The following is a 115,343-nucleotide window of genomic DNA, read 5'->3' as shown; positions in this document are numbered from 1 at the left end:
AAAAAGGCAAATGGATAGGTACTTCTGCAGCGACTACACACTTTCTCTATGTTAATACAGTCATTGCTATTAAAAACCTGACCGGTCTCAATGCCATTGAAGCCAACCGCCTTCTGGTGATCTTTTCAGGAGCAGCAACAGTTTCAGTTATTTATTTAGCGGTTAAAAGTATTACCAAAACAGAATGGGCTTCTGTCACAGCAGCCATTGTATTCGGGTTGAGCTTTACATTCTGGAGAAATGCAGAAATTGTAGAAGTTTACACTTATAACTGCCTGTGGCTAAGTCTTTTTTTCCTTTCAATAATTAAAACTTTTGTAGAAAATAAAAAAAAATATATTCTCCTGAGTGGTTTTTTTCTGGGAATCAGTTTATGGCTGCATATTCAGAATATCCTGCTTATTCCTGCATTTTTAGTTTTTCTTTTTCACTTTAGACATGAGAAAAAATATGCATACAGTTCTCTATTAATTTTTGGATTGCTTTTCTCGTCTCTGTTTATTCTGAATACAATACAGGGATTACCTTTAAGTTCTGTTTACAGTTCCGAACATGGAACCTGGGTGGAAGATTCTTTCAAAAAAACATTCATGCAGTATGTCAATGATCTTATAAAATCACTGGCTTATCTTATTTATAATTTTAACCTGTTTACCTTTTTTGGGCTGATAGGTATCGTTCTGCTGTACAAAGCAAACAGGAAGATGTTTTATGTTTTCCTTACCGGAGCCGTTTGTGTGTACGGCTTTTCTACATTTTATGCGGTTTCGGATAATTATGTGTTCTTTCTTCCATTTAATATTATTTTTGCACTCTCTATTGGATATGGACTTTCGGCACCGAAATATGCGGTGGTGAAAAAGTTTTCATGGGTTTGTCTTCTTATTCCTCTGGGATATCTGGCAGTCTATAAAGCTGCATTTTCAACCGAAAAAGGAAGAGCCTTTCATTCATCCAAGCAACATAAAGGAGGTTTAAATTATTTTATCCTTCCATGGATGAACAACAACCCCGGTATTCTGGAATTCACGATTGATGATAAAACAGCTCCGGAACCTGTAGAATGGATGAAAACCATTGCCCGTGAATATATTGACCTGATGAAAACCAAAGGGTATACGGAAGAAGAACTTCGAAAGTTTTAATGATTACAGCAAGACTATACTACTTATAAAGAATTAATTTATGTTTAAAAACTTATACGCAATATTTATATTTTTCATTTTTGCAGCGATCTATTATGCAGGTAGTTTTACCAGAATTCCATTTGCTGATTGTGTAGGGTTTGTACATAGCGTAGAACTTGGCGAGTACAAAACGGTAGCCACAGCCATTACACACATTCTCTATGTAAACACCGCTATTTTCATCAAAAACATTACAGGACTTGATGCCATCGCCACCAGCAGACTCTTAATAATTGGCTCTGCTGCTGCTACAGTATCTGTTATTTATCTCACGGTAAAAAGCATTACAAAAACAGAATGGGTATCTATTACAACCTCGTTTGTGTTCGGTTTCAGTTTTTCCTTTTGGAGAAATGCAGAGATCGTAGAAGTCTACACTTATAATTCATTATGGATCAGTCTTTTCTTTTTTTCAATGGTGAAAACCTTTACCGAACATAAGAAAAACTATATCATTTTAAGTGGATTATTTTTAGGAATAAGCCTTTGGCTGCATATCCAGAATATACTCCTGATTCCCGGACTTTTTCTTTTTCTATATTATTTTAGAGCAGAAAAAAAATATGCTTATTCTTCGCTGGTCATTTTCCTGATTCTATTCTTATCACTAACTGTTCTAAATGTATCACAAGGGCTGCCATTGAATTCTCCATATACTTCAGAAGGAGCACACTGGGTCCAGGATTCATTCAAGAAAACATCAAAACAATATGTACTGGATTTTGTACAATCTGTGGGTTATCTGATTTACAATTTCAATATATTCGTGTTTTTTGGAATCATAGGAATGATATCATTATACAGTATCAATAAGAAGATGTTTTTTGTATTCTTCACGGCTGCTGTATGCGTATATGGGTTCTCTACATTCTATGCCGTTTCGGACAATTATGTATTCTTCATTCCTTTTAATATGATTTTTGCTCTTTCAATCGGGTATGGACTTTCATTACCAAAATATACTTCCCTAAAAAAATTCTCATGGGTATGTCTTCTCATTCCTCTGGGCTATTATGCAGCTTGCAAGACCGCATTTTTAACAGAAAAAGGAAGAAGCTTTCATGAGGCTAAAAAATATAAGGGTGGCCTGGATTATTATTTGGTTCCCTGGATGAATAATAATGTAGGAATTCTTGATTTTATTATTGAAAAAAAGAAATCTCCGGATCCAATGCACTGGATGCTCGACGGAGCCAACGATTATATAGAGCTGATGAAGACTAAGGGATATACAGAGGAAGATCTGAAAAAACTTTAACAATAATTGTGAAGTGAAAAGATTTTGTGAGTCACATTTTTTGATAACTTTGATTTACTTAATACTTTAAAATAAACACAAACTATGAGTTTAATTGACCTACTTACAGGTAACACCAGCAATCAGGTTGCTGAGCAGGCAGAAAACAAATTCGGGATCAGCAGAAACCAGATTATTGCATTATTGGCTGTAGCAGCTCCTTTGGTGATTTCTTATCTTAGAAACAAATCTCAGGATGCTAACGAAGCAGAAGCCTTAAACAATGCTTTAGATAAAGACCACGACGGAAGTATTCTTGATGATGCATCACAGGCTGAAGCAAGACAGGCTGAAGGAGGATCAATCCTTGACCATGTTTTCGGAGGGCAGAAAAGCAATGTAGAAAATCAACTTTCTCAGAATACAGGAATCTCCATCGATAAAATCGGACCTATTTTAGCCATGCTGGCTCCGGTGATCATGGGATACATCGGTAAAGAGAAACAACAGAATAATGTAGGAGCAGGAGGTTTAGGAGATCTTTTGGGAGGAATTCTTGGAAATGCATCCAGTCAGGCTCAGACGCAGCAGTCAAGTCCATTGAATGATATCCTTGGAAGTGTTCTGGGAAGCGGTCAGTCGCAGTCGGGAGGAAACCCGCTTAATGATATTTTAGGAAGTGTACTCGGCGGTGGCGGAGGAAAGCAGCAGCAGGGAGGTGGATTAGGAAGCATCCTTGGTAATATTTTAGGAGGAAAATAATTTAATTTTGTATATAAAAAAAGGCTGAAGATTGATCTTCAGCCTTTTTTATTTTTAGCTTTTTGCTTTAGTTTCAGAGGAACCAACGGACTTAGAACCTTTTCTAGGTCTTCTTTTACCATAACTTCCAGAATTGATCTTGCCTCTTCTTGATTTTTTGTCTCCTTTTCCCATAATGATACATGTTTTAGTGATTAAATACTAAATTAGGGAATATGGCTTACAATTAAAAATTAAGGCTGTTAAAATTTTTATAAAATCGAGACAAAAGAAAGGAAGTTTGAGGCTGGAAGATGGAAGTTATTAAGGTCGCAAACAGTAACTTATCCCTCTTCCATATTTTTTTTAATCACACTTTCACAGTCTTCCATTTTCCTTTTTTAAACAGGATAAAAGCCACAATGGTAATCAAAGTTTCTGCAGCCGGAATGGAGATAAAAACTCCTTTAGGTCCCATTCCGAAATGTTTTGAAAGAAAATAAGCCAGCGGAATCTGAAACAGCCAAAACCCGAAGAAATTCACCCAGGTAGGTGTCCACGTATCTCCTGCTCCATTAAAAGCATTGATGAGCACCATTCCTATTCCATAGAAAATAAATCCTACACTCATAATATGCAGTGCATTTTTAGCAAACTCCTTGATATGGACTTCCTGTGTAAAAAATCCTACCAGAAAATCTCCAAGCAGGAAAAAGATTAAGCTTACCGCCAGCATGAAGATCACATTATATTTTACGGTTTTCATCACCGACTGTTCTGCTCTCAGCATTTCATTAGCGCCCATATTCTGTCCGACCAGTGTAGAAGCCGCGTTACTCAATCCCCAGGCTGGGAGCATAAAGAACATCATCAGCCTTAAAGCCGTCTGATATCCTGCAGATGCATTCTCTCCTCCGGTAGTCGCTACCAGTTGGGCCAGAAAAATCCAGCTGCATGATGCAATCACGAACTGGAAAATTCCGGGTGTCGCTATTTTTACAATGGATTTAATCTGTTTGAAATCTGGAGTAAAATAAGGAAGCGCAATACGGATCTGGGTATCTGCAACCAAAAGATGATACAGCTGATAAACCACCCCGATACTTCGTCCTATGGTAGTTGCCAAAGCCGCTCCGGTAAGTCCCATAGCAGGAACAGGTCCAAAACCTTTGATCAGAACAGGACAGAGAATAATATTCACAATATTGGCGATCCAGAGAGATTTCATTGCAATGGCTGCATTTCCTGCTCCTCTGAAGATTCCGTTGATCAAAAATAAAAGCATAATAATGACACTGCTTCCCATCATGATCCTCGTGAAATCTTTTCCGTAAGCTGCGGCTTCAGGCTTTGAACCCATCAGAATCAGAATTTCCTCGGCATAAATAACCCCTAATAAGCTTAGCAAAAAGGTAATGACAAATGAAACGAGCAACACCTGTGCAGCACTTCTGGAAGCCTGCTCCGGGTTTTTCTCCCCAATCCGCCGTGCCACCAAAGCGGTCGCTGCCATACTCATCCCAATCGCAATGGAATACATCACAGAAAGCACAGATTCCGTTAAACCTACCGTCTGGATGGCATATCCGCTTTCTTTCAGGTGACCTACAAAGTATAGGTCTACCAATGCAAAAACGGATTCCATGGCCATTTCCAGCATCATGGGAACGGCTAGGAGAAGTACCGCGCTTCTGATCGTTATTTTGGTATAATCCACCTCTTCGCCGCTGAATGCTTTTTTCAAAAAATCTATATATCTAGTCATTTCCTAATCAATAATTATCTGATTATCAAAAATACAAATTCAATTCTTATAAAAATTTAGTTACTCATATCAAAAAAATAATTTAGATTTGTATATTCTTAAAATGAATCTTATGAAAAAAATAATCTCTACTGTTTTTATACTTACCATCTCGGCATCTGCCGGCATGCTTTCTGCTCAGTCACTTAGCTCAGCTCAGATGCAGGCTATTCAATCTGACAACGTTACTTCATTTAAAAAGAATTTTTCAAAAGCAGATTACAACAAATGCTTTGCTCTTAAAGATGAAATGTTCAGCGCATTGGGTTTCAGCTCTCTTTATGGCAGAAATAATATTATAAAATATCTTTTGGAAAATAAAGCAGATGTAAATAAAGAGTGTAATAGTAAAACTCCGCTTTCATGGGCTAAATTGGGAAATAAAGAAGAAACCGCACAGCTATTGATACAAAAAGGCGCTACCAATAATTAAAAAGCCCTTAAATAATATACAAGACTTCCGAAAGGAAGTTTTTTTTGTTTACAGAACCTGCAAAAATCTTATCTTTGCATCCGGAAATTAGGGTTGAGAATTTCACGATCAGAAAGCTTAACCTTATATCTTAAACATTGAACCTTAAACAAATAATTATGTTTCGATCACACACGAACGGAGAATTATCTCTAAAAAATCTTAATGAAGAAGTTACACTTTCCGGATGGGTACAGACTATCCGTGATAAAGGATTTATGATTTGGATAGATCTTCGGGATCGTTACGGAATTACCCAACTGGTTTTTGACCAGGACCGTTCTTCTGCCCAACTGATGGAAGAAGCTAAAAAACTGGGACGCGAATTTGTGATTCAGGTGACAGGAAAAGTAATCGAAAGAGTAAGCAAAAATCCCAATATTCCTACTGGAGAAATTGAAATTTTAGTTGAAAAACTGGCTGTTCTTAATGAGTCTCAACTTCCTCCTTTTACTATTGAGGATGAAACGGATGGCGGTGAAGAATTAAGAATGAAATACCGTTATCTGGATATCAGAAGAGCACCGGTAAGAGATAAACTGATCTTCCGTCATAAAATGGCGCAGAAGGTGAGAAATTATCTTTCAGACGAAGGATTTATCGAAGTAGAAACTCCGGTTTTAATCAAATCTACGCCGGAAGGGGCAAGAGACTTTGTGGTGCCAAGCAGAATGAATCCGGGACAGTTTTATGCATTGCCACAATCTCCACAGACGTTCAAGCAGCTTCTGATGGTAGGTGGAATGGATAAATATTTCCAGATCGTAAAATGTTTCCGTGATGAAGATTTAAGAGCAGACAGACAGCCTGAATTTACACAAATTGACTGCGAGATGGCTTTCGTAGAGCAGGAAGATATTATGAATGTCTTTGAAGGCATGACGAAAACCCTGATCAAAGATATTACAGGACAGGAATTCGGTGCTTTTCCGAGAATGACTTTCGCAGATGCGATGAAAAAATACGGAAACGACAAACCGGATATCCGTTTCGGAATGGAGTTCGTGGAACTTAACGAGCTTGTCAAAGGAAAAGATTTCAAAATATTTGACGACGCTGAATTGGTGGTCGGAATCAATGTAGAAGGATGTGCAGACTATACAAGAAAGCAGATCGATGAATTGGTAGAATGGGTAAAGCGTCCTCAGATCGGGGCATCCGGAATGGTTTGGGCTAAATTCCAGAATGACGGTGTGAAAACCTCATCTGTCAACAAATTCTACAACGAGGAAGATCTGGCGAAGATCATTGAAAAATTCGGAGCTAAAGAAGGTGATTTAATGCTGATCTTATCCGGAAACGAACATAAAGTAAGAGCTCAGCTTTCTGCCCTTAGAATGGAACTTGGAAACCGTTTGGGACTGAGAAAAGGAGATGTATTTGCACCACTTTGGGTAGTAGACTTCCCATTATTGGAATTTGACGAAGAAAGTGGACGTTATCACGCGATGCACCACCCTTTCACCTCTCCTAAGCCGGAAGATATTCACTTACTGGAAACAGACCCGGGTAAAGCAAGAGCCAATGCTTACGATATGGTTCTTAACGGAAACGAGATCGGTGGAGGTTCTATCAGAATTTTCGATAAAGATCTTCAGTCTAAAATGTTTGACCTCTTAGGATTTACGAAAGAAGAAGCAGAAGCTCAGTTCGGATTCCTGATGAATGCCTTTAAATACGGAGCTCCGCCTCATGGTGGATTGGCTTTCGGATTTGACCGTTTGGTGGCTATTCTTGACGGAAACGAAGTGATCAGGGATTATATCGCATTCCCTAAGAATAATTCAGGGCGTGACGTGATGATCGATGCGCCGGCATCTATCGCCGATGCACAGCTGGATGAACTGGAAATACAACTGAACTTAAAAGCATAAACTGAAAGCGGAGATTTTTCTCCGCTTTTTTATTGACATCCTATGAAAATCGCAGCAGCACAAATAACACCCATAAAAGGAGATATTCTAAAAAATATTGAAAATCACAAAACAGTAATCAAAGCAGCAGCGACTGAAAACGTTGATCTGATTATTTTCCCTGAGCTTTCAATTACTGGCTATGAACCTGAATTAGCAGAACAGATTTCCATTGATTATGAAGATCAGGTTTTAGAGGTCTTTCAAAAAATGGCAGACGATAATAACATGAGTATTATCGTAGGAATGCCAACAAAATCAGACGATCAGCTATTTATAAGCAGTATTATATTCGAGCCGGGCAAAAGAAGAAAAGTGTATTCAAAACGGCATCTTTTCCCAACAGAAATCGCAGTTTTTTCGAAAGGAGATCGCTTTTGTCAGCTGGAAGTCTTGCAGAATAAAATATCATTAGCCATATGCTATGATTTATCAGATCCTATGCATTCACAGGAAGCTTATCAGGCAGGTTCAAATATTTATGCAGCAAGTGTACTCAATTCGTTCAATGGCATCGATGAAGATATCAGTAAGCTTTCCAGCATCGCAGAAAAATATCATATGTCTGTTGTAATGGCCAATTTCATTGGAGAATCCGGAGGTTATGAATGTGCCGGAAAATCTTCTGTTTGGAGTAATACAGGAAGTTTAATAGGCCAGCTCAATAGTGAAAATGAAGGGATTTTGATTGTAGACACCGATAATGATCAGATTGAAAAAATTTATATCAACTGATATTGACCAAAGGGAAGAAAAATTTCAGTTTTTTCAACCAGAATTACAGGAACATTCAGTTTAGCTAGGTTTTCAACCCTGATATGGGATCATTTGCACGTTTATATCAAATATTTGTGAAATAATTAAAATTTTAATTTAATAGAATAAAATCAACATTAAATAAATTTATTAACGAAATAAATACGCTATTCAATAAAATAAACAGTAAAATAACTATTATATTATGTTATGTTTAAATACAGGTTTTATTAGTACATTTACAATTCTTATGTGAATATGATAACAACATCACCGTTCATATTTGAAAAACTTTACCAATACACCAATATTTAAATCATATGAAAAGCAAACTATTACTCTTATCGGGGTGCCTTGTCCTGGCACTGAATTCTTGTAGGTCGGATATCGAAAATGCCCAAGCCAATTCAACGGATCATACAACAGAGAAGCTGGATAATACGACGGTTCACAAATTATTAATTAACGGAACTTATACGTATGTCAATGAAGTCAATGGTGAATATTTTTACGCAGATGACATTACGATTTCATCTGAACAGTTTAACAAATTAAAGATGCAGGCCAATTCCGAACTGTCAACATCGGAGAAAAGTACCATTGTAAGCTCTTTTATTAAAACGTGGCCAAATGCAACAGTCTATTATACATTACCCAGCCAGGGAACGCTGAGCACCCAGAACTACAATACGTTTCTTACCAATATTAACAAAGCGTTTGATATGATTTCTTCTCAAACCAGTGTTCAGTTTGTTCAACGTACCAACCAGACAGAATATATCACCTTTACTTATTCTACAGGTAACAGTTCTCCGCTTGGATGGCAGCAAAACAGAGTTAATGGTATTAAAATTTATAATATTACCTATCCGGCCATTATTGCTCACGAAGTGATGCACTCTATGGGAATCATGCATGAACAGTGCCGTCCGGACAGAGATCAGTATATTATTGTAGATGTTAACAGGGCGGTAGAAGGAAGCCGTCATAACTTCAACCTTTACAATGATTATGCAGGACACGGTGCATTTGATTTCGGTTCAGTGATGATGTATCAGTCAACTGACTTTGCTATAAATTCAAGCCAGCCTGTAATGACTAAACTGGACGGTTCTACTTTCACCAAGCAAAGAACAGGATTGTCTGCCGGTGACTATGCAGGAATTAACCATCTATACGGTCCTGTTAATGCGACTTCCGCAGTTAACGGAACTTATACTTTTACAACCTCTTTAGCGAATGATAAAAATTTAGATATTTCCGGAAGCTCCACTACAGATGGTACCAGTGTGGTTCTGTATTCAGCTTCTACGGGGAATAACCAGAGATTTACGTTCACTAAATCAGATCATGGCTATTACATCATCAAATCTACTTTGGATCCTACAAAAGTATTAACCGTAAAAAGTAGCGGAACAGCGAATGGAACAGCAGTAGAAATAAGAACTAATGCTAATACCGATGCTCAGAAATGGTTATTATTCAACCTGGGAAATAATGGTTTTGGCTTTGCTCCTAAGAATGCGCCATCGTTGAGATTAGAAGTGAAGGGAGGTCTAACCACTAACCTTACTCCTATTGTAATCGGTAGTACGGATCAATCGGTTCAGCCACCTACAAAACAACGTTTTAAACTTACAAAAGTTAATTAATATATTTTTTTTATCCAGATAAAGAGGTTGGGAATTTATTTCCCAACCTCTTTTGATTTATAATTATTTACTGTTTAAATTCAATATCTCATCCCTTCCCGGTCCCGTAGAAAGATAAGTAATGGGAACACCCAGCTCATCATTCAGAAAAGAAAGAAAAGCTTTCAATTCTTCGGGTAGGTTCGAGGAATCCTGAATAGCGGTAATATCTCCTTCCCAGCCTTTCATCTGTTTTAAAACCGGACGGGCATTTTCAGGAAGTGTCCCCGAAGTTCGGGACATATTCCCATCTTCAAGCTCATAATGGGTACAGACTGCCACGGATTCCATTCCGCTTAAAACATCGGCTTTAGTCAGAATAACCTGAGTAGTTCCGGTGATCATAATGGCATATCGTAAAGCCGGAAGATCCAGCCATCCGATTCTTCTCGGGCGCCCTGTATTGGAACCGAATTCATTTCCTTTCTGTCTGATCTCTTCCCCCAAATTGTCAAAAATTTCTGTAGGAAACATGCCATTCCCTACCCTTGTACAATACGCCTTTGCAATCCCGAATATTTCACCGATTTTTTTAGGTGATACACCCAGTCCAACACATGCTCCTGCGGCTGTGGTAGATGAGGAGGTTACATAAGGATAGGTACCGTGATCTATATCCAGCATCGCTGCCTGTGATCCTTCTGCCAGAATCTTTTTTCCTTCTGATAAAGCTGTATTCAGCACCAGCTCTGTTTCGGTACGGGTGAATTTTTTCAGGAAATCTACCGCTTCAAAAAACTCACTGCTGATTTCCTCTAATGAAGGAAGTACCATATCTCCGCCGGCAAGAAGCCTGTAGTCTCTTTCTAAAATTTGCTCTACTTTGTTTCTAAAATCCGGAGAATCTATATCGCCGACTCTCAGATTCTGTCTTAAGATCTTATTGGAATACGCCTGTGCAATACCATTTCTCGTTGTTCCGATGGTGGTATAATCCGGATTGTCTTCCATAAAGCAATCTAAAAGTCTATGGGTAGGTAGAACGAGGTGTGCCTTTTTAGAAATCATCAGGTTGTTTTCAGGATCAACCGTTTCGTCAAACTGTTTAAGATTTAAAATTTCTTTTCTCAGGCTTACCGGATCCAGTACCGTTCCTGTTCCAATGACATTTTGAACACCTTTCATAAAAATCCCGGAAGGAAGCGATTTTAAAGTGATTCTCTTACCGTTTCTTTCTATACTGTGTCCGGCATTAGCACCGCCATTAAAACGTGCCGTCATGTGATAATCCTCGCTGATGAGATCAATAAATTTTCCTTTCCCTTCATCGCCCCACTGCAGGCCTAATACAATGTCCATATATTTAAATTTTATGATGCAAAGCTATGGTGGTTTGGAAATGAGGCCATTGTCATTTGGCAAAAAGGAATTCTTTTTTTTTGTATAGTGTATAAATGTATAATGTAAAAAGTATTGATGATGATGATTAAAATCTGATGTTTAATCAGATAGACTTTTAGATAAAGCCTATGGAAATTTGTTAATCTTAAATCTGACTAAAGCCCGTTCCTATTGATTTTTTTTACACAATATTCCTTCTGATACGGCTTAAAGACGAGGGAGTAATTCCCAGGTAAGAAGCCAGCATAGATTGTGGAACCCTGTTCGCAAGCCCCGGATAATGATCTAAAAAATGAATGTAGCGAGCCTTGGCATCCAGATTGAGCATTGTGCTTGCAACCTTAAGTTTATTCTCTGCCACAAAAGCATGAACCTTGGCAAACAGAAAAGGCCAGATGGCAATTTCTTTCTCAAGCTTTTTAAAATGATCAAGATCTATGGCCAGCAGCACTCCGTCTGTGACCGCTTCAATGTATTCAAGTGAAGGCATCTGATCCGCAAAGCCGTGGAAATCTCCGATAAACCTTCCTTCATAGATAAAGTAGCGGGTAAAATCATCCCCCAGTTTATTGTAGTACAGGGACCGGAAAACCCCTTCTTTTACAAAAGCGATCTTTCTGCTTACCTTTCCGGCTTCTATGAAAGCTTCTCCTTTTTCTATGGTGATTTCCTGCAGGCCTTCAGCGATCAGCTGTTCCTCCTCAGCATTGAGTATTCCGAATTTGCGGATGTAGTTAAAAAGTTCTTCCATGTTTATGTTGCCTGAATAGTCGGGAACTATAAAATTATAAAAATACGCCGGAGCAGCCATTGTCATTTGACAACAAAGCCGATAAAAAGTACCACATCATCTTTCCACGGCATGTTAATTGATTGATTTTTAAAAACGTAAGACAATGAAAGCAATCTGGAACGGCGCCATTGGCTTCGGTTTAGTCAATATCCCGGTTAAAATTTATTCCGCCACAGAAACCACAAAACTGGACCTCGATATGCTCGATAAATCTGATTTTTCCAATATCAAATTTAAAAGAGTCAATGAGAGTACAGGAAAAGAAGTGAAATGGGAAAACATTGTGAAAGGCTATCTCATGGATGATAAATACATCGTTCTTGATGAAGAAGATTATGAGGCAGCCAGTCCCGAGAAAACAAAAATACTCTCCATCGATCAATTTGTAAAGGAAGCTGAAGTAGACAGTGTATACTTCGAAAACCCTTATTATCTGGAACCTCAGAAGAACGGTGAAAACGCCTACAGGCTTCTTCTAAAAGCATTGCAGGAAACAGAAATGGCTGGAATCGGAACCTTTGTTCTTCGCGACAGTGAAGCGATTGGGATGATCAGACCTTATAAAGATATACTCGTTCTGAACCGTCTCCGATTTGATCAGGAAATAAGAGATTATAAAGATTTGAAAATTCCTGCCGCAAAAGCTCCCAAACCTGCAGAACTGAAAATGGCTGTAAGTCTTATCAAACAGCTTTCTCAGGACTTTGATCCGGCGATGTACAAAGACACTTATTCTGATGAACTGATGAAGATTATCAGAAAAAAAGCAAAAGGCAAAAGCATTAAAACGAAAAAAGCCGAACCTGCAAAAGAAGGTAAGGTTATAGACCTTATGGCTCAGCTGAAAGCCAGTTTACAAAGTCCCAAATCTAAATCTGCATCCTAATGGCTCTGAAAGATTACCAGAATAAAAGAAAGTTCGATGAAACTACCGAACCTCAAGGCAAAACGAAAAAAAGCAAAGACAAGCTTATTTTTGTCATTCAAAGGCATGCTGCATCGCGTCTTCATTATGATTTTCGTCTGGAAATGGATGGAGTACTGAAAAGCTGGGCCGTTCCGAAAGGTCCTTCATTAGATCCCAAAGATAAAAGACTGGCAATGATGGTGGAAGATCACCCCTATCATTACAAAGATTTTGAAGGAAATATTCCGGAAGGAAATTACGGAGCCGGTCAGGTGGAAGTCTGGGACAGCGGAACGTATGAGCCTTTAGATAAAGACAGCAAACTGTCGGATGAAAAAGAACTCATGAAAGAACTTCGTTCTGGCTCATTAAAATTTATTCTGCACGGGAAAAAGCTGAAAGGAGAATTTGCTCTTGTTAAAATGAAAAACACGGAGGATAATGCATGGCTGCTCATTAAACACAAGGATCAATTTGAAGAAAGTCCTTATGATGCTGAAGAAAACACTTCACCAAAATCTCTGGTGACGAAATTTTTAGAGGAAAAAAAAAGCCCAAAAATAAAGGAAAGAAAGAAGTTATAACCTCTGAAAAAAGGTTTAAAAATTTCAATTCATTAACGAACGAAAAAAAATTAAGCTCATTCATCAAACCGATGCTGGCCAAACCTTCTGATCAAGCATTCGACGATGAGGACTGGGTTTTTGAAATCAAATGGGACGGCTACAGAGCTGTTGCCGATCTCAGCCATACCCATCCCCTGTTCTACTCCAGAAATGGGATTTCATTTTTATCAAAATTTGAAAAAGTTGTAAAAGACTTTGATCAACAGAAACATAAAATGATTCTGGATGGTGAAATTGTGGCTTATGACGAGCATGGTAAACCTAATTTCCAACTTCTGCAACAGATCGGCGATCATCCCGACATGGCTCTCACTTATCAGGTTTTTGATCTTCTCTGGCTGAATGGTCATTCTACAGAAGAACTCCCTCTCTTACAACGCAAGGAACTTTTAAAAGAAGCTTTAACGGAAACGGATGTGATCAAATATTGTGATCATATTCCCGAAAAAGGAACTGCTTTTTTCAACCAGATGAAAAAAATGAAGCTGGAAGGAATGATCGCCAAAAAAGCCGACAGTTTATATGTGGAAAACCACAGAACGAATGACTGGCTTAAAATAAAATTCACGAATACGGATGAAGCCATTATTTGCGGATTTACAGAACCCAAAGGCTCCAGGGAAAATTTCGGAGCTTTAATTCTGGGAAAATATATTTCAGGAAAGCTGATTTACTGTGGCCATACAGGAACAGGTTTTAATCATGAATCTTTAAAACAGCTTTATGAAAGACTCCAAAAACTGATCCTAAAGACTTCTCCATTTGAAGCGGTTCCGAATACGAATATGCCCGTAACATGGACAAAGCCTGAGCTGGTATGTGAAATTAAGTATTCCGAAATCACAAAAGACGGAATGTATCGACATCCTGTTTTTGTGGCGATCCGTGAAGATAAAGAACCTGAAGATACAGATACTTCAACCAACAAAAATCCTAAAGAAATGAAAGCGAAGATGCCATCCAAGAAATCAGAAAGCTCTGAAAAAGAAAAGGAAGTTACACTGGATAAACATAAAGTAAAACTAACCAATCAGGATAAGATCTATTTTCCAAAAGATGACATTACGAAAGGAGATGTCATAGCCTATTACCAGTCCGTTGCTTCATATATTCTCCCTTATCTGAAAAACCGTCCGCTGTCTCTCAACCGTTTCCCCAACGGCATTGAAGAGCAGGGGTTTTACCAGAAAGACGCAGGTGACAGTATGCCAGACTGGGTCAAAACAACAAAAGTCTACTCGGAATCCAATGACAAATACATTGATTATGTGTACTGTAATGACAAAGCAACTTTGGCGTATCTGAATAATTTAGGCTGCATCGATCTGAATCCATGGAACAGTTCGCTTCCGGATCTGGAACACCCGGATTATCTGGTATTGGATTTAGACCCGTCAAAGAAGAACACATTTGATGACGTGATTGAAACAGCGCTTCAGGTGAATGAAGTTTTAGATTCAATTAAAATTAAAGGTTATTGTAAAACTTCGGGAAGTACGGGAATCCATATTTATATTCCGACGGGTGGAAAGTATGATTTTGACCAGGTAAAAGATTTTGCACACATTCTGATGAAACAGGTGAATGAAAAGCTGCCGAAACTGACCACTCTTGAAAGAAGTTTACAGAAAAGGGATGATAAGAAAATTTATCTGGATTATCTGCAAAACAGGACGGGACAGACTTTAGCAAGTGTCTACAGTTTGAGACCCAAAGAAGGCGCTTCCGTTTCTATGCCTTTGGAGTGGGAGGAAGTAAAACCGGGTCTGAAGCCTACTGATTTTACCATTCATAATGCTTTGGAGAGAATCAAGGAAAAGGGCGATTTGTTTAAGCCTGTTTTGGGAAAGGGAATTGATATGATGAAAGCGTTGGAATTGTTGGGAGTTGGAGAGTAGTAGGGTTTTAGGGTCGGAGAGTTTTAGAGTTGCGGGGTTGGAGTCCTTTCACATTTCACTTGCACAGCAAAATTGACCATTGATGTTTCCAAGTCTCATGTCTGAAATCTCACATCTTCATAAAAAAATCCTGCACTAAATAAATGCAGGACCTGTTAGTATTCGTTAAAAACACATCTGTTATTGGTTATAAACATGAATATCTCTTTGAGGAAAGGGTATTTCAATTCCGGCTTTATCAAGAGCTGCTTTACAGTTGATGATTAACTCTTCATTCATGGCCCAGAAATTTTCATTGGTTGCTGTTGCCCGTACAGATAAATTCACGGCGCTATCTCCTAGCTCGGTAACGACTACTTGGGGTGCAGGTTCTTTAAGAGCATATTGATTACTGTTGATAACTGACAATAAAATTTCTTTTGCCTGTTTCAAATCAGCAGTATAGGAAACTCCTATATCAAACCAGGTTCTCCGGGTTCCCAACTGGGTGTAATTGGTAATACTTTTATTTGAAATTTCTCCATTAGGAATGACAATTAACTGATTTTGAGGTGTGATCAATCTTGTATGAAAAACATCTATGGCATTCACGGTCCCGGAAACCCCTGAACTGACTGAGATAAAATCACCTATTTTGAAAGGCTTCAACAGTAAAATAAGTATACCTCCTGCAAAATTTGTAAGAGAACCCTGCAAAGCCAGACCTACTGCCAATCCTGCCGCACCTATCATCGCTACAAATGCAGAGGTCTGTACTCCCAGCTGGGTAACCACCACAATAAAGAGCAGAATATTAAGACCCCAACTAATAATGTTTAAAAGAAAAAGCTGTAACGAAGCTTCCATATTACGCTTTTTAAAAGCTTTTTCAACGAGTTTTTTAATCATTCTGATAAGCCAGGACCCAATCAGGTAGATCAGAAATGCTGAAATAACAGCGGTAATAATCTTAGGAGCCCAAGCAATTGCTGAGGATATGAAGTGATCCCAATGCTGTTGAATACTGTTTATTTTTAAATCATCCATTTTCTACTGTTTATTTTTAATTTAAATATTTATTGACTGAATTTTGTAGGCAACCCAATTTCCAGGGGAAATGTGACGTACTGAATACTGAAATACACCCTTAAACCTTTTGGCCTAAAGTAATGTTCAAAGAAATTATAGTTGGATAGCGCGAAAGCCTGTTGTGGCTTTACTCAATGATCGTTTTAGAAGTCGAATCCTGTAGAAGGAAAATTCCGAGTGATAAAAATAATGAAAAAAATATGGATGCTCAGTTGGGTATACAACCGTTTTTTCAATGATAAAGTTCAGGTTATAAAAACAAAACAATAAATGGAAATTATCATTAAATTTTATGACCCTTATTTTCTAAAATATAGATTTAATGAAAAATATTAAGGAAGCTTAGCCACCAAACCTTCCGGAAGAATTTTCAAAATCAGATAAATCATCTTCCACTTAAAATTCGGGACGATAGTGAAAGAATTTCCTGCATTGACAATATGTTTTGCGACATAATCCGGCTCCATGATCAGAGATTCGTTGAGCTGCAGCCCTTCATTGATCTTTGTTCTGATATAGCCGATCACCAAAGCATTGACTTTTATTTTTCTTGAAGCCAGTTCCTGTCTTAAACCGGCTAAATATTGGGTAAAGGCAGCTTTGGTACTTCCATACACAAAATTACTTTTCCTTCCTCTTACTCCCGACAGTGAAGACAGCCCAATAATTCTTTCCAGATGGGTGTTTTTCTGATCCATTGCAATAATATTCAGAATGGAAACGGCTCCCATATAATTGACCTGCATCATCTGCTGAGTGCCTTTAAAGTCAATCAATGCTTTTTCATTGTCAACCAGAAAACCTGCTGCATAGACTGCAATATGTGGTTTTACCGGAAGAGCATCACAAAATTTCTGATGAGAATCAAAATCTACAGCGTCAAAATAGAGAATGGTCACCTTTGAAACATCCAGTCTGTTGTCTGCGACGAATTTCTCAAGTGAGGAGGTATCCCTTGAAGCTGCAATGACAGAAAATCCTTTCTGAATGTACTGTATGATACATTGTTTGGCTACATCTGAATTGGCGCCTAGAATGAGAACGGTTTTGTCTGTATTTTGATTCATGGTGCAAAGATATTTTATTTGATTTTAATTTTTAAACACAAATTTCACGAATAGGTTCACGGATAACACTAATTTGAGGAATTGGGGGTTACGAGATTCGGGTTGTTGGATTCACACTTCACTTGCGAAGCAAAATTCACCATTGACCTTTCTTAATCTCAATCTTAGCCTTAACCTAAGAAAGTCTTGTGTCTGAAATCTTGGCTCTTGGTTCTTGATTCTTTTAGCTCTATAAAAAACTCGGCGCGGTGAACTTCGTTCACCGCGCCGAGCGATATTTTCAAACTGAAAAATTATTTCTTTTCAGTATCAATTTCTTTTTTCTCTGCTGCTTTTTCTGCAGCTGCTTTCGCTTTTTCTCCAAAACGCGTTTCAGTAAATTCTCTTGAAACTGCCGCTTTTTCGAATTTCAGTTTTCCAGATAAGGTTTCGATCACGAATCCGTCATCCTGAACCTGAGCAATTCTACCGTGAAGACCTGAAGTAAGGACTACTCTGGTTCCTACTTTTAAAGTTTCCTGGAAGGTTTTCTCCTGCTTCTGTTTTCTCATCTGTGGTCTTATCATCAGAAAATAAAACCCCACAAACATTACCCCCATCATGATCAGCATCATAGATGAAGACCCCTGCTGTGCCTGTAAAAAGATTGTCAACATATATTTATATTATGGTTGGATGTTCGCTGTGAACGTTAATTTGATAGGAGCCTTATCTACGTTAGCAAATACATCTGCATACTTCTGAACGTTTCCGTCGAAGCTTGAAGAATCAAAATGCAAAGTGATTTTTCCTTTTTTACCAGGAAGAATTGGTTCTTTTGTAAAATCAGGAACAGTACATCCGCATCCTGGCTTTACTTCAGAAATCACCAAAGGATTTTTTCCTGTGTTTGTCACTTCATAAACGTGCTCTACTTTTTCTCCTTTTTTGATTTTTCCAAAATCGAAGCTGTTTTCAGATAGGGCAATAGATGTCAATGGCTGGTTAGAAACCGGAGCAGCAGCTGGTTCAGCTGAAACCGGAGCAGCGGCAGTAGGAGCTAAATTGGTTGCACCCGCTGTAGAATCTGTAATATTAGCAACTTCTGCACCTGCAGCAGCTTGCTGATTTTCTTTTTTACAAGAAACCAAACCAAGGCCTATAATAGACAAAGCGATAATTGATAACGTCTTTTTCATGTTAAATTCTATTTTGATCTTTACAATATTTATCCAAAATTCCGTTAATGAAGATATTGGAACGGTCCGTTGCATATACTTTTGCAATTTCAATATATTCATTGATAATAACTCTTGAAGGCGTAAAAGGAAAATTATCCAGCTCAGAAAGCGCTGTCGACAAAATGACTTTATCCATTAATGAAACTCTTTCAAGATCCCAGTTTTCCAACCTTGCACTTAGCTTTTTCTCATTAGCTTCCCAGTTGTTCAGGGTATCTCTCAGAAGTTTTCCTGCGAAATCTTTATCCTCTTCATCTTTAATCATTTTGATTAATGTTCTGCTTTCTTCATCCTCCTTCAGGAAACCGATTGTTTTCTGTACCATTGAGTTGGCGATGTGGATATCATCGTACCATGAAAGTTCTTTATCACTAAGATATTCCTGAAAATCATCATTCTCAGCGATGTATCTTAAAAACAGTTTCCCGATAAACTTCTGATCTTCTTCAAAAGAATATCCGTCTTCCTTCATGAAATCCTGGTAACGCTTTCCTGCAGTAATTCTCTGGAAAGTTTTCACCAATATATCATCATGCATATCCCACTTCACCTGCTTGTGCTGGCCTGTGAAAAACAATCTCTCAGGATTTTCTTCCAGCTTGATCAGTACCTGGTTATTGATGAATTTTTGGTTAGGATTTATTTCAGCATCGGTTTTAAGATATTTATTCTTCCCAATTTCGATCTGAGTCTCTGCCAATTCTTTCAGAGCTACCAAAAAATTAAGCTGATAGATATAGAGATTATAGATTTTCTCTATTCCAGAGAACATATTTTTCTCTAAAATATCAAACTTTACAGGATTCTGATAGTAAGAATACACTGTTTGTACTACTTTTTCACGGATTTGTCGTCTTCCTAACATTCAAAGAGCTTTTTATGGGTGCAAAGATACAAAAATTAAAATTGATGAAATTCGTAGTCTGCCTACATTTTTGTAAATTTGTAAAACTTTATGAAAGCGCTAAAAACCTTAAACCCTTACTTTTGGAAGCACAAAATATTATTGTTTTGGGGGTTATTATTTATCATTGCCAGTAATTTCTTCAATATATATAAAGTTCAGTTTGTAGGAAAATCTGTGGACGAACTTACCAAAAGCGGCAACCTGGGCTTCAACAACCAGGTTTTAGTGTATGTGGCCATTATTGTAGGCTGTTCACTTCTGACCGGATTTTTCACTTTTATGATGCGCCAGACGATCATCGTTGCATCCAGAAGAATTGAATATGAACTGAAAAATAAGATCTACAGACATTATCAGGAACTTTCGCTTACAGATTACAAACAAACTACGATCGGTGACCTTATGAACCGGTTAAGTGAGGATGTAGTAGCAGTAAGAATGTATCTGGGACCGGGGGTGATGTATGTGGTAAACTTGGTGATTCTCCTTGTGATCACCAGTATTTATATGTTGAAAACAGATACGTCTATGACTGTATGGACGTTGTTGCCACTTCCTATTCTATCCTATATTATATTTAAGGTAAGTTCGATCATCAATCAGAAGTCGAAGATCATGCAGAAAAGCCAGTCTGCGATTTCTACTTTTGTACAGGACAGTTTTTCGGGAATCAGAGTGGTAAAGTTTTTTGCTAAAGAAAATTACATCAAGAAGAATTACGGCATCAAAGTTACTGATTATCAAAACAAAGCTTTGGATTTAGCGAAAACAGAAGCGTATTTCTTTACCATTATTTTATTTGTAATCGGACTACTGAACGTGGCTGTTATTCTTGTAGGCGGACAGAAATATATTGCCGGAGAGCTGAGTGTGGGTAAAATTGCCGATTTCTTCATGTATATCAATATCCTGATCTGGCCATTTTCCATGGTAGGTTGGGTAACTTCTGTAAATCAGAGAGCTGAGGCTTCAATGCAGAGAATCAATGAATTTCTTAATAAAAAGTCGGAAGTTATTAACACTAACTTTGAAAACTATCCTATTAAAGGAGATATTGAATTCAGAAATGTTTCCTACGTTTATCCGAACACCGGAATCAAAGCATTAGATAATTTAAGCTTTACAATCAAAGCAGGTGAATCTCTGGCGATCATGGGTAAAACGGGGAGCGGAAAATCTACGATTGCCCTTCTGCTGTGCAGACTGATTGATCCTACAGAAGGTGAAATCCTGATTGACGGGAAGAATCTGAAAGATCACAATCTGACCAATTACAGAAATTTCATTGGATACATTCCTCAGGAAAGCTACTTATTCTCGGATTCTATTGAAAATAATATCGGTTTTGCCATTGATCATCCTTCCCATGAAAAAGTGGTGGAATATGCCAAAATTGCAGACGTAGATAAGAATATTGTTGAATTTAAAGAGCAGTATAAAACACTTGTTGGTGAACGCGGGGTAATGCTTTCGGGAGGCCAGAAGCAAAGGATATGTATCGCAAGAGCTTTAATAAAGGATCCGAATATCATCATTTTTGATGATTCCCTGTCTGCTCTGGATACCGAAACGGAACAGAATATCCTTGAAAATATCGACAGAAAAATCAACAATGCCACGTCCATAATTATCACACACAGAGAGTCTAGCGCTCAAAAAGCCGATAAAATCATCAACCTCACCGAAATTGCCAATTCTGTAACTGCTTAGCCGTTTCATTCTCAATTGTTAAATAAATCATAAAAAAAATTTTGTGATTAAAAGAATTCTTTTATATTTGTTCTTAACAAGATTAAAAAATATCTAACAATGAGTGAATACAAGGAACGCCATGAAAATGAAATTTTCACTAAGGTGTTAAAAGCAGGGAGAAGAACTTATTTCTTTGATGTGCGCGAGACGAAAGCAGGAGATTATTATCTTACGATTACCGAAAGTAAAAAGAACTTCGGGGAGAATGGGGAAGCTACATTCGAGAAGCACAAAATTTATCTTTACAAAGAAGATTTTAAAAGTTTTCAGGAGATGTTTAATGAATCCACAGATTTCATCATTAACGAGAAGGGTGAGGATGTAATATCAGAAAAACACGACAAAGACTTCAAAAGCAAATCATTCACTATTGATTCTGACGACGAAGTTTAACAAAAGAATATCTAAAAACACAAGCATCTGAAAAAGGTGCTTTTTTTATGCCCTTCATTGTCATTTCAGCATATAAACAGAACGCCTGATTCAAAAAGGAACATTTGAAACGATAGAATTTCACACGAAATAAAATGAACAGCTATATATTGAAATAATGAAAAAATAAATTATATTCGCATTGAATTATTTCGATAAAAAACAAATTTATTAACAATGAAAACACGCATTATTTACATTCTATTAAATATTCTATCATTTTCATTTGTATTTTCACAAGAAGGAAAACACCACACTGACATGATTTCAAAAAAAGAAAAGAAGTCAGCGTTGAGTAAAAAGAACGTTCAGTTCAATCCAAATACGGTTAACTACGATGTTACTTATCATAAATTAGAATTAAAAGTTAATCCAAGCGTAAGAAACATATCCGGAAAAGTGACCACCACCTATACAGCTCTATCGAATATGAATACCATCACCTTTGACCTGGTCAGTCAGATGGTCGTAAGTTCTGTAAAGCAAAATAATGTAAACCTTTCATTCATCCAAAATGCAAACAAAGAATTAGTCATTACCCTTCCCAATACACAACTGGCGGGTACAAGTGCATCTGTGGAAATCACATATGCCGGTATACCACCCAGTACGGGACATGTCTTTTTTACGACCCACAACAGCTCGCCTATCTTCTTTACATTATCAGAATCATTCGGAGACAGAGAATGGTGGCCATGTAAGCAAGACATGAGAGATAAAATAGACAGTATTGATTTGTATATTACAGCACCATCCCAATATGTAGCGGTTGGAAACGGTGTGGAACTTGCCGCTCCAGTCATTTCCGGCTCTGATAAAACCACCCATTTTCATCACAATTATCCCATTCCGGCATATTTGGTTTCCGTCTCTGTGACCAATTACAGCACTTTTAATCAGACCGGGGGTACCGCTCCCAATACCTACCCGATTATTAACTATGTTTTTCCCGAACACCTGAATCTCGCACAAAATAATTTAGGTCAAGTGCCTTCCTTTTTAACTTTTTTCGAATCCCTGTTAGGGGTCTATCCTTATAGTAATGAAAAATATGGAAATGCGGAAGTTACCGAGAGCGGAATGGAGCATCCTACAGTCTCTTTTATCAGCAATTATAACAGATATATGATGGAACATGAAATGGCCCATCAATGGTTTGGAGACAAAATCACCTGTGCTACATGGAACGACATATGGCTCAACGAGGGATTTGCCACTTTTATGGATGAACTGCTTATAGAACATTATGATGGTAATGCAGCAGGCATATCGAACAGAACCAGCCTGATCAACCATATCACTTCACAACCTAACGGCGCGGTATATCTTACGGATGCAGAAGCCCTTGATGAAGACCGTATTTTTGACGGCCGTCTTTCTTACAATAAGGGTGCGATGGTCCTAAATATGTTAAGGCTTAAGCTGGGTGAAACCCCATTCCTGCTTGGACTTAAGAATTATATAAATGACCCCAATTTAATATATAAAACTGCAGGAACGCCAGATTTCAAAGCTCATATGGAAGCGGTTTACGGAAGCAGCCTGACCGATTTTTTCAATGACTGGATCTACAATCAGGGCTATCCTGTTTATACCATTAAAGCTCAAAATATGGCAGCTGGCCAGGTAAAAGTTCTTGTGAGCCAAACTCAGTCCCACGCTTCCGTTAATTATTTTGAAATGCGTTTACCATTACAGTTCACAGGCGCGGGAGGCCAGGTGTATAATACTTTTGTAAATAATACCGTAAACAACGAGTCATTCACAGTGAATGTTCCTTTTACCATAACCGGAGTAAGATTTGATCCGGAAAAACATATTATCTCAAGGAACAATACGGCTACATTAGGACTTGGAAACGTTGATTTTGAAAAAGATCAAATCGAAATTTATCCCAATCCGGTAAGTAATATTTTAACCGTAGATCATGTCACTCCTATTGATAAAGTGACCATGACCAATATGGTAGGTCAGGCAATACCCGTACATTTTATCAATAAAAACCAGATTGATTTTTCTAAGTTCAGTCCGGGGGTCTATTTATTACAGGTGCATACTCAAAACAGTACAAAAACTTTAAAAATAATAAAGAAGTAGGGCCTATCATTTCCTGCTGAATTTATCAGGAAAATCTCCGATCGCTTTTTAAATTTACAATTCCCCTTCAGGTTACATTTAATCATCCACCAACCGATAAATGATTAAATGTAACGTAGGGAATGATTAGCTATATTCTCGTTTTATCTGCGTAAGAATTGTTGGGTCCTGTATTTCATTGTCTTTGGCTAATAATAATACTTTAGACATCACTTCCGCAGACTTCGGATCGTCATCCGCAAAAGGAAGGAACAGTCTTCCTCTGTGTTGTGAGTGAACAGGAAGGATAGACAGGTATTTGCCGGGAACCTGATGGACAACCGCACTGCCCAAATGCACACTGTAGTCTCCCATAGTACCTTTCACCAATACATGAGAACCTTCAATACTTACGTTATCCAGTTTAAATAAGCGGGCCGTTTCTTTCATCAATACGGCACGCATTTCAATGGAAGAATGGCTGGCTTCCGGATCTACTCCCCCTACGTGAGCTACCGATACCACGAGATCTATATCCCGCATCACTTCTGAAAACAATCTTGGATTAATAGTTTCAAAAGGAATATTTTTATAATCTTTTAATGAATGGAATTCTATGGTTTCCAGAGTCGGACTTTCCACTTCGGCTGGTGAAAACCAATTGGCAGCGGCATACATTTTCACCTGGAAGCCTTCCTTATGATACACTTTCTGAAGACCTTCTTCGTAATCTACTTTCCAGCCTCGTGTTTTAAGCAGTGCCAATGCTTGTTTCGGCTGAACCTGATGTCCTGCATAACGGCGTGACACTGATTTCTCCTTCAGCTCATCCGGTGTAGGCACATATAATTCCCTGAATATCTGCTTGAACGGCTGAATCAGTTTTTCCGTAAAACAATAGTGCTGATAATCGCTCCACACCCCATGCTGATGAAGATCTACACAATGAACAATCCTCAGCGTATTGGTTTCATTTAATTCCTGAATTTCTCCGTGAGCATTCACCAGATTCCCGTCATGATAGAATCCTATTTTATCATCATTGGAAATGAATACAAGCTTTTCCAGATGCTTTACAATAACCGGATGTTCAAAAAGATTTTTAATTTCTGCAAAAAAGAACTCATCTCCTCTAATCATCGCTTCTTCCAGCCCTTTTCGGGAACGGGTCCACTGTTCACGCATGATCTTACGGTAATTTCCCAGTTCTATAATTGCTTTATCTTTCTTGATTTTCGGCGGAATGGATTTCAGCTGCTTATCATCCCTGAATACGACCATTTCGGCTTTACCATCGTCTTCTATAATCAAACCTACCGTTACTCCATCAATGGTCACCTGCGTTTCTTTTGATAAAATGGTTTGAATCTGTTTGGTTTCCATCGCCCAGGTCAGTCGGATTGGATCCGGATAGCCTGCATTTCGGGCTAAGTTTTCCAATGCCACACGAATAGCCAGCGCTTCACTCGCCTGTTTCATGGAACCAAATTCTTTACTTTCCTTTTTAAACTGCTGAATGTATTCATAGCGACTCAGGACATCTTTCTCAGGATTGGCTTTACTTAAGGGTACAAGTCCATACACCCGGAGATAATCCTGATCGCGCTTATCTTTTACTTTAGCCGTTACTTCTTTTATTTTTAAATCACCGGTAAGCGTATCGGAATACAGTCTTGCCCGGCGGTGTCCGTTTCCATCGGAGATATATTTAGCAGATTCATACAGCATTTCCCAACGGGCTTTTCCCAGTTCTCTGTAAGCTTGTGTAAACCAGTCTTTATCCACTGCCCCGTCCTGGAATTCCTGAACATCTACGGATGAGTATTTAGCCACTTCACTTTCAAGTTCTGAATTCTGAGCCTGATAGGCGCTGGTTTTGGTATGCGCGTGCATCCACCAGATTGCTGAATCCAGCCCTTTCCAGCCTAAGTAATTACTGATAAGCTTCTGCCATTGTGGTGCATAGACAGCAGCCTGTATCAAACGGAGTTCTGAAATCTTTTCTTTCTTCATCATCTCATTGAATGATTCCTGAGTATCACTTTCCAGAGGATGAGAATTTTTGATCAGATAAGAGAACAGTTTCTGCTTGGTCATACTTTCGTTGCCATAACTATAGATGTAGTTGGCGTACAATGTTGACTTTCCGAGCCCTTTCAACAACTGTACAAGACGGTTGGTTCCATAAATGGTCTGAAATTCCTGTACAAATTGAGAAACGGCAGTATTCGCATCACCGCGTATAAGCTCCACATCCAGGAATTTATTCTGAATGTCTTCGATCATCGGTTTCAGGAAAGGAAATGTATCTGTATATTTTTCCTGATGATGGTAAATCGTATGGGTCTTGGCTCTGGTAAGATCCCTTATAACGGAGTCTGCCGTGAAAATACCTTCATAAAGTTCGTCTTTTGTAATAACGTTCAGCTCATACGCTTTACAGAATAAATAGAAATTCGGAACCGAATGTTTTTTATTTTCTTCCAGACCATTATACTGCATCCAGCGGTAAAGATTCCACTGTTTGATATATTGTTCATCGGTAAGGTCTTTAAAAGGCACTGCCTGTAAAAACACACTGAAAAAACCCAGCTGCTGCCAGCCGGTTCCTCCACCATAATAATAGGTATTTTCTTTTGCTTTGTAGTTAATGATATCGTCCTGCAAATGGGCAAACAGAGTACTGCACGCATCAATCAGGAAATCTGTTTTCTCTTCAAATACAAATTTATACTGTAAAACTTCCAGAATTCTTTTAACAGGATTATCCCAATAGTAGTCGCTTTTCAAAGGATTAGGTATGATATCCTTGTAATAGAATACATAATTTTCCAGGAAATCTCTGAATTTTTTACGGTCGCAGTTTTCAGCAAACGTCAGCAGAAATAAATCCCTCGGCTGAAGTTCCGAATCTTTATACCACTGTGCCCATACTTCATGCAGCGGATAGTTTTCAGCGATCTGTTCAGAGGTAAAACCTTCCGTATTGTTTCTGATGTGTCTGTAAGTATTGCCCATCAATACAGTTATTTTTGAGCCATTCCAATCATCAACTTCGTATTCATGATCTTTGTTTTTAAGGAATAAAGCATTGAGCTTTTCTAATTCTCCTTTAATATGGTTCATGGGTTGTGTAAAACCATACTTATCTTTTTTCGTAGCCTGTGCGTATACAGAATTGGCTTCCACCTTAGGAAGTTCAAATTTTGAGATCACAGAAGGATCATAAAACCCGAATCCATTGTCTGCGGAAAGTATTTTTTGGTCAGCAGAAGGATTAAGCTGATCCAAAAGACTCTTTTCCCTTTCTGATACTTTCGGTTTTTCTGAAAACTGTTGGGTCCAGCTTCCAATCTGGGCAGAGACTCTTTTGTCCTTTTGAAGCTGAAGCATAATATCCAGAGAAGCGGTTCGCTGCTCGATATCTCCTTTTACCATTAATTCTTCAACCAATGGACTCACTACTCCATCTTCCTGCTGTACGACCAATTCTATCAGTTTCTTCCGAAGTGTCCCGCCTTTTCTTTTGAACATATCAAAGAAAATCATCAGTTCCTCTTTGCTCAAAGGGTTTTGCTGAAGCACATTGATCCCCGAAGCCACTAAAGATTCTCCTCTGTCTTTTATAATTTTAAATGCAAATTCTTTCTGGAACGGCGTTACTGCCTGCTTTTTCTTTCCAAAATTATAAGAGTAGGAATAACAGTAGAAATCTCCTAAAATACCTCTTGACAGCTGTTCACGCAATGAAAGGTCAAACTGATCAAAATAAGAAAGAACCAGGTCCAGTTTTTCTTTATCATCACCTACCAAATAAAACATCGACGCGTATAAATTGCTTTTGCTGAACGTCGCATTGAGCCAGGAGAATATCTTGCCTTCAAATTTCTTTTCCTTTACGTCAATCTTTTGGGTAAGCTCATGCAGTTTTTCAAAGAAATCAGGATAATCTGTATTGTTGATATAGAATTTTGAAGCTGCATTGGCATTTAATAATGTTGATAAGGGTTCGCCCGCAAAAGCCAAAACCTGCAGATCACCTTCCAGTACCGCTTTGTAATATAATGGCATCTGGATATACGGATCCTGGGTTTCTCCGGCAAATTTTATAGCCAGACATTTCTTTTCCACACTGCCATGGTCATACAATTGATGCAGATATGGAACCGCTTTTTCCACATTCCATACAGACTGTACCCAAAGCGCCATATAGACTTCATTGTTGTTCTTGCTTTTTATAACATCCGGAATCATTTCAGGATTGTTGAAATAGGTATGAGCGAGTGAAACAATATTCTTCACCACCGATTCTTTTTCCGCATCCCAACCCAGACCTGTCCAAGTATCTATGGAACGGACAACAGATGAGAAACGGGTGAGTTTATGTTCTACAATCACATTCGTCATATATTCCAGTGCACCGATGCTGGTTTCATCCAGAGCTTCCAATACCGTTTGTCTTAGACCTTCCTGCCGCTGTGCCGCTAAAAGGAGTTTTTCCACGAGTTCCCAGCAATGTTTCTGCTCGCTGTTGAGTAATGCTTTGATGATATTCCGCGATACTTTTCCTTCAGGATGTTTATTGAAAATAATATCTTCAATCAGTTGATAAATGGCTGTATTTCCTGTGTCAATGGCTGCAGACCAGATATAAAACTGGTTTAGACTGTTTGAAATCTGACTGTCGTAGATGATCTGCTCTTCCAGGGTAAGATTATAATATTGCTCACCTCCCTGAGTGTAAGAATAGACACTTGGAAACTGCAGAAGACCTCCTATTAAATTAACCTGATTGAGAAAGATATACTTTTCATTGTTAGGTGCACGGAAAGATCGTCTGTAATAACCTGTCTGATACATTTTATTTGGCATTTTATTCCAGGCATGTTTTACCAGATCAGCATTGTCGCCAAAGAAATAAACCAACAGCTTGTAATATTCTTTGTCTTCCCACATATTGGGTTTGATATATTTTTTGATTTTTTCCATACGTTCGGAGCCCAGGCTTAAATCTTCAAAATAGTTGGTTTTACCCACTATTAATAATCCCAGTTCCGCTACCTCTTTCTTAAGTTGAGGTTTTGAAAAAACTTGGGATAATAAACCTTTTTCTGTTTGCTCTTTTAAATCTTTCCTTAAATTCCGATAATGGTTGACGATCTTTTTCGATTCTAATTTTTCTATAATTTCCATGTATTTTGAGATTCAGTGTTTTAATTACCAATAACTTCCTGCAAGAAAGGTAAGCCTGATGAAAGTAAATGTATGCTCCAAGCTCAGGTCTATCGTTTCGGAAAGGTTTTCCAGCTGCTCGTCATTATAAAAAACGGCAAACATTCCGTCTTCGAAAGCCTGTATCGCATTTTCCTGCGCCTTCTGAAGATTGGCTTTCTTTTCGTTATAAATACTTCCAAAACCTGCCTTACCGGTGTCTGTAAGAATATTCAGATAGTTTTCCGAAGGTATTTTCGTATAATCTGTATCTTCCAATTCAAATGATTGCGCATTGAATGCTTCCACCTGCTGCTGAACAATTAGTTGTAATAAATCATCCAATGATATTCTGGAATCATCATACATAATTTCAAGCTTCTGCTCCGAAAGAACAGGATGTTTCCTGCCTAATTGCTTTACCGTTACCTTTATTTCCATATGTGAAGTTGATCTCAATAAATATAGGAAAATTTTTAACGGATACTGTTTTAAAACCTTGAAGAACGGTTATGAATTAAATCATCAATCTGGAAAAATTACATTTTTTTTGACCTGAATATGTTCTAGAACATAAGATGATTAAAAATAAAATTTCAGGAATAGTATAAAATAAAAAAGCACACTTTAAAAAGTGTACTTTTTTTATAAATCACAGTCAAAAACCAGATCATATGAATCAATAATTCATTGATCTAATGTTTGATATATTTTATTTTTTAATGACTTTCAACGTTTTACTGTCATCATTTGAATTGACTTTAACCAAATAAACTCCTGCTGCTAAGCCGGAAAAATCTAATGTACCTTCATTAGCGTTTATCGTTTTGCTCAACACTTCCTGACCTAACAAGTTGTAAACTGACACCAAAGATATCTTCTGATCAAACGAAATAATTAGTTTGTCATTAACAGGGTTCGGATGTGCTTTTAGAGCGTTTTTCGCCATTGTAAAGTCATCAACCCCTAAAGTTGGGCAGGCAATAGCTGTCGGAATATTTTTATCCACAGTAGAACCATCACCTAACTGACCATAAAGGTTTAACCCCCATGTGCTGACAGTACCATCGCTCTTTAAGGCAAAAGTATGTGATATTCCAGCAGCAATAGCTTTCCAGGTCGTAAGACTGCCCAGTTGTGCAGGAACGTTGGTGTTCGTCGTCGATCCGTTTCCTAACTGGCCATATTGATTTCTTCCCCAAGTCCACAGTGTTCCGTTGGATTTTATGGCAAGGGTATGATTTCCTCCTGAAGCAAGGGTCTGCCAGTTAGTGGCAGTTCCGATTTGTGTTGGAATATTTTTATTTGCCGTTGTTCCATCTCCCAATTGTCCATTGGCATTATACCCCCACGTCCAAAGGGTTCCGTCTGTTTTCAGTGCAGCGACATGAAGCGTTCCAACACCAAGACTTTGCCAGTTGCTGGCGGTTCCAACCTGAGTAGGGATCAGCCTGTTGGTAGTGGTAGCATCTCCGATAGTTCCATAAGTATTGCTACCCCAGGCCCAAAGTGTTCCATCTGTTTTTAATGCAATGGTAAAATCCTGTCCGCATTGAACAGCTAACCAATTGGCAGCAGTTCCTATCTGAACCGGTACTAAACTGGTAGTCGTGTTACCAGTACCTAACTGCCCATAAGGATTGAGTCCCCAAGCCCATAGTGTTCCGTTATTTTTTATCGCTACTGTATGATACATTCCGGTATCAAACGTTTTCCAGTCGGTAGCAGTTCCTACTTGTACCGGGCTATGTTGCTCTGTATTTGTCCCATTACCCAATTGACCAGAATTGGCTCCCCAGGCCCAAAGCGTTCCATCTGTTTTCTGAGCAATGGTATGGTTGCTTCCACCAGCAATTTCTTTCCAGTTATTGGCAGTTCCTATTTGTTTTGGGGTTGATCTGTTAGTGGTTGTCCCATTTCCTAACTGTCCTGAAGTATTAATTCCCCAAGCCCATAATGTTCCGTCTGTTTTTATAGCTACACTATGCAGACTCCCTGCATTCACTTTTTGAAAACAACCTGGCAGACCAGCACTTGGCGACATTTTCACTAAACCCAGCTGTAATGTTCCCAGCCAGATCGTCCCTGAAGATTGAGTACGGACTGCACTGAAATAGTCATCAGGCAAACCAAGATTTGTATTGTTTCTCGTGTAAGTGGTACAATCCGTAAAGTTTTGCAAACCTGATCCGTTAAATCCAATCCACACTTTGCTGTTACTGTCAACATCCACGGCGTTAGGATTGTATCCAGCAAGACAAGAAGTGCTTTGATAGATAAACGCAAGGTTAGTTCCGCTCGTTGTTACTGTAACTAAACTGTCAGAACCTTGCAAATAGATCGTATTGTTGGCAATTCTCAATATTTTTTGAGTTCCCTGCGCTATAAAATTATAATCAGTTCCATTAAATTTATACAATACACCGCCATTGGTAACCCAAACTCCGTTATTAGTGTCTGTTGCTACAGAATTCAGACTCGTTACAGCGGTATAATTAGACCATGTTGTACCATTGAATTTTGTAAGACCTGAGTCTGTTGCAATCCAAAGGTTATTTTGTCCATCAACGGCTATATCATTGATTGCATTAGTTGGCAAACCTGAATTGGAAGTTGTATAATTAGTCCATGTTGTACCGTTATACATAATAATTCCATTAAGTTGGGAGGCCATCCATTTTCTTCCCAGGCCATCAATTTGAATCTTTATAATTGAATTGGATGCAATACCGGAATTGGTCGTATTGTAATTGGTAAAAGTAGTTCCGTTAAAAGTTGACACTCCATTATAAGTGGCAAGCCATAACAGTCCATTGGCATCAGTTTTAATATCAGCAATATAATTGCTCCCTATTTCTGAATTCGAAGTATTGTACGTTGTGTAACTATACGTTTGTGCGAATGCAGAAATTGAACTGAGGATTAAGAATAAAAAGTAGAGTTTTTTCATGGTTTTTAATAAAATAATTCTCTTCATGTTTAGTTTCATAATGTTTTCCTACTCGTTTAGCTTTTCGGTTCCGCTTCGTTTGAATGGTTTCTGAACTCCATATGAAATGACAACTTTTCAAAATCAAATTCAATAATGAAAAAGAGAGCTATGATTTTAAAAAGTATTTGGTCGGTTAAATAATACGGTATCATTACCAGTAGAAGATTCGAAGTTTCCCCAGTATTAGTTGATTATATCCCGTATGGAAAATAATCTGATAAAGTGTGTTGATTACACAACCTGCACTTATAAAGAAATTTTGAGGATTTACTTTGATTCCAAGTTTCCGGAAACAATCAGTATTAATGAATTAACAGAGTAAATTCAGCGTAATTTTTCTCATTCTCATAGTTTAATGTTTTTAAGTTAAGGTTCTAGTTTTTGTTCACAAAATGCATCATCATGATGACATTTTTATGTTCTGAACTGCAAAAATATACTTTTCTTACGGAGTATCAAACAGTAAATGAGAATTTACACACCAAATAGTGTTTATTAATTTAGCATTGGAAATGCATAGAAATAAAAAAAGTACACTGTAAAAGTGTACTTTTCTAGGGTGAATGAGGGGTCTCGAACCCCCGACCTTCGGAACCACAATCCGACGCTCTAACCAACTGAGCTACAATCACCGTTTTGTGAGTGCAAATATAGGGAAGATTTTTTAATTACCAAACAATTCCGTCAAAATTTTTCATCGCAATGAGCTTCTCAGACGTAAATCCCTCAGCATAAGTCACTCCCGATAAACGTCCCAAATCCTGAGCACGGTAGGTCAGGCTTTCAAAAAAGTCTTTTGTGGCAATCGGAGTAACCGGTTCATTGGATGTAGGATCATAAAACTGTGTTTTGAAGGCCATGCATGCTGCGATCTTCTTATCTAAATGCTCAGATATGTCAATTACAAACTCAGGTTTGATATCTTTCCACTGGATGTAATGAAAAATCTGCTTCGGTCTCCACACTTCCTGATTTTCGCCATCTAATTGGGTTTCAATTTTTCTCAGTCCGGCAAGGAAGCACGCATCTGATACTAATTTCGCGCCTTTTGCATGATCCGGATGTCTGTCATCAATCGCATTAGCTAAGACGATTTCCGGGCGGTATTTACGGATCATTTTTACGATCTCCATCTGATATTCTTCAGAATTGACTAAAAAGCCATCTTTCATGCCTAAGTTTTCTCTTGCAGAAACGCCCAGGATCTTTGCGGATTCAGCAGCCTCCAGTCTTCTGGTTTCATCGGTTCCTCTGGTCCCGAGTTCTCCTCTGGTAAGATCTACAATAGCACATATTTTTCCTTCCGAAATCATTTTAGCGATTGTTCCGCCGCACCCCAGTTCTACATCATCAGGATGAGCTCCAAAAGCAAGTATGTCTGTTTTCATATCTTCAAATATAAGATTTAAAATAAAAACTTCCCAAACATTGAGAATGGGAAGTTTTAATATCTATAATTTAAATTTTAAATTACTTATTGATTTCTGCATTTAATTTTACAGCATCCTGGTAAGTAGGATCAAGCTGTAAAGATTTAGCTACATAATCTTTTGCTTTTGCTTTATCAGAATCTTTGTTCATATACGCTACCGCGAAGTAAGCATATGCTAAAGTCTGTTTGTTAGCTTCTGCATCAGCTGGTTTTACGGTAGTGATGAATTTCTCGTATGCTAATTTCGCAGCATCATTGTTTCCTGCCTGCTGGTAAGAATATCCCTGACTGTAATACGCTGGTGCCCAATCCGGAAGAAGTGCACTCATTTTCTGCCATGTAAGAATAGCACCGTTCCAGTTTTTAGCATCCTGATAAGCTGTCGCTAACTTGAATAGAGAATCAGAATCCTCTTTGTTAGCCGCTACTTTTTTCTTTAATGCTTCAATTTCCGGAGTAGTCGGTCCTTTCTCTGCTTCAGCCTGAGAAGCTCCACCACCTGCAATATTCGCAAGTTCGATATCCCACTTCATCGTTTCATCTTTAGCTGCTTTAGCAATAGCAATTTTCTGCTGAGCTTCTGTAGTTAAAGCTGTTTTTTTAGCTGCATCAGTTTCAGTTTTAGCCAATCCTGCCGCGATAAGTCCCTGAAGACCCTGGTCAGCCGGCTGGATTCTTGTTTTTTCAGCCTGAGATACGAAAGTATCCATATTCTGTTTTGCCTCTGCATAGTTTCCGTCTGCATAAGACTGGTAAGCTCTTAATTTAAACTTGATAGGATCATCAATTTTATCAAAAATCTTATCTAATACAGTTTTAGAGTTTGCATAATCTTCGTTAGTGAAATATAATTTAGCAATTTCTAACTGAGTATATGGATCCTCATCTGCATATTTTGTATAATTGATAAGGTCTTGTGTTGCTTTTGCGTTTTCCTGATATCTGATATCATAAGAAGCCAAAGCTTTGTATGCTGGTGCATAAGTTGCATCTACACCAATAGCTTTGTCAATGCTTTGTTTAGCTTGCTGCCATTGCTGTGCTGCCATCCATAAAGTAGCCATTCTTGTATAAACAGATGCTTTATTTTTAGCTAGAGGTAATGCTTTGTCATAAGCAGACATCGCTTCACCCGGTGCTCTTTTAATTCTGTAAGCATCCCCAAGCGTATAATAGTAATGAGCAGGAACTCCTTTTTTCTCAGCTTTTTCAACAGCTTTTGTCAGGAATTGGATCGCTGCATCAGGAGCGTTATTTTTTTCAAATAAAGTTAAAGCTTCAGCAGCTCTGAATAATACTTCCGCATCTTTCTCTCTGGAATCTGCTACAATTTTCTGAATTTCAGCAATTGCGCTTTTATCCCCTTTCCCTAACTTCACAGTAGCCAAACCGATTTTGTTCAGGTAGCTTTTGTTATCAGCAGCTAAACCTTTGTTAAAGCTTTCAACAGCTTTAGCATAATCAGGTTCACCCTGCTTAAGGTAAGTATTCCCTAAATAGAAGTAATTTTCTGCTGTAGGTGCTTTGGCAACCATTTCAGTGAAATTGGTTTTAGCCTGTGCGTATTTATCACTGTCTATACTGTTAATACCATCCTGCAACGTCTGTGCAGAGGCTAAACCGGCAAAAAATACCACGGCTGCTCCAAAAGCAATTTTCTTTACATTCATAATCATTATATCTTTCATTTTATATTTTCTATATTTTGAGTTATAAGCTCCACAATTTTCAGACCAAAACAAAGTTTTTACAAAAGTTAAAATGCTATTTTAATATTTTTTAACGCATCTGAACCTCTCTTTTGTATATATTATAGGGCTGTAGACCTTCTTTTTCTACAATCATCTGCCCCAGTTGTGTACATGAATATCTGATAAATCCATTTGCGATATTAAAGTTTCCTTCATTGGTTAAGAAATAAAGAACTCTGGTAAACGGATAGGTCATTTGACGAAGGCTTTCATTGTTCACACTGTATAATTTACCGTTATTTTCTACCGGCAGAACTTTCACCATTTCTCTCAGTTTCTCAGAAGTTTTATCATAAGGACGGCTGAATGTATTCAGTCCGATAACTCCAATCTTATCCGTATGTTTACCTAATTCTTCAATGATATTCTGGTTTCCAGGAATAATGGAAAATTTAAGATCTTTTGGCTGTTTCTTCAGTTTTTGTGCGACGAAGTTCAGATTGCTTGAATTGGTTCCGTCAAAGATAAAATTCTTGGCATCAGATTCAAGTCCTTTTTTTATCTCATCCATAGAAATACTCTGTTTCGGAGAATCTTTTGGAACAACAAAGACCACTGCATCTGCCGCGAATTTAGCAGGAAGAAATTTCAGATCTACCTGTTCTTCATATGCTTTTTTCTCTTCAGGGGTAAGATCTCTGGACATGACCGTTATTCTTGCCTTATCATGAAGCAAATCAAGAAAACCCAGGTCTTCTTTCTTTGTTTCTATTTTGATATGGGTTTCTGGATAATTGATCATATAGCCGTCTGCCAAAGCCTCAGTGACGCTTTTAAAAGACTCGTCGGTAAGGATGGTAAGGTCTCCTTTATGATAGGATGGAGATTTATCTTCTTTTTTGCAGCTTACAGCAGCGATGCTTATCACAGAAAGCAACGCGATTTTCAAACTATTTCTCATTTCCTGAATCTTTAATTCTTGAAACTGCTCTGTAGATTCTAAATATTCCATAAAGAATAAGCACTGCACCCATCGCATAAGCAATAGCAGGCTCTAAAATCGTGAAGAAAAATTTGTAGATAATAACTACTATTCCCAATACGATATAAAATAATCCGGTAACTAAGGATAACCAATTGAACATCATGTAACAAAAATACCAAAAAAAATAAAAAAGAGAAGCATATGCTTCTCTTTTTATTTATAATTCGAATAAATAAGTCTTATTCAAAGTTCATAGTAAACGGTACGCTATAGTAAGATCTAACGCTCTCCCCGTTTCTTTTCGCAGGAGTCCATTTTTTCAGTTTCTTAACTACACGAACAGCTTCACTGTTAAAGTCGCCATTTGGAGATTTCTCTTCAATAGTAACTGCGGAAACAGTTCCGTCTCTTTCTACAACGAACTTAAGTTTCGCCTTAAGGGTACCTTCACCTCCTTCCATTAGAGAAGTATCAAAATTTTCCCCAAGATACTTTCTTAATGCGGCCATACCTCCAGGATATTCTGCAGACTGGTCTACATCTTTGTAGATCTCGTTAGGATTATTTGTTTTTACTTCCGCTGTACTGGCTTTATTACCTGTAGATGGCGGTGGTGGCGGTGGTGTATAAGCCGGAGCTTTTACCCCTTCCTGATTATTCAAACCGGTCGTTGTTTCTAACTGCTTAGAAATTGGCGGCGGTGGCGTTTCAATCTTTGGAGCTTTTACAGGCTCCGGAACTACGTTCTGAATCACCTCGATTTTTTCCTCTTCCTTTGGAGGAGGTGGTGGAGGTGGTTCTTCTTCTTTTGGCTGGTCAATGATCGGATCCTCTTCAATAATATTTACCAAATCTGCCTTCACTTCTTGTTTAGGCGGTTCAGTAAGTCTCTTAATTGTAAGATAAATAAAAGGAGACAAAGCCGCAACCAGGAATAATGCCGTTCCAACAATAAAAGATTTTGTCAGAAGTCTTGGATACTGATGTCTAAGATCATAGGCACCATATTCCTTGTTTCTATTTTCAAATACAATCTCGTCTAAAGTAAGATTCTGATTGTATACATTTTCATCTGCCATAGATTTACAGTTTTATGGTTAAATTACTTTGTAGCTGGTGCAGCCGAAGCTCCATTATTCCCAACTTTCTTATCATAAATAGCTTTTTCCCAAGGCTTCACATCGGTTACCCCGTACTGTTCACTTTTGGTAATGGCCATTTCGTCAAGAATATCTACAAAGTTCTTATATACAGCATCGTCAGTCGGCTTAATAATAACAGTAAATTTTGTTTTATCTACCGCGCCTGCTTTTGCTTTCTCGATTATTTTTCTAATACCATCTCTATCGTAAGTAGTCTCATTAAGATTCTGATCAGTTAAAGATGTAGGATCCTGCTGATGCCAGAAAATCTTATTGTCTTTACCTAGTAATAAAGAAATTGAGTTAGAAAGTTTAATTTCTGTTGGAGGTGGTTTCGGCTGATCCTCTTTTGGTTTTGCCGGAAGACCCAAATCCATTACATTCGGTTTACTAAATGTGGTTGTGAACATAAAGAAGGTAATCAATAGAAAACCCAGGTCCACCATTGGAGTCATATCTACTCTGGTATTCTGCTTCTTGGAACGTACCTTGCCGCCTTTGCCGCCTTTTTCCTGTACTTGTACTTCTGCCATTTCTAAATGATATTATTATGGTTTACCTTCTTGTGATGTAATCAACCAGAATTTAAGAAAATCAATATCTCTTAAACCTTCAAATAGGCTTTTAACTTTAGGATACTCAGTAGTAACGTCACCCTTGATTGCTAATTTGTAATCAGGATTTACGCTTAAACTTTGTTTTACCCATTCCACTAACTGCTTATTTGTACTATCCATAGGAATCCCAGTAGGACTCTTAAAGCTTTTTTGCTCCTCATCTGACAAATCGAGATAGCCTTTCAGTTGGTTCATAGGAACCCCAATTGCTTGTACTTTTTGAAAGGCAGCTTTTTCCTGGTTGGTAAAAGTCATATTATACTTTTGACCCATTTTTTCTAAAAGCTGTAATCTCTCTGATGCATTTTCTACCGGCTGGAAATAAAATTTTCCGTCCGGAGTTGCGTTGATGGTCATCAAACTTGCATCAGGAAGTAACTTCTCTGATATTGAAGATGGCGGTTTAATCTGCTCCACGTCAGGTTTTTTAAACTGAGTGGTCAATATAAAGAACGTAAGTAGTAGGAAGGCAACGTCACACATTGCCGTCATATCCGTCACTACTCCATGTCTTTTTGGTTTGACTCTCGCCATTGTTTTGAATTATTTTTAATTAAACTTCTTTTAATTGGAATGCAAATTCCTTGCTACAAATTCAATTCTTAGTTGAATTCAGCAAAAGACTGCTGGATGCTCATAGCGATCTCGTCGATCTTATAAGTTAATCCGTCAATTTTAGATGTAAAGAAGTTATAAAGGATAATCGCGATAGCTGAAGTACCAATACCTAATGCCGTGTTGATCAAGGCCTCAGAGATACCTGTAGAAAGTGCAGCAGCATCTGGAGTACCACCACCTGAACCTAATGCGAAGAATGCTTTGATCATCCCGATTACAGTTCCTAAAAGTGCGATCAATGTAGCTACAGTACCTAATGTAGAAAGAATCATCATGTTCTTTTCAAGCATTGGCATTTCAAGAGTAGTAGCCTCTTCGATAGCTTTGTTAAGAGCTACCATTTTTTGCTCTTTATTTAAAGTAGTATCGTGAGAAAGTGCTTTGTAAGTAGTAAGACCTTCTTTTACTACGTTACCTACAGATCCTTGTTGTCTGTCACACTCTTCTAAAGCTTCATCAATTTTGTTTTGATTCAATAAGCTTCTTACTTGTACTACGAAGTTGTCTAAGTTACCTTTTCCAGCAGCCTTACCTAGTACGAAATATCTTTCAAAAGAGAAAACGATTACAGTAATCATGAAAGTAATCAAGATTGGTACGATAACCCCTCCTTTGTAGATAATACCTAAAAACGATTCTGGGTGAATGTCTTTTCCTTCAACACTAGAGAAAGCTACAGATCCACCACCTAGTTTTTCTGCGTCTTTAAAGTTCCCTGGGTTCCCAAGAACAAATAAATAAATACAAACTCCTATAACGAATAAAATAGGAATAATAACAGCCGGGTTTAAACCTCCTGCTTTTCTAGCAACTACTTGCTCATCATTTTTTGAAACATTCATTTCCATATTTAACTAAATTATATTGTTTTAAAATTTTACAAGGTGTAAATTAAAGGCAAAATTAATTAAAATGCAAGAGTCTTAAATAAACATTTTGCATTTTTCTGATAAAGAAATTTTAATACGATTTCGATATAATAATTATTTTTAATTATTTTATTTATTTTCCTCAATTTTAACATTTGAGTTAGAAATTTAAAAAAATAAGACCCTCATTTTTTTTAATTTGCCAATGTTAACTTTTTTTTAAATTACGATATTCACAATACGGTGATGCACTACGATGATTTTTTTAGGTGTTTTACCTTCCAAAATAGGCTGCATTTTTTCATCAGAAATCACCAAATCCTCTACCTCCTTCGCTGATAACTGAGCTGAAAGAGAAATTTTGAACTTCATTTTACCGTTTACGCTTACCGGATACTCGATTTCGTCTTCTACCAGATAATCTTCGTTTAATACCGGAAATTTTTCAAATTCCACAGACTCCTTGTTCCCCAGCAAACTCCAAAGCTCTTCACAGATGTGCGGTGCATACGGAGAGATGATAACGGCTAAGGGTTCCAAAATATTGCGTTTGTTGCATTTTATTTTTTGAAGCTCATTAACAGCGATCATAAATGAAGATACAGACGTATTGAATGAGAAGTTCTCAATGTCGTACACCACCTTCTTTATTAAGGTATGTAAAACTTTGTATTCTGCTTTTGTAGGCTCTTCGTCAGACACTTCAAAAGTATCTCCGTTGAAATACAGGTTCCAGAATTTCTTAAGGAAACCGTACACTCCGCTTAGCCCTTGCGTGTTCCAAGGCTTGGACTGCTCCAATGGACCTAAGAACATTTCATATAATCTTAATCCGTCTGCTCCGTACTCTTCACAGATATCATCAGGATTTACAACATTGTATTTAGACTTGGACATTTTTTCTACTTCACGGTCTGTGATGTATTTTCCGTCCTCTAAAATAAATTCAGCATCAGCATAGTCAGGTCTCCATGCTTTGAAAGCTTCAGTATCCAGTTCGTCAGAGGTTCCTTTTAATAAGGATACATCAACGTGGATCTTCTGTGTTTTATAAGTATCGGAAAGATTTTTTGAAACATATTGGTTTGTTCCGTCGATTCTGTATACAAATGCACTCATCCCCAAAATCATCCCCTGGTTGATCAGTTTTTGGAAAGGTTCATCATTATTAATATAACCTCTGTCTTTTAAGAACATATTCCAGAAACGGGAATACAATAGGTGACCGGTGGCATGCTCGCTTCCTCCGATGTATAAATCTACCTGTCCCCAATAATCTGACAATTCTTTATTAGCAAAAACCTCATCATTGGAAGGATCCATATATCTAAGGAAATACCATGAGCTTCCCGCCCAACCCGGCATGGTAGATAATTCTAACGGGAATACCGTGTTATCATCAATCAGATCTACGGAGACTACTTTTTGATTGGCTTCATCCCACGCAAATACTTTCGCGTTTCCTAATGGCGGATCACCATCTTCAGTCGGTAAATATTTTTCCACTTCTGGAAGTTCCAGCGGTAAAGCGGAAACCGGAAGGGTGTAAGGCATTCCTTCCTTATAATATACAGGAACCGGCTCTCCCCAGTAACGCTGTCTTGAGAAAATGGCATCACGCTGTCTGTAGTTGGTCGTTCCGTGGCCAATTCCTTTATTTTCGATTTCAGAAATAATTTTGGATTTGGCATCATTATAATTCAATCCGTTTAAGAAATCAGAGTTCACACACACTGAATCTTTAGAATCGAAAGATTTTTCCTGAACATCTTCATCGGTATCGACTACCTTTTTAATATCAAGGTTAAATTTCTTCGCAAATCTGTGATCACGTTCGTCATGTGCAGGAACCGCCATTACAGCACCCGTTCCATATCCCATCAATACATAATCTGAAATATAGATCGGCATTTTCTCGCCGCTGAAAGGATTAACAGCATAACTTCCCGTAAAGGCGCCGCTCACGTTTTTCACGTCAGCCATTCTGTCTCTTTCCGTTTTCTTGGACGTTTCTTCAATATAAGAATCTACTTCTGCTTTCTGAGCTTCTGTAGTAATGGTATCTACTAAAGGATTTTCAGGAGCCAGCACCATAAATGTTGCTCCAAAAATAGTATCTGGTCTTGTGGTAAACACTTCAACGATCTCGTCATGACCTTCTACCTGAAACTGCACCTGTGCTCCCTGAGATTTTCCAATCCAGTATTCCTGCGCATCTTTAAGAGGCTGCGGCCAGTCTAATGTATTCAATCCCTGTAATAATCTTTCAGAGTAGGCTGAAATTCTCATGCTCCACTGCATCATTTTCTTTTGGAATACAGGGAATCCTCCTCTTTCGGATTTTCCGTCTTTCACTTCATCATTCGCCAACACGGTTCCCAAAGCCGGACACCAGTTAACGGTAGTCTCCGCTCTGAACGCCAGACGGTAATTTAAAAGGATATCTTCTTTATCAAGGTCTGAAGAATCTTTCCATTCTTCTGCCGTAAAATTTAATTCGTCGTTTTGGTTGGCATTTAATCCCTCAGTTCCTTTTTCTTCAAAATGCTGAATCAAAGTCTGGATAGGTTCTGCCTTATCGGTACTTTTATTATACCATGAATGATACAGCTCGATAAAGATCCACTGCGTCCACTTATAATAAGATGCATCTGAAGTCCTCACTTCTCTGCTCCAGTCAAATGAGAAACCGATCTTTTTCAGCTGCTCTTCATATCTGTTGATATTTTCCTCAGTGGTGACCGCCGGATGCTGTCCTGTCTGGATGGCATACTGCTCAGCAGGAAGTCCGAAGCTGTCATAACCTACCGGGTGGAGGACATTGAAACCCTGGTGTCTTTTATATCTCGCGTAAATATCTGATGCAATATATCCCAGCGGGTGCCCCACGTGAAGCCCTGCTCCGGATGGATACGGAAACATATCGAGAACATAAAATTTAGGTTTGTCCGTGTTATTGGAGGTTTTGTAGGTCTGGTTTTCTTCCCAGTACTTCTGCCACTTTTTTTCTATCTGCTGATGATCGTAAAACACTTTATTATAAATATTAGATGTTAGATATTAGATGTTACATTTTTCAACTCCCATTCTAATTTTCACAAAAATAATGATTTTAAAAGAAATAGGAATTTTAATTTTAATTAATTCGGAAATGCCCTTCAACAAAAAAATCTCATCCGGAGATGAGATCTATATAAGGTATGGAATGTATATTATTGAGGAATTCTCTTGAACGTATACGTTCTTGTTTTATATACAGTCGGATCCTGAGTCTCTTCTCTTACCGAAAGGTTTAGGGTCACGTCATTGAGGGTAACCACTTTGGCATTGGAAGGTTCTACCGTCCCCTGATATTTGATCACTACTGTTTTTGAGCTTTTATCATATGTGTAAGTGAAATTTCGGTCTGACTGAATAGCACACTGCGGCGTGGTACCAATAAAATCCCAGTCCGTTCTTTTTCCGGATGCCTCAGTATTGAATCTCCATCTGGATTCTTTCTGACAGTCGGTATAGGTAATAAGATCTGAAACCGGATCTTCTCCTGTTTCAACGGTGGTCACAACTTCTTTAAGCGGCTGCCAAACGCCAACAAGAGGATATTCCATCGTAGTATCGCCATCATCATTACATCCTGTAGCTAAAAATAATGATAAACCTGCAAATAGTAATGCTAATTTCTTCATATATAAAATTTTCAAGGGCTAAAATTATAATTTTTTTGATTTATAACACCATTTTTTGTGAAAAATTATTTCAATATTCCATATTTCTAAAAATTTTAGAACATTAACCCTCATAATAGGCGTTATTTAACAAATATTGAATCTGAGATACCCTCCGCTTTTTATTAAAAAAACTATTTTTGCAGAAAGAAAACAAAAATGCAAAGTATAACGAAAAATAATTTTGACTTCATCCGCGTTCTCCTCGCTTTCATTGTCTTTGTAGGGCATCTGGGAGCTTTAAGTGACTCCAGTCAACTTACTTTTTTAACACACAGTCCCGTAGAAGTTGCCGTTTTTTCGTTTTTTATTGTCAGTGGGTTCCTTATTGCAAGAAGCTATGAAAGGTCTTCCAGCCTGAAAAGCTATGTAAAGAAAAGAATCAACAGGATTGTTCCCGCTTATCTGCTGGTTGTATTTCTCTGCACTGTACTCCTGAGTTTGGTAAGTACCCTTTCTTTCTCCGACTATTTTGGAAATGTACAGGTTTATAAATATTTCTTCTGGAATTCTATCTTCATGAACTTTATGGCTCCTTCCCTTCCCGGAGTATTTGGGAATGAAGCCGTCAACGGTGCGCTATGGACCCTTAAGATTGAAATGTGCTTTTATTTTGCGGTTCCACTGATCTTTTTATTATTCGGAAAAAACAACAAATACAGAAATATCAGCCTGATCGTTCTGTATTTCCTTTCTCTGGTGTTCCTTAATTATTTTGAAATGGCAGGGAAAATTTCTATTTCCAAACAGCTTCCCGGTTCGCTGTGCTATTTCATAGGTGGAATGCTTGGTTACTTTTATTTTGATCAGTTTATCAAATACAAAAACACGCTATTTATCATTGCTATCATTACCGTTTGGATCGATCTGATTCTGCATATCAAATTATTTTCGCCTATCATGATCAGTATTATCATACTGTACATCGCCTATTCATTGAAGTTCCTGAATAATTTCGGGAAATACGGAGACTTCACATACGGTATTTATATCTTCCACTTCCCTATTATCAGGGTATTTGCTACGCTTGGACTATTCGCTAATTACAATCCTTTTTTAATGAGTTTTGTGTGTATGCTGGTGGTGATTGGAGTAGGAATTGCGTCGTGGCATCTTTATGAGAAAAAATTTTTATAATTTTACCCCAGTAAATACGCAAATGAAAGACCTGGTCTCCATCATCACTCCCTGTTATAATTCTGCTGAATTCATCGAAGAAACGATACAGTCTGTTTTAAATCAAACCTATGAAAACTGGGAATGGCTGATCACAGATGATCTTTCCAAAGACAATACCGTAGATATTATAAAAAAATACAAAGATCCACGGATAAAACTGCAGGTCCTTGAGAAAAACGGCGGCGCAGGAAATGCCAGAAACAACAGCCTGGAAAGAGCTACAGGACGATATATCGCCTTTCTGGATTCCGATGATTTCTGGTATCCCGAATATCTGGAAACCATGACTGATTATATGGAGGAAAACAATGCAGAATTGGTTTACTGTAACTATTCAAGGTGTAATGAGCAGCTACAGCCTGTTTTAAAGGATTTCTTAGCAGATAAAGTAGTCACTTTTTCCAATCTTCTGAAAACCTGCAGACTGGCACCGGTTTCTACGATGTACGACACCAAAAGAGTCGGGAAATTTTTATTCCCGGTAAAAAGCAAACGTGAAGACCATGTGATGTGGCTGAACCTTTTAAAAGTAATCCCGGAAGGAATGCCTATCAATAAGACCCTGGCCAAGTACAGAATGCGTGAGAACAGTGTTTCCCGAAAGAAAAAAAACATCATCAAAGATCAGTATCTGGTCTATAAAGACTTTATGGGATTTTCTACTGTAAAATCTCTTTATTACACGGCCAATTGGGCGGTTAACGGATTTCTGAAATATTCTAAAATATTTAATTAATGGAGTACTCAAAAGAGTTTAAAGCAGCTTTGAGTGCTTTTTCAAACGTAGAAAAAGACCGTCTTATTTTCAGATTGCTGAAAAAGGATAAACTTTTGTCTAAAAAGCTGTATTTCGAGCTGATTGATCAGGAGACTACGGATGACAAGAGAAATGCAATGGAAGAAAATGTTGCTGAAAAACTTCTTCTCGCATCAAAATATGTGGGAAATGCGAAGTATTTCATGAGCACCGTCCGAACCGTAAGTGCAGACATTACTGAACATGTCAAAATAACTACAGATAAATTCGGGGAAGTCTCCCTGAATATTTTGCTGGTCAACAGAATTCTGGATTCAAACGAAGACCTCAGCAGACAAAGGTTTGACAACGTTTATAAACTCTATATTTACATCATCAATAAAGTATTCAAGGCATTGGTTTTAACGAAAAAACTGGATGAAGATTACTGGATGGAAATCGATGAACTCCTGAGAGACACTTACCAAAAAATTAATGAAAATCATTATTTGCAGAAGCTCTGTATCAATAATGGTTTAGACCTCAACTGGCTTGAATCTGAAAATATTCCGGATGACATAGACCAAATCATGAAGGATACGAAAAGTCAGGGGTTTTTAAGATAGAGATTTAAGATAACAGATTTCAGACATCAGATACTAGACTTTTCTTGGGTTAAGAATGTCAATGGTCAATTTTGCTGCGCAAGTGAAGTGTGAAATTCTCTTACCCACAACCCGAAACTCTCAAACACTTATAATCTCAAACCTGAACCTCGAAACTCTAAAACTCTCCGACCCTAAAACTCTCCTCCTCTCAGACTTAAGATATTTTCTGAATAATAAGTTGAGTTGCATCAGGCTTGTTATCAACGAACTTCCGGGCATTGTCTGACATTCCCTGCAATTCTTCCTGATTATTAAAGAGAAACAATACAAAATCTGCTGCCGCATATTCTTCGGTAAAAGACTTTCCGCCTTCTGCTTCAATCAGACCGTCTGCTTCAGGATTTTTTCTGTAATGATTTCCAAAGATCACAGGTACACCGAATGTTGCTGCTTCCAGAATATTGTGTAATCCCGCATCATGAAAACCGCCTCCTACAACAGCTACATCGGCGTAGGAATAAAGTTTTGACAACAGGCCGATGCTGTCGATAATTAAAACAGAATATTCAGAAATTGGGAGTTCAGCTTTATTGATGGCGCTGTAGACTAATGCATCAGGGAAAATATTTTTTAAATGGTCTACTCTTTTCAGATCATGAGGAGCAATGATTAATTTTAAATCCGCATTCATTTTAGAAATGATGGCTGCGATTTTTTCTTCTGCCTGCCACGAACTTCCGAAAACTATGGCCTGATGATCTCCTATAAATTCTGAAATAAAATCTACATGATTGTCGCGTATTCTCAGCTGCTTTACCCTGTCGAATCTTGTGTCTCCTGTTACCGAAGAATTACTGAGACCGATACTTTTGGCCAATGCAAAGGAAAATTCCGTTTGGTGAAAAAACCAGTCTACATTTTTTTTGAGCTGTTTGACAAACCATTTTCCGTAGGAAGTAAAAAATGCCTGTCTTTCATAGAACAAAGCGGAGATCACATAGATCTTAGCACCGTGCTGTTTCAGCTCAGCCAATAGATGATACCAGTAATCATATTTAACGGTGAAAAATAATTCGGGATCAAACTGAGATATAAATTCTTTTATGGTGGTCTTTTTATCGAAGGGAAGGTAGCAGATCACATCAGCGATATGTTTCTTTTTCACCACATTTTCATAACCTGAAGGGGAAAAGAAAGTTACAAGGATCTTATGAGTTGGGAATTTTTCTTTAAGCTTTTCCAAAACCGGAAGTCCCTGCTCGTATTCACCAAGGCTGGCTGCGTGCATCCAGATCACCTTATCTGATGGCGAAAATACTGCTTTTACCTGATCTAAAGACTGTTCCCTACCTTCAACTCCTTTTTTAGTTTTATCATTAAACCAAGAGAAAACTTTCATTCCGAAAATGAGAAGACTTACAAATATGTTGTATAGGAATGACATCTTAATTATTTTTCAATTTCTATTCGGTCGTTATGGGTAGACGGGCTGGAGATAACAAGAAATTCCAGATCACCCTGAGATTCATTGGAAATATAGTGTTTTGATCTGGGCTGAACGGAAATACTTTCTCCCGCCTTTACAGAAAACTTCGCATCATTAATATCAAATACCGCTTCTCCTTTTAAAATATAAAACACCTGTTCTGCCAACTCATGGAAATGCAGTTTTTCAGCAGTTCCGGCGGGCATTTTTTCCTGTTTTACGGAAAGGTTGCGGGAATCATTCAGAACCCAGCTGTCACAGCCGTTTCCCCATGTATAATGCGTTGAAATTTCTTTAGATTGTATCATTTGAATATAGCTACAAGAATGAATACCATGATCAGACTTCCGATGACGGATAAAATAGCCGTAGATAACGGAACTCTAGGCTTGACGTTTTCATCAAAAGAGTATCGGAACATATAATCCTGGCCGTTCATAAAGATCAGCATCACCAAGACAAACAGCCATCTCAGAAAAATTTCCATAATCAGAAACTGGGCATATTTATTCTTATCCGTAATATCAACAGGAAAATTTGCGGTTTCAGGATGTCTTAATGCATAGGCAAAAAAACAAAATAAGGTGGTTCCCATAACCGGAGTAATAAAAGAATATATTTTGCTCCCGAAATTATCAGCCTTTCCGTCAAAATCGAAATGGACCGGAATTCTTTTAGGAAGGGTTTTGTAATGTTTCAGGGTAAACCACCAGAAAAAAACCAGCAATCCGAAATTAAAAATATCAAAGGCTGTAAAAATAATATTCTCCATTCCGACCGTATTTAAGGCTAGAGCATGTTTTTAATCACTCTCAGTTTATGCGTATGTTTATTCATTTCTTTGTTGAAGATCCCCGTAGAATCAAGAATATCTATCCTTACTTTTCCAGAGGCATGAATGATCCTTTGGTTATCCAGCATAATTCCTACATGAATAATCTTCCCTTCCGGATTTTCAAAAAATGCTAAATCTCCCGGCTGGCTCTCTTCAACGAAAGTCAAAGGTACACCAACTTCTGCCTGCTGATAAGTATCTCTCGGCAATTTTATATCATGAATTTTATAAACGAGTTGTGTAAACCCGGAACAGTCTACCGCAAAAAAACTTTTTCCGCCCCACAGATAAGGCACATTAAGGAATTCCTTCGCTGCCAAAGCAATACTTTCACGAAGATCATGACTTCTTCTTGAAGCCACTACCGGAAATTCTACCTCAGATCCTATTGAAAGAAGAGTTTTTCCATCTTTCATCAGTACTGAAGAAAAATCCTCAGTCACTACGGTTACTTTTCTTTTGGCCAAATCCTCGTCTGTTACAGATCTCAGCTGTTTGGTATCCATCCATCCTTCATATCCGTCATAATGCATCTTTATTTTGGTCCAGTTTTTATTCACTTCCAAAATATCAGCGCTTTCTCCAAACAATATTTCCGTAACAATTTCCGCCTTGTCAGAACCTTCTGCGCGGACCGGTGCTACTGTAACGTTACAAATTCCTTTATTCATAATTTTTTAGATGATAGATTTCAGACAACAGATTTCAGATTTACTGAAGTTCGTCTGATATCTGTTGTCTTGTATCTTGTGTCTTACTTTCTTCTCAGAAAATTCACTCCATCACGCAAAGGTAAAATAAGATTTTCAAAATCATCGTCTTTTGCGATCAAATCATTCAGTTCTTTGATGATCTGGGTGGATCTCTGTTTTGGATTTTCTTCCAGAACTTTTCCGTACCACAAAACATTATCGAACATCACCACGGAACCGGATTTTGTTCTGGGCTTGATGAGTCTGAAATATTCTGCATAATTTTCTTTGTCGGCATCTATAAAGATAAGATCAAAAATCTGATCAGTTTCTTTCAAAAATTCTTTAGCGTCCTGAAGTTTAAAATCAATCTGTCCTGCAAATTCACTTTCTTCAAAATATTTCTTGGGAAGATAAGCAAGATCTTCATTAACGTCCAGTGTGGTTATTTTTCCATCTTTGGCAAGGCCTGCCGTCAAACAAAGGGTAGCATATCCTGTAAAAGTTCCTATTTCAAGGACATTTTTAGGCTGAATCATTTGAGAAACAATCGTCAAAAGCCTTCCCTGCTGATATCCGGATATCATATGCGGCTGCGTAGTTTTCTGATAAGTCTCTCTCCTTAGTTTTCTCAGAATTTCAGGCTCTGAGGAAGCATGTGTTTCCAGATACCTGTCCATTTCAGGATTCTTTTCTTCAAAAAAGCTCATACAATTTTAATTTAAACAAATTTAATCATTTTAAAATTCGGATCATGTGTAAAACTTGTAGTGCAGATCAGTTTTTTCCACGCAAAGTTCGATTATAATGCCGTATACTTTTAAAAATGCAAAGAAGGGAATCAATTTCATTGATTTTGATGAAGGAAATGGATATATTGATTAAAACATTCACGCAGATTAATTAGATTATGCAGATTATTATTTTTGTTAATCTGCTCTGTCTGTATCATCTGCGAGAGAAATAAAGAAAAAGGAGAGAAATAAATTCCCCTCCTTTTCAGATATATCTGCTTATTTATTACAAAGCTATACAGTACTCACCTGGCGAACCACATACCCAACCCGGGCAACAGTCTCTGGTGACACGACAAATGATTTGTGGGTTACAATCTCTAATTGCTCCCTGTACTTCTTTCATTTGTCCTCTTGACATTTTTTTTAAATTTTTCATATTTTTTAGTTTAGTATTAATTTCCTACTCTTTAAGATTTTCGGATATCTCTGTTATTTCTCTTTATGGAGATTTAAATATAAACATTCTTTTAAAATAAATAACAGAATTAATAAAAAACTACTCATCACTTATTAAATCAACAGAAGATACTGAATGAAAGAACGCATTAACAGCTGCCTTTTCCTCTGCAAAGGAAAACACTGATTATCTGCCAATTCATTGTTCCGGGAAAACCACGATGTAAAATACCGGGAAAATACGGATATGTTTGTGTCGGACATAGTTATACATTTGCAGAGAACAAGGGGTAAAAACACTAAGAAAAAAAGGAAATGAATGTAGGGGAAAAACTAACTAACACTGAGAATCAGAAGACCGCTGGGCCAATAGGCAGAGCGGATTCTTCGCGAAAAAAAACTAAGACACAAATATCCAATTCATTTTTTCAACGGATTATTTCATTATTGAAAAAAGAAGAATTAATTTGATTAAAAAAATAAATCCCGAATTGCTTCGGGATTTATTTTTATGGGTATGTTGGGTTTCAATTACTTTTTAGGAGCAATATCCATTAATTTCATGAACTCATCCAGCTTAGGCATGATGATGATTTCCGTTCTTCTGTTTTCCGCTCTTCCGGAAACACTCATATTCGTTGCTTTAGGGTTGTATTCAGAACGTCCACCTGCTGTGATTCTTGCAGGATCTACCCCGAACTGTGTCTGAAGAACCTTCGCAATTGCTGTACCTCTCAATGCAGAAAGATCCCAGTTGTCTCTCGGTAAGTTAGGAGAGTTTAAAGGTGCGTTATCTGTATTTCCTTCGATCAGGACAGAATATTTATCGTAATCATTGATCACTTTAGCCACTTTACCCAATACTTCCTGAGCTGTAGGCTGAATGTTGTAATCTCCTGTCTTGTAAAGCATTTTATCAGAAAGAGAGATCATTACCACTCCTTTCAATACTTTTATCTGTACGTCATCATCCGCTACATTATCAAGAGATCTTTTAAGCTTGTTAGACAATGCCAGATTCAGACTGTCATTTTTCGCATTGTTTGAAATCAGCTGTTTGATATAAGAGTTGGAAGCATTGATTTCCCCAACCAGCTTATCAATATTCGCTGAGCTTTTACCCGTATTTGAAAGACAGGCATCCAAAGATGATTTCAAAGCATCATGCTGGCTTTTTAAAAGATTATTTTCCCCTGACAATGCAGAATTCTGAGACTTTAAATCCTGGATCTCTCTTTGTCTTTCGCCAATATTTTCAATACACTGCTTATAGTTTGAACTTAACGCATCGTACTGCTTTTTGGAGACACAAGAGGTCAATCCCAACGCCATTGCAGAAACTGCTAAAATTTTAAAAATCTTCATACGTAATCATTTTTAGACGAATCAAAGTTAGGAAAATTCAATTGAACTATATGCATTATCTTTGTACGAACGAAATTCTCAGCAAACGTTTTGGAAAAAATCAGTTTTAAAAACCAGCTTGAAAACCTTGTCCGAAATCCGGAAAATCACCGCTATCTTCTGGCCGTGAGCGGCGGTGCCGACTCTATGGTTCTGGCCTCTCTATTTCAGGGTTTAGGGCTTGTTTACCAGATTGCCCATATCAATTACAAACTCCGTGGTGAAGATTCGGATCTGGATCAGAAAACAGTTCAGGATTTTTGTGAGAAAAATCATATTCCGTTTCACCTGTACGAGGTTTCGGAAAAAGATAAAAAACCGGAAAATTCTATTCAGCTTTGGGCAAGAGAACTTCGTTACCGTTTTTTCAGGGAAATTCAGAATCAGGAAGAGCTGGAATTTCTGGTGACTGCCCATCATCTGAACGATCAGCTGGAGACTTTTATCATTAATCTTTCCAAAGCTTCAGGAATTGACGGACTGAGTGGAATTCCTGCAGACAGCAATCATACGCTCCGCCCGCTTCTTAATTTTTCAAAAAAAGAAATTTATGAATATGCTGAAGAAAACGGGATTGATTTCCGGGAAGACCTTTCCAATAAAAAGAGTGACTATCTTAGAAATAAGATCAGAAATGAAATAGTTCCTCTGCTTTTAGAAACGAATGACCACTTTCTGGAAAACTTCCAAAGAAGCTCTTTGTATCTGAATCAAACCAAAAATTTTGTGCTGAAACAGATGGAAGAAATTGAAAATAAACTTACGGTATTTAACCCTGAGCATAAAATCTTATCAAAAGAAAAGCTGCATCAGGAAAGCAGTTTCGTCCAGTTTGAGATCTTAAAGAAATATGGATTCAATCAGGAGGAAGAAATTCCAAAAATATTTACGGCAGAAAACGGAAGCTCTTTTTTTTCAAAAGAGTATCAATTAATTATCAACCGGAATGAATTAATTCTCGTAGATAAAAATAAGAAGGCTGAAACAAAAGACGATCTCCATTTGATCGAAAGTTTTGATTTTTCTGGAAAACTGAACAGCATCAACCTTGAAAACATGATTGACACTATTGATGGAATCAATAATTGTTTTGAATGGGATTTCGATGCCGGGAAACTACAATTTCCACTGCGTTTAAGAAAACAACAGGATGGCGACGAATTTTATCCGGTCGGCTTTTCAGGAAAAAAGAAAGTTTCTAAATTTTTTAGGGACGAAAAATTATCTATTTTAGCGAGGCAAAAAATTTGGCTCCTGTGTGATGGTAATAATTCCGTGCTCGGAATCATACCACTAAGGCAGGACAGACGATACGCAAAGGATGAGAAAACGAAAAGTATTCTCAAAATTTTTAATGAAAAGAAAAAATGAAATTTAGAAACTGGTTTTTAGTAGTGCTGCTCTTTTTAGCGGCAGGAATTAATGCACAGATCAAGAATCCTGTAAAATTTAAGTTCACCATCAACGATTTGGGGAACAATCAATATGAAGCTGTTCTGAACGCTACGATGGAAAGCGGCTGGCATATTTATTCCAAAGACCTTCCTGAAGATACGGGAATTCCTACTGAATATAAAGTTTCAGGGAAGAATATTGAGCTGATCGGAAAGTTTACTGAGGTCGGTAAAAAGCATGAGGAATTTTCGGAAGCTTTTGGCGGAACAATTGTTTTTTATTCCAACTCGGCCGGTTTCAAACAGAAATTTAAATTAAAAGACCCTACAAAACCGGGTGATGTGACTTCTGAAATTACGTATCAGACGTGTGATGACAGAGTGTGTCTTGCGCCGAATACTTTAGAATTCAATCAAAAAGTAACCCCGAAAGGAGCTGTTGAAGAAACCGCAGAGGAAAAAACAGAAGCCACAAAAGATTCAGCAAAAACAATAGAAACTGTCGTTGCAACGCCTGCAAAAGGAGAAGTAACGGTGACCCAAACTTCACAATTAGATCCTAAGCAGCTAAAAATAGCGACCATTGATTTCCAGAAGCCTTTAACGGATTGTGGAACTGCTTCTACGAAAGTTGACGAAAACTACTGGACTTATTTATTCTTAGGATTTGCAGGAGGTTTAATTGCCTTACTGACTCCATGTGTTTTCCCGATGATTCCGCTTACGGTTTCTTTCTTTACAAAAGGAAGCAGCAACAAAGCAAAAGGTAAAAGAGATGCACTGATCTATGGATTTTTCATTCTTTTAATCTTCGTATTATTAAGTGTTCCATTCCACCTGATTGATGGAATTGCAGGGAATATTTTCAATGAAATTTCTACCAGTGTCTGGCTGAATATCGCCTTCTTTATCATATTCATTTTCTTTGCAGGAAGTTTCTTCGGATACTATGACATTACGCTGCCAAGTTCTATCGCCAACAAATCTTCAAAAGCTGAAGAGGCTGGCGGACTTGTGGGTATTTTCTTCATGGCATTAACACTGGTTATTGTTTCTTTCTCTTGTACCGGTCCTATTCTTGGCGGTTTATTAGGAAGTGCGGTAACAGGATCTTCCAATGTTCCGATGCTGCTTACCTTTGCTTTGGCAGGGTTTGGACTGGCATGGGCTATCGTATTCGGTTTGCTGGCTTTATTCCCGCAAGCTTTAAAGAGTCTTCCAAAATCAGGAGGATGGATGAATACCGTAAAAGTGGTTCTTGGATTTGTAGAACTGGCTTTAGCTTTAAAATTCTTATCTAAAGCTGACCTGGTATCTAAGACATTCCTGTTGAAAAGAGAACTTTTCATTGCTATATGGATCGTTGTTGCATTAGGGCTGGCCTTATACTTATTCGGAATTATAAGATTCCCGCACGATGATAAAAAACCTAAGATTTCTATTACGAGAAAGATATTGGGAGCATTGGGAGTTGGTTTTGTGATTTATCTGATCCAGGGATTAATTCCTTCTGAGCGTCCAAAACTTCAACTGTTAAGCGGTATTTTGCCTCCGTTGAACGTAAGCTATTTCCATGATGAAAAAGACGGTATCCTCGGAATGCATCCTGAACATGATTTCTTTAAAGCCATTGAACTTGCTAAAAAGGAAAACAAACCAATCCTCATCGACTTTACAGGCTACGGCTGTGAAAACTGCAGAAAGATGGAGGAATTCGTCTGGAGCGAGCCGGATATCTTACCGATCCTTCAGAATGATGTGGTACTGGCTTCCTTATATGTAGATGACAAGGAAGAGCTTCCGGAAGATCAGAAAACCAAAATCGATCTTGGTGACGGACAGATCAAAAAGGTAAAAACGATTGGTGACCGATGGAGCTTATTCCAGCAGGTAAATTTCAACAACAATTCCCAGCCGCACTACGTTCTGATCACACCGGACGGAAAAGTAATCAATACACCGGTTTCCGGATATATGCCGAAACAGGATTTTAAAAAATTCTTAGAATGCGGAGTTAATTATTATAAAACAACGAAGTAAGATTAATCTAAATATCATAAAGCCTTATCAATTTATTTTGGTAAGGCTTTTTTCTTACACTTACTAGAAGAATATCAACACTTACTAATTGATTTAAGAACAATTCTTTTTTTTTATTAAATTACACCCTGAGTCACTCAATTACAATCATATATGAAATATTTTAAATTTACTGCTTTACTTTTTCTTATCATATATTCCGTTCTCCAGGCACAAACCGCACCTGCTATACAGTGGCAGAAATCATTGGGAGGAAGTGCCGGAGATATAGCAAAATCTGTACAGCAAACTTCTGATGGAGGTTATATCGTTGCCGGGGAGTCTAATTCTACCGACGGAGATGTGACGGGAAATCATGGAGATTCTGATTACTGGATTGTAAAACTGGATGCATCGGGAAGTATACAATGGCAAAAATCACTGGGCGGAAGTTCTAATGACAGCGCCAATTTTATTCAGCAAACCTCTGACGGAGGATATATTATTGCGGGAGAGTCTAATTCTAACGACGGAGATGTGACAGGAAATCATGGAAATTTTGATTACTGGATCGTGAAATTAGATGCTTCAGGAACTCTGCAATGGCAAAAATCATTAGGCGGAAGTAATCAGGATATGGCCAATTGTGTCCGGCAAACTACCGACGGCGGTTATATCGTTGCCGGTGAATCTTATTCTACCAACGGAGATGTTATAGGAAATCATGGAATTTCCGATTACTGGATTATAAAATTAGACGCCTCAGGAACTATGCAATGGCAGAAGTCACTGGGTGGAACCTCTTATGAAGGAGCAAATTCAATCCAACAAACTTCTGACGGAGGATATATTATAGCAGGTACAGGTAGTTCTACTAATGGAGACATGAGTATAAATTATGGAAACGGAGATTTTTGGATCGTAAAATTAGATGCCTCAGGAACGATACAATGGGAGAAATCATTGATAGGTAATCTTGCTGATACTGCACAGTCTATCCAGCAAACATCAGATGGAGGATATATTGTTGCCGGCATGTCTAATTCTACAAACTCTGAAATACCGCTAATGTTTGGAACATCTAATTATTGTGTGGCAAAATTAGATTCTAATGGAAATACATTATGGCAAAGATATTTTGGGGGCAGCGGTGAAGATCACCCCTATTCTACCCAACAAACTTCAGACGGAGGATATATCGTCGCCGGGGCAACTGGTTCTTTAGACGGTCATATTACAGGAAATCATGGAAGTTTCGATTGCTGGATCGTCAAATTAGATGCGGCAGGAAACATACAATGGCAGAAACCATTGGGTGGAAGTGATTTTGATGAAGCCTATTCCATTCAGCAGACAGCTGATGGCGGATATATAATCGCAGGTATGATTTTTTCTGCAGACGGAAACATTACGGGTTACCACGGAAACAGTGATGCCTGGATCGTCAAATTAAGCTCCACTCAATTAAACACTGGAGAAACTCAACTTATTAATAAGCCCATTATCTATCCTAATCCGGCAAAAGATATTATTCATCTGGATCATCTTCCTGCAGAAACGGTTGTGCATATTACCGATATGTCGGGAAGAAATCTTTTCACCCAAAAATACAAGGAGAAAAAGATCAGCATCCCAGTTTCTCAATTTACTAATGGCGTGTATCTAATTCAGGTTCAGCATCAGGGAAAAATCGTTTTATCAGATAAACTAATCATCAATAAATAATAAACAAAGCTATAAAGTATCATAAAATATTATGAATTCAAACATTCATCAATGTATTTAATGTTAAATTATAATTGATTTTCGATTTTTTATATCATTTAAGAAATTTAGGCACAGACTTTGAATCGATTCCTGCAAATCACGATGAATTCTAGACGCTTCATCAAGTACCGTTTAACATTTAAAATTATGAATTATGGCTGAAGTAATTGCACAAGAAAAGCAGGGCGGCAAGCAAAAGAAAAAATTAATCCGCGTGGATATGACCCCAATGGTAGATCTGGGATTCCTACTGATCACCTTCTTTATGTTCACTACCAATTTTACAAAACCTAATGTAATGGATCTGGGACTACCTGCAAAAGACCCCTCCGTTATTAATGATAAAGTAATTAAAGACAAAAATCAGGTCACCTTTATTTTAGGAAAAGACAACCGGGTATTTTATCACCAGAGCAACGAGAAAGATCTTAATTCCGGAAATTTGAAAGAAACAGACTTTAGTGGGGTAAAAATCTCTAAGATTATTTCTGAAGCGTACAAAAATGCTCCGGCACAGGAAAATTTCACAGTGATTGTAAAACCAACAGATGAAGCCAACTATAAAAACTTTGTAGATATTCTCGACAATATCGCGATCTCTAAAAAAGAAAGATACGGCATCACTGACATAAAGCCTTGGGAAAAGAAAGTTTATACTGAATTAACACAATAAGACAGAGAGCATTTTTAGAATGCTCTTTTTTTATTTACATTTGAAGATACAAATGGTTTCAGAAAGTCATATTGTCTGCTGAACTATTTTTAACTGTTATAAAATTTAAGATCATGCTGAATTTTGAAAGAAAAGGAAACGGGAAAGAAACTTTGGTGCTGCTTCACGGCTTTATGGAAAACCTTTCTATCTGGAGTGATATGGAACCTCATCTTTCCGATCATTTTTCACTGTTGAAAATAGACCTTCCCGGTCATGGCCAGTCTGATATCCTGGCAGAAGTTCACACCATGGAACTGATGGCTGATGAAGTGAAAAAAGTTTTAGACCATGAAAAACTAAGTAAAGTACATTTGCTGGGGCATTCCATGGGTGGCTATACCTCACTGGCCTTCGCAGAAAAATATCCTGAATCCCTTAAAAGCCTTACGTTATTCTTCTCCACCTATTTTGCTGATGATGAGGAGAAAAAACAGCAGCGGATCAAAAGTTACAGAATCATCAAAGATGCTTTTACCCATTACGCCAAAGCCGGCATTCCGAATCTTTTCAATCCCAATGAAAGAGACATTCTGGAAGGGAAAATTGAAATTGCCCTTGCCACTGCCCTTTCTACCAACAATATGGGAGCTCTTGCCTGTGTAAAAGGCATGGTGGAAAGAACGGACAAGAAGCACATCGTGGAAAATCTTGAAGCCAAAATCCTGGTTTTAGCAGGAAAACATGACAATGCCGTAAAAACAGATATGATGATCAAACATCTTCCGGACAGAACCAATATAAAATCCTATATCCTGGACTGCGGACACAACGGACACTGGGAAAAACCGGGTATCTGTGCAGAAATCATCAACACAGAGCTTCTGCATAATCTTCCAAAAAAACTAGTCTTGTAGACAGCCTACACCTGCAGTCTTAGCCTCTGCATATCAAAATTTCTTGTATATTAGTGGGGATAATTATCTCAATGGGTTTATTCTCGTTCAAAAAAAAGAAACCGCCGATCATCGGTCTTACGCTTTCCGGTGGAGGAATGCGTGGAATCGCCCATATCGCGGTACTGAAAGCACTGGAAGAATACAATCTGAAACCACAAATCATTTCAGGAACCAGCGCGGGCTCTATTGTCGGGGCTTTTTACTCTTTTGGAAAATCACCGGACGAGATGATGGATATCGTAAGAAATACCACCTTCTTCTCAAGGTCCTATCTAAAACTCTCTAAAAATGGCATTTTCAGCTCAAATTTCATTTTAAAACTTTTTAATGATCATTTTCCCGAGAATGACTTTAAGATCCTGAAAATCCCTGTTTACGTTACAGCCACCGAAATGACGCATGGCATTGTGGACTTTTTTTCTGAAGGAGAACTTTTCGGACCTCTCTTGGCTTCATCAAGCGTTCCATTTATTCTGCCCCCCGTAAGAATTGGTGAAAAAATATATGTGGATGGTGGCGTTCTCGACAACCTTCCCATTGAACCGATTATTGACAAATGTGATTTTTTAATTGCTTCCCACGTCAATTCCATAAGCTATGACGAACTGAAAAAGATGAGCCTGATGAAAGAGTTTGACAGAATTCTCCATTTAGCCATCGCCAAATCGGTTTATTCTAAAGTCAAGTCCTGTGATATTTTTTTAGATCCTCCTAAAATGACAAAGTTCAGTTTATTCAGTAAGAAAAACCTGGACATTATGTTTCAGGAAGTTTATGAATACACATGTCAGGAATTGGAAGAAAAAGGATATAAAAAAGGCTCCCAAATTGAGAGCCTCTGATTATATTATTATTAAAAGTATTATTCTTTAATCACTTTAAAGGTCTGTTCTGAATCTGCTGTTTTCACTTTTACAACATACATTCCTGAGTTCAGATCATTCGTAGGAACTACAGAAACATTGTCCTTCACAGTTTTTACCAGTCTACCTTCAGCAGAATAGAACGATACTTCCGTTACTTTTCTGTCCGCCGCTGAAATGTTTAAAACATCTTTCATTGGATTCGGATATACGGATAATTTTGCTTTAGCATTCGTTTCATTAACTGCTAATGATCCGGCAGGAACGATGGTGATGCTGTAATCTTCAGCCTGTCCGTAAGCCGCTGTTCCCGTAGTGGCAGCAAGCGTTGTACCGGAAGAATAACATGGGCTTAGATAAGCTGTGGATCCATAAGTCTTTTTCACTCTCATTCTTGTTTTTCCTAATGTTGCTGTTGCAGGAACCACAATATTTCCGGTTGCAGTTTTCGTATCAATACCTGTGGAGTTCACTAGTGATACTATAGTTGCTGCTGTTCCGAAAAACACTTCTCCCGTATCTACGAAATCTCCATCCTGATTCCAGTCTACATAGACTATAAATCTGTTTGAATTGTTTCCATCCGTATTTCCTTTGAAAGTGATAGGATACGTTCCACCCTGCTCCACGGATACATTTTTATTAATGAAATTTTCATGGGTTGGGCTGGTTAATATCTCTGAAGAAGTATTCGTCATATTTCTCAGCTGAACAGAGGTAATAGGCTCTACACCATCAGTAAACAGAAGGTTTCCGAAACAATATGGTGCAAATGAATCACCAGTCGTGAAACTTGAAGTCTGACATCCTACCGCCACACCTGCTGCATTCTTAGCAACTACCTTCCAATAGTAAGTAGCGTTTCCTTGCAAGGTTGTAAAATCAGCAAACAAATAATTGCTCGCTACCAGAGTGGTTGGATTCGGGTTGGTATCCAGGTACAAGTCATAGCTGTCAACTTTTGCTCCTCCGGTTGGTGCAGTCCAGGTTAATGTTGCAGCATTTGGGTTCACTCCTGTTGCCCCATTAGCTGGCGCAGTTAAAGCAGCCACACAATTAGGAACTACTGTAGGTGCAGTATCGCTGCCTATACTATCAAACAACAATCTGAACATATCTGGAGAAGTAGCCTGAAAACCTACGTACACCGTTTGTCCTACATAAGCAGAAAGATCTACAGAAAAGAAGGTCCATTTATTAGGAGCCGGTGCTACAGGTGTAAGTACCGTTGTAAAAGCAGCTGCAGTAGCAGTTGTCGTAGATAATTTAACCGCGTAACTTTCCACGTAATTAGGATCCTGGTTCTTTACGAAGTAGGTAATCCTGTCGTTAACACCAGCTACTACGGTAATAGCAGGAGTTACTAAATAATCATCATGAGCAGTAGCACTGTAGTTGATCTGCGCTGCATTCGGCAATGAATACACACTTCGCGGAGCACCAGGTCCAAAAATGAAACCGTTGGCATCTCCTCCGTTAATGACACTCCATCCCGCAGGAGTGGTAGTACCTGCATCAAAGTTTTGAGAAAATTGTGCACTGGCCAGAACAGGCAATGCAAACAAAAACGTGAGTAATTTTGTTTTCATAAAATAATTTGGTTTTTCATTAATTCACTGCCTAAAGTACAATAAATCTATAAATAAAACAAACTATTCAACAGAACTTTATGAAATTAATTACGCATTTTCAATAAAACGTTTAAAATCTACAATCGTATTTTCAAGTGAGCCTAAAGATTTTCCACCTGCCGCATTGATATGTCCGCCTCCGTTAAAGTACTTTCTGGAGAACTGGTTTACATCTACATCATCCTTACTTCTGAAAGAAATTTTGATAAAATCATCATAAAGATCTTCCATAAAGAAAGCAGCCATTTTCACTCCGGCAATACTCAGTCCGTAATTCACGAAACCTTCTGTATCTCCTTTCTGGAAGCCATATTCCTTAAGCTCGTTTCTGGTTAGTGATAAAACGGCAACTTTACCATCATTCACCACTTCTATTCTTCCCAGTACAAGAGCCAGAAGATGAAGACGGGAAACCGTATTCGTATCCCATGTATTTGAAGTGATTATGGAAGGATCAGCTCCTTTCTCAATTAAATTAGCAATAATTCTATGCGTAGTTGCACTCGTAGAACGGAAACGGAAACCACCGGTATCGGTCATAATCCCTGTATAAAGACACTCTGCCATATCCTGATTCACTAATGCTTCATCCCCCATAGCTTCAATAAAATGGTAGATCATCTGGGAAGTTGCAGGAATTACAGTATCAGAATAAACAAAATCAAATTCCTCAGGCTGTTGGTGGTGATCGATAAGGATTTTCTTAGCTCTCGCCTTCGTCAGCCATTCTCCTAATATACCAATCCTTGAAGGTGCATTAAAATCAAGGCAGAAGATCACATCTGCCCCACTGATCAGGTCAAATGCATATTTTCTTTTGTATTCACCAATGATCACCTTTTTAGATTCCGGCATCCATTTCAGAAATTTCGGAAAATCATTCGGTACAATTACTTCTGCAGGAATCCCTTTTGCTCTTAAATAATGCTTCAGTCCCAAACTGGAACCGATAGCATCTCCGTCCGGATTGTAATGAGTAAGGATAACGATCTTGCTTTCAGGCGTAAGTAATGTATTGATATCTAAAAGTTCTATTGGTGTAAACATCGTGTGCTTATTTTTCTTTAAATTTGAGTTTCCAAAGATAGAGCTTTTAAATAAATCATCTCAATGTAATTTCTGTAGCCTGATTTCTTTTCTATCTCGGGGTTTATGAATAAAGGATCAAAAACATTTCAAATAATTTCCAAAAAAAGATGATGAAAATTTGTAACTTTTAAAAATTTCTATATCTTTGCAACCTGAAAATTAATAGATTAATTACGATTTAAATATATAGTAATGAGTAAAAGAACATTCCAGCCATCAGAAAGAAAGAAAAGAAACAAACACGGTTTCAGAGAAAGAATGTCTACGCCAAACGGTAGAAGAGTTTTGGCAGCAAGAAGAGCTAAAGGCAGAAAGAGTTTAACTGTTAGTGCTGCGCGCGCTAAGAGATAATATCTCGGATATCATATACAAATCATGCTTGAAAAGAAGTTTTTCAGGCATTTTTTGTTGTTAAAATTTCCTAAAGTTTAGGTTTTTTAAGCTTCTTTTTTCTATTTTTAAGATGTGAAAAAATATTTTAGAAATAGCACCATAAAATTGAATTATGCCGCATACAAATATCTCCGGAGATAATATTATAAGCTTACAGAACGCAAAGATTGCGCAAAAAAATTTCACTGTCCTTTCTGATGTTAATCTTAACATAAAAAAAGGCAGATTCTGCTACCTTATCGGAAAGACCGGTTCCGGAAAAAGTTCCCTATTAAAGACGCTTTACGGACACATTCCTTTGGCATCCGGACATGGTGCTGTGGTAGGTTTTGAACTGGCCAAGCTGAAACCTTCAGATATCCCCAACTTAAGAAGAAAACTGGGAATCGTATTCCAGGATTTCCAACTGCTTTCAGACAGAACGGTTGAGAAAAACTTAAAATTCGTTCTTGAAGCTACAGGATGGAATGATAAAGTAAAAATGGAAGACCGCATCAACGAAGTTTTGGGAAGCGTGAATATGAAGAGCAAAAAGCACAAAATGCCACATGAACTTTCAGGTGGTGAGCAACAGCGTATAGCCATTGCCAGAGCTTTACTGAATCACCCTGACCTTATCCTTGCCGATGAGCCTACCGGAAACCTTGACCCTGAAACATCCAACGAAATCATGACCCTTCTGAAGCAGGTAGCCCTTGAAAACGGAGCCGCTGTAGTAATGGCAACGCATGATTACCATATGATCCAAAACTTCCCTGGTGAAGCGATCAGATGTGAAGACGGAAAAGTTTCTGTACTGGATACAGCTGAGTTATTTGAATAAAAATTAAGAGATTGAGAAATTAAGGAATTCAGATAAAGACTAAGCAGTCACCACTAACTTCTAATCTCTAACTACTAACTTCTATTTACCAAAGACATGAAACTCCTTAGTGAGTTCAAGATATAGGTCCGAGTATTGTCTCGGACTTTTTTCTATCACAAAATCAGACTCTTGGACCTGCATTTCTGCCAGTGAAAACTCAAGAACTAATCTTTTCGTTTTGGAATTTTCTATTCCTTTGATATTGATTCTACGCTTCAAAAACAATTGATTTTCTAAAGCTGTTTTAATAAAGTCATCTCCGGCTTCAGCAGGAATAATAACCGACAAAATACCCTGATCGTCCAAAAATTTTACTGAAGCTACAATAAGCTGTTGGAAATTCAACTCTACGGTCTGGCGGGCAATTTTGTCTTTATCCGAGCCGGATTCTTCAAAATAAGGAGGATTTGAAACAATCAGATCAAACTTCTTTTCAGTCTCAAAGGTCTTAAGGTCCTGATGAATATTTTTCAGCCTTGAACGAAAAGGAGAATGCTCAAAATTAGTTCTGGTAAGTAAAACGGCATCTTCATTAATATCCAGGCCAAGAAAGCTTGCCTTTGTATTTCTTTGAGCAAGCATTAACGAAATCAGGCCGGTTCCTGTTCCTATTTCTAAAACTTCCGATGCATTTTCCACATCAGCCAAAACACCCAGCAATACTCCGTCTGTTCCTACACGGAAGACATTTTTTGACTGTTGAATTTCGAAATATTTAAAGGTAAAAGGCTTCACTATAAATTCGTAGGCAGTGTAATGGTAAATGTAGATCCCTTCCCTACTTCAGATTTCACTGCGATTTCTCCTTTATAATCCTCAATCATCTTTCTGACCATCGAGAGACCAAGTCCCATTCCGCTGTTTTTAGAAGTAAAATTAGGTTCAAATATTCTTTCGTACATATTTTCAGGAATCCCTATTCCATTGTCCTGTACAGAGATCATAACCCTTCTCTGGTGCTGTTCCACATCTACATTGATGATCAGCTTACGTTCATCACTTTGAGCCTGCTTAGCATTGGTGACAAGGTTCGTGATGATCCTGGAAAGGTAAATCCGGTCCATATTGATCATAATATTCCCTTTATTGGAATGCATAAAGATGCTGTCATCATTGAACACACGCAGAATATCTTCCACTTCGGTATTCAGATTAATGACTTCATTATTTTTTTCAGGAAGTTTGGCAAATTCTGAGAACGCTGAAGCCACAGTAGCAATCAGGTCGATCTGATCTACCATTGTTTTGCTCATCTGCTTTACTCTTTCTCTGATATTCGGATCTTCCGGATCAAATTTTCTTTCAAAATTCTGGATGGTAAGTTTCATAGGCGTAAGAGGATTTTTCACCTCATGAGCCACCTGTTTTGCCATCTCTCTCCAGGCTTCTTCAGATGCTTTGAAACGCAATCTTTCTTTCTGATCCTGAATCTGAAGAATCATCCTGTTATAAGCTCTTGCCAGCGCATTAAGCTCATCATTTTTATAATATCTGATCGGACGCATTTCATTTTCAAACAATGTAATACGGGTGATCATATCAGAAAATTTAGTAATATTTTTCGCTAAACTGTTCGATGTTACCCAGCTTATCCAGATACTGAAAAGGATAAGGAAAATATCTACCAGTAAAATGTATTTGATATACTGGTGAAGAACATCCAGATAGGCAGATTCATTATGATACAAAGGAATATAGACAATTCCTATAGGTTCCAGTTCATTGTTTTTTAACAGGAGATAAGAAGAAGTGCGTCCTGCATCTTTTTTCTTATCATATCCTTTGATATCCACTCTTGAATCGGTAGACAGAATCTTATTCACAATATGAATCGGAATCGTTTTCTGATCAATAAGGCTTTCGTCTTTATTGGAAAGAAGGTAATTCCCTTTCAGATCATAGATTACAATATCGTGCTGGTTGATATCTGCTATCTCAAAAATCTTGTTCCCCAATACCATCGGCAGGTCTTCCGTCTCCACGAGAGTACGGCTTACGGCATAGTCAAGGTATCTCATCACGGCATTCGTCTTCTCCTGCATATCAATATTGCTTTGCTGCAGAGAATTATTCCTTAAGACAAAATAGGGAACGAGCGATGTAGCCACAACACTTAAAAAACAAACGAGAAGGAATCCGAAAAACACCCGGTTCCTTAAACTGTATCCTTTGTATTTACTTATCGGCATCCTACTTTTTAATTAACCTAGCAATATACTTACCAATGATGTCAAATTCTAAATTAACCTGATCTCCGATTTTAAGATGCTGCATATTGGTAAACTCCCAAGTATACGGAATAATGGCCACAGAAAACTGAGTATCTTCACTTTTTGCCACCGTCAAACTGATTCCGTTTACTGTAATAGAACCCTGAGGAACCGTTACAAAACTTCCGTTATCTTCATATTTAATGGTAATAAAATAGCTTCCGTCTTTATTTTCGATTCCTGCTACTTCACCGGTTTTATCTACATGACCCTGTACAATATGCCCGTCCAGTCTTCCATCCATCTTCATGCATCGCTCAAGGTTTACGACTGTACCTACATTCCATTTTCCAAGATTGGTCTTTTCCAGTGTTTCATTGATGGCCGTTACCACATATTGATCATCTTTAATCTCAACAACGGTAAGGCAACACCCGTTATGAGCCAGACTCTGGTCTATTTTTAATTCGCTTGTAAAAGGACATGTTAGGGTGAAATCTATGTTGCTTCCTTTTTCTTCAATCTTTTCAATAACGCCAACTGCTTCAATAATTCCTGTGAACATATTATTTTTTGCTAAATTTGTAAATTATAATCTTCAAAGATAATCAAAATGAGCCCAAAAAACCATAAAGTACGAGTAGGAATTTCAATAGGTGATTTTAACGGCATCGGTCCGGAGATCATCATGAAGTCCCTGACAGACAAAACCATTACGGATTTTTTCACTCCGGTGATTTTTGGCTCGGGAAAGTTATTTACCTTCCAGAAAAATATTTTCAAGCTGAATCTGAATTTCAACTACGTGAATGAAGCATCGCAGGCTCAGCCGGGAAAACTGAATATGGTGAACCTGACCAAGGATAATGTGAATGTAGAATTGGGTGTTCCCACTGAAGAATCCACCAAAATGGCCATTGAATCTCTGGAACTGGCTACTGAAGCCTTAATGAAAGGCGACATTGATGTACTGGTTACAGCACCTATCAACAAAGATGAAATGGTGAAAATGGGCTTTAAACATGCCGGACACACAGGCTATTTTGAAGAAAAATTCAGTAAAAAAGGACTGATGTTCTTAGTTACAGAAGATCTGAAAGTAGCGGTTTCTACCCATCATATTCCAATTGCCAGCGTAGCAGAAAATATTTCCAAAGAAAAAATAAAAAAACAGATCAGAGCTTTAAATCAGACCTTGATCGAAGATTTCTGCGTACAGAAACCAAAGATTGCCGTATTGGGATTGAACCCACATGCGGGAGACGGGGGCGTGATCGGAAAAGAAGAGATCGAAATTATAGAACCGGCCATCAAAGAACTTTCTGATAACGGAATACTGGCTTTCGGGCCTTATCCTGCAGACAGCTTTTTTCAGCCGAATAAGTACAGAAATTTCGATGCGGTTTTAGCCATGTACCACGATCAGGGACTGGCACCGTTCAAAACTTTAGCCTACGAGGAAGGCGTGAATTACACGGCCGGACTTCCTTTTATCAGGACCTCTCCGGACCATGGAGTGGCGTATGATATTGCAGGAAAAAACATCGCAGATGAGCAGAGTTTTACAGAAGCAATCTTCACTGCTATTAAAATATTTAAGAACAGAAGCGAATATAACGATCTGATGACCAATCGTATGCAGCCAAGGAAAATGGTTGTAGACAATGGAGTAGATGAAGATCTTCCTGATGAAAATGAAGGATAATTCGTTAAAACAAATTTTAAATTAATTTGTTATGGATTTTATTTGTTATTATAAAAAAATTGCATATTTTTGCACACTCATTTTATGGACAAGTTAAGAAACTATGACGTAAGCTTTTCCGGACTCAAAAACGGTAAGCACGTGTTCAAATTTGAGATAGATCAATCGTTCTTTCAATTATTTGACACTGAACAGGAATTTACAAATCCTAAAATAGTAGCCGATGTCTTCCTTGAGAAGCACACTACCTTTTTAGAATTTGAGATCAAAGTAGACGGGACAGTAGAACTCATTTGTGATCTCACGAATGAAGAATTCGACCATCCTATTGAAAACGAGATTGGAATTTTGGTGCATTTTGGTGAAGAATATGACGACAGCAATGAAGATGTCATTACTATTCCAGCCTCAGATCATGCCTTTAACGTGGCACAACTGATCTACGAAAATGTACAGCTTTCTATACCGATGAAAAAAGTTTCACCGAATGTAAGCGATGAAGATCTTGAAATCCTAAACAGGTTCAGTCCGAAAGATATTGAAGAGCCTGAAGAGGAAGAACATGAGAGCGACCCGAGATGGGAAGCGCTGAGAAAGTTAAAAGACAATAATTAAATAAAATAATTTAAATATGATGAGATGATGAATCTCATCGCTCATCAATTAAAAAAGTTATTCAAAATGGCACATCCTAAGAGAAGACAGTCGTCCACAAGAAGAGATAAGAGAAGAACTCATTATAAAGCAGTAGTTCCTCAATTAGCGAAAGATGCAACAACTGGTGAACTTCACCTTTACCACAGAGCTCACTGGCATGAAGGAAAACTTTACTACAGAGGTAAAGTAGTATTGGAAAAAGAAGTAGCAACTACAGAAGAAAACTAAGAGTCGCTTTTCACTGAAAAAGCCTCATTTTAATACAAAAACCGCCCGATTTTGATAAAATCGGGCGGTTTTTTGTTGTTTTTTATGTTTTTTTGGTATCTTTGACCCAAAATCAAATATCAAATTTATGGACATTAAAGACATACAAAATCTTATCAAGTTTGTATCTAAGGCTGAAGTTTCAGAAGTTAAATACAAAACTAAAGATTTCGAGATCACTATTAAAACTCCATTAGCTGGTAGCGATGCGGTTTATGCACAGCCAGCGGTATACCACACAGCTCCTCAGGCAGCGGCTCCAGTTCAGACAGCAGCTCCAGCAGCAGCACCGGCTGAAAAAGCGGAAGCAGCATCTGATGACAGTAAATATGTAGTGATCAAATCTCCAATGATCGGTACTTTCTACAGAAAACCATCTCCGGATAAAGATGTATTCGTAAATGTAGGTGACGAAGTATCCGTAGGAAAAGTAGTTTGTGTCATTGAAGCAATGAAGTTATTCAACCAGATCGATTCTGAGATCAGCGGAAAAATCGTGAAGATTTTAGTAGACGATGCTACTCCGGTAGAATACGATCAGCCTTTATTCTTAGTAGATCCATCTTAATTTAGAGGTTAGATGTTAGACATTAGATGTTAGACTCAATTCTGCATTCAAAATAACATTATCTAATTTTCAAATTATCTAATTTTCAAATTGAAGAAGATGTTCAAAAAAATATTAATAGCCAATCGTGGCGAAATTGCAATGCGTATTCTACGTACTTGTAAAGAAATGGGGATCAAAACCGTTGCGGTATACTCTACAGCTGACAAAGACAGTCTTCACGTAAGATTTGCTGACGAAGCCGTATGTATCGGTCCTCCTATGAGCAAAGACTCATACCTTAAAATCCCTAATATTATTGCAGCAGCAGAGATTACCAATGCTGACGCTATCCACCCGGGTTACGGATTCCTTTCTGAAAATGCTAATTTCTCAGGAATCTGCCAGAAAAATAACATCAAGTTCATTGGTGCTTCTCCTGAGCAGATTGAAAAAATGGGTGATAAAGCCAATGCCAAAGCGACGATGAAAGCTGCCGGAGTACCTTGTGTACCTGGTTCAGACGGACTAATCGACTCTTATGAGCATGCTGTAAAAGTAGCTGAAGAAACAGGATATCCGGTAATGATCAAAGCTACCGCTGGTGGTGGTGGAAAAGGGATGAGAGCAGTATGGAAAGCTGAAGACCTTAAAGATCACTGGGAATCTGCTATTCAGGAAGCTGTGGCAGCCTTCGGAAACGGAGGTATGTACATGGAAAAACTGATTGAAGAGCCTAGACACATTGAGATTCAGGTGGCTGGTGACCAGTACGGAAAAGCATGTCACCTTTCTGAAAGAGACTGTTCTGTACAGAGAAGAAACCAGAAACTGACTGAAGAAACACCTTCTCCTTTCATGACAGACGAGCTTCGTGAGCAAATGGGTGCTGCCGCTGTAAAAGCTGCTGAATTCATTGGATATGAAGGCGTAGGTACTATCGAATTCCTTGTAGACAAGCACAGAAATTTCTATTTCATGGAAATGAATACAAGAATCCAGGTAGAGCACCCTATCACTGAGCAGGTAATTGATTATGACCTGATCAGAGAGCAGATCCTTCTTGCTGCAGGAACTCCTATTTCAGGAATCAATTATTACCCGAAACTTCATTCAATCGAATGTAGAATCAATGCTGAGGATCCTTATGCAGACTTCAGACCATCTCCGGGGAAAATCACAGGATTAAACATTCCTGGCGGACACGGAATCAGAGTAGATACTCACGTTTATTCAGGATATACTATTCCTTCCAACTATGACTCAATGATCGCTAAGCTTATCACTACGGCTCAAACCCGTGAGGAAGCTATTGCTAAAATGAGACGTGCACTGGAAGAATTCTATATTGAGGGTGTGAAAACTACCATTCCTTTCCACAGACAGCTTATGGATAATGAAGATTATCTTGCTGGAAACTATACTACAAAATTCATGGAGGATTTTGTAATGGATAGAAAATATGATAATCACTAAGATTATTTTATATACAAATTGTAAACTGCCTCATTTCGGGGCAGTTTTTTTATTTCTCAATCTTCAGAAATTTGAATTTCTGTTAAATATAACCCCATTCCATTCCGGAACCCCTCCAATCTCCCTCCCTATCGGAAGTTCATAAATACTTAACATTGAAACCTATAAACAACTGATTCTCAATAAACAATTTACCTAACAGTTGTTAGTCGCAGAATTACGACACTTTTTAAAATTTCTTCAAAAACTTTTTTGTGATAATATAATTACTTCTATTTTTGGTGACATAACATAACAAACCACACAATATTAACAATTAAAATTTACTTATCATGGCAGAAAGAAATTCAAGAGGAATTTTAAAATTCAACGGCGGTGAAGGACAGAAGTTATTAAAACTTAACTACAGTGTATCCCGTTCTACAGACGTATCAGGAAGAGTAGCATCAGATCCTTCCAACGCACTGATCAAAATTACAGTAGAAGCTACTGAAAAATCAGACGTTCTGGAAAGCCTTCTTAACGGAAAGTACAAGCCTACAACCGGAGAAGTAACATTCAACAAATCTCACGAAGAAGGAACACTGACTACTTTGAAGTGGGAGAACGGATATGTGATCCAGCACGAAGTAGATTTCGATGCGGTAGATGATAACAGTATGTACATCAGCTTTGTGATCAGCGCAGAACAAATCGATCTTGGAACTTCTTCTTATAAAGGAGAATGGCCTTCATCTTAAGAATGTAATTTCCTACATTAAAAGAAACAACAGACAGAATGGTAGTCCCGGCAAAAGGGGTGCTGTTCTGTCTTTTTTGACTATACTTATCCTTTACGGCTAAAGATGAAGGTATAGGTGGTTTAGGATTTATATTTTCCGGCTTTAAGTTTACATCAAAAAATACTAATCATGGAAGAAAGCAGCAATTTTTCATTCCGTCCTGATCAATACAAGGCTCCCGGCAATGCAGATAAAATATCTGTAAATCAAATTCCCGGGATCAACCGTGTGGTAAAACTGGATATTGTGATTGAAGGAAAATCTGTCAATCATTTTAAACATTTCCGCTTACAGCAAAGCGCAAGGCGGCACCATTATTTCGAACTTATTCTCGCCCATGACTCTTTGGGCGCCACACAGAATCATAATCTCGAAGAAGCCCGCCAGTTCTTAGGAAAAAGAATCACAGTAGTTTTTAAATATAAAGATTACGAAAACGAAAGCCCAGAAAGAACTTTTGTGGGCGTTATCACCAAAGCCGCGTTCAGTCAGGAAAAAATGAGTCTGGGTAATATTGTTCTGAAAGGCGAAAGCCCTACCATTCTGATGGACTCTGCTCCTCATACCCAAAGTTTCGGGGGGACACAGGCGGTTAATACTGGAATCATCGCAGACAAGATCATTAAAGAAGCTTTAGGTTCTTCAAAATTTGATTTCAGGGTTGATACTCAGAATAAAAGTTACATCAACTATAGCTCTCAGTACAACGAAACCCATTATAATTTTCTTGCAAGAACAGCAGAAGCTTACGGTGAACAGTTTTATTATGATGGTGAAATTCTCCACTTCGGAAAACTTCCGCCATCCGAGAAGCCGGTCCGTCTCATTTACGGCAGCAACGTAAGCGATGTTCAGGTAGAGCTGAAAGCAGTACATACCAAACCTGAATTCTTTGGATATAACAGCAGCAGCCATACTAAAATGGCAGGCTCTGAACATAATATCAGGCACCAGGGAGAAATTCCATCGAAAGCCTATGAATTAAATAACAACATATTCAAAACCCGCTCACTCTCGCCTGCACCCGTCAACGCTAATATGTTTATGGATGTGGATGATTCACAGAAAAGTGCAGCAGGAAGTGCAGCGGTAGAGGTTTTTACCGTTTCAGGGAATACAACAGTGCCATTTCTTTATCCCGGATGTACGGCAGATATTGAAATGCGTAAACCGGATACCAACCAGACTTCTTATTTTACGAGAATAACCGTTACAGAGGTGATTCATGAAGTGAATGCCAGAGGATATTACACCGGAAGTTTCGAAGCTGTGGCTGAAGGAACAGGTTTTATGCCTAAACCTGATTTTATAACTCCCAACGCAGAACCACAGGTAGCCACTGTAATTTCCAATACAGATCCTATGAATCAGGGACGTATTCAGGTACAGTTTGACTGGCAGCGAAATCCCGACACGACTCATTTTATAAGAATGATGAGCCCTGACGCAGGAGGAACAGATGCCATCACACAAAACAGAGGTTTCGTAGCTATTCCTGAAGTTGGAGATCAGGTTATGGTAGGTTTTGAGTACCATCACCCCGATTTTCCTTTTGCCATGGGTGGAATGTTCCATGGTCAGGTCGCTTTAGGAGGTGGATTGAATAATCACATTAAATCCATTCAGACCAGAAGTGGAAATAAAATTATCTTTAATGACCAGGAAGGCAGTATTTTCATTGAAGACCCAAGCGGAAATACCTATTTGATGGATGGTAAGGGAAATATTACAGTGAATGCTCCGAAAAATATGACTTTTACCGCCGGAGAAAATGTACAGATCAATGCAGGTCGTAATATTATCGCTTCCGCGCAGAGAAATGTCAATATCATGGCGGGTGAAGATATCACTGAAACCGCAAATGACGATTACAATCTTACAGCAAGCAATATTATAGAAACGGCGGAGGCTGGCAGAAGTTCCAGAGCAAAGAATATCACTGAAAATATGGAAGCTGGTTCTTACATCAGTACAAAAGACGCTATCAATGTAGAAAGTGCTAAAGAAGTCAATATCAACAGTGGCAAACAGGTCAAAATGCAGTAGAATATCGATAGGTAATATGATTAAAAAAATTTTCAGGTATCTTTTTATATTGGGAGCAGCATGGTTTGTGATTCATTCTGTTTACATCATTACAGATGGGCTAACGGACACAAAGAAAAATGCTGATTTAGCGGTTGTATTCGGAAACACAGTGAATAAAGATGGAACCCTGTCCCCCAGATTGAAAGCCAGACTGGATAAAGCAATTGAACTGTACAGGAATCATCGGGTAAAAGAAGTTTTAGTAAGTGGTGGCTTTGGTAAAGAAGGATATTGGGAAGGAAACGAAATGCAAAAATATTTGGTGGAAAATAAAATTCCTCCTGAAAAGATCATCACAGACAATTATGGCGATAATACAGAGAAAACAGTAGTTCATACTATAAAAACAGCTGACAGCTTACAATACAAAAGCATTGTCTCAGTTTCTCAGTATTACCATCAAACACGTGTTAAAAAATTATTTAAAAAACATCATTTTAATAATGTAACCAGCTCCAGTCCCAAGTATTTTGAAGCCAGAGATGTATACTCAGTCTTCAGAGAGTTTTTTGCATATTATTTATAAAACGAAGGAGATGCACATTAATAATCTATGTAAATTTTTATAAAACATCTATGGAAGGCGGAAATATCATACGAAATGTCTTTGGCAAATCTTATAAAGAAGCAGAACAGATCATGAAAGATGCTTCCAAAGGTGCATTGGATTTTAAATCACCTCAGGAAAATACCTTTTATGGTAAAAACGGTGGCAAGAAACTGGACGAGTACGAAGCTAAAAAGGACAATACTTTGCTGGTAACGGAAGTTGAAGGTCCATTTGACGACAACGGTGGAAAAATAAGCAAGCCTAAAGAAGGAGAAAAGCGTTGGTTCAAAGCAACATTCAATAGATCTGCAGCTAAAAATGAGTACAAAAAACTTCTATGGCAGCTGAAAATCAACGGAATTCCGATTCCTTTCTTTTTTGATTATTCATCTATTGAAGGGAGTACACAGACGATACAGGTGAAGCTGCCATGCTATGATATGCGTGCCTATGCCTATTTTAAAACTCCTATCGATAAAGTAAGTGTGGAAGTTAAGATAGACAATCCCCTTCCCGTTTATATCGACAGGTTTAAGGTTAAAGGAAAAGACAGGCAGGGCGTCAACCTGGCTGATGATTTATGCTACGGCTTAGGAGTATCCAATCAATATCCATCAAGATATACCTTGCAGGATGTGGAAAGCAAAGGCATCTGGATCAAAGCTGAGATCAGGGATAAAACGGACGAAGAATTATGGACCGGCTTTAAACGTATGGTTACCGATCTTTTTTCAGTGGGAGAACTGGAAACCGTTGCACTGGACATGATCGAAAAATTTAAAAGAAATGAAGGCGGCGAATATACCAATCCTGTTTTGACAAAGAATGTACAGGATCATCCTTCAAGCAAAAGATTCTGTATCAGCATGGAAGATGAAATTGCCGAACGAATTAAGAAAAGCCGCGGAAATATTTCTTCCATTGAAGACGATGAAATCCATTTTACAGATAATGAAATTGGAAAATTTGGAAACCGGGGTTGGGGACATCCACAGTTTTCAACATTAAAAGATACATTTTTAGGAGGACTTACGATATGTATGAATGATACGTGGGCGTACGAAGTAAAGCTTACAAAATTCACCAAGTCCGGCAACGGAAGCTATGATGCTACTTACAAAGTTACATTATATGACCATTTTGGTCTGGATATGCCTGATATAGAAAAGAAATACTATTATTTGCTTGGATTCAGATATTGGTTTATCCTGCAGCACATTAGAGGATATAAACCATTCATTACGAAAGTAGAATTTGAAAAAACATTTAAAGAAAGTATTTCTATCGGGAAAGCAGAGCGACAGGGTAAAAGAAGAGCAGAAAAAGAAAGAGAAGACCATCTTAGAAATATGGGCCGCAGAAGGCCGGGAGAATATTGATTAAGTAAGTCCATCAACGATTAACAGGCCTATTTATAACCATTAAACAAAAGCATGAAGTATTTACAATCCATAAAAATTTTTATCCTGTGTTTTCTTCTTTTATCGATCATGAGTTGCGATCAGAAAAAGAATGAATTTATTTCTCTGGATCACATGACCTTTATCAACAGCTATTATAAAGATTCTGTGAAGATTTCATACTATGTATTGATAGACCATCCGGAACCTACAGACAAAATATTGAAAAAAGAAATCATACAATATGTCAAAAAGAAGCTTCAAAACAATACATCTCTGAAAGAAAAAAATACGGCATCACTCAATTTTGTATTTTATAAAAAGACGGACAACACCTCTTATTTTATTACACATAAGGAAAATTCAGGTGGATTGTTAAGTGAGGAAATATCACATTATCAGGAAGATTACATCGCTAATTATTATGTAAGTAAATGCGATGGTGGTGCAACAGAAAAAATATACCTGTACAGCCAGCCAGAAGAAATTCTCGCCAATAGCTGCAAAAAATAAAAAAGCATGGAAGAAAACCGGGTAAAACCTTTTCAGAAATATTCAGGAACACATGTTTATCATGTGGAAAACTCGCTTGAAGTACAGTTTGGAGAAAAAAAGGGCTTCCACTCTTCCTGTAAACTCAATATCCTGGAAACGGAAAACGAGGATCAAACCAAAAACTGGCTGATAGAAAAAATAGAAGACGCTCCCCTGCCGTCTGAAAACAGTTTTATGGAAATTCTCAATGAGCTGGAACAGAGTTCTTATCCTGTCGAAGTAAAAGTGGATGAAAAAGGTGTTTTTATCAGTGCTTCAAACCATCATAAAATAGTAGAAAACTGGAAACAGAGAACGGCCGGGATCCAGGAAAAATATCAGAATGCAGATGTATTCAGAAATCAATACCTGAGTGCTTTGGAGGATGAATCTCTCTTTTACAAGAATAAACTGAAAGAACCATTCTGGAATCTTCTCTTTTTTGCCCCATCTTATGTAGACAACGGCGGAAAAACACATGAAACTTTTATCTGGAGCATCAAAGGAATCGGAGATGTGGAATGTACCGGAACTATTTTAGCTGAGCAGAGAGATTATGGTTTTGATGCTTATTTCACTTCAGAAATAAGCATTCCAACTGATATAAAAGAAGAAATCGATAAAAAATATCAACACAAAACTGAGCAGTACAAAGCAACGCTCACCATTCAAATGGAATACAACTCCCCGAAAAGGCAGTATTCAAAAAAGAAAGCTGACTTTATCCTTTCGGACGGAGAAAAAATATTATACCGGGAAATAAGCAGTATTATATAAATTTATGAATACACAACATGGCAGATAAAGGATTTATTATTGTAGAAGGTGCTACTGCGTACTGCAGCAGTTCCGTTGCCAATAACTCCAAAGGGACTGCCGTTCCGATGGAAGTAAAAAGCCAGAAAAAAAAACTAGGCAAAAACAAATATTTCGCCCAAAGCAAGCCTGTAGCCACCTATCTTGATGACAAAGCAGAAAGCTTTGGTGCCGGCAATGGGTTCGGCAACTGTAAAGGTTCAGACGGCAAGCCTTACCCCTGTAAAGCAAAGTGCAGTTTAAAGTATAAAGATTATTATGAAAATGTAGAATTCAACAAAAGCATGAAAATACTGCTGGATGTTTCTACAGCTACCTGCCCGGGATATGGAGTTCCGGGAACTGTTGCCTTTGCGACCACCGGACAGTCCAACAATGTTTCACAAATCGATGTAAAAGAGGCAGATGAATTCTCAGTAGCCAATACATCGCCGCAATGGGAAACAGCAGGTACTTCTTCCACGGCAACATCCGTGAATTCCATTTCGATGGCGCTTCCGCAATCCGTAGCCAAACCTACCGGAACTTATTATTATCTTCAGCTCCCTAAAAACCCTCTGACATCCTTTCTAAATCCTTTTTCTCCGGATAATCTTACATTGAATGCCCAATTTAAAGGTGATGCTACCAAAATCATATGGGCCATTTTCAAAGGGGAAGACACCAAAGACAAGGTAAAAACATTTATGGGTCTGGGAAGTGTCTTCAATCAGTCTTTAAGCAAAACTTTTGACAGTCTTCCGGAAGGCAAATACAGAATAGAAGCCTATGGAAAAAAAGCGGGTGATAAAAACTGTGCTATCATTATCGAAGTAGTTAAAGATTTCGTTAAAAAAATTGTAACTCCGGGAACTTCTACCCTGATCAATATTCCTATTCCGATATCTGTAGAGTATAAACTGAGCACCAATGCTGACCAGATGAAAATTCTGAACGGAACCAGTTTCCTGCCTTTTGCTCAGATCGCACACTGGAGGATAAAACAAGGAACAACGGTATTATATAACAGCCATTCCGGGACGGCTTCACCTCATATTGTGGGCGTAGCAAGAGCCGGAGGACAAACCATACTTAGCTTTAAAAATGCAGGAAAATATACCGTAGAAGCCTTCACAGACCCCAATGATCCCAAACCGGAAACTGTAGAAATAAAAATTGAAAATACATTAGGCGTAATGGGTGTGAGTGGGGAGCCGGGACTGCTCCGTTCCGGAGATATGCTCAAAATCCAGGCTTCCAAATTCAATGTAGCCTATCTCCCAGCTGCAGGGAAAACCGTTCACTGGTACCTTAAAAAAGAAGGGGCAGGAAGGATTACTGCATTCGAAAGCTCCCCTTCATTCAAAACTGCGATCATTAATAAAAGAGCCGATGCACTGCTCAGTCAGGACGCCCAACTATCAACCGGTGAATATATAGGAAAGTATACAGTAGAAGCTTATGCCAATCCACTTGGAGCGGGAAAACAGCCGGCTTTCACGGGATCAGATACGTTTCATTTTGAAGTCATCCAAAACGTCATTGATAAGTTTACCTTACCCGCAGGAAATATTCCCAAAGGAACAAAAGTAAAATATACAGCTACGGCGAGAATTGCAACGCTGGCCGGAAATGAAGCCATAAAAATAGAAGTTCCTCAAAATGTTACCGACAATGGAGACGGAACTCTTACTTTCAATGAACTGGGTGAGTTTACCCTTTCCGCTTATTTAACCGGCGATAACACTGACAATAAAAAAACTGAAACCAAAATAAAAGTTTCACAACCCACTATAAAAAGGGCGCTCTGGGCCTATGGAACGGGTGTAAAACGTACAGAAACCGGTTTTGGAGAAGACACCTACGGCTTTGTAGAAATTGATGGCCTTCAGAATCAAACTCTGAAAGTAAAAGTGTGGGTGAAAGGCGATGGCGATGATTTCTACAAGCAGAAAGACAAATTTATGCTGGAAGAAAAAAGCGTCACCCTTAACAGTGAGGGCAAGGCCTCTTTTATCATCAATACGACTGAGGATTATAAGAAAAAACTGGATGCTGCGATTCCTAAAACGGCAGAAAACCCTACTCCAAAGTACCGTCTGGTATTTACAATAGAACTTCAGGCAAGCACCTCAACGGATGTTGTACTGCCAGCCACTATTTCAATAGAAGGAACAAAGCCTGTAGTGATAGATGCTACCACAACGTATCTTGAAGTGCTGGACTCCAATGAAGAACTCGTCATTACTTCAGAACAGAAAATTGTGTCTGTCATGTTCTCCACAGAAAATGGAAAAGACATTCAGCGCCAGCAGACGTTCTATGGGAAAACCCATAAGATCTGGGTACATACCGTGAATATGACCGAAGAAGTTCTGAAAATAGACGTTTTCAAGGAAGTTCCTAAAGAAGGGCTGAACGAAAAAGACCATATCATCTACACCCACGAAAGCAAAGAAACCTACAAAGAAGAAAAAACAGGAAAAGACGGTCTGGTAGAAGTTTCATTTACCGCAAAAGAAGAATGGAAAAACCCACCAAAAAATTTCGATTATTATATTGCTCAGGTCTCAAGACAGCTGAAAGATCCCGCTGATCCCAATAAAAAAATCTGGAAAGCAGAAAAACTTCAGGTAACCATCAATGACAGTCTTCCCGCCAATCTGGTACGTACAGAAGATATGGAAAAACTGGGCATCAGAGCTAAAAAACAGGACGGAACACCTTTCACCCAGGAAGAAATGCTGGAACTGAGAAAACAGTTTATATTTTATGAAGCCGGATGTCTGAAGGTTTCCCAGAAAGAAACACCGGAGGCTATTGATAATGATGTGAAGCCGGTGGTGGTGGAAATGGCGGAGGTCAGAAAGCAGAAAACATGTTATTGTAACAGAGGTTTTACTGACAAAGAAATGGAAGACCTTATTAAAACAATGACGGGTGGTACTGAAATTTGGAAAGGAATTAAAGAAAAGTGCGATATCACAGATAAAACAATTAAAAGTTTAACAGCAGAGGTGAATGCCATGTTTGCCGGCAACGGAATTAACCGATGCATGCAAAAGATATCCTTTTTGGCCAATGTTTCAGAAGAAACCGGCTTTTTTGTACAGAGTAAAGAAGAACTGAGTGGCAACTTATCCAGCCAAAGCACTTACAAAGGAAGAGGTATTCTTCAAATTACAGGAACAGATGATGGAACAGGCTTCTATAATAATCCCGGGCCCTATAAAACATATGGAAAAGCAAAATATGCAGATGAAAATAAATTTCTGGACGAAAATGCGGACCTTATTTCTAACAATCTGCATAATACTGTAGATGTAGGGGGATGGATATTCAACTACAAAGAAGTACCTTTATGGGAACTTAATCCTCAAAAAACATATTCTCAGGAGCTTAAAGACACATTAGCATGGAAACGCACTTACTTCAGTAAAGGTCTTGGAAAAAACCTGAATCAGCTGGGACTGCTAATGGAAGAGGAAGAAGAAAAGTATTTTTTCCTGCAGGGAAAAATATTGAATGGATATTCTCCTGCCCACAGACTTGAAAGACCTCCCAATGGATGGACCGGGCGTAAGAAAGCTTTGGAAAAACTAAAAACATGGTTTAAATATGATAAAAGAGTTTGTAATGGAGAGGAGGTAGCATTACCTAATCTTGAAGGAAGAGCTCCATGGATGGAACTGGTATGGAAAGAAGAAGCAAGAAATCTGGTAGAAACCGGCAGTAATAAAGAAATTCAAAAATTCTTTGATGGAACTCCTTATGAAAGCCAGATGAAAGATGGTACAAAAAATGAGACAGATATCGCATGGTGCGCAGCGTTTATCAACTGGATTATGAAACATTACGGATATGAAGGCGTTACAACGGATAAAGGATATGATGCAGTAAGGGCTTTAAAATGGGCTACCTGGGCAGAAGGAAAAGATTTAGGAAAACCGGTATATGGTGCTATTGCTGTAAAGACAAGATCCGGAGGAGGCCATGTGGGATTTGTAGCAGGTAAGAAAGGAGACAAAGTCGTTATATTAGGAGGAAACCAATCCCAGAAACTGTATTGCGTATCTTATGATATTTCCGACTATTTTGCTTATGTAGTCCCTAAAAATTACGAAATTACGGAGGCAGATTATAACCTGCCGGAATACAAAGGAAATCCGGGAGCAAAAGGATCTGAACAATAAAACGATCAAAATGGAACATAGAATTTTAATCAGCTTGCTTTTTATTTCTTCTGTCCTGGTTTCTTGCCAGGAAAAAAAAACAGTCAGTAATGAGATAAACGGTAATGTGAAAGAAAGTTATTCAAGCGTACAATTTAATCAAGACATTAATATGATGCTAAAAAAACAGTTAGAGTATGGAAAACCAACGTTTGACAATCCATACCAATATTCTGAAAAGGATTTGGAAGTAACAGCACCTATATTGAGTGAACTCCTTACGGATAACGGATATAAGACTCCTTCGGGAAGTGAATTTAACGCTAAAATTAAACAGATTTTTAACAGAATAATTGATAATAATTCTAAAGCCCAATTTCTCTACGTTAATTTTATTGACCCATGTGACAGATCACTTAATTACATCCCCAATAATGCAGAAAATACCGGACTATTTATTATTAAAAATTTAAATTTCATTACTGATCTCTATCCTATACCAAGTATCATTGACTATCAGAAATCATATACTGAAACAGCACAGGAGGAGAATACTTCTTCGAAAACATTCAAAGATGCAACAGGCAATGAAGTAAATAAATACCTGTGGAAAGATATTTCAAATCTAAAAGAGCAGCGTAAAAAAAATATCCAGACATTGGCAGCCCGAAATATGTATCTGTTCAATGACAATAAATCCCAATATAAATGGCTTATCCTTAATGATTCCTATTTCATGGAAAGTCTGGTAAAAACTTTTGGCTACACTGAAGATGCGGAATTACTGAAATGGGTCATAGAAAAAACAAAATTTGATAAGAATGATCCTTCAGATTATGGCAAAATATTCTGGACCAAAGACTGTGACGAAAACATCAGATTACACGCCAATACATTTAAAGTGATGCAAAAGCTCTACCTTCCCAATGATACTTCTGAAAACAGATTTATACTCAATCAGATTAAGGAATACTTAGAATATTTAGGTGACAGCAATTCCACTCAGAAAAGTTTAAAAAATACGGATAGGCTGAAAATCATGGCTAATCTCGCCTATTTCGCAGAACAGTATAAATATAATCCTGCCTATAAGGATGGTTCCAGAATCATGGGCAGGCTCCGTTTTTTTCTCAGTAGTGATGATCTTCAAATCTTACTGAAAAATAATTATTTCAATCTTCCTCAATTCAAAGAATGGTGGGACAATGCAGATTACGATGAATATTTCGTCGAAGAATGCGAGTATAATGGTACATGTGGAAAAGATTATCAGCCTCTGAATAGTACGGAATGGCGAAAACAACATCCAAAAAAATAACACACAAGCATAACCCAAAATGGTTATGCTTTTTTTCTGAAATCTCTAAAGAAAAAAAATCACATATGATAAAGATATAAAACCTGCGTTGTCTGATTTGTAAAAGGAATATTTTCTAAAACAGCCTAATCCAACCCTAAAATACACTTTAATTACTGGCGTGTACCGTATTACGTTTTTGTTCATGCATCTCATTAATAATGCTTAAATTTGTCGAAAACCAAAACATATGTCAACAGCAGCAACAGCAAAAAACTCACAGTATTTTATTGACCTTGAAGACAAACATGGAGCGCATAACTATCACCCTCTTCCAGTGGTTCTTGACCGCGGAGAAGGCGTTTTTGTATGGGATGTAGAAGGTAATAGATATTATGATTTTCTTTCAGCATACTCTGCTGTGAACCAAGGACATTCTCACCCGAAAATTGTAGCTGCTTTAGTAGAGCAGGCTCAAAAGCTGGCCCTTACTTCAAGAGCATTCTACAATTCAAAACTGGGCGAGTACGAGCAGAAGATCACTACTCTTTTCGGATTTGACAAGGTTCTTCCTATGAATTCCGGAGCTGAAGCCGTAGAAACTGCCGTGAAATTAGCCAGAAAATGGAGCTATGAAGTAAAAGGAATTTCAGAAAACGCAGCCAAGATCATTGTTTGTGAAAATAATTTCCACGGAAGAACAACAACGATTGTTTCTTTTTCTAATGATCCTGATGCCAACCTGAACTATGGTCCTTTTACACCTGGATTTATCAAAATCCCTTACAATGATACCGCAGCATTGGAAGAAGTATTAAACAGAGAAGCAGGAAATATCGCCGCATTTTTAGTGGAGCCTATTCAGGGTGAAGCTGGTGTGTATGTTCCGGACGAAGGTTTCCTGAAAAATGCTTCCGAGCTATGTAAAAAACATAATGTACTTTTCATCGCAGACGAAGTTCAGACCGGTATCGCAAGAACAGGGCAACTGATCGCTTGTCACCACGAAAATGTACAACCGGATATCCTGATCTTAGGAAAAGCCCTTTCCGGAGGAATGTACCCTGTATCTGCAGTATTAGCTAACGATTCTATCATGAACGTGATTAAGCCGGGACAACACGGCTCTACATTCGGAGGAAACCCGATTGCGTGTGCTGTAGCAGTAGCCGCTTTAGATGTGGTAGCGGATGAACAGCTTTCAGAAAGAGCAGAGCAGCTGGGGCAGCTTTTCAGAGCAGAAATCGAAAAGATCATTGAAAAAAACGGACTTATTACCAAAGTAAGAGGAAAAGGTCTTTTAAATGCTATTTTGATCAACGACACTCCGGACAGCTCTACAGCGTGGAATCTATGCTTACAGTTAAAAGAAAACGGCCTTCTTGCAAAACCTACCCACGGAAATATCATCAGATTGGCACCACCTTTGGTGATTACTGAAGAGCAGCTTTTAGACTGTGTCAAAATCATTGAAAAAACTATTACAGAATTTCGTTAATGAAGTTATCAGTCTGTTATATTGTTTTAAATGGGGAAAGAGTCATTGAGCAAAGTATCAGTAGCATCCACGAGATAGCTGATGAGATCATTGTCGTTGATTCTTTTTCCACAGACAAAACTGAGGAGATCTGTACCGGGTTTCCGAAGGTAAAATTTATCAGAAAAAAATTCCACGGCTTCGGCTGTCAGAAAAACTATACCCTGTCTGAAGCTTCGGGAGAATGGATCTTGTTCCTTGACTCCGACGAAGTTCCGGACGAAACGGCAGTTAATGCTATTAAAGAAGTTTTAAAAAGTTCCAATCCTCCTTATAAAGTCTACGAGATCCACTTCAACAATATCCTGCTGAAGAAAACCATTAAATATGGCGGTTGGGGAAATGTGTGGAGAGAAAGATTTTTCAAAAAAGGTCACGGAAAATATACCGATGATCTGGTCCATGAATGTTTTATCACTCAGGACAAAAAAGGAAAACTACCGGGAAATATCAATCACTATACCTATAAAAGTATTGCCCATCACATTGAGAAAATCAATAACTACACACAATTGATGGCTGAGAAAAAGGTTTTGAATGGAAAATCGGTATCGCTTTTCAAAATTATCTTTTCTCCCTTTTATGATTTTACGAAAACTTATTTTTTAAAACTGGGTTTTCTGGATGGTGTCGCCGGATTTTATATCTCAATCACCGGAGCGTTTTACACATTTCTAAAATACATCAAGATCAACGAGATTTACAAATTCAAATAATATCTTTTGAATTAAAAATATAAACAGTCGGACTGCCTTACACTCATTGCAGCCGGCTGTTTTTTTTGATCATTCCTTCTTCAGTTCCAAAATGCATTTCACCTTCCATATTAATCCACAAAATTTTACACCTGACAAGCATTCGATACATTTTTTAAAAATGTAATTGGTTGTAGATAGTCGAATGCCCTCTGTTTATCTTTTAACAGTCTTTATTCAGCCTTACTTTTTTTAGCTTTGTCATCCGACTGCTCAGTCGTTTACATCTTATTTTAATGTATTTTTAAGCTAGTGCATCTAATAATTAATTAAATTTGAAGATTGTAACAGATGTCTGTTTATGTAGACTCATCTACTATTCAAGTAATAAATTAGTCAGTAAATAAAAACAATAGAATTATATGGATCGTAGGTAATTTTTATAGGTATAAATTCCATAAAACATGCGATTTTCAAAATTCATATAACCATGCTCAGATTTGCAAAAAGGACACTTGGATTTTCAAAAGAGGAGAGTGTCCGTATCCTCATGTATCATAAAATCCTTCCGGAGAAAGAAATTTCCGGCAAAGATTGTCTGACCGTGTCAGCTGAAAATCTGGAAGAACAGTTCAGATACATCAAAAGCCATTACAACACCTTATTTTTTAATGATCTGAATACAGGCACAACATTGAAGCATAAGCTTATTCTCACCTTCGACGACGGCTATCTCAATAATCTTCAGTATCTGGTTCCTTTATTGGAAAAATATCAGCTGAAAGCCACCATCTTTATCCCTACCGGGCTTATGTCTAATGATCAGGCAGACAGAAAGCGCGAAATGATGACGTTTGATGAGATCAAATCTCTTAATCCTGAACATGTAGAGATTGCATTGCACAGCCACACTCACCGAAACTATTCACAGATCTCCCTAGAGGAAGCAGCTGAAGACATCCGGGAAAATATCCGTACCCTGGAGGAAAAGCAAATCCCTTTTACGAAGGTACTCGCCTACCCTTACGGTAAGTTTCCTAAAAAAGGTGAACAGAAAAAACAATTCTTTTCCATCCTCGAAAAAGCAGGAATCACTTCGGCAGTACGTATCGGTAACAATATCGCCTATTACCCATGGAAGAATAAATTTGAGATCAAAAGAATCGATATCAAAGGAGGCGACAGCTTCGATATTTTTAAATGGAAATTAAGGCTCGGAAAGATCAAGCTTTAATTCAGAAGCCCATGGTAGAGTTTTTCATACGCTCCGGCCATCTCCAGATACCCAAACTTTAGGGCTCTTTCCTTTAACTGGGAGGTATATTCGTCTGTTTTGGAGCCATACGTCTGCATTCCGGAAGCATAGACATGCTGCATATGTTCTGCGGAAAAATCATCAAAATAAAAAGCCAGATCCCCTCCTATTTCAGGAAGGCTCGTCAGTTTGCTTAAAAATACCGGTTTTCCAAAATACATCGCTTCTACAGGTGGAATTCCGAAGCCTTCTGCCAATGAAGGGTGACAGTATGATTCACAATGCTGCAAAAGGAAATATTTTTCGTTATTATCTACATTTTCCAAGATATGTACCCTATCTTCCAGTCCTAATGTTTTTATTTTTTCCAGAAATTTTTCTTTGTACGCAGATTTTGCCGAAGAAGTGACCAACACCAGTTCCCTGTCATTTTTTGAAATAAGATCCAAAAGAACTTCCTGGTTTTTCTTGGGGAAGAGTACGCCGATATTTAAAATGTATTTTTTTCCGATAAAACTGTATTTATTGTCCGAACTGAAGTCTGTGGTTTCAGGAAAAATCAGTCCGTTGTAGATCACTTCTACTTTCACATAATTTTTTAGTGTAAAAAGTTTTCTGTTTTTAAGAAAGTCTTCTTTTACAAATTCTGAGATGCAGACCACAGCATCCGCATTTCCGATGTTTTTCTGAACGAGCTTAGTCGTTTTAGCAATTTTCTGTTCGGAACTGTTATCGTGCAGAAAATTAAGATCGTGGAGCGTAACTACCTTTTTTTGTCCACTTTTAATGGTATGAAAATAGTCAGAAAGCTGATGTGCTGTATGAATAAGTGAAAAAGATCCGGTATTGACAGAAATTTTCTTTTGCCAGAACTTCCAGTCGATTATTTTTATTTTTTTTTTCGTGTCCGGAATATTTTTTTTTGGACCATAAAAAGTATACTCGAAATCAGAGTCTTTTTCGTCCAGACCCTTTATTAATGAAACACATACGTTGGCAATTCCCGACTTCGGGTACTTCAATCTTTCAGCATCAATTAAAATTTTCTTTATCATTATGGCCAGGCTTTGCATCAAAAATATAAATTTAAATATGAAATTTTTATTTTTGCAGTATGAAAATTTGTTTAATCAGCTTCGATTTCTGGCATTATGATGAACACATAGTGGAAAAACTGAGTGATAGAGGCATTCAGGCGTGCCATATCAACATCGGAGCCTTTACCCATAAAAATACTGGTGAGCGTATAAAAAACACTTTCAGCAAAATTTTTCTGGGCAAAAACCCCAAATATTACAAAAGACAAAGTTTCATTCTTGAATCTCTGGAAAAAATTGGAAAACAGGATCAGATTCTGGTCATCAATCCTGAAGCTATTGACGAAAGCATCCACCAAAAGATCAGAGAATATGCAGACCGTAACATAGCCTACCTTTATGACAGCATGGCCAGAAACCCTGCGACACACCTTCTGCACTATTTTGATACTATATTTTCTTTTGATGATAATGATGTGAAAAATTTCGGCTTCGAAAAAATCACCAATTATAATTATCTCGACCACATTCCGGCATCCAAGCAGCGTCCGAAACTGGATCTGTTCTACATCACGTCATACGATCAGAAAAGACTTTCTGCGCTCAATCTTCTGATCAACAGGCTTTGCCCGATGAAGGTTAAGTTTGAGGTGTATATCGCTGGAAAGAAAGGCTGGAAAAATAAGCTGAACCAGATCATTGACAAAAAAAATATTGAAATTTTAAAATTCGGAAGAAAAAAAATACCTCATCATGCTCTTCCGACTTATTATAAAAACACCAAGGTTATTCTTGATCTGATGCGTGCGGACCAAACCGGACTAAGTTTCAGGATATTTGAAGCGATGGCTCTGGAGAAAAAGGTGATCACCGATAATCCCACCATTAAAACTTATGATTTTTATAATCCCAATAATATTTTGGTGTTGGATAAGAATTTCCGTAATGTAAAAAAAGAATTTTTCAATACGCCATACGAAAAACTGCCTGATGAAGTTTATTATAAGTATACGCTAGACCATTGGGTAAACACGGTATTTAAACTGAATTCATGAAAGAAATAAAAAATGTACTTATTGTCACCCGGGAATACCAATCTTCCCGCACCCCTAAAGTAGGTGGTACAGGCGTTTTTTATAAAAATTTATGTGCAGAACTTGTTAAGAGGGGAATCTCCGTTCATATTTTTCTGATCTCAAAATTCACATTTGATATAGAAGAAGATGGCGTAAAGATCCATTCTGTGAAAGATATCTTCAAAGCTAATCCTCTCCTTGAACTGCTAAGATCTTTTACGGGAAAAGTGAAAGCTTTTGAACAGATTCATTTTAAAACCTATTTATCAGAGAAAAAAATAATATCTGATACCATAAGTGGCTGGATCAAAAAAAACAATCTTCATTTCGATATTGCAGAAACCCATGACTTTGACGGTCTGGCACTTTCTATCCCTAAAACCATTCCTTATGTGATCCGATGCCATGGCTCCTGGTCTGTCCTGGAGAAATATTTCGGTTACAAAAAAGTTCATAAAGGAAGGATCTTCTGTGAAAAAGCGGCTTTTAAAGAATCAAAAAACATTATTACGATCTCAAAATACAACGAGACGATCAATAAAGACTTATTTGACATCAAAAACCCTAAGCTGATCTACAACGGGATTGATGAAAAATTCTACAAACCTGAAGAAGATGCGGAAATTATTCCTAAATCCGTCTTTTATTTGGGCAACGTCTCTTTTGAAAAAGGAGCGGAAACTCTGATCAATTCTTTTATTCAGCTTAAAAAAAATCATCCCGAAGCATCGCTTCATTTCATAGGAAACCCCAATCATTATCCGGCCTATATCACAGAGCATATTCCTGATAATGAAACACGGAATTCCATTCATTTTTATGGCAATAAACCGGGTCCTGAAATCGTACAGCTTATCAGTAAAGCAGAGGTGGTGTGCTTCCCCTCCAAAGGTGAAAATTTTAGCTTATCTTTGCTGGAAGTAATGGCCATGCAAAAACCTGTTGTATGTTCTTCTATAGATTCGTTTAAAGAGATCATACAGGAGCCTGTAAACGGCCTTATTGCTGAGGAAGGAACCTTCCATGAAAAGATAAGTCTCATTTTTGAAGACGATGATCTGAGAAACAGGATATCACTGAATGCCCGGAAATTAATAGAAACCAGATTTGGCATTGATAAAATGGTTGATGAAACCATCCGTTATTACCAGGAGATGATATAGAAAACAATATTCTACACCTCCGGAAATAACGACCGAACTTCTTAGGTCATCCTAAGTTTTAGAGTATGAATGCAACGGAACAAATTGAAAATTTAGAAAAACAGCTTAAAGCGCTTAGAAAAAAATATTATATCAAGGCTTTTTTCAGAAGGGCAAAAAGACTTGTAACAGATTTTTTACCGCTGGATTCTATCCCCTCTGAGTACTGTACAGAAAAAATAATGGTTAGCGAAAAACAGGAGGCAGAACTTTTTTTGCCTAAAACGTTTGATGCTCCCCAGATTTCTGTGAAAACTCCTAAAAATGCTATAGAAATTCTCGCGCTTAAGGATGTACTCTGTATCCCTAATTCCACGTATTTCTTAAATCTGAAAAAAGATACCATCTTCTACGAAAGATGGCATGACGACGACAGGATTACGTATGTATACAACACCAACAATCTATTACAGCACTCTATGACGCTTGCGAAAGTAAGAAATCATAAGAATGTGTACTATGACGAGGAAGCGATTTTCCTGGGTGGAACTTTCACCTTCAACTATTATCATTTTCTGGTAGATATTCTGTCCAAAGTTGAGTTTTTCCAGTATATCCCGGATGCTAAGAACAAACTGATCATTATAGATCAGGATATACAGAAGGTTGAAAATCTGAAAGATCTTCTGATGTTTTTCCTTAAGGATTATAAAATTGTATTCCTCAGCCACGAAAAGAATTATTATCAGTTTAAAAAGCTGTGGCATATCACCAGTACCAATTATGCGGTCCCGAATATCATGCCGGGTGTAAAATATGAGGCTGGATTTGCCAAGTTGTCGAAATCTTCTCTGCAGTATCTCCGAAAAATGGCTTTCGATCATTTAGACCTAAGTAAAGTCCGCATCGAGCCTGTTAAAAAAATATTTATTTCAAGGAGATCCCAGTATAGAAAATATAACGATGAGGAAATCTTTGAAACGGCAAAAAAATATGGATTTGAAGAAGTTTTCTTTGAAGATCTCAATATCCATGAACAGATCTACATGGTCAACAACGCTGATTACATCATAGGACCAAGCGGAGCGGCCTGGACTAATGTTCTGTTTGCAAAATCAGGAGCCAAAGGTCTCAGCTGGTTCAGTTCGGTATGGGGAGATTTTGCTATTTTCTCTACATTGGCCAAAGAAGTGAATTTTGATCTTAATTTTTATATTTATCCGCAGGATTACGAAGGCTTCCATGAAGATTACAGGTTAGATCCTGAGATTTTTGACAAATATCTGAAGCAGTTATTCAATCTGCCTTCTACAGAAATTCAAAATCATTCGTAGTCTGTTTCCTGAAACAATAACTCACCATTCGCGATTCTATTAAAACAGAAAGAAAATTAAATAAATTCAAACGTATTGGTTTATATCTCAATTGTTTGAAGTAAAAACAAATATATATTTTTATTTGAATTAATCTTTATTTGTTTTCCTGTTGTATTCAAAAATAATGTAAATTTCCCGGGTCAAAAAGTGATTTTACGTAAGATCACTTTTTGACTTGTTTTTAATTATAAATCAATCTGTTATCTAGAAAAAAATACTCATGAAATTGATTTTTACAGGTCTTTTATTCTTCAGCTCGTTCTTTTACGGGCAGTTTTCTGATAATTTTAATAATCATGACCTTTCAAAAGCTCCGGAAGAATGGGCTGTTTTAAGAGGGAAAAATGATGCCGGTGATGATTTTAATAACTGGCAGTTAGAAAGTCTGAATAAAGATGGATCTGACAAATGCTTCTTTGTAAGATATGAGAATTCGGGTGAATTAAATGAAGACTGGCTGATCAGCCCTAAAATAGATTTAACCGGCTATGAGGGAAATTTTCTAATATTTTCACAACACAACTCATTTATCGGCAATTCCACAAAATACGAGATCAAAATATCCACAGATTCCCAACTCGATCGTGATCAGTTTCAAACCGTAGCTTCTTATACTGATGCATCATTCGGCAAAAATTTCAGCCTGAAAAGAATCAACATTTCGAAATTTGACAAGAAGCAAATCTATATTGCATTTGTAAAGAAAGATGATGATGGCAATAACTGGTTTATAGACAATGTATCGGTTAAGGGAAAACCGGTAGCTGAAAACAGCAAATCATTATTTTACCCTAATCCAACATCAGGAGAGCTTAATATAGAAAAAACCGTTACCTCTCTTCAGATATTCAGTATGGATAAAAGGTTGCTAAAAACCTACTCAGATGTCAATTTTATTGATATTTCGGATCTGCCGGCAGGAGTATATCTCCTTAAAGGAACCTATGAAAATAAAGAAGTTTTTGAACAGAAAATTGTAAAAGAGAATTAACAATGTCTAGAACTAAAGTGCAGATCTTTGCGGGTTTTATCACCCTGTTTTTGCTTCAGAATTTCATCTCCGGACAAAACTATCTGGTAGGATTTTCAAAAGAATCGATCAATCCAAACGCTACCATACTGTCATCTCCGCTCGCCGGCTTCGGTGATCCCAAACAGGGAAGGTTCAGTATCAGTTTACAGGAAACAGGCATCGCACAAAATGCTGTTGCTATGTGTTCCTCTGATACAAAGTTCTATATGGCGACAAGTGACAACAAACTTTGGCAGGCTGACATCAACGCCAGTGCACCCAACTGGATTTCTATTGGAACGGCATATTATGTAACGGCTCTGGCCTATGGAAACGGTAAACTGTATGGCACAGACAAATACAATAAACTGTGGACAAGAAACGCAGATGAAAATGACAGTCCGTGGACTAATATCGGACTGGCCTATGAAACAACCGGACTTACTTTCCTCAATAATAAACTGTACGGAACCAAGAAAAACAATACGCTTTGGGTAAGAGATACAAGCCCGTTTAATATACCCTGGAAAAATATCGGAAAAGCTAATGCTGTACGATCATTAACCAATGATGGAACAAACTTAATTGCTTTGTCTAAATATGACAATGATTTGTGGACAAGAAATATTTCATCTTCTGACGAAAGCTGGTCAAAAATCGGAACGCCTAACCGTACCACTTACGGTACGTATTTATCAAATATTGCCTATACTAATAATAAATTATACGCAATCTCCAATAAGAATAAATTATATTACGCCCAGCATAACCAGACCCCGATCTATGCCTATGCGTCCTATTTTGAAAAAAACTCAAAAAAAGCACTTATTATTACTCTGGATTTATGCGGCATCAATTATTCTTTTTCACATAAAATAAAGACTGAGATAAAAAATGCATTTAATATCAATGAAGATGCAATTTTAATCAACTGCTCCCATACTCACTATGCGCCTCTGTCTCAAGGGTATTCCTGCCTTCAGGACTTTTACCGCAATCCTGATCCCAAATACCTTGATATCGTAAAAAATTCTGTTTTAACGGCCACCCAAAATGCAATTAACAATAAAACGGACAGTGATTTAAGTTTTGTAAATGGCAAAACCAATATTGGATACAACAGGGCAGATATTAACAAAGACTTAGACAATAATATCACTATGGTAATGGCCAAACAAAGCAATACAAATACTGTGAATGGTGTTATCATGAGTGCAAGCACCCATCCCGTATGGCACAGTCAGCCCCGTGATTTCGTTACCATTTCATCGAATTATGTAGGTGCTACAAGAGATAAACTCGGTATACTGAAGAACATTAACAATGTACAGCTTATGCAGGGATGCGCAGGTGATATTAATCCATATAAAACAGACACTCCGGATCAAACGGCTAATAAACTGACTCAGGATTTCAGTAACTTATTTTCGGCATCATCATCAGCCGTTACCGGGGAAATTTCTGTTAAATTTGATTCTATTGCTATCCCGCTTACTAATTTCACCTTCAATAAGGCGGTGAGTATTAAAAAAGCCAACACAGGCAAATACGACCAGACCTCTGAAAGAAATGTAAGATGGGCCAACAGAATTATTCATCAGTATACTTCCGGTACACTTGCTAAATCTGCAACGGTTTATATCCAAATTTTAAAGATTGGTGACTGGAATATTATCGCTTTGAGCCGGGAAGCCGTTTCTCAATATGCTATTGATCTATACAGCCATTTCAATCCAATGAAATTAACGGTATTAGGATATTCCAATGATGTATCCAGTTATCTACCTGTAAAATGGCATATCAAAAAAGCGGGACCCAACTACGAGGGATATGAAAGCTTTTTCATTTACGGACAAAGCGGAGTTCCTGCAGATAATGTGGAAGACCTTATATTAGCAAAAATATACACCATGATGCAATAAGCTGAGAAAGAGAAATTCTGATTATATTTTTTCTATTTCAAAAGATTATCATACTTTCATTCCTGATTATGGCAAGAAAATCTACTGATTCAGTCTTCCAAAAATTATTAATTGATTAAACAAATGAACACTCCTCCACTTGTAAGCCTTATCATCATCACCATGAACCACGAAAAGTTCATTGAACAGGCCTGCATGTCCGCCATTTCGCAAACCTACCCCAATTATGAAATCATCCTGCTGGATAATGCTTCAAAGGATAAGACTTTTGAAAATGCAGAGCGCGTACTTTCCCAATTTGGGCAGCATTATAAAATGATCAGGAATACGGAAAGCTTCGGGGTGGCAAAAAATATCAACATCGCTGTTTCCGAAGCTTCGGGAGAATATGTTTCCCTGCTTTCCGGAGATGACTGGTATACGGAAGACAGTCTGGCAGAGAAGGTAGCCTACATTCAGGAAAATCCGGTAGACTTTATCCTTTCGGACGGCTATAAATATTATCAGTCCGAAGATACTACAACAGATGCCTACACGCCAAAAGAGAAAAAGCAGGTCATAGACAGCCTTCCCAATTTTTTCCATGAAAATGTATCTGAAAACAGAACGTCCAATGTAGGAACGTTCGTAAAAACAGAATTGCTGGTAAAATATCCGTTTGATGAAAGCATCAATACCGAAGACTGGGATATGAATCTGAGACTGACATCCAAAGGGTACAAAATCGGATTCATAGACAAAAAACTCTTCTACTACAGAATTCTTTCCACCAGCCTTTCGAGAAACTGGAAGCTGATGAAAGATTCCTATGAAAAGGTGACCCATAAATACATCGATTATATCAAAGCTGATCAGGAGCTTTATAAAAAATACAGACTTAAGCTGATCCATTTCAAGTACGAGATCCTTTTATCGGAAACTGATTCAGAATCTGAAAAAGAGAAACTTCGAACAGAATGGAAAAAAGAAAAGTACAGGGTTAAATATAAAAACCCGGTCTTGTTCTTTAAACTGCTGATGCTTAAAAAATAGAGGAAGAGATGGAAAATATGAAGCAGGAAGATGGAAGTTATTCAATCCCAAATCAGAATTTTATTCATTCCTGAAACTCATATCATTAAATTTTAGGGTAATTGTTAAAAATTATCGTTCAATATTAGCTTCAAGCCTTCCGTTTCAAGCCTCCAGCCCTATTATCCTAATTTTCATAACCCGAACTCAGGTAATTTTAAGTAAATTTGCACCAAAATTTTAATTGAAATGGAGAAAGTAAGAGTTCGTTTTGCTCCAAGTCCTACCGGACCTTTGCATTTGGGAGGCGTAAGAACCGCATTATATGATTATCTTTTTGCTAAAAACCAGGGTGGTGAATTTGTTCTTCGAATTGAAGATACAGATACCGCCAGATATGTGGAAGGCGCTGAAGAATACATAGAAGAAGCTTTAGAATGGTGCGGCATCATTCCTGATGAAAGTCCTAAGAAAGGAGGAAAATTTGCACCTTACAGACAGTCTGAAAGAAGAGATATCTACGACAGATATACGGAGCAGATCCTGACAACAGACTATGCCTACATCGCTTTTGATACGCCTGAAGAGCTTGATGCAGTCCGTGCAGAGTTCGAAGCGAAAGGAGATGTTTTCTCTTATGACAACAAAACCAGAAACCAACTGAGAAATAGTATAGCCCTTTCTCAGGAGGAAGTTCAGAAATTACTGGATGAGAAAACCCCTTATGTGGTAAGATTCAAAATGCCAATTGACAGAACTTTAAATCTTGAAGATATTATCCGTGGACATTCTTCAGTAAACACCAATACTTTAGACGATAAAGTTTTAGTGAAAAATGATGGAATGCCTACCTATCATTTCGCCAACATCATTGATGACCATGAAATGGAAATTTCTCACGTGATCCGTGGTGAAGAATGGCTGCCTTCTTTAGGTTTACATACTTTACTATACGAAGCAATGGGTTGGGAAGCGCCTCAGTTTGCCCACCTTTCACTGATTTTAAAACCTGACGTTTCAACGTTAATCAATAAAGATAATATTGACAGTATTACAAAATCTTTCACGGAAGAGTTTGTAGCCAAAAACAATGAATTTTCTTTTGAAGAATCTGCAGCCCTTATTAAATCTTTCTTTTCTGAAGTAAAAAGTCCAAGATTCAAATCGATGTTGGGTGAAAATGAAAAAGACAATTTATTAACCGCTTCTGTAAAACAATTTTTAAAGAAAGGACTTTCCGGAAAATTAAGCAAAAGAGATGGTGATAAATTCGGATTCCCTGTATTTCCGTTAAACTTTACAGATCCTAAAACAGGAAATGTATCTAAAGGGTACAGAGAAAGCGGTTATCTTCCTGACGCATTCATCAATATGGTTTCTTTATTAGGCTGGTCTCCTGCCGACGATAAAGAAGTTTTATCCCTGGATGAAATGGCAAAAGAATTTGATTTAAATAAAGTTCATAAAGCCGGAGCAAGGTTCAGTAAAGAAAAATCAGAATGGTTCAATCATCAGTATATCCAATTAAAGTCTGATGAAGAATTGCTTCAGATTTTAAAAAGCTCAGATTTAAATTTAAATATTGAGGATGAAAAGCTGCTAAAAATTATCAGCTTGATGAAAGAAAGAGCTACATTCCCGAAAGATATCTATGAAAATGGAAAATTTTTCTTCGAAGCGCCTGCATCTTATGATGAAAAAGCATCTAAAAAAGCATGGAACGACGAGACTTCTGCTGTTTTAGGAGAATTTGCAGAAACCCTTGGCACCATTGATTATACTTCAGAAACTCTCAAGCAGGCAATCCACGATTTCGCGGAAAACAAAGGCCTGGGGATGGGAAAAGTGATGATGCCACTGCGTTTAGCCTTAGTTGGAGAACTGAAAGGCCCGGACGTTCCTGATATCATGGAACTTATTGGAAAAGAGGAAAGTATCTCCCGAATAAACAATGCTATCAATAATTTTAAATAGTTTTTCATAATTTTTCATAAATTTGAAAGATTTAATTTACTTCAAGAAATGGAATATTTAAGTTTCGAACTTCCTATAAAAGATCTAATGGATCAACTTCAGACTTGTTCTTTAGTAGGAGAAGAAAGTGGTGTTGATGTAAAATTAGCATGCAGCCAGATTGAGGATAAGATTTTGGAAAAGAAAAAAGAAATCTACCAAAACCTTACCCCTTGGCAGAGAGTACAACTATCCCGCCATCCGGATCGTCCTTATACAATCGACTATATCAACGGAATGGTAGACAAAGGAAGTTTTCTGGAACTTCACGGAGACAGAAATTTCGCAGATGACCCGGCCATGATCGGCGGTTTAGCTACATTGGATGGTCAGAGAATAATGATCATCGGAACCCAGAAAGGGAGAACGACCAAAGAAAGACAGTACAGAAGATTCGGAATGCCGAATCCGGAAGGATACAGAAAGGCTTTGCGACTGATGAAGCTTGCTGAAAAATTCAACATTCCTGTAATCACTTTAGTAGACACACCGGGAGCTTATCCTGGATTGGAAGCTGAAGAAAGAGGACAGGGTGAAGCTATTGCCAGAAACATTTTTGAAATGGTTCAGCTTAAAACTCCTATTTTCACGTATATCATTGGTGAAGGAGCAAGTGGTGGAGCTTTAGGAATAGGTGTAGGAAACAAAGTATACATGCTTGAAAATACATGGTATACGGTAATTGCCCCTGAAAGCTGTTCTTCTATTTTATGGAGAAACTGGGACCACAAGGAAGATGCAGCCAATGCACTGAACCTTACCCCAAAAGATGCTTTAAGAGAAAAATTCATCGATGGTATTATTGAAGAACCACTTGGAGGTGCTCAGTATGACCCGGAAACAGCTTATCTGAATCTGAAAAATTCAATTTTACAGAATATCAAAGCGTTTTCAAAATTCTCAGGACAGGAACTTGAAACCCAAAGGCAGGAGAAATTCATTGCAATGGGACAGTTTAAAGGATAAAAAATAAAAACGGTTAAGAAATATTTCTTAACCGTTTTTGCTTATAGTTTTCTTCTTATGGTATCATTCGGATACATTCAATGCAATCTCAATATCTTTATCGATCTTTTTCAGAGAAGAATATTTAGCGTCACACACCATGGTGGTGAGTACATATTCCCCTTTATCGATGAGGATAAAATTCTCTCCTCTGGCAGGAACCGTCAGATTATAATACTTTTTTCCACTTATTTTTACAATCAGATTACAGCTTGATCTGTTCTTAATATTGATATATGCATCATTTTTACTGATGTCATTATTAAAAAGATGGGTAAGCATAGCAGCCGTTCTTTTGTTCTCTTCACTGGGTTCCGCTTTGCTGCTCGTTTTTCCGGCACTTTTCGCAGATCCTACAGAAGCATAGCTGACCGTTCTATCCGGTTTTGCGGTTGTAGTTGCAGGCGTAGCCGTATTGGTTGCAATTGTTTTCCCACTGTTCAGTTCATTATTCTTAACGATTTTTTCAATTTTCTCTTTGCTGATTGGTTTAATCGTAGGTTTAGCTTCAGGAGAATTATCTGCCATGATCATATCGATCAGTTTTCTTTTAAAATAATCTGATTTGGCATGTCCGGGGTTTTGTTTCAGAAAACCGGCGATCACTCTGGCCTCTTTTGAAGCCTCTGCATCCTGCTCTGTATAGATGATTACCGTTTCTTTTTCTACCACAGCCTTAGATTTCGATTTTTTCTTTTTTTGGGAAAAACCTAGTGTAAAAATGCAGAGAAATATGAGTAGAAAGATTTTTTTCATTAATCAAGTCTTTAAAATAGTATTAAATATATCAATAACGTGAAAAGTCATTTTTTAGTTTATCATTAAAATCATTATCTTTGCCCTGCTCTAAAATTAAGCTAAAAATTAATACTAATCTTAAATAAAAAAATAATAGATATTATGTCTTATACACCAGTTGCTGCAGACGTAGCGAAATTAAGAAACCAAACAGGTGCAGGTATGATGGACTGCAAGAAAGCTCTAGTTGAAGCAGAAGGAGACTTCGAAAAAGCAGTAGATATCCTTAGAAAAAAAGGACAGAAAGTAGCTGCAAACAGAGCTGACAGAGAATCTTCTGAAGGTGCGGTAATCGCTAGAGTAAACGAGGACAACACTTTAGGTGTGGTAATCTCTCTAAACTGCGAGACTGACTTCGTTGCAAAAAATGAAGCTTTCATCTTACTAGCTTATGAAATAGCTGAAATGGCTATTTTCGCAGCTACTAAAGAAGAGCTTTTAGCTACAGATTTCCACGGAATGACTGTTGCTGAAAAATTAATCGAGCAGACAGGAGTTATCGGTGAGAAAATCGAGATCGGTGCTTTCGAAAGAATCGAAGGACCATTCCTTGGAGCTTACATCCACGCTGGAAACAAAATCGCTGCGATCACTTCTCTTTCTGCTAAGGTAGACGGAGCTGACGAAGCTGCTAAGTCTGTTTCTATGCAGGTTGCTGCGATGAACCCTATCGCTTTAGACGAAACCAGAGTTTCTCAGGAAACGATCGACAAAGAATTAGAGATCGAAAGAGAACTTCTTGTAAAAGAAGGTAAGCCTGAAAACATTATCGACAACATCCTTAAAGGTAAGATGCAGAAATTCTACAAAGACAACACATTGGTACACCAGTCTTTCATTAAAGACGGAAGTATCTCTGTTGCTGACTATGTAAAATCTGTAAACGGAGACCTTAAAGTAACAGGATTTGTAAGAATTAGCTTAGCTTAATCTCTTTCAAAGAAAAATACGGATCCCGGTGAATATTTCACCGGGATTTTTTATGGAATCATGCGCCGCTGTTAACCTAATATGAAGCTAATCTTAAATATTCAACAACTTAACCGTAAGTGCCTATTTGTGAAATATTTTAAGGTAGAAATAGATTATTAATGTTTAAATTTGCTGCCCCTTATAATAAAGCATGAAAAAATTTCTACTAGCTATTTGTACTTTTCTTTGTCTGATCCTTAATGCACAGCTGGATACCGAGCACTGGTTTGCTCCTATGTCTGCCAGCTCTCTTCAGGGAACACCCCAATGTTATTTATATCTGTCGACCAACGAAACGGTTCCGTTTTCCGTACAGGTATCCAATAACAACGTTGTATTTTCTACCGTTCAGGTAAGTAAAGGAAACCCTATACAACTGACCGTTCCCAGCAATTATATGATTGCTTCCACGCCAGGCAGCCTCTTTACGCAGAATTCCATGGGACTGCATGTAAAAGGTAATAAAAAGTTCTTTGCCAACTTCAGGTTTTCGGTTCCCAGTCAGGCCGAAATCATTACTTCAAAAGGATTGGCAGGAATCGGAAAAACTTTTTTCATAGGAACAGCACCTACTACTTATCCAAAAGATTATGTAAACTCTACTTTGGGAGTGACCGCTACGGAAGACAATACGACCGTGACTTTATCAGGTTATAATTCTGACGTTGTATTCTCTAACGGCAGCGTAATGCCAACCAGAACATTTACAATCAACAAAGGGAAATCCTATATCATCGATGTTATAAGCGATATGGGAGGTGCCAGCAACAGAAAAGGATTATTGGGCGCAAAACTTGTTGCCGATAAACCCATATCGGTAACCAACGGAAACTTCAACGGTCTTTATACTACGCAGAACAACAGCAATGTAGATATTCTGATGGATCAGGCAGTTCCTGTGGACAGATTGGGGAAAGATTTTGTGATGGTAAAAGGAAACGGTCCCGCGAGTGTAGGGATGGAAAAAGCCATGATCATTGCTACAGAAAACAATACCACGCTTATTGTCAACGGAAACCCTGTGCCGGGTGTCAATCTTAATGCAGGAGGATATTATATGATTGAAGGCACCAGCTATCTCCACCAGGGTAACGGACATTACAATATGAATATTTCCGCGAGCAAAAACGTTTACGTATACCAGCTTCTGGCCGGAGCTTCAGGAAGTACGGTTTATCAGACCGGTGGTATGAATTTTATCCCGCCGTTAAGCTGTTTCTTACCTAAAGAGATCAACGAAGTTGGCTTTATTAATAGAATTGGAGGCACTTATTACGATACTAAACTCAATATCATCACACAGGCAGGTGCTGCCGTAACACTGAACGGTAATCCTGTCGCAGCAGCTACAGGTCCTTATGCGGTAACCGGAAACCCGGGATGGGTTACTTATTCTGTGATGAATGTTTCCGGAAATGTCACCATCAATTCGACAAAACCTGTCACGGCAGGAATTGCAGCAGGAAGCGGTGCTGTAGGGTATGGAGGATATTTCGCCGGATTCTCTTCAGTTCCTGCGATTACAAAAACAGGTGACTGTTATGCTGGAATCCGCCTTGAAGTGGATAACAGTTATGATGCGTACCAATGGTATTTCAATGGTGTCTTAATTCCAGGAGCGACTTCTTATTTTATCAACCCTGAATTGTATGGAGCGGGAACTTATACCTGCTTTATCACCAAAAACAACTGTGAATCAAGGCTTACTTCTGAATATGAATATACATTATGCCCACCGATATCTACAACAACCTATAATATCGGATCATGTAATACAAAAGTGATCACGCCGGTTTTCACTACTTCTACACAAGCTATTGTTCCTTCACATACGAGCATTATTGCCCAACCAACCAATGGTACAGCTACGGTGAATGCTACAACAGGACAAATCACTTATACACCCAATGCAGGTCTTACGGCAGATGCTACAGATTCTTTCATTTATTATATTGACGGAAACGGAAATCCAGCAGATTTTGAATATTTCAAAGTGGTGGTGAATATTGATGTCCTTCAGACTCAGAATGCGGCTCTGTCTTCCTGTGCCAGTAACAATGGAAACGGAACATTTGATCTAACGACTGCTGTTTTAAGTCCGGATACCGGAACAACGGCCACTTATTATACGAATGCTAATTTAACGGGACAGATTGCGAGCCCGGCTACTTACTCGGGGCCTGCGGGAACAATTTATGCTAATGTGACTTCTTCATTCGGATGTTCTAAACCTGCACAGATTACATTAACACTGAATCCTTCACCGAATGTGAATACCAGCAATTTTAATGCGAGTTTCTGTGATAATGATTTTGACGGAATTATAAGCGTCAATTTTGCTACGGTTACCCCACAGATCGTAACCAATTCTGCCAATTTCACTGTAAAGTACTATCTTGTTCAGGCAGATGCTACAGCAGGAAACAACAATAATCTTCCGGCTAACTGGACTTACACAGCCAATACAACTGTCTATGTAAGAGTTTCACCCAATACTGGTGACTGTGCTGCTGCATTTGGACAGATCAACTTTAAGATCGGAGCTAAAATTACCCTGATTACGAATTCCGTTGCTACAGATGTCTGTGATAATGACCTTGGCGGTTCTGAATCCGCGAATCTTAATGATTATAAAAATTTATTCACCGCAGATCCAACCGTAATCCTTTCATTCCATACTTCTCTGGCCGATGCTCAGGCGGGAATTAACGCTATTTCTCCGACACAGAATATCACTTCGGTTCATACATACTATGTAAGATTCCAAAGCAGCGCAGGATGTCCCAATACCGGAAGTCTGAAACTGACTTTAAAAACGCCTAAAAAATCAACCACCCTTCATAACCAGGTAGTCTGTTCAGTTGAAAAAGTGATCTTGGATGCGGGACCTGGATTCTCTTCCTATCTATGGAGCAATGGAGCTACAACACAGAGCATCACGGTAGGCGTAGGAAATTATTATGTAGATTTAGGCTTCAACGGATGTATATATCGTCAGACGGTAAGTGTAACGACGGCTCAGGGACCATCCATTACAAAAATAGAGGTGTCTAATTCCAATGCTACCGTTTACGTAACGGGCGGAACTCCTCCTTATCAATATTCCCTTGATGGAATTAATTATCAGACATCCAATGTCTTCATGGGTCTTTCCAGAGGAATTCATAAAGTATATGTTTTAGGATCGGACGGATGTTTTCCTGTGACTAAAGAATTTTTGGTATTGAATCTTGTAAATGCCATCACACCAAACGGGGACGGGCTTAATGATGTTCTTAATTACTCAGATTTAAGGATCAAACAGAATGTGATCATAGAGGTTGCCGACCGTTATGGTATGTCTGTTTATAAATCATCTGACAAGAATTACATATGGGACGGAAAGGTAAACGGAAGGAATCTTCCTACCGGAACTTACTGGTATGTGATCACCTGGACAGAGCCTGATACAAAATTGCCAGTTTCGTATTCTGGATGGCTTTTAATTAAAAATCGTGATTAATCTTTAACTTTTGTTATATTTATTTAACACTATTTCAAATATTATTTTAAATTTGTAGAAATCCTAATTCTAACCCACATGAAAAGATATCTACTCAGTTTCGTGTTGTTGTTTTTTACAATTCACTCGCTCTTTGCCCAGAGAGACACAGAGCACTGGATTGCACCATACTACAATACCGTATCAACAGCCTACACGAATACACTGTATATTTCTACAGATTCTGTAACTCCGTTTGATGTAAAGATATATAACAATAATGCTCTGCTTACAACGGTCTCAGTAAGTAAAGGTAATCCTGTTACCTATACTCCAACGGCCAGTTTCGTCTTTGCATCAGCTACAACAGACGCATTTAAAGTGATTACCAAAGGACTTTACCTGAAAGGAGACAAACCTTTTTACTGTAGTTTAAGACTTGCACAGTTTTCCCACGGTGAAATCATCACCAGTAAAGGAAAGGCAGGTATCGGTAAAGAATTTTATGTTGCTACCAGCCCCAATACACCTGCTTCGAGCACTTATACAAGTAATTACAACTTTACAGCGGGGATATTGGCTACAGAAGATAATACCAATGTAACTGTATCATGGACTACCAACGGATTGGTATTTTATGGAGGTACTCCTACAGGAAATACACACAGCTTTACCTTAAACAAAGGAGAGTCATTTATTCTAGCAGGTCCCGGAACTACAGATGCGAACCTATCCGGATTTATGGGAGCCAAGGTGGTGGCAAATAAACCTGTTACTCTTACCAACGGAAGCAGCAACGGTAACTTTGGAGTAGATTCACCCGGTGGGTCGGATGCTGTACTCGATCAGTCTGTTCCTACAGAAAGACTGGGGAATACTTTTGCCATCGTAAAAACCAAGTCTACCAAGCCCGCAGCCAATATGGAAGGGGGAATTATCATCGCTACAGAGAACAATACTGAAGTTTATTTAAACGGTTCCACCACTCCCGCTGCTACTCTGAGTGCAGGTGGATGGTACAGAATTGATGAAGTGAACTACATCACACAGCCAGGAGCAGGAACTCATGCCAACATGTACATTTCGACCAATAAAAATGTTTATCTGTACCAGTTTGTGGCCATCAATGCTGATAATGCAACCTGTGGATTCAACTATATTCCGCCATTAAACTGTTTCCTTCCCCGAAAGATTGATGAAATCGGTAAAATTAATGAGATGCCGGGTATTACGACCTCAACCATTAATTTGAAGCTTAATATTCTTACGGAAGCCGGAGCTACTGTTATGGTAAACGGTGCCGCACCTACCCCTGACCAGGGGCCTTATCCTCTAACCGGAAACACTCAGTGGGTAACTTATGCTGTACCGGGTATTTCAGGAAACGTTACCATTACATCCAACAAAGCAGTAACTGCCGGAATCAACGGTGGATACAGTACCGCAGGATACGGAGGATATTTCGCCGGTTTCTCCTCGATTCCTGTTATTGCTAAAAAAACAGGTGAATGTGCACCGGGAATCATTCTGGAAGTGGATGACGGGTATGAAACCTACCAATGGCTCTTAAACGGGACAGCAATTCCGGGAGCGACTGCCAATACCTTTTCGCCTACAACATCAGGAAACTATACGGTAAAAGTAACCATGGGTACATGTCCACCAGTTACGACACCAGTTTATAAAGTGTTCAGCTGTCTGAAACTTACAACTCAGACACTCAATGCATGTTCTACAAAAGTAATTACAGCTGCATTCACATCTTCAACGCAGGCAGTAGTGCCAAGTACACTTGTTCTCATTACACCGGCAGCACACGGAGTAGCAGTGGTTAATTCAAACGGAACGATCACCTATACGCCTAATGCTAACTATTATGGCCCGGATCAGATTGTTTATAAATTCTGTGGTAATGCTGCTGAGTTTATCGACTGTGAGCAGATTACATTAAATCTTACGGTAGTACCTTTCACGGTGAGAGATGCTTCAATCAAGGCATGTCAGTATGATGTAGATCCATATGCTTATTTCGATCTTACGAAAGCCAGCGTTACAGACTACGCTTTGGTGGTAAAAAAATACTATCCTACACTTGCTGATCTTACTGCAGGAACCAATGAAATCACTACACCAGACAATTATCCGTCTGCCGGAGGATTCGTATATGTAAAAGTAACGACAAGCGAAGGATGTACAGCCAATGCAAAAATTGAACTGATCGCTCTTCCAATCAAAAAATCTCCGATTCTTGTTGACCAGTTTATCTGTGTAGACAGCAAAACAAATCTGAATGCAGGACCTGGATATGATTCTTACCTATGGAGCACAGGAGCTACTACAGCTTCCATCCAAAATGTAGGTATCGGAGAATATTCTGTAATCCTGGGTAAAAACGGATGTTTACTAAAGCAAGTCGTAAGAGTAAGAAAAGCGGAAGATCCGGTAATCACTAAGATTGAAATTTCAAATACTACAGCTACCGTTGTTGTAAACGGAGGAAAAGCGCCTTACAAATATGCTGTAGATACACCGACAAACTGGCAGGATTCGAATGTGTTTACAGGCCTTACAAGAGGTCAGCACACATTCTATGTAAAAGATACTTACAATTGTGATCCTACAACAGTAGAAGTAACGATTCCTAATCTGATCAATGCTATCACTCCTAACGGCGATAATAAAAATGATTATATCGACTACAGCGAGCTAGCTTACAAAGAAAATCTTTCTTTTGTAATTTATGACCGATATGGAAACATGATCTTCACCGGAAATAAATTCAATGATTACAAGTGGGATGGAAAACATTATGACAAAAAACTTTTAACAGGAACTTACTGGTATCATATCAACTGGAATGAATCCAATAAGGACAAAACTCCAATTAAATACACAGGATGGATTTTAGTTAAAAACCTTGAATAACCCACTCTTTTTAATAAAATATATAACCGCGATCTTCGATCGCGGTTATTTTTTAACCTAAAATCAACATTTTTTACATATTTTACAATTCCACATTAAATATTCTCCTATTTTTGCGACAATCCTAATTCTCAGATAAATGAAAATATTTTTACTCACTTTTCTTTTGCTGTTTACAGCAATTAATCCGCTTTTCGGACAAAGAGATACCGAACATTGGTTTGCTCCCATGGCAGCCCGAAGCACCCAGATCTCTTCTCCACAACAGGCGTTATATTTTTCAACAGATTCCACAACCCCTTTTCCGGTGGAAATCTACAGTAACAATACCCTGCTTGGGACAGTAACTGTCGCCAAAGGGGCACCCCAGACATTCCAGATTCCTTTGGGATCTATCATCACCAGTAACCCGTCTGAAATGTTTGCTCCGGTCAATAAGGGACTTTATACCAAAGGAACCAAACCATATTTTGCGACCTTCAGATTTTCGGTGGCCAGTCATGGTGAAATTCTGACCTCCAAAGGAAAAGCAGGAATTGGTAAAAAGTTTTATGCTGTAGTTTCACCCATAGAAAACCCTATTGTCTCTCTGAACTTTACAGCGGGCATTATGGCTACGGAAGATAATACGGTGGTGACTGTTTCAAATTATTCTGCTAATGTTATATTTACCAACGGCTGGACAGCTGTTACCAATCCTACACTCACCTTCACCTTGAATAAGGGACAATCTTACATCATTGAAGGAACAGGTGATATGGCAGGAAATAAAGAAGGTTTCATTGGAGCCAAAATAGAAGCTGATAAACCGATTTCCGTAACCAATGGAAATTTCAACGGTCAGTTTGCGATCATACCTCCGGGTTCAATCCATGACGGGTCTGATATTGTAATGGATCAATCTGTACCTACGGACCGATTGGGAAATGAATTCGTTCTTGTAAAAGGAAATGGAGATATCAGTGAAAGAATGGAAGATGCCCTGATTGTAGCTACCGAAGGCGGCACCCAGGTATATATCAACAACGGAGCGACTCCTGTAATCACTCTGAATGAAGGCGAAAGCTACAGAGTCAACAAACTGAGCAATACGAATTATATCAATCAGGGGAACAACCATTACAATATGTACATCAAAACAACCAAAAATGTTTATGTATACCAGCTACTGGCAGGGGTAGCAACAAGTAATGCAACCATTGGGTTTAATTATATCCCCCCATTGAACTGCTATCTTCCAAGAAAAATTGACGAAATAGGGAATATTAATATCCTCCCTCCCACTACCAACAGTGTAAAATTAAATATCCTTACAGAAACAGGAGCTGGAGTTACGGTAAACGGAGCAACTCCTCCTGCAGCCCAGGGACCCTATCCGGTATCAGGAACTACATCCTGGGTATCCTATTCTGTTCCGAATGTGACAGGAAACGTTACCATCACTTCTACAAAAGCTGTAACGGCCGGTATTTCCGGAGGAAGCGGTGTGGTAGGCTACGGTGGATATTTCGCCGGGTTCTCCTCTATTCCTGTTATTGCCAAACAGACCGGTGACTGTATTCCGGGAATTGTACTGGAACTGGATGACAGTTTTGATTCTTATCAGTGGTTCCGAGATGGAACTCCTATTCCGGCAGCTACAACGAATTCTTTTACGCCTACACAATCCGGTGAATATACCGTAAGGATCACTGTGGGCTCATGTCCTCCAATCATTACTCCTGTTTACAAAGTTTACACGTGTCTTACACAGACTACATCAAATCAAACCGTGTGTGACGGAGTAAAACTGATTGTCCCTACATTTACAAATTCTACCCAGGCTGTAGTGCCGGGTTCTGTGACCATCATCACACCTCCGACAAACGGTAATGCTGTGATAGATCCTGCTACAGGTGTGATCAGCTATGCACCTGCCTTTAATTATGTCGGCCCTGATTCTTTTGTGTATAAATTCTGCGGAAACAACCCGAATTTTACAGATTGTGAGCAGGTAACATTAAACCTAACCGTTTCAGAGAGTCCTACTGTTAACAATGCTGCTTTAAGAGCCTGTTTTCTGGAGGATAATCCTGCGACAGGATTATTTAACCTTGCGAACGCCCCTGTCACCGTACAGCCGGGAGTTACTAAAAAATATTATCCATCTCCTACGGATGCTGATAACAGTACCAACGAGATCCTGAACCCTACCAACTACATTGCTCCTACGGGAGTTGCTTATGTAAAAGTAATCAACGCGAATGGCTGCTACAGAATTGCACAGGTAACACTTACTGTTCTTGCTCCTGTAAAATCTGCCGTGCTTGTTGACAAAATTATTTGTGTTGAAGATAAAACAACACTGGATGCAGGTCCCGGTTTCTCAGGGTATGCATGGAGTACGGGTGCCACTACACAGGCTATACAAAATGCTGGTGTGGGAACCTATTGGGTAAAACTGAAAACAGGAGACTGTGTAACCCTTCAGACTGTAAAAGTATATGCTTCGGAACAGCCGGTGGTTTCCAATATTGAAATTTCCAATACCACTGTTACCGTATATGCGATAGGTGGAAATCCACCCTATAAGTATTCGATAGACAATATCCAGTGGCAGGATTCCAATATATTTACGGATGTGGCAAGAGGCATATCCACGGTATATGTGAAGGACAGCTACAACTGTGATCCTATCAAAGTGGAAATCACAATTCCAAACCTGATCAATGCTATTACACCAAATGGTGACGGCGTGAATGACGTTCTGGATTATTCATTACTGTCGGCTAAGAAGAACCTTGAGTTCAGTATTTTCGACCGCTATGGAAGCAAAATATTCCAGGGTGATAAAACCAACGGCTATAAATGGGACGGAACCATTGGAGGCAAGAGAGTTTCTACCGGAAACTACTGGTTTGAGATTCACTGGAATGAACCTGCAGGCAAGCAAACTCCAGTAAAATATACAGGCTGGATTCTTGTAAAAGGAAGAGAATAATCACTGAAAAATATACGTTTAAAAACCGCGATTTTAACATCGCGGTTTTTTTATTACTTTTTCAAGCTATGAATGCATTTTATTATTAAATTTGTGTTAAACTCCCGCACTGAATGAAGAAAACTTTATCTTTTCTATTTATATTTTGTATTTTCACCTTTAGCTTTGCCCAATTGGACAGAGAACATTGGTTTGCTCCCATGATGGACAGGAGCGGAAGTCCGAATCCGTATCAGAAATTATACTTATCTACCAACAGGACCACTTCTTTTCCGGTAAATATTTATAACAACAATGTGCTTATAGGCACAGTAAATATCAGCAAAAACAATCCCCAGAAATTTGATGTACTCAGAAATTATATCATTACTACCAGTCAGGTGGATCTGTTTACCCCTACTTCGAAAGGATTATATCTAAAGGCAGAGTTTCCTTTTTATGCCAATCTGAGATTCTCGGTATTTAACCACGCTGAGATCATTACTTCCAAAGGAATACCTTCCACCGGAAAAAACTTTTACGCTGCCAACGCTCCCATTACGGTCACTAATTCTATCTTAAATTTTATGACCAGCGTTCTTGCCACGGAAGACAATACAACAGTCACCATAAACGGATATAAACCTACAGCAGAATTTTCAAACGGAACTACAGGAGCCACGAATCCTACCATGACCTTTACCCTCAATAAAGGTCAGTCTTATATTATAGACGGTATAGGTTCAGCTCCCGGAAATACAGATCCCTTTATCGGGGCTAAGATTACGGCCAATAAACCGGTCAATGTGACCAACGGAAATTTCAATGGCCAGTATGCGGGAAACAATCCTACCAGTTCTGATATCTTAATGGATCAGGCCGTTCCGGTAGAAAGACTGGGGAACGAGTTTGCTCTTGTCAAAGGAAACGGCAGCATCGGTTCCAATATGGAAGGAGCCATCGTTATTGCTACAGAAGACAATACCCAGATTTTTGTTAACGATGAAATTCCTCCTCTTACCACGATCAATGCAGGACAATATTTCATTATTCCTGATTCAAAATACATAAACCAGGGAGGAATTCATTATAATCTTTATTTAAGAACCTCTAAAAATGCTTACGTCTATCAGGTTCTCGCAGGAGATTCTGCTTCCGGAAGTGAGGTAGCTACCGGCGGATTCAATTTTATTCCGGCTCTGAACTGCTATCTTCCGAAACAGATTAATGAACTGGGCTTTATTAACGAAAATTTTGTTCACTCCAATGCCAATCCGAATGGGATCCTTACTATCCCTACAAAACTGAATCTTATTACCCAACGGGGCGCCAATGTTCAGGTCAACGGAGCAACTCCACCAGCTTCAACAGGTCCGTTCAATATGACTGGAACCACCAACTGGGTAACGTATGGGATTCCCAATGTAACGGGAACCATCACCGTAGTTTCCGATAAAGCGATTACTGCAGGAATCAATGCAGGGAGTGATGCTGTGGGATATGGAGGCTTTTTTGCAGGATTTCCCACTCAGCCTGTTATTTTAAGATCAGGAGGAACCTGTGTTCCTGGTATGGTTCTTACGGTAGATCCTATCATTTATGACACGTATCAATGGTATGTAAACGGCTCTATTATTCCGGGAGCTAACGCAGCATCTATTACCCCTACACAATCCGGATTTTATACCTGTTCAGTAACGATGGGAAGCTGTGCACCGCTGGTCACCGAACAATTCAAGGTACTGAACTGTACAAAATTAAGTACATCAACCTATAATGTCTGTACTACGCAGGCCATAATACCTGCCTTCACCAGTTCCACACAAACGCCGGTACCCTCAACAGTGGCTATTGTAACTCCTCCTACTTTGGGAACAGCGGTTATAAATCCTCTTACCGGTATCATCACCTACAACGTGACCACCCCCGGAACTACAGGAACAGATACCTTCACCTATACATTCTGTGGAAATGATCCTGTTTTTACAGATTGTGAAACGGTAACAGTTACGATCAATATTCTATCTCTTCAGGTGATGAATGTGACTTTAAAAGCCTGTAATATTAATGGACAGGGAACCTTTAATCTTACCTCTGCAAATGTCACCAACAATTCGCCGGTAGCTATCACCTACTACCCTACACTTATAGATGCCCAGACAGAAAACTTAGCAGCTCTTATCACCGCACCTACTACCTATACCGCTGCGGATGGTACCATTGTCTATGCTGTGGTGAAAAACAGTATGGGTTGTAAAAGTATTGCCCAGATCACCCTTACCTTATACAATCTGGCCATCGTTCTGAATAATTACAATGGCATCTTCTGTGATGACAATCTGGATGGAACAGTCACCGTCATACTTCCCAATATCACGGGTATTGTTCTGAATAACCCCGGCTATTTCACCATTGTAAAGTACTACGCTACACTTGCTGATGCGAATGCCGGAAATGCCAATACTCTTCCTAACAGCTGGAGTTATACGGCCACAACAACCATTTATATCAGAGTGGAATCTCCCGATGGCTGTGCTGTGGTGGTAAAACCTTTGCAGTTCAGTATTGGAGCGAGAATTCCATTAATAACAACAGCTGCCGTTACCAATGTCTGTGATGATGATCTGGACGGAATAAAAGCGGTTAATCTCGCCCAGTTTATCCCATCGTTTACCATAGACCCGAACGTTACTTACACCTTCTTTGCAACCTTAGCGAATGCTCAGAATAATACCAGCCCAATAGCAGCAACGGTAAATATTACAGGAACCCAAACCTATTACGTCAGATTCGAGAAAAACGGAGTATGTCCCGAGGTTGGATCCATTAGAATTACAATTAAGACCCCGAAGGCTTCTGACATTTTAAAAGACAAGGTGATTTGCCCTAAAGCTACGACGACGTTAGATGCCGGTCCTGGGTTTGAAAAATACCTGTGGAGTACGGGAGCCACTTCGCCATCCATTTCCAATGTCACTGTGGGAACTTACTGGGTAGAACTTACCTTCAATGGTTGTGTGTACAGACAGACCGTTAATGTGACTGAATCACCAACCCCAATGATTACGTCTATCGAAGTCAACGGAACGACAGTAACGGTAGGAGCAGGCGGCGGAACACCTCCTTATGAATATTCCCTTGACGGAGTAAGCTGGCAAAGTTCAAATGTCTTCAACAATGTACCAAGAGGTGCCCATAAAGTTTTTGTAAGAGATTCTAAATTATGTGAAGAAGTGACAAGGCCATTTGCCATCATCAACCTGATCAACACCATCACTCCAAACGGCGACGGACATAATGAACAGATAGACTATTCTGCCCTCATGAGTAACACCAATCTGGAATTCAGAATATTCGACCGTTACGGAGCGGAGATTTTCAGAGGAAGTCCTAACAACAGATACACCTGGGACGGAAGAATGGGCGGAAGGCCTGTACCTACAGCAACTTATTGGTATTTTATCAGCTGGAGCGAGTATGGAACTTCTACCATTGTAAAATATTCGAGCTGGCTGCTGGTAAAGCATAAATAGGAGATTGAGACTGAGACTAAAGATGGAAGCTGGAAGAAAGGGGATGGAAGTTAATAGCAGGATGATTATTACTTTTTCAGGGGTCAATAATTACTCGTTTCCATCTTCAAATTTCGTTGCTGGATTAGTAAAAAGGGGATTTTTTATTCTGAATCAGGGTAAATTATTTTCATGATATTGGTTGGAATTTCACCCTATCGTTTTAATTTATATAAGTTTATAACATTCATTAACAGTTTAGTGTTAAAGTTTAATATAACTTTAACCTGAGATCACTATCTTAATAGGTATAAATTGCTGTATTTCTACGTAATTTTGCCCTAATTATATGAAGAAGCTAATTACCCTTTTGATGCTGGTTTTTCTAGCAAAAGTCAGTGCACAGATCTACTCCGGAGAGGTATTCTTAAGAGATAATTCGATCTTATATCTTAATCAGGTTTATGTCACGAATCTGAACACTCAGAAAACTGTACTTACCGATTATAACGGCACCTATAACATACCCGCTGTTCCGGGGGATGTGATCCGTTTTACCTCCATCGTTACTGAAAGGAAAGACGTAAAACTGACTCCCCAGATGATACAGCAGAAAAATTTAATAGAATTAAAAATAGCGTATTACGAGATCCAGGAAATTGTATTAAACCGTTTCAAGCCTACCGGGAATCTAAGATATGATGTCAATTCTATCCGAAAAGTAGATAAAGGACTCGCCCTTAAAAAAGTGATTGGCCTGCCTGAACCAAAAGGTGACGGAACTTCTCCTGAACTTCCTGTAGCCGGATTAAGGGACGGAGGACTTACTTTCAGTCTGGAAAGCATCTACGACATCCTTTCGGGAGACAGAAAGAAAAAACAGCGTTATATGGCCTATGAAAGGATGAATAATTCTGTGTCGCAGATCAAAAATTATCTGGGGAAAGATTATTTTGCCAAATTCAAGATTCCGGATAACCTGATCGATAACTTCCTTCAGTTTGTCTATACCTCAGAAAATATAGAAGCCTATGTACTGGCCGGCAATTTTGAAGCGATAAAAGTCCCGATTGAAAAATATCTTCCGATCTATCAGAAGAGGCTCAAAACCTCCAATCTTCAGGAAGTCATTAAATAATTTTTCGACATTAATAACTTTATGGAAATGTATACTATTTAAAATTTATAGTATACATTTCTTTTTTGTTTAAATTATGCTTAATTTCATATCACAATTAAGTGTTTAAAATAAAAACAACAGAACACCGTTATTATTGAGAAACTAATTGACCAAACACAAATTAAGAGAGAACACCCAACTTTTACTTAATATTAGTCAATGAAAAAATTACTTTTACTTATTGTTTCCGTTCTTTGTTTTAGTGTGTCTGCCCAAAAAAAGGGAAAAGACTACAGCAATATTATAAAAAGTAAGAACATCTATGAGATCAACGCCTTCCTCAGAGATGCCCATCCTGATGATCCGCGAAGATCTGTCCTGAAACCCCGTGTCATGGAATTGATGACCACCTACATTAAAGACGCTCACCCTGCTGATCAGAAAGTAAAAGATATGCAGGAAATGCTTGCCCTGCTGAAAAGAAGGCCTTCTACGAAGATCAGTTTCGATGAAATGAATGCGATCATAAAACAGAAACAGATCGCAAAATATAAAGCAGAACTCGCTGCTAAAAAATCTAATGTGGTTTATACCCCAAGTATTGCCCAGAACACATTTGTCGTGAATGCCGCTGCCAATACAGCCATTCCGAATGTGGAAGCTGAAGAATTCAATATGCTGATGGCCGTGAATCCTGTAGAGCACCAAAACAAAACCGTCAAAATATTAAATTCACTATTCGATAACGATCCCAACAGTAAGGAAAGTATTGTTCTTATCCAAAATAAATCCGACTGTAATATCATTGTAAGAATGGAAGGCGTAGGAACCACCAAATACAGGCTCGCAGTTCCTGCTCATGATGAGAGTTCCATTGTCATAGATAAGGGCCAGTATCTCTTCACCAGCCTTGTCTGCGGCGCGCAGTACGCTTCCCAAAAAACAATCGAGAAAGCAATCATGGTAGCATTGGGAAGTTCGGCAGCACCATAAGCCCACTATAAATATACTAAGTAGATGTCTTTTATACTTAAAAGGCAATGTAATCTATGTAAAATTTGCTATTTTTGCGGGATTTTATAAATGACTCGATGGGCAAAAATAAACTAGCAAGATTCGCAGAAAACAAGATTTTACCGAACGTTATCCAACCAACCAGAGAAGATGCGCTGAAAGGTTCTCCCCTTAAAGGAACATGGAGAAAGGAATTCTTCAAGAACGACAATCCGATTGTACTGGAGCTGGGCTGCGGAAAAGGAGAATATTCTGTAGGGCTTGCGAAAACATTTCCTGAAAAAAACTTCATCGGGATCGATATCAAAGGAGCACGATTCTGGTTCGGAGCTAAAGAAGCAGTAGAAAGTGGTATGAATAATGTGGCTTTCCTGAGAACACAGATCGAACTTGTAGATCATTTTTTTGCTGAAAATGAAGTGGACGAAATCTGGATTACCTTCCCTGATCCACAGATCAAATACAGACGTACCAAGCACAGACTGACCCATCCTGACTTTTTAGAACGATACAAAAAATTCCTGAAACCAGGCGGAATCGTTCATCTAAAAACGGATTCAGAGTTTCTGCATGGCTATACTTTAGGGTATCTACAGGGTGCAGGCCATGAAATCATCAGTGCTCACCATGATATCTATGGCGCTCCTGAATATGATCCGGGTACAGAACATTTAAGAGATATAAAAACATATTACGAAGAGCTTTTTTCAGCGAAAGGAAAGACGATAACCTATACCAAATTCCGTATAAGCTAAAAATTCATAAAGATCAGAGACTGTATTTTCAGTCTCTTTTTTATTATATTTATCCTACTCAATTTCAAATGAATCTTCAATGAAAAAAGCAGCTGCACTTTCTGTCTTATCAGTTCTTTTATTATCAAATATAAGCTGTAATGTGAATTACGGTAACTACCCTACAAGAACTACTTATCCTACCGGTTCAGGAAGCAGTTCAGCCAGTACGGAAAGGGAATATGCCGAGCTTATTAAAACCTACAAACCTGAAACGGCAGATGTTTTAAATGATCTTTTGAATGCAGATTCTCCCTCCAATCCCAAAACGTCGATTTCTGTAGAAAATCAGTCACGGTGCAATATGGTTCTTACGGTAAGTGGAAACGGTTTCTTTAAAAAGATTCCGATAGCTTCCGGTAAAGTGGGTTATACGATGGTTCCTAAAAACCAGAATTACAGATTGTCCGGAATGCTCTGCAATGCTTCTTACCAGTCTACGAAATTCATTTCAACATCATATGCTATTAAGCTTACCAACTAAATAAAAACCCGCTTTATGAAGCGGGTTTTCTCTTATTACATTGGATATTTATAACATGTTTATTATTATTCCTGTTTTTAAAATACAATATATAACAAAAAAACGCTGGACCTGGGTCCAGCGTTTTTCCTATATTAAAGAAAATCTTTAATTATTCAGCATCGAAATCAGCATCTGTTTCAGCAGATACCTTTTCTCCTTCTTCTTTAGATTTTTCTTTATCAGCTTTTCTTTGAGACTGACCTTCTTTGATAGAATCAGAAACAATGTTTAAGATCATATCAATAGACTTAGAAGCATCATCGTTTCCTGGGATAACGAAGTCTACTTTTCTTGGATCAGAGTTTGTATCAACAATACCGAAAACTGGAATACCTAATTTCTTAGCTTCAGTTACAGCGATGTGTTCTCTCATGATATCTACAACGAAGATTGCAGAAGGAAGACGAACCATGTCAGAGATAGAACCTAAGTTTTTCTCAAGGTTAGCTCTTTGTCTGTCTACCTGTAATCTTTCTTTTTTAGATAAAGTTTCGAACGTACCGTCTTTTTTCATTTTGTCGATATGGTTCATTTTCTTTACCGCCTTTCTGATTGTAACGAAGTTCGTTAACATACCTCCAGGCCATCTTTCTGTAATATAAGGCATATTAAGTTCAGCAGCATGCTTTGCAACTACTTCTTTCGCTTGCTTCTTAGTCGCTACGAAAAGAACTTTTTTACCTGCAGAAGTTAATTTTTCTAAAGCACTACAAGCTTCATCTAATTTAACTGCTGTTTTATGTAAG

General features: G+C 38.2%; 94 protein-coding genes and 1 tRNA gene (2 of these 95 cut by a window edge). 57 read left to right on the top strand and 38 right to left on the bottom strand.

What is annotated here, in order from left to right; translation table 11 throughout:
* The 3 genes from BUA72_RS00710 to BUA72_RS00700 all read left to right on the top strand — a co-directional run.
* Positions 1-1,145: the 3' portion of a protein O-mannosyl-transferase family gene (locus BUA72_RS00710; RefSeq protein ID WP_072921344.1), read on the top strand. 115 nt of this gene lie to the left of the window's left edge; the window shows 1,145 of its 1,260 coding nt (coding positions 116-1,260); its start codon lies beyond the left edge, outside the window; the stop codon is at positions 1,143-1,145.
* Positions 1,146-1,185: 40 nt separating this feature from the next.
* On the top strand, positions 1,186-2,445 hold the full coding sequence (locus tag BUA72_RS00705; RefSeq protein ID WP_072921342.1) for a protein O-mannosyl-transferase family: 1,260 nt from the start codon (positions 1,186-1,188) through the stop codon (positions 2,443-2,445).
* Positions 2,446-2,529: 84 nt separating this feature from the next.
* Positions 2,530-3,186 carry a DUF937 domain-containing protein gene (locus BUA72_RS00700; protein ID WP_072921340.1) on the top strand — a complete coding sequence of 219 codons (657 nt, stop codon included), beginning with the start codon at positions 2,530-2,532 and terminating at the stop codon, positions 3,184-3,186.
* 54 nt (positions 3,187-3,240) lie between these two features.
* On the opposite strand, the gene BUA72_RS00695 is transcribed toward BUA72_RS00700, so the two are convergent.
* Positions 3,241-3,360, bottom strand: coding sequence for a 30S ribosomal protein THX (locus BUA72_RS00695; RefSeq protein WP_072921339.1), 120 nt, complete (start codon positions 3,358-3,360; stop codon positions 3,241-3,243).
* A 175-nt stretch (positions 3,361-3,535) separates the two neighbouring features.
* Complete coding sequence (locus BUA72_RS00690) at positions 3,536-4,930, bottom strand: MATE family efflux transporter (protein WP_072921338.1); 1,395 nt, start codon at positions 4,928-4,930, stop codon at positions 3,536-3,538.
* Between the two features lie 112 nt (positions 4,931-5,042).
* Here BUA72_RS00690 and BUA72_RS00685 point away from each other — a divergent pair, with 112 nt between their 5' ends.
* The 4 genes from BUA72_RS00685 (at position 5,043) to BUA72_RS00670 (ending at position 9,762) form a co-directional block, all read left to right on the top strand.
* Positions 5,043-5,402: an ankyrin repeat domain-containing protein gene (locus BUA72_RS00685; protein ID WP_165571852.1), complete on the top strand. Its 360-nt coding sequence runs from the start codon at positions 5,043-5,045 to the stop codon at positions 5,400-5,402.
* A gap of 158 nt (positions 5,403-5,560) precedes the next feature.
* Positions 5,561-7,315 carry an aspartate--tRNA ligase gene (aspS, locus tag BUA72_RS00680; RefSeq protein ID WP_047452896.1) on the top strand — a complete coding sequence of 585 codons (1,755 nt, stop codon included), beginning with the start codon at positions 5,561-5,563 and terminating at the stop codon, positions 7,313-7,315.
* A gap of 42 nt (positions 7,316-7,357) precedes the next feature.
* Entirely contained in the window at positions 7,358-8,089 is a 732-nt protein-coding gene (locus BUA72_RS00675; RefSeq protein ID WP_072921337.1) for a carbon-nitrogen hydrolase family protein, read from the top strand.
* A 341-nt stretch (positions 8,090-8,430) separates the two neighbouring features.
* Complete coding sequence (locus BUA72_RS00670) at positions 8,431-9,762, top strand: M12 family metallopeptidase (protein ID WP_072921336.1); 1,332 nt, start codon at positions 8,431-8,433, stop codon at positions 9,760-9,762.
* Between the two features lie 63 nt (positions 9,763-9,825).
* Here BUA72_RS00670 and BUA72_RS00665 read toward each other — a convergent pair whose 3' ends face one another.
* Positions 9,826-11,100: an adenylosuccinate synthase gene (locus BUA72_RS00665; protein WP_072921335.1), complete on the bottom strand. Its 1,275-nt coding sequence runs from the start codon at positions 11,098-11,100 to the stop codon at positions 9,826-9,828.
* Positions 11,101-11,323: 223 nt separating this feature from the next.
* Complete coding sequence (locus BUA72_RS00660) at positions 11,324-11,893, bottom strand: Crp/Fnr family transcriptional regulator (protein WP_072922454.1); 570 nt, start codon at positions 11,891-11,893, stop codon at positions 11,324-11,326.
* Positions 11,894-12,038: 145 nt separating this feature from the next.
* Between BUA72_RS00660 and BUA72_RS00655 the strand changes: the two genes are divergently transcribed.
* The 3 genes from BUA72_RS00655 to ligD all read left to right on the top strand — a co-directional run bounded on the left by BUA72_RS00655 (position 12,039) and on the right by ligD (position 15,366).
* The gene (locus BUA72_RS00655) at positions 12,039-12,821 is read left to right on the top strand and encodes a non-homologous end joining protein Ku (protein ID WP_072921334.1); all 783 of its coding nucleotides are present in this window, start codon (positions 12,039-12,041) and stop codon (positions 12,819-12,821) included.
* Entirely contained in the window at positions 12,821-13,426 is a 606-nt protein-coding gene (locus tag BUA72_RS00650; RefSeq protein ID WP_072921333.1) for a DNA polymerase ligase N-terminal domain-containing protein, read from the top strand. The genes BUA72_RS00655 and BUA72_RS00650 overlap by 1 nt, the downstream gene beginning before the upstream one ends.
* Positions 13,427-13,497: 71 nt before the next feature.
* The gene (gene ligD, locus BUA72_RS00645) at positions 13,498-15,366 is read left to right on the top strand and encodes a DNA ligase D (RefSeq protein WP_072921332.1); all 1,869 of its coding nucleotides are present in this window, start codon (positions 13,498-13,500) and stop codon (positions 15,364-15,366) included.
* A gap of 180 nt (positions 15,367-15,546) precedes the next feature.
* Here ligD and BUA72_RS00640 read toward each other — a convergent pair whose 3' ends face one another.
* The 5 genes from BUA72_RS00640 to BUA72_RS00620 form a co-directional block, all read right to left on the bottom strand.
* Positions 15,547-16,392, bottom strand: a complete 846-nt coding sequence (locus tag BUA72_RS00640; RefSeq protein ID WP_072921331.1) for a mechanosensitive ion channel family protein — start codon at positions 16,390-16,392, stop codon at positions 15,547-15,549.
* A gap of 374 nt (positions 16,393-16,766) precedes the next feature.
* Entirely contained in the window at positions 16,767-17,501 is a 735-nt protein-coding gene (locus BUA72_RS00635; protein WP_072921330.1) for an SDR family NAD(P)-dependent oxidoreductase, read from the bottom strand.
* 293 nt (positions 17,502-17,794) lie between these two features.
* Positions 17,795-18,157, bottom strand: coding sequence for a preprotein translocase subunit YajC (yajC, locus tag BUA72_RS00630; RefSeq protein WP_034723294.1), 363 nt, complete (start codon positions 18,155-18,157; stop codon positions 17,795-17,797).
* 9 nt (positions 18,158-18,166) lie between these two features.
* On the bottom strand, positions 18,167-18,679 hold the full coding sequence (locus BUA72_RS00625; protein ID WP_072921329.1) for a DUF1573 domain-containing protein: 513 nt from the start codon (positions 18,677-18,679) through the stop codon (positions 18,167-18,169).
* Position 18,680: 1 nt separating this feature from the next.
* Entirely contained in the window at positions 18,681-19,586 is a 906-nt protein-coding gene (locus BUA72_RS00620; protein ID WP_047452917.1) for a transcription antitermination protein NusB, read from the bottom strand.
* A 90-nt stretch (positions 19,587-19,676) separates the two neighbouring features.
* Here BUA72_RS00620 and BUA72_RS00615 point away from each other — a divergent pair, with 90 nt between their 5' ends.
* The 3 genes from BUA72_RS00615 (at position 19,677) to BUA72_RS00605 (ending at position 23,909) form a co-directional block, all read left to right on the top strand.
* The gene (locus BUA72_RS00615; RefSeq protein ID WP_072921328.1) at positions 19,677-21,338 is read left to right on the top strand and encodes an ABC transporter ATP-binding protein; all 1,662 of its coding nucleotides are present in this window, start codon (positions 19,677-19,679) and stop codon (positions 21,336-21,338) included.
* A gap of 99 nt (positions 21,339-21,437) precedes the next feature.
* A complete protein-coding gene (locus tag BUA72_RS00610) occupies positions 21,438-21,773 on the top strand; it encodes a DUF3276 family protein (protein ID WP_034701927.1) in 336 nt (111 codons plus the stop codon).
* A 300-nt stretch (positions 21,774-22,073) separates the two neighbouring features.
* Positions 22,074-23,909: a M1 family metallopeptidase gene (locus tag BUA72_RS00605; protein WP_228407821.1), complete on the top strand. Its 1,836-nt coding sequence runs from the start codon at positions 22,074-22,076 to the stop codon at positions 23,907-23,909.
* A 126-nt stretch (positions 23,910-24,035) separates the two neighbouring features.
* On the opposite strand, the gene BUA72_RS00600 is transcribed toward BUA72_RS00605, so the two are convergent.
* From BUA72_RS00600 to BUA72_RS00535, 14 genes are all read right to left on the bottom strand, one after another.
* A complete protein-coding gene (locus tag BUA72_RS00600) occupies positions 24,036-29,081 on the bottom strand; it encodes a DUF4132 domain-containing protein (RefSeq protein ID WP_072921325.1) in 5,046 nt (1,681 codons plus the stop codon).
* Positions 29,082-29,105: 24 nt separating this feature from the next.
* Positions 29,106-29,540, bottom strand: coding sequence for a hypothetical protein (locus BUA72_RS00595; RefSeq protein WP_072921323.1), 435 nt, complete (start codon positions 29,538-29,540; stop codon positions 29,106-29,108).
* 271 nt (positions 29,541-29,811) lie between these two features.
* On the bottom strand, positions 29,812-32,049 hold the full coding sequence (locus BUA72_RS00590) for an RCC1 domain-containing protein (RefSeq protein ID WP_072921321.1): 2,238 nt from the start codon (positions 32,047-32,049) through the stop codon (positions 29,812-29,814).
* A 599-nt stretch (positions 32,050-32,648) separates the two neighbouring features.
* Positions 32,649-32,724, bottom strand: a tRNA-His gene (locus BUA72_RS00585).
* Positions 32,725-32,759: 35 nt separating this feature from the next.
* Positions 32,760-33,479 (bottom strand): bacillithiol biosynthesis deacetylase BshB1, encoded by a 720-nt coding sequence (gene bshB1, locus BUA72_RS00580; protein ID WP_072921319.1) that lies wholly within the window; start codon positions 33,477-33,479, stop codon positions 32,760-32,762.
* An 82-nt stretch (positions 33,480-33,561) separates the two neighbouring features.
* Complete coding sequence (locus tag BUA72_RS00575; protein ID WP_047452924.1) at positions 33,562-35,211, bottom strand: tetratricopeptide repeat protein; 1,650 nt, start codon at positions 35,209-35,211, stop codon at positions 33,562-33,564.
* A 91-nt stretch (positions 35,212-35,302) separates the two neighbouring features.
* Positions 35,303-36,175 (bottom strand): PstS family phosphate ABC transporter substrate-binding protein, encoded by an 873-nt coding sequence (locus BUA72_RS00570; protein WP_047452926.1) that lies wholly within the window; start codon positions 36,173-36,175, stop codon positions 35,303-35,305.
* A complete protein-coding gene (locus BUA72_RS00565) occupies positions 36,165-36,362 on the bottom strand; it encodes a DUF308 domain-containing protein (protein WP_081987447.1) in 198 nt (65 codons plus the stop codon). The genes BUA72_RS00570 and BUA72_RS00565 overlap by 11 nt, the downstream gene beginning before the upstream one ends.
* A gap of 76 nt (positions 36,363-36,438) precedes the next feature.
* Positions 36,439-37,278 (bottom strand): energy transducer TonB, encoded by an 840-nt coding sequence (locus BUA72_RS00560; protein ID WP_034723281.1) that lies wholly within the window; start codon positions 37,276-37,278, stop codon positions 36,439-36,441.
* A gap of 23 nt (positions 37,279-37,301) precedes the next feature.
* Positions 37,302-37,874, bottom strand: a complete 573-nt coding sequence (locus BUA72_RS00555) for an ExbD/TolR family protein (protein ID WP_047452930.1) — start codon at positions 37,872-37,874, stop codon at positions 37,302-37,304.
* Positions 37,875-37,889: 15 nt separating this feature from the next.
* Positions 37,890-38,492, bottom strand: a complete 603-nt coding sequence (locus BUA72_RS00550) for an ExbD/TolR family protein (RefSeq protein WP_034701908.1) — start codon at positions 38,490-38,492, stop codon at positions 37,890-37,892.
* A gap of 68 nt (positions 38,493-38,560) precedes the next feature.
* Positions 38,561-39,424, bottom strand: coding sequence for a MotA/TolQ/ExbB proton channel family protein (locus BUA72_RS00545; RefSeq protein WP_034723277.1), 864 nt, complete (start codon positions 39,422-39,424; stop codon positions 38,561-38,563).
* 240 nt (positions 39,425-39,664) lie between these two features.
* Positions 39,665-42,478: a leucine--tRNA ligase gene (gene leuS, locus BUA72_RS00540; protein WP_072921318.1), complete on the bottom strand. Its 2,814-nt coding sequence runs from the start codon at positions 42,476-42,478 to the stop codon at positions 39,665-39,667.
* Positions 42,479-42,657: 179 nt separating this feature from the next.
* Positions 42,658-43,131: a lipocalin-like domain-containing protein gene (locus tag BUA72_RS00535; protein ID WP_072921316.1), complete on the bottom strand. Its 474-nt coding sequence runs from the start codon at positions 43,129-43,131 to the stop codon at positions 42,658-42,660.
* 198 nt (positions 43,132-43,329) lie between these two features.
* Between BUA72_RS00535 and BUA72_RS00530 the strand changes: the two genes are divergently transcribed.
* Genes BUA72_RS00530 through BUA72_RS00520 form a run of 3 tightly spaced genes read left to right on the top strand, consistent with a single transcriptional unit; the run spans position 43,330 to position 45,711 of the window.
* Positions 43,330-44,307 carry an acyltransferase family protein gene (locus BUA72_RS00530; RefSeq protein ID WP_072921315.1) on the top strand — a complete coding sequence of 326 codons (978 nt, stop codon included), beginning with the start codon at positions 43,330-43,332 and terminating at the stop codon, positions 44,305-44,307.
* Between the two features lie 22 nt (positions 44,308-44,329).
* Positions 44,330-45,085 (top strand): glycosyltransferase family 2 protein, encoded by a 756-nt coding sequence (locus tag BUA72_RS00525; RefSeq protein ID WP_072922453.1) that lies wholly within the window; start codon positions 44,330-44,332, stop codon positions 45,083-45,085.
* A complete protein-coding gene (locus BUA72_RS00520; RefSeq protein WP_072921313.1) occupies positions 45,085-45,711 on the top strand; it encodes a deoxyuridine 5'-triphosphate nucleotidohydrolase in 627 nt (208 codons plus the stop codon). The genes BUA72_RS00525 and BUA72_RS00520 overlap by 1 nt, the downstream gene beginning before the upstream one ends.
* A 196-nt stretch (positions 45,712-45,907) precedes the next feature.
* Here the strand turns inward: BUA72_RS00520 and BUA72_RS00515 are convergent, their stop codons facing one another.
* From BUA72_RS00515 to BUA72_RS00490, 7 genes are all read right to left on the bottom strand, one after another.
* Positions 45,908-47,137, bottom strand: a complete 1,230-nt coding sequence (locus tag BUA72_RS00515; RefSeq protein ID WP_072921311.1) for a 3-deoxy-D-manno-octulosonic acid transferase — start codon at positions 47,135-47,137, stop codon at positions 45,908-45,910.
* Positions 47,138-47,142: 5 nt separating this feature from the next.
* On the bottom strand, positions 47,143-47,487 hold the full coding sequence (locus BUA72_RS00510; protein ID WP_072921310.1) for a cupin domain-containing protein: 345 nt from the start codon (positions 47,485-47,487) through the stop codon (positions 47,143-47,145).
* Positions 47,484-47,951, bottom strand: a complete 468-nt coding sequence (locus BUA72_RS00505) for a DUF1648 domain-containing protein (RefSeq protein ID WP_072921307.1) — start codon at positions 47,949-47,951, stop codon at positions 47,484-47,486. The genes BUA72_RS00510 and BUA72_RS00505 overlap by 4 nt, the downstream gene beginning before the upstream one ends.
* 17 nt (positions 47,952-47,968) lie before the next feature.
* The gene (locus tag BUA72_RS00500; protein ID WP_047452946.1) at positions 47,969-48,685 is read right to left on the bottom strand and encodes a C40 family peptidase; all 717 of its coding nucleotides are present in this window, start codon (positions 48,683-48,685) and stop codon (positions 47,969-47,971) included.
* 83 nt (positions 48,686-48,768) lie between these two features.
* A complete protein-coding gene (locus BUA72_RS00495; RefSeq protein WP_072921305.1) occupies positions 48,769-49,416 on the bottom strand; it encodes an O-methyltransferase in 648 nt (215 codons plus the stop codon).
* Positions 49,417-49,726: 310 nt separating this feature from the next.
* On the bottom strand, positions 49,727-49,879 hold the full coding sequence (locus tag BUA72_RS24790; protein WP_165571850.1) for a CCPGW family putative bacteriocin: 153 nt from the start codon (positions 49,877-49,879) through the stop codon (positions 49,727-49,729).
* A gap of 551 nt (positions 49,880-50,430) precedes the next feature.
* The gene (locus BUA72_RS00490) at positions 50,431-51,264 is read right to left on the bottom strand and encodes an OmpA family protein (RefSeq protein WP_072921304.1); all 834 of its coding nucleotides are present in this window, start codon (positions 51,262-51,264) and stop codon (positions 50,431-50,433) included.
* A 90-nt stretch (positions 51,265-51,354) separates the two neighbouring features.
* Between BUA72_RS00490 and tilS the strand changes: the two genes are divergently transcribed.
* The 6 genes from tilS to BUA72_RS00460 all read left to right on the top strand — a co-directional run bounded on the left by tilS (position 51,355) and on the right by BUA72_RS00460 (position 58,936).
* The gene (gene tilS, locus BUA72_RS00485; protein ID WP_072921302.1) at positions 51,355-52,674 is read left to right on the top strand and encodes a tRNA lysidine(34) synthetase TilS; all 1,320 of its coding nucleotides are present in this window, start codon (positions 51,355-51,357) and stop codon (positions 52,672-52,674) included.
* Positions 52,671-54,737 carry a protein-disulfide reductase DsbD family protein gene (locus BUA72_RS00480; protein ID WP_072921300.1) on the top strand — a complete coding sequence of 689 codons (2,067 nt, stop codon included), beginning with the start codon at positions 52,671-52,673 and terminating at the stop codon, positions 54,735-54,737. Before tilS ends, BUA72_RS00480 begins: the two co-directional genes overlap by 4 nt.
* A gap of 153 nt (positions 54,738-54,890) precedes the next feature.
* A complete protein-coding gene (locus BUA72_RS00475) occupies positions 54,891-56,441 on the top strand; it encodes a T9SS type A sorting domain-containing protein (protein ID WP_072921298.1) in 1,551 nt (516 codons plus the stop codon).
* A 196-nt stretch (positions 56,442-56,637) separates the two neighbouring features.
* Positions 56,638-57,156 carry a biopolymer transporter ExbD gene (locus tag BUA72_RS00470; RefSeq protein WP_072921296.1) on the top strand — a complete coding sequence of 173 codons (519 nt, stop codon included), beginning with the start codon at positions 56,638-56,640 and terminating at the stop codon, positions 57,154-57,156.
* 113 nt (positions 57,157-57,269) lie between these two features.
* The gene (locus tag BUA72_RS00465) at positions 57,270-58,052 is read left to right on the top strand and encodes an alpha/beta fold hydrolase (protein ID WP_072921294.1); all 783 of its coding nucleotides are present in this window, start codon (positions 57,270-57,272) and stop codon (positions 58,050-58,052) included.
* 71 nt (positions 58,053-58,123) lie between these two features.
* The gene (locus BUA72_RS00460) at positions 58,124-58,936 is read left to right on the top strand and encodes a patatin-like phospholipase family protein (RefSeq protein WP_047452958.1); all 813 of its coding nucleotides are present in this window, start codon (positions 58,124-58,126) and stop codon (positions 58,934-58,936) included.
* Positions 58,937-58,956: 20 nt separating this feature from the next.
* Here BUA72_RS00460 and BUA72_RS00455 read toward each other — a convergent pair whose 3' ends face one another.
* Positions 58,957-60,504: a choice-of-anchor J domain-containing protein gene (locus tag BUA72_RS00455; protein WP_410493293.1), complete on the bottom strand. Its 1,548-nt coding sequence runs from the start codon at positions 60,502-60,504 to the stop codon at positions 58,957-58,959.
* 132 nt (positions 60,505-60,636) lie between these two features.
* Positions 60,637-61,635, bottom strand: coding sequence for a DHH family phosphoesterase (locus tag BUA72_RS00450; RefSeq protein ID WP_072921292.1), 999 nt, complete (start codon positions 61,633-61,635; stop codon positions 60,637-60,639).
* 234 nt (positions 61,636-61,869) lie between these two features.
* Between BUA72_RS00450 and rpmH the strand changes: the two genes are divergently transcribed.
* Together rpmH and BUA72_RS00440 are read left to right on the top strand one after the other, a co-directional pair.
* Positions 61,870-62,028 (top strand): 50S ribosomal protein L34, encoded by a 159-nt coding sequence (rpmH, locus tag BUA72_RS00445; RefSeq protein WP_034701860.1) that lies wholly within the window; start codon positions 61,870-61,872, stop codon positions 62,026-62,028.
* A 154-nt stretch (positions 62,029-62,182) separates the two neighbouring features.
* Positions 62,183-62,893: a cell division ATP-binding protein FtsE gene (locus tag BUA72_RS00440; protein WP_047452962.1), complete on the top strand. Its 711-nt coding sequence runs from the start codon at positions 62,183-62,185 to the stop codon at positions 62,891-62,893.
* Positions 62,894-62,974: 81 nt separating this feature from the next.
* Here BUA72_RS00440 and BUA72_RS00435 read toward each other — a convergent pair whose 3' ends face one another.
* Genes BUA72_RS00435 through BUA72_RS00425 form a run of 3 tightly spaced genes read right to left on the bottom strand, consistent with a single transcriptional unit; the run spans position 62,975 to position 65,710 of the window.
* Positions 62,975-63,670: a tRNA1(Val) (adenine(37)-N6)-methyltransferase gene (locus BUA72_RS00435; RefSeq protein WP_072921290.1), complete on the bottom strand. Its 696-nt coding sequence runs from the start codon at positions 63,668-63,670 to the stop codon at positions 62,975-62,977.
* Entirely contained in the window at positions 63,670-65,124 is a 1,455-nt protein-coding gene (locus tag BUA72_RS00430) for a sensor histidine kinase (RefSeq protein WP_034723240.1), read from the bottom strand. Before BUA72_RS00430 ends, BUA72_RS00435 begins: the two co-directional genes overlap by 1 nt.
* A 1-nt stretch (position 65,125) precedes the next feature.
* Positions 65,126-65,710, bottom strand: a complete 585-nt coding sequence (locus BUA72_RS00425; protein WP_072921288.1) for a riboflavin synthase — start codon at positions 65,708-65,710, stop codon at positions 65,126-65,128.
* A 48-nt stretch (positions 65,711-65,758) separates the two neighbouring features.
* Here BUA72_RS00425 and pdxA point away from each other — a divergent pair, with 48 nt between their 5' ends.
* The 16 genes from pdxA to BUA72_RS00345 all read left to right on the top strand — a co-directional run bounded on the left by pdxA (position 65,759) and on the right by BUA72_RS00345 (position 84,881).
* Positions 65,759-66,850, top strand: coding sequence for a 4-hydroxythreonine-4-phosphate dehydrogenase PdxA (gene pdxA, locus BUA72_RS00420; protein WP_072921286.1), 1,092 nt, complete (start codon positions 65,759-65,761; stop codon positions 66,848-66,850).
* Between the two features lie 84 nt (positions 66,851-66,934).
* A complete protein-coding gene (locus BUA72_RS00415; protein WP_072921284.1) occupies positions 66,935-67,465 on the top strand; it encodes a YceD family protein in 531 nt (176 codons plus the stop codon).
* Between the two features lie 66 nt (positions 67,466-67,531).
* Complete coding sequence (gene rpmF, locus BUA72_RS00410) at positions 67,532-67,735, top strand: 50S ribosomal protein L32 (RefSeq protein WP_007843326.1); 204 nt, start codon at positions 67,532-67,534, stop codon at positions 67,733-67,735.
* Positions 67,736-67,862: 127 nt separating this feature from the next.
* Positions 67,863-68,342, top strand: a complete 480-nt coding sequence (gene accB, locus BUA72_RS00405; RefSeq protein ID WP_072921282.1) for an acetyl-CoA carboxylase biotin carboxyl carrier protein — start codon at positions 67,863-67,865, stop codon at positions 68,340-68,342.
* Positions 68,343-68,441: 99 nt separating this feature from the next.
* Positions 68,442-69,797 (top strand): acetyl-CoA carboxylase biotin carboxylase subunit, encoded by a 1,356-nt coding sequence (gene accC, locus BUA72_RS00400; protein WP_047452970.1) that lies wholly within the window; start codon positions 68,442-68,444, stop codon positions 69,795-69,797.
* 332 nt (positions 69,798-70,129) lie between these two features.
* A complete protein-coding gene (gene tssD / locus BUA72_RS00395; protein ID WP_047452973.1) occupies positions 70,130-70,537 on the top strand; it encodes a type VI secretion system tube protein TssD in 408 nt (135 codons plus the stop codon).
* Between the two features lie 171 nt (positions 70,538-70,708).
* Positions 70,709-72,625, top strand: a complete 1,917-nt coding sequence (locus BUA72_RS00390) for a type VI secretion system Vgr family protein (RefSeq protein ID WP_047452976.1) — start codon at positions 70,709-70,711, stop codon at positions 72,623-72,625.
* Between the two features lie 16 nt (positions 72,626-72,641).
* A complete protein-coding gene (locus tag BUA72_RS00385; RefSeq protein WP_072921280.1) occupies positions 72,642-73,193 on the top strand; it encodes a YdcF family protein in 552 nt (183 codons plus the stop codon).
* 50 nt (positions 73,194-73,243) lie between these two features.
* Positions 73,244-74,596 carry a DUF3289 family protein gene (locus BUA72_RS00380; protein ID WP_072921278.1) on the top strand — a complete coding sequence of 451 codons (1,353 nt, stop codon included), beginning with the start codon at positions 73,244-73,246 and terminating at the stop codon, positions 74,594-74,596.
* A 54-nt stretch (positions 74,597-74,650) separates the two neighbouring features.
* A complete protein-coding gene (locus BUA72_RS00375) occupies positions 74,651-75,130 on the top strand; it encodes a hypothetical protein (protein WP_139259459.1) in 480 nt (159 codons plus the stop codon).
* Between the two features lie 6 nt (positions 75,131-75,136).
* Positions 75,137-75,928, top strand: coding sequence for a hypothetical protein (locus BUA72_RS00370; protein WP_072921274.1), 792 nt, complete (start codon positions 75,137-75,139; stop codon positions 75,926-75,928).
* A gap of 17 nt (positions 75,929-75,945) precedes the next feature.
* Positions 75,946-80,139: a TIGR02594 family protein gene (locus BUA72_RS00365; RefSeq protein ID WP_072921272.1), complete on the top strand. Its 4,194-nt coding sequence runs from the start codon at positions 75,946-75,948 to the stop codon at positions 80,137-80,139.
* A gap of 151 nt (positions 80,140-80,290) precedes the next feature.
* Positions 80,291-81,436, top strand: coding sequence for a hypothetical protein (locus BUA72_RS24595; RefSeq protein WP_228407820.1), 1,146 nt, complete (start codon positions 80,291-80,293; stop codon positions 81,434-81,436).
* Between the two features lie 229 nt (positions 81,437-81,665).
* On the top strand, positions 81,666-82,913 hold the full coding sequence (gene rocD / locus BUA72_RS00355; RefSeq protein ID WP_072921270.1) for an ornithine--oxo-acid transaminase: 1,248 nt from the start codon (positions 81,666-81,668) through the stop codon (positions 82,911-82,913).
* A complete protein-coding gene (locus BUA72_RS00350; RefSeq protein WP_047452988.1) occupies positions 82,913-83,668 on the top strand; it encodes a glycosyltransferase family 2 protein in 756 nt (251 codons plus the stop codon). The genes rocD and BUA72_RS00350 overlap by 1 nt, the downstream gene beginning before the upstream one ends.
* Before the next feature lie 469 nt (positions 83,669-84,137).
* On the top strand, positions 84,138-84,881 hold the full coding sequence (locus BUA72_RS00345; protein WP_072921268.1) for a polysaccharide deacetylase family protein: 744 nt from the start codon (positions 84,138-84,140) through the stop codon (positions 84,879-84,881).
* Here the strand turns inward: BUA72_RS00345 and BUA72_RS00340 are convergent.
* Positions 84,878-85,957, bottom strand: coding sequence for a glycosyltransferase family 4 protein (locus BUA72_RS00340; protein WP_072921266.1), 1,080 nt, complete (start codon positions 85,955-85,957; stop codon positions 84,878-84,880). The genes BUA72_RS00345 and BUA72_RS00340 overlap by 4 nt on opposite strands.
* A gap of 59 nt (positions 85,958-86,016) precedes the next feature.
* Here BUA72_RS00340 and BUA72_RS00335 point away from each other — a divergent pair, with 59 nt between their 5' ends.
* The 8 genes from BUA72_RS00335 to BUA72_RS00300 all read left to right on the top strand — a co-directional run bounded on the left by BUA72_RS00335 (position 86,017) and on the right by BUA72_RS00300 (position 96,457).
* Entirely contained in the window at positions 86,017-86,994 is a 978-nt protein-coding gene (locus tag BUA72_RS00335; protein ID WP_072921264.1) for a WaaS/CpsH family glycosyltransferase, read from the top strand.
* Complete coding sequence (locus BUA72_RS00330) at positions 86,991-88,178, top strand: glycosyltransferase family 4 protein (protein ID WP_072921262.1); 1,188 nt, start codon at positions 86,991-86,993, stop codon at positions 88,176-88,178. Before BUA72_RS00335 ends, BUA72_RS00330 begins: the two co-directional genes overlap by 4 nt.
* Before the next feature lie 65 nt (positions 88,179-88,243).
* Positions 88,244-89,491, top strand: a complete 1,248-nt coding sequence (locus tag BUA72_RS00325; protein WP_072921260.1) for a glycosyltransferase family 61 protein — start codon at positions 88,244-88,246, stop codon at positions 89,489-89,491.
* A gap of 262 nt (positions 89,492-89,753) precedes the next feature.
* Positions 89,754-90,524: a T9SS-dependent choice-of-anchor J family protein gene (locus BUA72_RS00320; protein WP_072921258.1), complete on the top strand. Its 771-nt coding sequence runs from the start codon at positions 89,754-89,756 to the stop codon at positions 90,522-90,524.
* Positions 90,525-90,526: 2 nt separating this feature from the next.
* Positions 90,527-92,467, top strand: coding sequence for a PQQ-binding-like beta-propeller repeat protein (locus BUA72_RS00315; protein ID WP_072921256.1), 1,941 nt, complete (start codon positions 90,527-90,529; stop codon positions 92,465-92,467).
* Positions 92,468-92,590: 123 nt separating this feature from the next.
* On the top strand, positions 92,591-93,499 hold the full coding sequence (locus tag BUA72_RS00310; RefSeq protein WP_072921254.1) for a glycosyltransferase family 2 protein: 909 nt from the start codon (positions 92,591-92,593) through the stop codon (positions 93,497-93,499).
* 228 nt (positions 93,500-93,727) lie between these two features.
* Positions 93,728-95,452, top strand: coding sequence for a glutamate--tRNA ligase (gltX, locus tag BUA72_RS00305; protein WP_072921252.1), 1,725 nt, complete (start codon positions 93,728-93,730; stop codon positions 95,450-95,452).
* A 48-nt stretch (positions 95,453-95,500) separates the two neighbouring features.
* The gene (locus BUA72_RS00300; protein WP_072921250.1) at positions 95,501-96,457 is read left to right on the top strand and encodes an acetyl-CoA carboxylase carboxyltransferase subunit alpha; all 957 of its coding nucleotides are present in this window, start codon (positions 95,501-95,503) and stop codon (positions 96,455-96,457) included.
* A 63-nt stretch (positions 96,458-96,520) separates the two neighbouring features.
* Here the strand turns inward: BUA72_RS00300 and BUA72_RS00295 are convergent, their stop codons facing one another.
* The gene (locus BUA72_RS00295) at positions 96,521-97,252 is read right to left on the bottom strand and encodes a DUF6759 domain-containing protein (protein ID WP_072921248.1); all 732 of its coding nucleotides are present in this window, start codon (positions 97,250-97,252) and stop codon (positions 96,521-96,523) included.
* Positions 97,253-97,396: 144 nt separating this feature from the next.
* Here BUA72_RS00295 and tsf point away from each other — a divergent pair, with 144 nt between their 5' ends.
* From tsf to BUA72_RS00250, 9 genes are all read left to right on the top strand, one after another.
* Complete coding sequence (gene tsf, locus BUA72_RS00290) at positions 97,397-98,224, top strand: translation elongation factor Ts (RefSeq protein WP_047453009.1); 828 nt, start codon at positions 97,397-97,399, stop codon at positions 98,222-98,224.
* A gap of 193 nt (positions 98,225-98,417) precedes the next feature.
* Positions 98,418-101,768: a T9SS type B sorting domain-containing protein gene (locus BUA72_RS00285; protein WP_072921246.1), complete on the top strand. Its 3,351-nt coding sequence runs from the start codon at positions 98,418-98,420 to the stop codon at positions 101,766-101,768.
* 78 nt (positions 101,769-101,846) lie between these two features.
* Entirely contained in the window at positions 101,847-104,672 is a 2,826-nt protein-coding gene (locus BUA72_RS00280; protein ID WP_072921244.1) for a T9SS type B sorting domain-containing protein, read from the top strand.
* Positions 104,673-104,811: 139 nt separating this feature from the next.
* Positions 104,812-107,652, top strand: coding sequence for a T9SS type B sorting domain-containing protein (locus tag BUA72_RS00275; protein WP_072921242.1), 2,841 nt, complete (start codon positions 104,812-104,814; stop codon positions 107,650-107,652).
* A 113-nt stretch (positions 107,653-107,765) separates the two neighbouring features.
* The gene (locus BUA72_RS00270) at positions 107,766-111,164 is read left to right on the top strand and encodes a T9SS type B sorting domain-containing protein (RefSeq protein ID WP_072921240.1); all 3,399 of its coding nucleotides are present in this window, start codon (positions 107,766-107,768) and stop codon (positions 111,162-111,164) included.
* A gap of 328 nt (positions 111,165-111,492) precedes the next feature.
* Entirely contained in the window at positions 111,493-112,281 is a 789-nt protein-coding gene (locus BUA72_RS00265; RefSeq protein WP_047453021.1) for a hypothetical protein, read from the top strand.
* A 201-nt stretch (positions 112,282-112,482) separates the two neighbouring features.
* Positions 112,483-113,256 (top strand): DUF6759 domain-containing protein, encoded by a 774-nt coding sequence (locus BUA72_RS00260; protein ID WP_072921238.1) that lies wholly within the window; start codon positions 112,483-112,485, stop codon positions 113,254-113,256.
* A gap of 98 nt (positions 113,257-113,354) precedes the next feature.
* Positions 113,355-114,032, top strand: a complete 678-nt coding sequence (trmB, locus tag BUA72_RS00255) for a tRNA (guanosine(46)-N7)-methyltransferase TrmB (RefSeq protein WP_072921236.1) — start codon at positions 113,355-113,357, stop codon at positions 114,030-114,032.
* A 79-nt stretch (positions 114,033-114,111) separates the two neighbouring features.
* Entirely contained in the window at positions 114,112-114,555 is a 444-nt protein-coding gene (locus tag BUA72_RS00250; RefSeq protein WP_072921234.1) for a DUF6759 domain-containing protein, read from the top strand.
* Between the two features lie 151 nt (positions 114,556-114,706).
* On the opposite strand, the gene rpsB is transcribed toward BUA72_RS00250, so the two are convergent.
* A protein-coding gene (rpsB, locus tag BUA72_RS00245) for a 30S ribosomal protein S2 (RefSeq protein ID WP_034723189.1) crosses the window boundary here: on the bottom strand, positions 114,707-115,343 show its 3' portion. It continues 125 nt past the right edge of the window; only the last 637 of its 762 coding nucleotides appear in the window; the start codon falls outside the window, past its right edge; its stop codon occupies positions 114,707-114,709.

Origin of the sequence: Chryseobacterium sp. OV279, from assembly GCF_900128945.1 — a bacterium.
Taxonomy (GTDB): Bacteria; Bacteroidota; Bacteroidia; order Flavobacteriales; family Weeksellaceae; genus Chryseobacterium.
The sequence above is the reverse complement of the archived record's forward strand: the minus strand, read 5'-3'. Positions and strand labels throughout refer to the sequence as shown.

Bases quoted from the DNA above. Each gene is read 5' to 3' on its own strand.
- BUA72_RS00660 (WP_072922454.1), bottom strand. From the start codon at position 11,893: ATGGAAGAACTTTTTAACTACATCCGCAAATTCGGAATACTCAATGCT.
- BUA72_RS00385 (WP_072921280.1), top strand. From the start codon at position 72,642: ATGATTAAAAAAATTTTCAGGTATCTTTTTATATTGGGAGCAGCATGG.
- BUA72_RS00380 (WP_072921278.1), top strand. From the start codon at position 73,244: ATGGAAGGCGGAAATATCATACGAAATGTCTTTGGCAAATCTTATAAA.
- BUA72_RS00575 (WP_047452924.1), bottom strand. From the start codon at position 35,211: ATGAAAGATATAATGATTATGAATGTAAAGAAAATTGCTTTTGGAGCA.
- BUA72_RS00570 (WP_047452926.1), bottom strand. From the start codon at position 36,175: ATGAGAAATAGTTTGAAAATCGCGTTGCTTTCTGTGATAAGCATCGCT.
- BUA72_RS00550 (WP_034701908.1), bottom strand. From the start codon at position 38,492: ATGGCGAGAGTCAAACCAAAAAGACATGGAGTAGTGACGGATATGACG.
- BUA72_RS00295 (WP_072921248.1), bottom strand. From the start codon at position 97,252: ATGAAAAAAATCTTTCTACTCATATTTCTCTGCATTTTTACACTAGGT.
- BUA72_RS00685 (WP_165571852.1), top strand. From the start codon at position 5,043: ATGAAAAAAATAATCTCTACTGTTTTTATACTTACCATCTCGGCATCT.
- BUA72_RS00555 (WP_047452930.1), bottom strand. From the start codon at position 37,874: ATGGCAGAAGTACAAGTACAGGAAAAAGGCGGCAAAGGCGGCAAGGTA.
- BUA72_RS00375 (WP_139259459.1), top strand. From the start codon at position 74,651: ATGAAGTATTTACAATCCATAAAAATTTTTATCCTGTGTTTTCTTCTT.
- BUA72_RS00450 (WP_072921292.1), bottom strand. From the start codon at position 61,635: ATGTTTACACCAATAGAACTTTTAGATATCAATACATTACTTACGCCT.
- BUA72_RS00495 (WP_072921305.1), bottom strand. From the start codon at position 49,416: ATGAGCTTTTTTGAAGAAAAGAATCCTGAAATGGACAGGTATCTGGAA.
- BUA72_RS00525 (WP_072922453.1), top strand. From the start codon at position 44,330: ATGAAAGACCTGGTCTCCATCATCACTCCCTGTTATAATTCTGCTGAA.
- BUA72_RS00480 (WP_072921300.1), top strand. From the start codon at position 52,671: ATGAAATTTAGAAACTGGTTTTTAGTAGTGCTGCTCTTTTTAGCGGCA.
- BUA72_RS00280 (WP_072921244.1), top strand. From the start codon at position 101,847: ATGAAAAGATATCTACTCAGTTTCGTGTTGTTGTTTTTTACAATTCAC.
- BUA72_RS00600 (WP_072921325.1), bottom strand. From the start codon at position 29,081: ATGGAAATTATAGAAAAATTAGAATCGAAAAAGATCGTCAACCATTAT.
- BUA72_RS00530 (WP_072921315.1), top strand. From the start codon at position 43,330: ATGCAAAGTATAACGAAAAATAATTTTGACTTCATCCGCGTTCTCCTC.
- BUA72_RS00625 (WP_072921329.1), bottom strand. From the start codon at position 18,679: ATGAAAAAGACGTTATCAATTATCGCTTTGTCTATTATAGGCCTTGGT.
- pdxA (WP_072921286.1), top strand. From the start codon at position 65,759: ATGAGCCCAAAAAACCATAAAGTACGAGTAGGAATTTCAATAGGTGAT.
- BUA72_RS00650 (WP_072921333.1), top strand. From the start codon at position 12,821: ATGGCTCTGAAAGATTACCAGAATAAAAGAAAGTTCGATGAAACTACC.
- BUA72_RS00560 (WP_034723281.1), bottom strand. From the start codon at position 37,278: ATGGCAGATGAAAATGTATACAATCAGAATCTTACTTTAGACGAGATT.
- BUA72_RS00460 (WP_047452958.1), top strand. From the start codon at position 58,124: ATGGGTTTATTCTCGTTCAAAAAAAAGAAACCGCCGATCATCGGTCTT.
- BUA72_RS00515 (WP_072921311.1), bottom strand. From the start codon at position 47,137: ATGTCATTCCTATACAACATATTTGTAAGTCTTCTCATTTTCGGAATG.
- BUA72_RS00365 (WP_072921272.1), top strand. From the start codon at position 75,946: ATGGCAGATAAAGGATTTATTATTGTAGAAGGTGCTACTGCGTACTGC.
- BUA72_RS00335 (WP_072921264.1), top strand. From the start codon at position 86,017: ATGAAAATTTGTTTAATCAGCTTCGATTTCTGGCATTATGATGAACAC.
- BUA72_RS00430 (WP_034723240.1), bottom strand. From the start codon at position 65,124: ATGCCGATAAGTAAATACAAAGGATACAGTTTAAGGAACCGGGTGTTT.
- BUA72_RS00300 (WP_072921250.1), top strand. From the start codon at position 95,501: ATGGAATATTTAAGTTTCGAACTTCCTATAAAAGATCTAATGGATCAA.
- yajC (WP_034723294.1), bottom strand. From the start codon at position 18,157: ATGTTGACAATCTTTTTACAGGCACAGCAGGGGTCTTCATCTATGATG.
- BUA72_RS00370 (WP_072921274.1), top strand. From the start codon at position 75,137: ATGGAAGAAAACCGGGTAAAACCTTTTCAGAAATATTCAGGAACACAT.
- BUA72_RS00705 (WP_072921342.1), top strand. From the start codon at position 1,186: ATGTTTAAAAACTTATACGCAATATTTATATTTTTCATTTTTGCAGCG.
- BUA72_RS00605 (WP_228407821.1), top strand. From the start codon at position 22,074: ATGATTTCAAAAAAAGAAAAGAAGTCAGCGTTGAGTAAAAAGAACGTT.
- tssD (WP_047452973.1), top strand. From the start codon at position 70,130: ATGGCAGAAAGAAATTCAAGAGGAATTTTAAAATTCAACGGCGGTGAA.
- accB (WP_072921282.1), top strand. From the start codon at position 67,863: ATGGACATTAAAGACATACAAAATCTTATCAAGTTTGTATCTAAGGCT.
- BUA72_RS00565 (WP_081987447.1), bottom strand. From the start codon at position 36,362: ATGATGTTCAATTGGTTATCCTTAGTTACCGGATTATTTTATATCGTA.
- BUA72_RS00275 (WP_072921242.1), top strand. From the start codon at position 104,812: ATGAAAATATTTTTACTCACTTTTCTTTTGCTGTTTACAGCAATTAAT.
- BUA72_RS00330 (WP_072921262.1), top strand. From the start codon at position 86,991: ATGAAAGAAATAAAAAATGTACTTATTGTCACCCGGGAATACCAATCT.
- BUA72_RS00390 (WP_047452976.1), top strand. From the start codon at position 70,709: ATGGAAGAAAGCAGCAATTTTTCATTCCGTCCTGATCAATACAAGGCT.
- BUA72_RS00655 (WP_072921334.1), top strand. From the start codon at position 12,039: ATGAAAGCAATCTGGAACGGCGCCATTGGCTTCGGTTTAGTCAATATC.
- BUA72_RS00675 (WP_072921337.1), top strand. From the start codon at position 7,358: ATGAAAATCGCAGCAGCACAAATAACACCCATAAAAGGAGATATTCTA.
- BUA72_RS00260 (WP_072921238.1), top strand. From the start codon at position 112,483: ATGAAAAAATTACTTTTACTTATTGTTTCCGTTCTTTGTTTTAGTGTG.
- BUA72_RS00325 (WP_072921260.1), top strand. From the start codon at position 88,244: ATGAATGCAACGGAACAAATTGAAAATTTAGAAAAACAGCTTAAAGCG.
- BUA72_RS00535 (WP_072921316.1), bottom strand. From the start codon at position 43,131: ATGAAGAAATTAGCATTACTATTTGCAGGTTTATCATTATTTTTAGCT.
- BUA72_RS00440 (WP_047452962.1), top strand. From the start codon at position 62,183: ATGCCGCATACAAATATCTCCGGAGATAATATTATAAGCTTACAGAAC.
- BUA72_RS00490 (WP_072921304.1), bottom strand. From the start codon at position 51,264: ATGAAGATTTTTAAAATTTTAGCAGTTTCTGCAATGGCGTTGGGATTG.
- aspS (WP_047452896.1), top strand. From the start codon at position 5,561: ATGTTTCGATCACACACGAACGGAGAATTATCTCTAAAAAATCTTAAT.
- BUA72_RS00615 (WP_072921328.1), top strand. From the start codon at position 19,677: ATGAAAGCGCTAAAAACCTTAAACCCTTACTTTTGGAAGCACAAAATA.
- trmB (WP_072921236.1), top strand. From the start codon at position 113,355: ATGGGCAAAAATAAACTAGCAAGATTCGCAGAAAACAAGATTTTACCG.
- BUA72_RS00465 (WP_072921294.1), top strand. From the start codon at position 57,270: ATGCTGAATTTTGAAAGAAAAGGAAACGGGAAAGAAACTTTGGTGCTG.
- accC (WP_047452970.1), top strand. From the start codon at position 68,442: ATGTTCAAAAAAATATTAATAGCCAATCGTGGCGAAATTGCAATGCGT.
- BUA72_RS00700 (WP_072921340.1), top strand. From the start codon at position 2,530: ATGAGTTTAATTGACCTACTTACAGGTAACACCAGCAATCAGGTTGCT.
- BUA72_RS00695 (WP_072921339.1), bottom strand. From the start codon at position 3,360: ATGGGAAAAGGAGACAAAAAATCAAGAAGAGGCAAGATCAATTCTGGA.
- BUA72_RS00505 (WP_072921307.1), bottom strand. From the start codon at position 47,951: ATGGAGAATATTATTTTTACAGCCTTTGATATTTTTAATTTCGGATTG.
- BUA72_RS00475 (WP_072921298.1), top strand. From the start codon at position 54,891: ATGAAATATTTTAAATTTACTGCTTTACTTTTTCTTATCATATATTCC.
- BUA72_RS00595 (WP_072921323.1), bottom strand. From the start codon at position 29,540: ATGGAAATAAAGGTAACGGTAAAGCAATTAGGCAGGAAACATCCTGTT.
- rpmF (WP_007843326.1), top strand. From the start codon at position 67,532: ATGGCACATCCTAAGAGAAGACAGTCGTCCACAAGAAGAGATAAGAGA.
- BUA72_RS00690 (WP_072921338.1), bottom strand. From the start codon at position 4,930: ATGACTAGATATATAGATTTTTTGAAAAAAGCATTCAGCGGCGAAGAG.
- BUA72_RS00510 (WP_072921310.1), bottom strand. From the start codon at position 47,487: ATGATACAATCTAAAGAAATTTCAACGCATTATACATGGGGAAACGGC.
- BUA72_RS00610 (WP_034701927.1), top strand. From the start codon at position 21,438: ATGAGTGAATACAAGGAACGCCATGAAAATGAAATTTTCACTAAGGTG.
- ligD (WP_072921332.1), top strand. From the start codon at position 13,498: ATGCTGGCCAAACCTTCTGATCAAGCATTCGACGATGAGGACTGGGTT.
- BUA72_RS00635 (WP_072921330.1), bottom strand. From the start codon at position 17,501: ATGAATCAAAATACAGACAAAACCGTTCTCATTCTAGGCGCCAATTCA.
- BUA72_RS00285 (WP_072921246.1), top strand. From the start codon at position 98,418: ATGAAAAAATTTCTACTAGCTATTTGTACTTTTCTTTGTCTGATCCTT.
- BUA72_RS00500 (WP_047452946.1), bottom strand. From the start codon at position 48,685: ATGAATAAAGGAATTTGTAACGTTACAGTAGCACCGGTCCGCGCAGAA.
- tsf (WP_047453009.1), top strand. From the start codon at position 97,397: ATGTCTTATACACCAGTTGCTGCAGACGTAGCGAAATTAAGAAACCAA.
- BUA72_RS00425 (WP_072921288.1), bottom strand. From the start codon at position 65,710: ATGTTCACAGGAATTATTGAAGCAGTTGGCGTTATTGAAAAGATTGAA.
- BUA72_RS00415 (WP_072921284.1), top strand. From the start codon at position 66,935: ATGGACAAGTTAAGAAACTATGACGTAAGCTTTTCCGGACTCAAAAAC.
- BUA72_RS00520 (WP_072921313.1), top strand. From the start codon at position 45,085: ATGGAGTACTCAAAAGAGTTTAAAGCAGCTTTGAGTGCTTTTTCAAAC.
- BUA72_RS24790 (WP_165571850.1), bottom strand. From the start codon at position 49,879: ATGAAAAATTTAAAAAAAATGTCAAGAGGACAAATGAAAGAAGTACAG.
- BUA72_RS00665 (WP_072921335.1), bottom strand. From the start codon at position 11,100: ATGGACATTGTATTAGGCCTGCAGTGGGGCGATGAAGGGAAAGGAAAA.
- BUA72_RS00345 (WP_072921268.1), top strand. From the start codon at position 84,138: ATGCTCAGATTTGCAAAAAGGACACTTGGATTTTCAAAAGAGGAGAGT.
- BUA72_RS00340 (WP_072921266.1), bottom strand. From the start codon at position 85,957: ATGATAAAGAAAATTTTAATTGATGCTGAAAGATTGAAGTACCCGAAG.
- BUA72_RS00545 (WP_034723277.1), bottom strand. From the start codon at position 39,424: ATGGAAATGAATGTTTCAAAAAATGATGAGCAAGTAGTTGCTAGAAAA.
- BUA72_RS00640 (WP_072921331.1), bottom strand. From the start codon at position 16,392: ATGGATGATTTAAAAATAAACAGTATTCAACAGCATTGGGATCACTTC.
- rocD (WP_072921270.1), top strand. From the start codon at position 81,666: ATGTCAACAGCAGCAACAGCAAAAAACTCACAGTATTTTATTGACCTT.
- BUA72_RS00620 (WP_047452917.1), bottom strand. From the start codon at position 19,586: ATGTTAGGAAGACGACAAATCCGTGAAAAAGTAGTACAAACAGTGTAT.
- BUA72_RS00470 (WP_072921296.1), top strand. From the start codon at position 56,638: ATGGCTGAAGTAATTGCACAAGAAAAGCAGGGCGGCAAGCAAAAGAAA.
- bshB1 (WP_072921319.1), bottom strand. From the start codon at position 33,479: ATGAAAACAGACATACTTGCTTTTGGAGCTCATCCTGATGATGTAGAA.
- gltX (WP_072921252.1), top strand. From the start codon at position 93,728: ATGGAGAAAGTAAGAGTTCGTTTTGCTCCAAGTCCTACCGGACCTTTG.
- BUA72_RS00250 (WP_072921234.1), top strand. From the start codon at position 114,112: ATGAAAAAAGCAGCTGCACTTTCTGTCTTATCAGTTCTTTTATTATCA.
- BUA72_RS00265 (WP_047453021.1), top strand. From the start codon at position 111,493: ATGAAGAAGCTAATTACCCTTTTGATGCTGGTTTTTCTAGCAAAAGTC.
- BUA72_RS00310 (WP_072921254.1), top strand. From the start codon at position 92,591: ATGAACACTCCTCCACTTGTAAGCCTTATCATCATCACCATGAACCAC.
- BUA72_RS00670 (WP_072921336.1), top strand. From the start codon at position 8,431: ATGAAAAGCAAACTATTACTCTTATCGGGGTGCCTTGTCCTGGCACTG.
- rpmH (WP_034701860.1), top strand. From the start codon at position 61,870: ATGAGTAAAAGAACATTCCAGCCATCAGAAAGAAAGAAAAGAAACAAA.
- BUA72_RS00350 (WP_047452988.1), top strand. From the start codon at position 82,913: ATGAAGTTATCAGTCTGTTATATTGTTTTAAATGGGGAAAGAGTCATT.
- BUA72_RS00590 (WP_072921321.1), bottom strand. From the start codon at position 32,049: ATGAAAAAACTCTACTTTTTATTCTTAATCCTCAGTTCAATTTCTGCA.
- BUA72_RS00320 (WP_072921258.1), top strand. From the start codon at position 89,754: ATGAAATTGATTTTTACAGGTCTTTTATTCTTCAGCTCGTTCTTTTAC.
- BUA72_RS00270 (WP_072921240.1), top strand. From the start codon at position 107,766: ATGAAGAAAACTTTATCTTTTCTATTTATATTTTGTATTTTCACCTTT.
- BUA72_RS24595 (WP_228407820.1), top strand. From the start codon at position 80,291: ATGATGCTAAAAAAACAGTTAGAGTATGGAAAACCAACGTTTGACAAT.
- BUA72_RS00315 (WP_072921256.1), top strand. From the start codon at position 90,527: ATGTCTAGAACTAAAGTGCAGATCTTTGCGGGTTTTATCACCCTGTTT.